General features: G+C 69.2%; 106 protein-coding genes and 1 riboswitch (1 of these 107 only partly in view). Of the genes, 48 read left to right on the top strand and 58 right to left on the bottom strand.

Annotated elements, in window-relative coordinates; all coding sequences use genetic code 11:
• A protein-coding gene (lat, locus tag ACFYTS_RS24685) for an L-lysine 6-transaminase (RefSeq protein WP_357282157.1) crosses the window boundary here: on the bottom strand, window positions 1-930 show its 5' portion. The gene continues 411 nt to the left of window position 1, outside the view; the window shows 930 of its 1,341 coding nt (coding positions 1-930); it begins with the start codon at window positions 928-930; its stop codon lies beyond the left edge, outside the window.
• Between the two features lie 100 nt (window positions 931-1,030).
• Window positions 1,031-1,483 carry an Lrp/AsnC family transcriptional regulator gene (locus ACFYTS_RS24680; RefSeq protein WP_033085113.1) on the bottom strand — a complete coding sequence of 151 codons (453 nt, stop codon included), beginning with the start codon at window positions 1,481-1,483 and terminating at the stop codon, window positions 1,031-1,033.
• A 59-nt stretch (window positions 1,484-1,542) separates the two neighbouring features.
• Between ACFYTS_RS24680 and ACFYTS_RS24675 the strand changes: the two genes are divergently transcribed.
• On the top strand, window positions 1,543-3,072 hold the full coding sequence (locus ACFYTS_RS24675) for an aldehyde dehydrogenase family protein (RefSeq protein ID WP_387307449.1): 1,530 nt from the start codon (window positions 1,543-1,545) through the stop codon (window positions 3,070-3,072).
• Here the strand turns inward: ACFYTS_RS24675 and ACFYTS_RS24670 are convergent, their stop codons facing one another.
• The gene (locus ACFYTS_RS24670) at window positions 3,073-3,918 is read right to left on the bottom strand and encodes an SDR family oxidoreductase (protein ID WP_357282161.1); all 846 of its coding nucleotides are present in this window, start codon (window positions 3,916-3,918) and stop codon (window positions 3,073-3,075) included.
• Window positions 3,915-4,874 (bottom strand): patatin-like phospholipase family protein, encoded by a 960-nt coding sequence (locus ACFYTS_RS24665; protein ID WP_387307447.1) that lies wholly within the window; start codon window positions 4,872-4,874, stop codon window positions 3,915-3,917. Before ACFYTS_RS24665 ends, ACFYTS_RS24670 begins: the two co-directional genes overlap by 4 nt.
• A 69-nt stretch (window positions 4,875-4,943) precedes the next feature.
• On the opposite strand from ACFYTS_RS24665, the gene ACFYTS_RS24660 reads away from it, so the two are divergent.
• Window positions 4,944-5,579: a TetR/AcrR family transcriptional regulator gene (locus ACFYTS_RS24660; RefSeq protein WP_357282163.1), complete on the top strand. Its 636-nt coding sequence runs from the start codon at window positions 4,944-4,946 to the stop codon at window positions 5,577-5,579.
• On the opposite strand, the gene ACFYTS_RS24655 is transcribed toward ACFYTS_RS24660, so the two are convergent.
• Window positions 5,527-6,069 carry a histidine phosphatase family protein gene (locus tag ACFYTS_RS24655; RefSeq protein ID WP_357282165.1) on the bottom strand — a complete coding sequence of 181 codons (543 nt, stop codon included), beginning with the start codon at window positions 6,067-6,069 and terminating at the stop codon, window positions 5,527-5,529. The genes ACFYTS_RS24660 and ACFYTS_RS24655 overlap by 53 nt on opposite strands.
• Before the next feature lie 112 nt (window positions 6,070-6,181).
• On the opposite strand from ACFYTS_RS24655, the gene ACFYTS_RS24650 reads away from it, so the two are divergent.
• The 3 genes from ACFYTS_RS24650 (at window position 6,182) to ACFYTS_RS24640 (ending at window position 12,975) form a co-directional block, all read left to right on the top strand.
• Window positions 6,182-11,287: an ATP-dependent helicase gene (locus ACFYTS_RS24650; protein ID WP_387307445.1), complete on the top strand. Its 5,106-nt coding sequence runs from the start codon at window positions 6,182-6,184 to the stop codon at window positions 11,285-11,287.
• A 174-nt stretch (window positions 11,288-11,461) separates the two neighbouring features.
• On the top strand, window positions 11,462-12,232 hold the full coding sequence (locus ACFYTS_RS24645; protein ID WP_387307443.1) for a DNA-formamidopyrimidine glycosylase family protein: 771 nt from the start codon (window positions 11,462-11,464) through the stop codon (window positions 12,230-12,232).
• A gap of 104 nt (window positions 12,233-12,336) precedes the next feature.
• Window positions 12,337-12,975 (top strand): NAD(P)-binding domain-containing protein, encoded by a 639-nt coding sequence (locus ACFYTS_RS24640; protein ID WP_357282170.1) that lies wholly within the window; start codon window positions 12,337-12,339, stop codon window positions 12,973-12,975.
• 51 nt (window positions 12,976-13,026) lie between these two features.
• Here the strand turns inward: ACFYTS_RS24640 and glpD are convergent, their stop codons facing one another.
• Entirely contained in the window at window positions 13,027-14,775 is a 1,749-nt protein-coding gene (glpD, locus tag ACFYTS_RS24635; protein ID WP_387307441.1) for a glycerol-3-phosphate dehydrogenase, read from the bottom strand.
• 93 nt (window positions 14,776-14,868) lie between these two features.
• Between glpD and glpK the strand changes: the two genes are divergently transcribed.
• Window positions 14,869-16,365 (top strand): glycerol kinase GlpK, encoded by a 1,497-nt coding sequence (gene glpK, locus ACFYTS_RS24630; RefSeq protein WP_387307439.1) that lies wholly within the window; start codon window positions 14,869-14,871, stop codon window positions 16,363-16,365.
• On the opposite strand, the gene ACFYTS_RS24625 is transcribed toward glpK, so the two are convergent.
• The 4 genes from ACFYTS_RS24625 to ACFYTS_RS24610 form a co-directional block, all read right to left on the bottom strand.
• Window positions 16,350-17,531, bottom strand: coding sequence for a PLP-dependent aminotransferase family protein (locus ACFYTS_RS24625; protein ID WP_387307437.1), 1,182 nt, complete (start codon window positions 17,529-17,531; stop codon window positions 16,350-16,352). The genes glpK and ACFYTS_RS24625 overlap by 16 nt on opposite strands.
• A 98-nt stretch (window positions 17,532-17,629) precedes the next feature.
• Window positions 17,630-18,781, bottom strand: coding sequence for a hypothetical protein (locus ACFYTS_RS24620; RefSeq protein WP_387307435.1), 1,152 nt, complete (start codon window positions 18,779-18,781; stop codon window positions 17,630-17,632).
• Between the two features lie 102 nt (window positions 18,782-18,883).
• The gene (locus ACFYTS_RS24615) at window positions 18,884-20,125 is read right to left on the bottom strand and encodes a hypothetical protein (RefSeq protein WP_387307433.1); all 1,242 of its coding nucleotides are present in this window, start codon (window positions 20,123-20,125) and stop codon (window positions 18,884-18,886) included.
• A gap of 195 nt (window positions 20,126-20,320) precedes the next feature.
• Window positions 20,321-21,724 carry an NAD(P)H-quinone dehydrogenase gene (locus ACFYTS_RS24610; protein WP_357282178.1) on the bottom strand — a complete coding sequence of 468 codons (1,404 nt, stop codon included), beginning with the start codon at window positions 21,722-21,724 and terminating at the stop codon, window positions 20,321-20,323.
• Window positions 21,725-22,027: 303 nt separating this feature from the next.
• On the opposite strand from ACFYTS_RS24610, the gene ACFYTS_RS24605 reads away from it, so the two are divergent.
• Together ACFYTS_RS24605 and ACFYTS_RS24600 are read left to right on the top strand one after the other, a co-directional pair.
• Window positions 22,028-22,507 carry a gamma-glutamylcyclotransferase gene (locus tag ACFYTS_RS24605; protein WP_357282179.1) on the top strand — a complete coding sequence of 160 codons (480 nt, stop codon included), beginning with the start codon at window positions 22,028-22,030 and terminating at the stop codon, window positions 22,505-22,507.
• A 98-nt stretch (window positions 22,508-22,605) separates the two neighbouring features.
• A complete protein-coding gene (locus ACFYTS_RS24600) occupies window positions 22,606-23,019 on the top strand; it encodes a PPOX class F420-dependent oxidoreductase (protein ID WP_357282180.1) in 414 nt (137 codons plus the stop codon).
• A 94-nt stretch (window positions 23,020-23,113) separates the two neighbouring features.
• Here ACFYTS_RS24600 and ACFYTS_RS24595 read toward each other — a convergent pair whose 3' ends face one another.
• From ACFYTS_RS24595 to ACFYTS_RS24585, 3 genes are all read right to left on the bottom strand, one after another.
• Window positions 23,114-24,232 carry a M20 family metallopeptidase gene (locus ACFYTS_RS24595; protein WP_357282383.1) on the bottom strand — a complete coding sequence of 373 codons (1,119 nt, stop codon included), beginning with the start codon at window positions 24,230-24,232 and terminating at the stop codon, window positions 23,114-23,116.
• A 206-nt stretch (window positions 24,233-24,438) separates the two neighbouring features.
• A complete protein-coding gene (locus ACFYTS_RS24590; RefSeq protein ID WP_387307500.1) occupies window positions 24,439-25,626 on the bottom strand; it encodes a M20 family metallopeptidase in 1,188 nt (395 codons plus the stop codon).
• 184 nt (window positions 25,627-25,810) lie between these two features.
• Window positions 25,811-26,515, bottom strand: coding sequence for an enoyl-CoA hydratase/isomerase family protein (locus ACFYTS_RS24585; protein ID WP_357282183.1), 705 nt, complete (start codon window positions 26,513-26,515; stop codon window positions 25,811-25,813).
• A 148-nt stretch (window positions 26,516-26,663) separates the two neighbouring features.
• Between ACFYTS_RS24585 and ACFYTS_RS24580 the strand changes: the two genes are divergently transcribed.
• Complete coding sequence (locus tag ACFYTS_RS24580) at window positions 26,664-27,467, top strand: purine-nucleoside phosphorylase (protein WP_387307429.1); 804 nt, start codon at window positions 26,664-26,666, stop codon at window positions 27,465-27,467.
• 10 nt (window positions 27,468-27,477) lie between these two features.
• A complete protein-coding gene (locus tag ACFYTS_RS24575) occupies window positions 27,478-29,091 on the top strand; it encodes a phospho-sugar mutase (protein WP_387307427.1) in 1,614 nt (537 codons plus the stop codon).
• A 58-nt stretch (window positions 29,092-29,149) separates the two neighbouring features.
• On the opposite strand, the gene upp is transcribed toward ACFYTS_RS24575, so the two are convergent.
• Complete coding sequence (gene upp, locus ACFYTS_RS24570; RefSeq protein ID WP_387307425.1) at window positions 29,150-29,773, bottom strand: uracil phosphoribosyltransferase; 624 nt, start codon at window positions 29,771-29,773, stop codon at window positions 29,150-29,152.
• Window positions 29,774-29,910: 137 nt separating this feature from the next.
• Between upp and ACFYTS_RS24565 the strand changes: the two genes are divergently transcribed.
• The 5 genes from ACFYTS_RS24565 to ACFYTS_RS24545 all read left to right on the top strand — a co-directional run bounded on the left by ACFYTS_RS24565 (window position 29,911) and on the right by ACFYTS_RS24545 (window position 33,847).
• A complete protein-coding gene (locus ACFYTS_RS24565; protein ID WP_387307424.1) occupies window positions 29,911-30,228 on the top strand; it encodes a type VII secretion target in 318 nt (105 codons plus the stop codon).
• Window positions 30,229-30,622: 394 nt separating this feature from the next.
• Window positions 30,623-31,906, top strand: coding sequence for an NlpC/P60 family protein (locus tag ACFYTS_RS24560; protein ID WP_387307422.1), 1,284 nt, complete (start codon window positions 30,623-30,625; stop codon window positions 31,904-31,906).
• Window positions 31,903-32,256: a hypothetical protein gene (locus tag ACFYTS_RS24555; RefSeq protein WP_357282190.1), complete on the top strand. Its 354-nt coding sequence runs from the start codon at window positions 31,903-31,905 to the stop codon at window positions 32,254-32,256. Before ACFYTS_RS24560 ends, ACFYTS_RS24555 begins: the two co-directional genes overlap by 4 nt.
• A complete protein-coding gene (locus tag ACFYTS_RS24550) occupies window positions 32,253-32,582 on the top strand; it encodes a YbaB/EbfC family DNA-binding protein (RefSeq protein WP_387307420.1) in 330 nt (109 codons plus the stop codon). The genes ACFYTS_RS24555 and ACFYTS_RS24550 overlap by 4 nt, the downstream gene beginning before the upstream one ends.
• A 26-nt stretch (window positions 32,583-32,608) precedes the next feature.
• A complete protein-coding gene (locus ACFYTS_RS24545; RefSeq protein ID WP_357282192.1) occupies window positions 32,609-33,847 on the top strand; it encodes a primosomal protein in 1,239 nt (412 codons plus the stop codon).
• Window positions 33,848-33,918: 71 nt separating this feature from the next.
• Here the strand turns inward: ACFYTS_RS24545 and ACFYTS_RS24540 are convergent, their stop codons facing one another.
• The 3 genes from ACFYTS_RS24540 to ACFYTS_RS24530 form a co-directional block, all read right to left on the bottom strand.
• Window positions 33,919-35,010: an adenosine deaminase gene (locus tag ACFYTS_RS24540; RefSeq protein ID WP_357282193.1), complete on the bottom strand. Its 1,092-nt coding sequence runs from the start codon at window positions 35,008-35,010 to the stop codon at window positions 33,919-33,921.
• A gap of 110 nt (window positions 35,011-35,120) precedes the next feature.
• Window positions 35,121-36,407, bottom strand: a complete 1,287-nt coding sequence (locus tag ACFYTS_RS24535) for a thymidine phosphorylase (RefSeq protein WP_387307498.1) — start codon at window positions 36,405-36,407, stop codon at window positions 35,121-35,123.
• 87 nt (window positions 36,408-36,494) lie between these two features.
• Window positions 36,495-36,896: a cytidine deaminase gene (locus ACFYTS_RS24530; protein WP_387307417.1), complete on the bottom strand. Its 402-nt coding sequence runs from the start codon at window positions 36,894-36,896 to the stop codon at window positions 36,495-36,497.
• 302 nt (window positions 36,897-37,198) lie between these two features.
• Between ACFYTS_RS24530 and sdhC the strand changes: the two genes are divergently transcribed.
• From sdhC to ACFYTS_RS24510, 4 genes are read left to right on the top strand one after another with little or no spacing between them, the layout of a single operon-like run.
• A complete protein-coding gene (gene sdhC / locus ACFYTS_RS24525) occupies window positions 37,199-37,591 on the top strand; it encodes a succinate dehydrogenase, cytochrome b556 subunit (protein ID WP_213557854.1) in 393 nt (130 codons plus the stop codon).
• An 8-nt stretch (window positions 37,592-37,599) separates the two neighbouring features.
• Window positions 37,600-38,031, top strand: coding sequence for a succinate dehydrogenase hydrophobic membrane anchor subunit (locus ACFYTS_RS24520; protein WP_357098390.1), 432 nt, complete (start codon window positions 37,600-37,602; stop codon window positions 38,029-38,031).
• Between the two features lie 15 nt (window positions 38,032-38,046).
• Complete coding sequence (sdhA, locus tag ACFYTS_RS24515) at window positions 38,047-39,816, top strand: succinate dehydrogenase flavoprotein subunit (RefSeq protein WP_357282195.1); 1,770 nt, start codon at window positions 38,047-38,049, stop codon at window positions 39,814-39,816.
• Entirely contained in the window at window positions 39,816-40,583 is a 768-nt protein-coding gene (locus tag ACFYTS_RS24510; protein ID WP_357282196.1) for a succinate dehydrogenase iron-sulfur subunit, read from the top strand. Before sdhA ends, ACFYTS_RS24510 begins: the two co-directional genes overlap by 1 nt.
• 61 nt (window positions 40,584-40,644) lie before the next feature.
• Here the strand turns inward: ACFYTS_RS24510 and ACFYTS_RS24505 are convergent, their stop codons facing one another.
• Window positions 40,645-41,268 (bottom strand): helix-turn-helix transcriptional regulator, encoded by a 624-nt coding sequence (locus ACFYTS_RS24505; RefSeq protein ID WP_387307415.1) that lies wholly within the window; start codon window positions 41,266-41,268, stop codon window positions 40,645-40,647.
• Between the two features lie 127 nt (window positions 41,269-41,395).
• Here ACFYTS_RS24505 and ACFYTS_RS24500 point away from each other — a divergent pair, with 127 nt between their 5' ends.
• The gene (locus tag ACFYTS_RS24500; RefSeq protein WP_387307413.1) at window positions 41,396-41,857 is read left to right on the top strand and encodes a hypothetical protein; all 462 of its coding nucleotides are present in this window, start codon (window positions 41,396-41,398) and stop codon (window positions 41,855-41,857) included.
• 162 nt (window positions 41,858-42,019) lie between these two features.
• The gene (locus ACFYTS_RS24495; protein ID WP_387307411.1) at window positions 42,020-42,910 is read left to right on the top strand and encodes a phenylalanine 4-monooxygenase; all 891 of its coding nucleotides are present in this window, start codon (window positions 42,020-42,022) and stop codon (window positions 42,908-42,910) included.
• Here the strand turns inward: ACFYTS_RS24495 and ACFYTS_RS24490 are convergent.
• Window positions 42,907-43,527 (bottom strand): TetR family transcriptional regulator, encoded by a 621-nt coding sequence (locus ACFYTS_RS24490; RefSeq protein WP_387307409.1) that lies wholly within the window; start codon window positions 43,525-43,527, stop codon window positions 42,907-42,909. The genes ACFYTS_RS24495 and ACFYTS_RS24490 overlap by 4 nt on opposite strands.
• Window positions 43,517-45,031: an MFS transporter gene (locus ACFYTS_RS24485; RefSeq protein ID WP_387307407.1), complete on the bottom strand. Its 1,515-nt coding sequence runs from the start codon at window positions 45,029-45,031 to the stop codon at window positions 43,517-43,519. The genes ACFYTS_RS24490 and ACFYTS_RS24485 overlap by 11 nt, the downstream gene beginning before the upstream one ends.
• Window positions 45,032-45,271: 240 nt before the next feature.
• On the opposite strand from ACFYTS_RS24485, the gene ACFYTS_RS24480 reads away from it, so the two are divergent.
• The 3 genes from ACFYTS_RS24480 (at window position 45,272) to ACFYTS_RS24470 (ending at window position 47,823) form a co-directional block, all read left to right on the top strand.
• Window positions 45,272-45,943, top strand: a complete 672-nt coding sequence (locus ACFYTS_RS24480) for a SnoaL-like polyketide cyclase (RefSeq protein WP_387307405.1) — start codon at window positions 45,272-45,274, stop codon at window positions 45,941-45,943.
• Between the two features lie 18 nt (window positions 45,944-45,961).
• Window positions 45,962-47,269 carry a D-alanyl-D-alanine carboxypeptidase family protein gene (locus ACFYTS_RS24475; RefSeq protein WP_387307403.1) on the top strand — a complete coding sequence of 436 codons (1,308 nt, stop codon included), beginning with the start codon at window positions 45,962-45,964 and terminating at the stop codon, window positions 47,267-47,269.
• A gap of 98 nt (window positions 47,270-47,367) precedes the next feature.
• A complete protein-coding gene (locus tag ACFYTS_RS24470; protein WP_357282204.1) occupies window positions 47,368-47,823 on the top strand; it encodes a DUF6294 family protein in 456 nt (151 codons plus the stop codon).
• Here the strand turns inward: ACFYTS_RS24470 and yhjD are convergent, their stop codons facing one another.
• The 3 genes from yhjD to ACFYTS_RS24455 all read right to left on the bottom strand — a co-directional run bounded on the left by yhjD (window position 47,824) and on the right by ACFYTS_RS24455 (window position 51,026).
• The gene (gene yhjD / locus ACFYTS_RS24465) at window positions 47,824-48,855 is read right to left on the bottom strand and encodes an inner membrane protein YhjD (protein WP_357282205.1); all 1,032 of its coding nucleotides are present in this window, start codon (window positions 48,853-48,855) and stop codon (window positions 47,824-47,826) included.
• A gap of 30 nt (window positions 48,856-48,885) precedes the next feature.
• On the bottom strand, window positions 48,886-49,911 hold the full coding sequence (gene trpS / locus ACFYTS_RS24460) for a tryptophan--tRNA ligase (protein WP_357282206.1): 1,026 nt from the start codon (window positions 49,909-49,911) through the stop codon (window positions 48,886-48,888).
• A gap of 179 nt (window positions 49,912-50,090) precedes the next feature.
• Complete coding sequence (locus tag ACFYTS_RS24455; protein WP_387307400.1) at window positions 50,091-51,026, bottom strand: oxygenase MpaB family protein; 936 nt, start codon at window positions 51,024-51,026, stop codon at window positions 50,091-50,093.
• Window positions 51,027-51,140: 114 nt separating this feature from the next.
• Here ACFYTS_RS24455 and ACFYTS_RS24450 point away from each other — a divergent pair, with 114 nt between their 5' ends.
• Window positions 51,141-51,779 carry a TetR/AcrR family transcriptional regulator gene (locus tag ACFYTS_RS24450; RefSeq protein WP_357282208.1) on the top strand — a complete coding sequence of 213 codons (639 nt, stop codon included), beginning with the start codon at window positions 51,141-51,143 and terminating at the stop codon, window positions 51,777-51,779.
• On the opposite strand, the gene ACFYTS_RS24445 is transcribed toward ACFYTS_RS24450, so the two are convergent.
• From ACFYTS_RS24445 to ACFYTS_RS24430, 4 genes are all read right to left on the bottom strand, one after another.
• Window positions 51,780-52,904, bottom strand: a complete 1,125-nt coding sequence (locus ACFYTS_RS24445; protein WP_387307398.1) for a PQQ-binding-like beta-propeller repeat protein — start codon at window positions 52,902-52,904, stop codon at window positions 51,780-51,782.
• Between the two features lie 111 nt (window positions 52,905-53,015).
• Complete coding sequence (locus tag ACFYTS_RS24440) at window positions 53,016-53,537, bottom strand: barstar family protein (protein WP_357282210.1); 522 nt, start codon at window positions 53,535-53,537, stop codon at window positions 53,016-53,018.
• A complete protein-coding gene (locus ACFYTS_RS24435; protein ID WP_387307396.1) occupies window positions 53,537-54,037 on the bottom strand; it encodes a ribonuclease domain-containing protein in 501 nt (166 codons plus the stop codon). The genes ACFYTS_RS24440 and ACFYTS_RS24435 overlap by 1 nt, the downstream gene beginning before the upstream one ends.
• Complete coding sequence (locus tag ACFYTS_RS24430) at window positions 54,034-54,840, bottom strand: exodeoxyribonuclease III (RefSeq protein ID WP_387307394.1); 807 nt, start codon at window positions 54,838-54,840, stop codon at window positions 54,034-54,036. The genes ACFYTS_RS24435 and ACFYTS_RS24430 overlap by 4 nt, the downstream gene beginning before the upstream one ends.
• 69 nt (window positions 54,841-54,909) lie before the next feature.
• Between ACFYTS_RS24430 and ACFYTS_RS24425 the strand changes: the two genes are divergently transcribed.
• The 3 genes from ACFYTS_RS24425 (at window position 54,910) to ACFYTS_RS24415 (ending at window position 58,234) form a co-directional block, all read left to right on the top strand.
• Complete coding sequence (locus ACFYTS_RS24425) at window positions 54,910-55,764, top strand: alpha/beta fold hydrolase (RefSeq protein ID WP_387307392.1); 855 nt, start codon at window positions 54,910-54,912, stop codon at window positions 55,762-55,764.
• Window positions 55,765-55,846: 82 nt separating this feature from the next.
• On the top strand, window positions 55,847-56,671 hold the full coding sequence (locus tag ACFYTS_RS24420; protein ID WP_387307390.1) for an SAM-dependent methyltransferase: 825 nt from the start codon (window positions 55,847-55,849) through the stop codon (window positions 56,669-56,671).
• 183 nt (window positions 56,672-56,854) lie between these two features.
• The gene (locus ACFYTS_RS24415; RefSeq protein WP_357282215.1) at window positions 56,855-58,234 is read left to right on the top strand and encodes a family 1 glycosylhydrolase; all 1,380 of its coding nucleotides are present in this window, start codon (window positions 56,855-56,857) and stop codon (window positions 58,232-58,234) included.
• 65 nt (window positions 58,235-58,299) lie between these two features.
• Here ACFYTS_RS24415 and ACFYTS_RS24410 read toward each other — a convergent pair whose 3' ends face one another.
• The 6 genes from ACFYTS_RS24410 to ACFYTS_RS24385 all read right to left on the bottom strand — a co-directional run bounded on the left by ACFYTS_RS24410 (window position 58,300) and on the right by ACFYTS_RS24385 (window position 63,828).
• Window positions 58,300-59,562, bottom strand: coding sequence for an acyl-CoA dehydrogenase family protein (locus tag ACFYTS_RS24410; protein ID WP_387307388.1), 1,263 nt, complete (start codon window positions 59,560-59,562; stop codon window positions 58,300-58,302).
• A gap of 18 nt (window positions 59,563-59,580) precedes the next feature.
• Window positions 59,581-60,459, bottom strand: a complete 879-nt coding sequence (locus tag ACFYTS_RS24405) for an SDR family oxidoreductase (protein WP_357282217.1) — start codon at window positions 60,457-60,459, stop codon at window positions 59,581-59,583.
• 21 nt (window positions 60,460-60,480) lie between these two features.
• Window positions 60,481-61,344, bottom strand: coding sequence for a MaoC/PaaZ C-terminal domain-containing protein (locus tag ACFYTS_RS24400; protein ID WP_357282218.1), 864 nt, complete (start codon window positions 61,342-61,344; stop codon window positions 60,481-60,483).
• Complete coding sequence (locus tag ACFYTS_RS24395; protein ID WP_387307386.1) at window positions 61,341-61,802, bottom strand: SRPBCC family protein; 462 nt, start codon at window positions 61,800-61,802, stop codon at window positions 61,341-61,343. The genes ACFYTS_RS24400 and ACFYTS_RS24395 overlap by 4 nt, the downstream gene beginning before the upstream one ends.
• A 28-nt stretch (window positions 61,803-61,830) precedes the next feature.
• Window positions 61,831-63,036: a lipid-transfer protein gene (locus tag ACFYTS_RS24390; RefSeq protein WP_357282220.1), complete on the bottom strand. Its 1,206-nt coding sequence runs from the start codon at window positions 63,034-63,036 to the stop codon at window positions 61,831-61,833.
• A 147-nt stretch (window positions 63,037-63,183) separates the two neighbouring features.
• The gene (locus ACFYTS_RS24385) at window positions 63,184-63,828 is read right to left on the bottom strand and encodes a TetR/AcrR family transcriptional regulator (RefSeq protein ID WP_357282221.1); all 645 of its coding nucleotides are present in this window, start codon (window positions 63,826-63,828) and stop codon (window positions 63,184-63,186) included.
• A 247-nt stretch (window positions 63,829-64,075) separates the two neighbouring features.
• Between ACFYTS_RS24385 and ACFYTS_RS24380 the strand changes: the two genes are divergently transcribed.
• A complete protein-coding gene (locus ACFYTS_RS24380; RefSeq protein ID WP_387307383.1) occupies window positions 64,076-64,573 on the top strand; it encodes a fluoride efflux transporter FluC in 498 nt (165 codons plus the stop codon).
• Entirely contained in the window at window positions 64,570-64,929 is a 360-nt protein-coding gene (crcB, locus tag ACFYTS_RS24375; protein ID WP_387307381.1) for a fluoride efflux transporter CrcB, read from the top strand. Before ACFYTS_RS24380 ends, crcB begins: the two co-directional genes overlap by 4 nt.
• A 46-nt stretch (window positions 64,930-64,975) precedes the next feature.
• Here crcB and ACFYTS_RS24370 read toward each other — a convergent pair whose 3' ends face one another.
• The 4 genes from ACFYTS_RS24370 to ACFYTS_RS24355 form a co-directional block, all read right to left on the bottom strand.
• Window positions 64,976-65,212, bottom strand: coding sequence for a hypothetical protein (locus ACFYTS_RS24370; RefSeq protein ID WP_387307379.1), 237 nt, complete (start codon window positions 65,210-65,212; stop codon window positions 64,976-64,978).
• A gap of 200 nt (window positions 65,213-65,412) precedes the next feature.
• Window positions 65,413-65,904, bottom strand: a complete 492-nt coding sequence (locus tag ACFYTS_RS24365; protein WP_357282225.1) for an ester cyclase — start codon at window positions 65,902-65,904, stop codon at window positions 65,413-65,415.
• A gap of 56 nt (window positions 65,905-65,960) precedes the next feature.
• A complete protein-coding gene (locus ACFYTS_RS24360) occupies window positions 65,961-67,103 on the bottom strand; it encodes an MFS transporter (RefSeq protein ID WP_387307496.1) in 1,143 nt (380 codons plus the stop codon).
• Window positions 67,104-67,489: 386 nt separating this feature from the next.
• Window positions 67,490-68,707: an NADP-dependent isocitrate dehydrogenase gene (locus ACFYTS_RS24355; RefSeq protein WP_357282226.1), complete on the bottom strand. Its 1,218-nt coding sequence runs from the start codon at window positions 68,705-68,707 to the stop codon at window positions 67,490-67,492.
• A gap of 269 nt (window positions 68,708-68,976) precedes the next feature.
• On the opposite strand from ACFYTS_RS24355, the gene ACFYTS_RS24350 reads away from it, so the two are divergent.
• Entirely contained in the window at window positions 68,977-69,612 is a 636-nt protein-coding gene (locus ACFYTS_RS24350; RefSeq protein ID WP_387307376.1) for a hemerythrin domain-containing protein, read from the top strand.
• A 128-nt stretch (window positions 69,613-69,740) separates the two neighbouring features.
• On the opposite strand, the gene ACFYTS_RS24345 is transcribed toward ACFYTS_RS24350, so the two are convergent.
• From ACFYTS_RS24345 to ACFYTS_RS24335, 3 genes are all read right to left on the bottom strand, one after another.
• Window positions 69,741-73,373 carry a BTAD domain-containing putative transcriptional regulator gene (locus ACFYTS_RS24345; protein WP_387307374.1) on the bottom strand — a complete coding sequence of 1,211 codons (3,633 nt, stop codon included), beginning with the start codon at window positions 73,371-73,373 and terminating at the stop codon, window positions 69,741-69,743.
• Window positions 73,374-73,516: 143 nt separating this feature from the next.
• Window positions 73,517-74,149, bottom strand: a complete 633-nt coding sequence (locus ACFYTS_RS24340; RefSeq protein ID WP_357282229.1) for a hypothetical protein — start codon at window positions 74,147-74,149, stop codon at window positions 73,517-73,519.
• 116 nt (window positions 74,150-74,265) lie between these two features.
• The gene (locus ACFYTS_RS24335; protein WP_357282230.1) at window positions 74,266-75,762 is read right to left on the bottom strand and encodes an MFS transporter; all 1,497 of its coding nucleotides are present in this window, start codon (window positions 75,760-75,762) and stop codon (window positions 74,266-74,268) included.
• 136 nt (window positions 75,763-75,898) lie between these two features.
• On the opposite strand from ACFYTS_RS24335, the gene ACFYTS_RS24330 reads away from it, so the two are divergent.
• From ACFYTS_RS24330 to ACFYTS_RS24315, 4 genes are all read left to right on the top strand, one after another.
• On the top strand, window positions 75,899-76,633 hold the full coding sequence (locus tag ACFYTS_RS24330) for a TetR family transcriptional regulator (RefSeq protein ID WP_357282231.1): 735 nt from the start codon (window positions 75,899-75,901) through the stop codon (window positions 76,631-76,633).
• Window positions 76,634-76,666: 33 nt separating this feature from the next.
• Window positions 76,667-76,778, top strand: a riboswitch (SAM riboswitch).
• A gap of 96 nt (window positions 76,779-76,874) precedes the next feature.
• Entirely contained in the window at window positions 76,875-78,224 is a 1,350-nt protein-coding gene (locus tag ACFYTS_RS24325) for a bifunctional o-acetylhomoserine/o-acetylserine sulfhydrylase (protein WP_357282232.1), read from the top strand.
• Complete coding sequence (locus tag ACFYTS_RS24320; protein WP_387307371.1) at window positions 78,221-79,384, top strand: homoserine O-acetyltransferase; 1,164 nt, start codon at window positions 78,221-78,223, stop codon at window positions 79,382-79,384. The genes ACFYTS_RS24325 and ACFYTS_RS24320 overlap by 4 nt, the downstream gene beginning before the upstream one ends.
• A gap of 236 nt (window positions 79,385-79,620) precedes the next feature.
• Window positions 79,621-79,782 carry a hypothetical protein gene (locus tag ACFYTS_RS24315; RefSeq protein ID WP_167659831.1) on the top strand — a complete coding sequence of 54 codons (162 nt, stop codon included), beginning with the start codon at window positions 79,621-79,623 and terminating at the stop codon, window positions 79,780-79,782.
• Between the two features lie 115 nt (window positions 79,783-79,897).
• On the opposite strand, the gene ACFYTS_RS24310 is transcribed toward ACFYTS_RS24315, so the two are convergent.
• A complete protein-coding gene (locus ACFYTS_RS24310; protein WP_357282389.1) occupies window positions 79,898-80,143 on the bottom strand; it encodes a DUF3017 domain-containing protein in 246 nt (81 codons plus the stop codon).
• 110 nt (window positions 80,144-80,253) lie between these two features.
• On the opposite strand from ACFYTS_RS24310, the gene ACFYTS_RS24305 reads away from it, so the two are divergent.
• A complete protein-coding gene (locus ACFYTS_RS24305; protein WP_357282233.1) occupies window positions 80,254-80,718 on the top strand; it encodes a tRNA (cytidine(34)-2'-O)-methyltransferase in 465 nt (154 codons plus the stop codon).
• On the opposite strand, the gene ACFYTS_RS24300 is transcribed toward ACFYTS_RS24305, so the two are convergent.
• Both ACFYTS_RS24300 and ACFYTS_RS24295 read right to left on the bottom strand, forming a co-directional pair.
• Entirely contained in the window at window positions 80,719-80,946 is a 228-nt protein-coding gene (locus tag ACFYTS_RS24300) for a DUF167 domain-containing protein (RefSeq protein WP_357098257.1), read from the bottom strand. It abuts the gene before it with no gap.
• A gap of 72 nt (window positions 80,947-81,018) precedes the next feature.
• Window positions 81,019-84,390: an error-prone DNA polymerase gene (locus tag ACFYTS_RS24295; RefSeq protein WP_387307368.1), complete on the bottom strand. Its 3,372-nt coding sequence runs from the start codon at window positions 84,388-84,390 to the stop codon at window positions 81,019-81,021.
• Between the two features lie 149 nt (window positions 84,391-84,539).
• Between ACFYTS_RS24295 and ACFYTS_RS24290 the strand changes: the two genes are divergently transcribed.
• Window positions 84,540-85,514 carry an SDR family NAD(P)-dependent oxidoreductase gene (locus ACFYTS_RS24290; RefSeq protein WP_357282235.1) on the top strand — a complete coding sequence of 325 codons (975 nt, stop codon included), beginning with the start codon at window positions 84,540-84,542 and terminating at the stop codon, window positions 85,512-85,514.
• A gap of 113 nt (window positions 85,515-85,627) precedes the next feature.
• Here ACFYTS_RS24290 and ACFYTS_RS24285 read toward each other — a convergent pair whose 3' ends face one another.
• Genes ACFYTS_RS24285 through ACFYTS_RS24275 form a run of 3 tightly spaced genes read right to left on the bottom strand, consistent with a single transcriptional unit; the run spans window position 85,628 to window position 87,986 of the window.
• Complete coding sequence (locus tag ACFYTS_RS24285) at window positions 85,628-86,623, bottom strand: sucrase ferredoxin (RefSeq protein WP_387307366.1); 996 nt, start codon at window positions 86,621-86,623, stop codon at window positions 85,628-85,630.
• Window positions 86,624-86,636: 13 nt separating this feature from the next.
• Window positions 86,637-87,197: a YdeI family protein gene (locus ACFYTS_RS24280; RefSeq protein WP_387307364.1), complete on the bottom strand. Its 561-nt coding sequence runs from the start codon at window positions 87,195-87,197 to the stop codon at window positions 86,637-86,639.
• Between the two features lie 24 nt (window positions 87,198-87,221).
• On the bottom strand, window positions 87,222-87,986 hold the full coding sequence (locus tag ACFYTS_RS24275) for an alpha/beta fold hydrolase (RefSeq protein ID WP_387307362.1): 765 nt from the start codon (window positions 87,984-87,986) through the stop codon (window positions 87,222-87,224).
• A 240-nt stretch (window positions 87,987-88,226) separates the two neighbouring features.
• Here ACFYTS_RS24275 and ACFYTS_RS24270 point away from each other — a divergent pair, with 240 nt between their 5' ends.
• The gene (locus ACFYTS_RS24270; RefSeq protein ID WP_387307360.1) at window positions 88,227-89,795 is read left to right on the top strand and encodes an ArnT family glycosyltransferase; all 1,569 of its coding nucleotides are present in this window, start codon (window positions 88,227-88,229) and stop codon (window positions 89,793-89,795) included.
• Window positions 89,796-89,800: 5 nt separating this feature from the next.
• Here ACFYTS_RS24270 and ACFYTS_RS24265 read toward each other — a convergent pair whose 3' ends face one another.
• Complete coding sequence (locus tag ACFYTS_RS24265) at window positions 89,801-91,618, bottom strand: DNA polymerase Y family protein (RefSeq protein ID WP_387307358.1); 1,818 nt, start codon at window positions 91,616-91,618, stop codon at window positions 89,801-89,803.
• Window positions 91,619-91,660: 42 nt separating this feature from the next.
• Window positions 91,661-92,407: a hypothetical protein gene (locus ACFYTS_RS24260; RefSeq protein ID WP_387307356.1), complete on the bottom strand. Its 747-nt coding sequence runs from the start codon at window positions 92,405-92,407 to the stop codon at window positions 91,661-91,663.
• A gap of 404 nt (window positions 92,408-92,811) precedes the next feature.
• On the opposite strand from ACFYTS_RS24260, the gene ACFYTS_RS24255 reads away from it, so the two are divergent.
• Entirely contained in the window at window positions 92,812-93,948 is a 1,137-nt protein-coding gene (locus ACFYTS_RS24255) for a serine/threonine-protein kinase (RefSeq protein WP_379105340.1), read from the top strand.
• A gap of 86 nt (window positions 93,949-94,034) precedes the next feature.
• On the opposite strand, the gene ACFYTS_RS24250 is transcribed toward ACFYTS_RS24255, so the two are convergent.
• From ACFYTS_RS24250 to ACFYTS_RS24240, 3 genes are all read right to left on the bottom strand, one after another.
• Entirely contained in the window at window positions 94,035-94,676 is a 642-nt protein-coding gene (locus ACFYTS_RS24250; RefSeq protein ID WP_213557894.1) for a response regulator transcription factor, read from the bottom strand.
• A gap of 97 nt (window positions 94,677-94,773) precedes the next feature.
• On the bottom strand, window positions 94,774-96,072 hold the full coding sequence (locus tag ACFYTS_RS24245) for a PspC domain-containing protein (RefSeq protein WP_387307353.1): 1,299 nt from the start codon (window positions 96,070-96,072) through the stop codon (window positions 94,774-94,776).
• 81 nt (window positions 96,073-96,153) lie between these two features.
• A complete protein-coding gene (locus ACFYTS_RS24240) occupies window positions 96,154-96,723 on the bottom strand; it encodes a hypothetical protein (protein WP_387307351.1) in 570 nt (189 codons plus the stop codon).
• 68 nt (window positions 96,724-96,791) lie between these two features.
• On the opposite strand from ACFYTS_RS24240, the gene ACFYTS_RS24235 reads away from it, so the two are divergent.
• Complete coding sequence (locus ACFYTS_RS24235) at window positions 96,792-97,052, top strand: hypothetical protein (protein ID WP_387307349.1); 261 nt, start codon at window positions 96,792-96,794, stop codon at window positions 97,050-97,052.
• A gap of 70 nt (window positions 97,053-97,122) precedes the next feature.
• On the top strand, window positions 97,123-97,536 hold the full coding sequence (locus ACFYTS_RS24230; RefSeq protein WP_357282245.1) for a nitroreductase family deazaflavin-dependent oxidoreductase: 414 nt from the start codon (window positions 97,123-97,125) through the stop codon (window positions 97,534-97,536).
• Window positions 97,537-97,551: 15 nt separating this feature from the next.
• Here the strand turns inward: ACFYTS_RS24230 and ACFYTS_RS24225 are convergent, their stop codons facing one another.
• On the bottom strand, window positions 97,552-98,139 hold the full coding sequence (locus ACFYTS_RS24225; RefSeq protein WP_387307347.1) for a TetR/AcrR family transcriptional regulator: 588 nt from the start codon (window positions 98,137-98,139) through the stop codon (window positions 97,552-97,554).
• Between the two features lie 77 nt (window positions 98,140-98,216).
• On the opposite strand from ACFYTS_RS24225, the gene ACFYTS_RS24220 reads away from it, so the two are divergent.
• From ACFYTS_RS24220 to ACFYTS_RS24205, 4 genes are all read left to right on the top strand, one after another.
• Complete coding sequence (locus ACFYTS_RS24220; RefSeq protein WP_387307345.1) at window positions 98,217-98,687, top strand: cupin domain-containing protein; 471 nt, start codon at window positions 98,217-98,219, stop codon at window positions 98,685-98,687.
• Between the two features lie 224 nt (window positions 98,688-98,911).
• Window positions 98,912-100,129, top strand: a complete 1,218-nt coding sequence (locus ACFYTS_RS24215) for an FAD-dependent monooxygenase (RefSeq protein WP_387307343.1) — start codon at window positions 98,912-98,914, stop codon at window positions 100,127-100,129.
• Window positions 100,130-100,246: 117 nt separating this feature from the next.
• Complete coding sequence (locus ACFYTS_RS24210) at window positions 100,247-101,908, top strand: PspC domain-containing protein (RefSeq protein WP_387307341.1); 1,662 nt, start codon at window positions 100,247-100,249, stop codon at window positions 101,906-101,908.
• Window positions 101,901-102,101, top strand: coding sequence for a hypothetical protein (locus ACFYTS_RS24205; RefSeq protein WP_357098351.1), 201 nt, complete (start codon window positions 101,901-101,903; stop codon window positions 102,099-102,101). Before ACFYTS_RS24210 ends, ACFYTS_RS24205 begins: the two co-directional genes overlap by 8 nt.
• Before the next feature lie 127 nt (window positions 102,102-102,228).
• Here ACFYTS_RS24205 and guaA read toward each other — a convergent pair whose 3' ends face one another.
• Window positions 102,229-103,794 carry a glutamine-hydrolyzing GMP synthase gene (guaA, locus tag ACFYTS_RS24200; RefSeq protein ID WP_379279933.1) on the bottom strand — a complete coding sequence of 522 codons (1,566 nt, stop codon included), beginning with the start codon at window positions 103,792-103,794 and terminating at the stop codon, window positions 102,229-102,231.
• Window positions 103,795-104,220: 426 nt separating this feature from the next.
• On the opposite strand from guaA, the gene ACFYTS_RS24195 reads away from it, so the two are divergent.
• Window positions 104,221-105,045, top strand: coding sequence for an alpha/beta hydrolase (locus tag ACFYTS_RS24195; RefSeq protein WP_357282251.1), 825 nt, complete (start codon window positions 104,221-104,223; stop codon window positions 105,043-105,045).
• 72 nt (window positions 105,046-105,117) lie between these two features.
• Here the strand turns inward: ACFYTS_RS24195 and ACFYTS_RS24190 are convergent, their stop codons facing one another.
• A complete protein-coding gene (locus ACFYTS_RS24190; RefSeq protein ID WP_387307338.1) occupies window positions 105,118-106,251 on the bottom strand; it encodes a GuaB3 family IMP dehydrogenase-related protein in 1,134 nt (377 codons plus the stop codon).
• Between the two features lie 81 nt (window positions 106,252-106,332).
• On the bottom strand, window positions 106,333-107,877 hold the full coding sequence (guaB, locus tag ACFYTS_RS24185; protein ID WP_357282252.1) for an IMP dehydrogenase: 1,545 nt from the start codon (window positions 107,875-107,877) through the stop codon (window positions 106,333-106,335).
• Window positions 107,878-108,188: 311 nt separating this feature from the next.
• Between guaB and ACFYTS_RS24180 the strand changes: the two genes are divergently transcribed.
• Window positions 108,189-108,602: a DUF5319 domain-containing protein gene (locus ACFYTS_RS24180; RefSeq protein WP_029923780.1), complete on the top strand. Its 414-nt coding sequence runs from the start codon at window positions 108,189-108,191 to the stop codon at window positions 108,600-108,602.
• A gap of 93 nt (window positions 108,603-108,695) precedes the next feature.
• On the opposite strand, the gene ACFYTS_RS24175 is transcribed toward ACFYTS_RS24180, so the two are convergent.
• The 3 genes from ACFYTS_RS24175 to ACFYTS_RS24165 all read right to left on the bottom strand — a co-directional run bounded on the left by ACFYTS_RS24175 (window position 108,696) and on the right by ACFYTS_RS24165 (window position 111,521).
• Complete coding sequence (locus ACFYTS_RS24175) at window positions 108,696-109,829, bottom strand: anti-sigma-D factor RsdA (RefSeq protein ID WP_387307335.1); 1,134 nt, start codon at window positions 109,827-109,829, stop codon at window positions 108,696-108,698.
• On the bottom strand, window positions 109,822-110,403 hold the full coding sequence (locus tag ACFYTS_RS24170; protein WP_154786124.1) for a sigma-70 family RNA polymerase sigma factor: 582 nt from the start codon (window positions 110,401-110,403) through the stop codon (window positions 109,822-109,824). The genes ACFYTS_RS24175 and ACFYTS_RS24170 overlap by 8 nt, the downstream gene beginning before the upstream one ends.
• A gap of 185 nt (window positions 110,404-110,588) precedes the next feature.
• Window positions 110,589-111,521, bottom strand: a complete 933-nt coding sequence (locus ACFYTS_RS24165) for a hypothetical protein (protein ID WP_387307333.1) — start codon at window positions 111,519-111,521, stop codon at window positions 110,589-110,591.
• 610 nt (window positions 111,522-112,131) lie between these two features.
• On the opposite strand from ACFYTS_RS24165, the gene ACFYTS_RS24160 reads away from it, so the two are divergent.
• Window positions 112,132-112,425 carry a WhiB family transcriptional regulator gene (locus tag ACFYTS_RS24160; RefSeq protein ID WP_357088823.1) on the top strand — a complete coding sequence of 98 codons (294 nt, stop codon included), beginning with the start codon at window positions 112,132-112,134 and terminating at the stop codon, window positions 112,423-112,425.
• Window positions 112,426-112,599 lie beyond the last annotated feature (174 nt).

Genomic DNA, 112,599 nt, shown 5'->3' with positions numbered 1-112,599 from the left:
GCCGGCCATGATGCCGCACACCTGGGTCTTCTTGCCGAAGGCGACGATGTCGGGCTCGAGCCCGAATTGCTGGTAGGCCCACACGGTGCCGGTCATGCCGACGCCGGTCTGCACCTCGTCGAGGATGAACAGCGCGTCGTGCTCGTGGCACAGCTGCTGGATCGCGGACAGGAACTGCGGCCGCAGGTGCCGGTCGCCGCCCTCGCCCTGGATCGGTTCGGCGATGAAACACGCTATGTCATGCGGGTTTTCATGGAAGGCGCGGCGGGCCTGGCCGAGGGCGTGGCGTTCGGCGGCCTCGATGTCGAGGTGGTCGGGCCCGAGGTAGGGGGTGTCGATGCGGGGCCAGTCGAACTTCGGGAAGCGCGCGGTCTTCACCGGATCGGTGTTGGTGAGCGAGAGCGTGTACCCGCTGCGCCCGTGGAAGGCCCCGGTCAGGTGCAGCACCTTGGTGCCGAGTTCGGCTGGGCGGCCGTGGGTTTCGTTGTGCCGGGACTTCCAGTCGAAGGCGGCCTTGAGGGCGTTCTCGACGGCGAGCGCGCCGCCGTCGATGAAGAACAGGTGTGGCAGTCGCGGATCGCCGAGCACGCGCACGAAAGTGTCTATGAAGCGCGCCATTTCGACGGTGTAGATGTCGGAGTTGCTGGGCTTGTTGAGCGCGGCGGTGGTGAGACCGGACAGGAAGCGCCTGTCGCCGAGCAGGGCCGGATGATTCATGCCCAGCGTGTTGGACGCGAAGAAGCCGAACATGTCCAGGTACGAGGTGCCGTCGCGGGCGTCGACCAGTCGGAGTCCACGTGACTTGCGCAGGTCCAGTACGAGGTCGAAGCCGTCGGCGAGGATGCTCGCCGACAGGATCTCATGCACCCGGGCGGGGGTGACAACGGTGGTTTCGGCGGCCGCCCCGAGCCGATCGAGTTCGAGGGTCACGCCCTCAGGGTAAATGAATATTTACGGCAATGCCCGTAAGTTCCGGAATAATTACGTCCGTAACCGTGTCGTCATCCGAAGGTCTGCGGCTTGACCGGGGCTACTTGTCATAGAATGTTTGCAGAATGATGGTGCTTCGCGTCCTGACGTTGGCCGTAGCGCGGATCTCCTGCAGCAGCTGCTCCAGGTGTCTGGGCGAGGCCACCCGCACCATGAGCATGTAGCTCTCGTCTCCGGCGACCGAATGACACGCCTCGATGCCCGGAATGTGCTGCAGCAGTGCGGGTGCGTCATCGGGTTGTGACGGGTCGAGAGGAGTGATCGCGACGAAAGCCGACAGCATCTGGCCCAGCGCCTCGGGATCGACGTTCGCCGTGTAGCCGCGAATCACGCCCCGCGCCTCGAGCCGCCGCACCCGCGACTGCACCGCGGACACCGAAAGGTTGGCCTTCTCCGCCAGATTGGACAGGGTGGCGCGACCATCGGCAATCAGCTCACGGATCAGCAGTCGATCGATGTCGTCGAGTACAGGTTTCGCCGGTGTATCCGCCATCAGCGAAGGCTAACGCAGCGAAACGAACTCGGTTGCCGGAACCCAACCTGGAGCATGTAATGACTCACGCACCGACCCAGACCGCGACCCGTGAGCTCCGTGAGCAAACGGAGACGCTGCTGCGACGGCTGGGCGTCGACACGCCCGAGCCGGGTGAACTCTCGGCCCGCACCCCGATCACCGGCGGTGAGCTGATCACCCTGCGCGCGAGCGACTCCGCCGCCGTGGACGCCGCCATCGGCCGGGCGCACGCGGCCTTCCGGGACTGGCGCGCGGTCCCGGCGCCGCAGCGCGCGGCGGTGGTGCGGCGGCTGGCGGCGCTGCTCGCCGACCATCGGGACGACCTGGGCGAACTGGTCACCCTGGAGGCGGGCAAGATCGGCGCGGAGGCCCGCGGCGAGGTCCAGGAGATGATCGATGTCTGCGAGTTCGCCATCGGCCTGTCGCGGCAGCTGTACGGGCGGACCATGCCGTCGGAGCGGCCCGGCCACCGGCTGATGGAGACCTGGCATCCGCTCGGGGTGGTCGGGGTGATCTCGGCGTTCAACTTCCCGGTCGCGGTGTGGGCGTGGAACACCGCCATCGCGCTCGTGTGCGGGGACACGGTGGTGTGGAAGCCGTCGGAGACGACGCCGCTGACCGCGCTGGCCTGTCACGCGCTGCTGCGCCGGGCGGCGGTCGACGTGGGCGCGGATCCCGAAGTGCACCAGTTGATCCAGGGCCCGGCGGCGGTCGGCGAGCAGCTGGTGGACGATCCGCGGGTGGCGCTGGTGAGCGCGACCGGGTCGGTGCGGATGGGTCGGCTGGTCGCGCCGCGGGTGGCGGCCCGGTTCGGGCGCTGCCTGCTGGAGCTGGGCGGCAACAACGCCGCCATCGTCGCGCCCTCGGCGGATCTGGAGCTGGCCACCCGGGGCATCGTGTTCGCGGCCGCGGGCACGGCCGGTCAACGCTGCACCACGCTGCGCCGATTGATCGTGCACGCCGAAGTGGCCGAGCCGCTGCTGAATCGGATTTCGGCGGCGTATCGGCAACTGCGCGTGGGTAATCCGCTCGAGGAGGGCGTTCTCGTCGGGCCGCTCATCAACGAGCGGGCCTACGACGGCATGTGCGCGGCGATCGATCGGGCACTGGCCGACGGCGGCGAACTGCTGTGCGGTGGTGAGCGTTTCGAGGGGCCGGACGAGAACGCCTTCTACGTCCGCCCGGCCCTGATGCGCATGCCCGCGCAGACCACGGTGGTGCGGGAGGAGACCTTCGCGCCGATCCTGTACGCGATGACCTACCACGATCTGGACGCGGCGATCGAGCTGCACAACGCGGTGCCGCAGGGTCTCTCGTCGTCGATCTTCACCCGCGATCAGCGGGAGGCGGAGCGGTTCCTGGCCGCCGACGGGTCGGACTGCGGCATCGCCAATGTCAATATCGGCACCTCGGGGGCCGAGATCGGCGGCGCGTTCGGCGGCGAGAAGCAGACGGGCGGTGGCCGCGAGTCCGGGTCGGACTCGTGGAAGGCGTACATGCGCCGGACCACCAACACTGTCAACTACTCCACCGAACTGCCGCTGGCGCAGGGCATCCGGTTCGAGTGATTAGTCCTCGGCGTTGATCGCGCGCACCTGCTCCTCGTACCGTGCGCGCACCTGCTCGTCGGCGGGGTGCAGGGCCCGGTCGCCGTTGAAGAGCCGGCGGACCAGCCGGACCGCGGGCTCGGGCGCGGCGGCCAGGGCGACGTCGATGGGGCCCAGGTAGTTCGGTACGGCCACCTCCGCGCGACGGCTGCGGACCGTGCCGACGATGGCCTCGGCCACGTCCTCGGGGTCGACGGTGGGCATGCCGCCGCCCAGCGCGAGGCCCGAGGACAAGCGGGTGCGCACGGCCGAGGGCATGACGCAGCTGACGCTGACGCCCCGCGGCGCGAACTCCAGACGCGTCGCGGCGGAGAGGCCCACGGCGGCGAACTTGCTGGCGTTGTACACGGCCAGACCGGCGACCGGGATCTTGCCGGCCAGTGAGGCCACGTTCACCACATGGCCGTGGCCGCGCTCGATCATGCCGGGGACCACGGCGCGCATGCCGTGGATGAGTCCCCAGACATTGACGTCGATGGTGGTGTGCCCCACCGCGTCCGCCTCGTCGAGGAAGGCGCCGGCGGGCATGACGCCGGCGTTGTTGACCAGGATGTCGACGCGGCCGAAGTCGGCGACGACCTTGTCCCACCGGGCCCGATCGCGCACGTCGAGCTCGAACGCCTGCCCGTCCAGCGCGGCCGCGGCGGCCTGCGCGGCGGCGGTGTCCACATCGGCGATGGCGACCTGCGCGCCCTTGCTCGCGAACAGTTCGGCCGTGCACTGGCCGATACCGCGGCCCGCGCCGGTGATCAGGACTCGCGCTCCGGCGAGATCGATGGCCGGGTAACCGTTTCCGAAGAGACTCATGCGAAGACTCCCTGCTCGACCCGGCCGCGGAGGCTGCCGAGGCTGTGTTCGAAGGTGGGCAGACGGCGGCGGCCGTCCATGAAGTTCGGGCCCATGACCGCGAGGTCATCGGCGGTGGCGTCGATGCGCAGCACCTTGACCCCGCTCGCGCGCAGCCGGGCGATCTCACCATCGAGCTTCTCGCTCATGCGGTTTCGCAGCTGCCGTTCGACGAAGTGGCCGGCGCTGGTGACGGGCAGGCGGCCGGTGGAGGCCATGGGCGTGATCACCACGACCTCGTCGAGCCCGGCCGGGATGAGCAGGTCGGCCGAGGCGGTGGACGCCGCGCCGCCGTCGATGAACCGCCGGCCCGCGATCGGTACGGCCGGGAACCAGCCGGGCACCGCCCACGAAGCCCGCAGGGCCGCACCGAGATTCGTGTCCGGCGCGGACGGCGATCCGAACGCGACGCGTTCACCACTGGCATTGTCCATGGCCACCAGCCAGGTCGCCGGGTGCTGGACCCAGTCGCGGCCCGGGTTGAGGCGTTCGGCCAGGGACTGCAGCCAGGCCGGGTTGCCGCCCCCCAGTGGCAGCAACCCGCTGCCCGCGGTGAGCAGGGCGTGCCCGTTTCCGGGGCGGGCCAGCAGTTCTCGGACCGCGCGGCCGGGCGCGCCCAGGCGCGGGCGTGGCAGCGGCGGGAATCGTCCGGGCTCCGAACGCATGTGGGCGGTGAGGATCGGGTTGGTCGAGGTGCCGCGCTGCATGGCGACCAGTTCGTCGACGCCGACCCCGCTGCCCAGCATGGTGAGCGCCTCCGCGCCCGCGGAGGTGCCGATCATGACGTCGGCGGTGCGGGGATCCCAGTCCAGGACGTCCTGGACGGCAGCGAGCGCGGCGACGATCCAGGCCATCCCGACGGTGCCGCCGCAGCCGATGGCCAGGCCACGTCGCTGTGACCCGTTCCTAGTACTCATGGTTTCACACACTAGCAGTTTTCAAATACCGTCGGTATCCCAAATCTGGGAGAACCTAGAATCTCAGTCATGGCACGACTGACCAGGACCGAGAGCCAGGCCCGCACCCGCGCGGACCTCCTGGCCACCGCGCGCGACATGTTCCTGACAGACGGCTACGCCAAGACCAGCCTGGAACGGGTGGCCGAGGAGGCCGGGTACTCCAAGGGCGCGGTCTACTCCAACTTCCGGACCAAGTCGGCGCTCTGCCTCGAGGTGCTCGCCCTCATTCACGAGACCAAATTCGGGGAGGTCAGCGAACTGCTCGCGGGCGAGGACACCCTGGAGACCCGACTCGACCGCTTCCAGGACTGGGCCGAACACACCCTCGGCGACGTCGGCTGGACCATGCTGGAATTCGAGTTCGCCATCGTGGCCCGCGACGACCCGGCATTGCAGGCCGCCCTGGTGTCGAACCTGAGCCTGGTGCGCGGCACGGTCGCGGCGCAATTGCAGGCGCTGGCCGACTCCACGGGCCTGGCGCTGCCGATGCCGGCCGACGACGCCGCCACCGCGGTGCTGAGTCTCGGTCTGGGACTGGGCATTCAGCGCGCCATCGATCCGAGCCTGCCCGCCCGGCTGATCACCGACGCCGTGCGGGCCATGGTGCTGGCTAACGGAAGTGCAGCGTCCATTCGCCGCGATAGTGCAGCCGGGTCACGCTGACCGGCGGAACGTCGATGCGCCAGAACGAATTCGCGGGCGCGTCCAGGGTGACGAGCAGTGCGGCGCGGATCACCGCCGGGTGCGTGATGGCGATGGTCGGCTCACCGTCGAGGGCGATATCGGCGAGCCACTCCCCCGTGCGCTCGATGACGTCGACGACCGCCTCGCCGCCGTGGCCGCGAAAGTTCGGATCGGTGAGCCAGAGGTAGAGGTCCTCCTTGGGGACGGACATGAGCTCACCACCGCGCCACGCCCCCGCGTCGAGGTCGCGTAATCGGTCGTCCTCGTCACCCATCAGGCCCATGAGAGTGGCGGTCTCGACGGTGCGGCGCTCCGGGGCGGTGATGACGCGCGCGGCATGCAGCCGCCCGCACGAGGAGACCGCGCGGCGCCCGGCTTCGGTGAGGGGTTCGTCGACGGGGAATCGTGCCTTGCGCATGGCCTCGGTCATGCCGTGACTGACCAGGTCCAGCCGGAGCACCTTCTGCACGGTCCGAAGCCTACGCGCGGGGCCGGGCACCGCGACGGGATTGCCTGCCCTTCACTCCGCGCCCGCGCCCTGGTTCGCGAGCTCTGTCGGTGGGCGGGTGCAGACTGGGACGATGGATCGGTTCTCGCCCGCGACTCGAGAGTGGTTCGACGGCGCCTTCCCCGCGCCGACGGCCGCTCAGCTGGGGGCCTGGGAATCCATCGCGGCGGGGCAGCACACGCTGGTGATCGCGCCCACCGGGTCCGGCAAGACGCTGTCGGCGTTCCTGTGGGCCATCGACCGGCTGGCCGCCCGGGAACCAGAGCCGGGGCCGCGCAAGACCTCCGTCCTCTATATCTCGCCGTTGAAAGCGCTGGCGGTGGACGTGGAACGGAATCTGCGCGCGCCGCTGGTGGGGATCACGCAGACGGCGAAACGGCTCGGGGTGGCCGCGCCCGAGATCCGGGTGGGGGTGCGGTCGGGTGACACCAGCGCGGCGGATCGCCGGGGCATGCAGCGCACGCCGCCGGACATTCTGATCACCACGCCGGAATCGCTGTTCCTCATGCTGACCTCGGCGGCGCGGGAGACGCTGAGCGGGGTGCACACGGTCATCGTCGACGAGGTGCACGCCATCGCGGGCTCCAAACGCGGTGCCCACCTGGCGCTTTCGCTGGCACGGCTGGATCTGCTGCGTTCGGAGCAGTCGGCACCGGCCGCCCAGCGGATCGGCCTGTCGGCGACGGTGCGGCCACCGGAGGAGGTGGGGCGGTTCCTGGTGGGGAGCGCGCCCATCACCATCGTCGCGCCGCCCGCGCCCAAGACCTTCGACCTGTCGGTACGGGTGCCGGTGGCGGATATGACCGAACCCGATGCGGGAGCGGAGGATTCGGATCAGCCCGGCTCGATCTGGCCGCACGTGGACGAAGCGATCGTGGATCTGGTGCTGGAGCACCGGTCCTCGATCGTGTTCGCGAATTCGCGGCGGCTCTCCGAGCGGCTCACCGCTCGCTTGAACGAGGCGTATTCGGCGCGGATCGGGGAATCGGTGGACACCGAGCACGCGCCGCCCGCGCAGCTGGGGGCGTCCACCGAGGTGATCCACGGCGCGACAACGCTGCTGGCGCGCGCCCACCACGGCTCGGTGAGCAAGGAGCAGCGAGCGCTCATCGAGGACGACCTCAAGACCGGGCGGCTGCGGTGCGTGGTCGCCACCAGCAGCCTCGAACTCGGCATCGACATGGGCGCGGTGGATCTGGTGGTGCAGGTCGAGGCGCCGCCTTCGGTGGCGTCCGGACTGCAGCGGGTCGGCCGGGCCGGGCACCAGGTGGGCGAGATCTCGCGGGGTGTCATCTTCCCCAAGCACCGCACCGACGTCATCCACTGCGCGGTGGCGTCGCAGCGCATGGTGGCCGGGCAGATCGAACAGCTCCAGGTCCCCGCGCATCCCCTCGACATCCTGGCGCAGCAGACGGTCGCGGCCTGCGCGCTGGAGCCCATCGACGCCGACGCCTGGTTCGACACCGTCCGCGGCACCGGAAGCTATGCGGCGCTGCCCCGTTCGGCCTACGAATCGGTGCTGGACCTGCTGGCGGGCCGCTACCCCTCCGACGAGTTCGCCGAGCTGCGGCCCCGCATCGTGTGGGATCGCGACGCCGGGACGCTCACCGGCCGTCCGGGGGCGCAGCGGCTGGCGGTGACCTCCGGCGGCGCGATCCCCGATCGCGGCCTGTTCCCGGTGTTCATGGTCGGCGAAAAGGCTTCCCGGGTCGGCGAACTCGACGAGGAGATGGTCTACGAGTCGCGGGTGGGCGACGTCTTCGCCCTCGGCGCTACGAGCTGGCGCATCGAGGAGATCAGCTTCGACCGGGTACTGGTGACGCCGGCCTTCGGCCAACCCGGGCGTCTCCCCTTCTGGCACGGCGACTCCCTGGGCCGTCCCGCCGAGCTGGGCGCGGCCCTGGGCGAATTCGTGCGACAGGCGGGGCAGGCCGTCGAGCAACACCGCGCGCCCGCTCGAACCGCGGCCGACGGGAAGACGGCGGCCGCAGGAAAGGCCACCGCTCGAAAGGCCACCGCCGCGACGGCCGAAGGGCGTGCGCCCGTCGAATTGGCCCGAGCGCTGACCGAATTCGCCGCGGCCCACGACACCGAGGCGACGGCGGCGGACTCGTCGAGAACCGGTGTCTCGCGAGCACGCGCCTCGAAAGCCGGTGCGACCGGCCGCAAGGCCGCACCGGAGACAGAGCTGGAGCGGGTCTCGCGGGTGGCGGGCCTGGATGCGAACGCGACCGGGAATCTGGTGTCGCTGCTGGCCGAACAGCGGGAGGCGACCGGGCAGTTGCCGACGGACAAGACGCTGGTCGTGGAACGCTTCCGGGATGAGCTGGGCGACTGGCGGGTGGTGTTGCACTCGCCGTACGGGCTGCCGGTGCACGCACCGTGGGCCTTGGCGGTGGGAGCGCGGCTGCGGGAGCGGTTCGGGGTGGATGCCGCGCCCACGCCGTCCGATGACGGGATCGTGGTCCGGCTCCCGGACACCACCGATGATCCGCCCGGCGCGGAACTGTTCGTCTTCGAGACCGACGAGATCGACGACCTGGTCACCGAACAGGTCGGCGGCTCCGCGCTTTTCGCGTCCCGCTTCCGGGAGTGCGCGGCCCGGGCGCTGCTGCTGCCGCGCCGCGACCCCGGCAAACGCGCGCCGCTGTGGCAGCAGCGGCAGCGGGCCGCCCAGCTGCTGGACGTGGCGCGCAAGTTCCCCGAATTCCCGATCCTGTTGGAGACGGTCCGCGAATGCCTGCAGGACGTGTACGACCTGCCGTCGCTGCGGGATCTGCTGGGCCGGGTGGCGCGGCGGCAGATCCGGCTGGTCGAGGTGGAGACCGCCGCCCCGTCGCCGTTCGCGAACTCGCTGCTGTTCGACTACATCGGGCAGTTCATGTACGAGGGCGACAGCCCGCTCGCCGAACGACGCGCGGCCGCCCTGTCCCTGGACTCCAGCCTGCTCGCGGAGCTGCTCGGCCGGGTCGAGCTGCGCGAGCTGCTCGATGCCGCCGTCCTCGAGCAGACCGAGCGGGAGTTGCAGCGGCTCACGCCCGAACGCCATGCCCGGGATATGGAAGGACTCGCGGACCTGCTGCGGCTGCTCGGGCCGTTGACCGCCGCGGAGGCCACCGAGCGGTGCGTGGACGATCCCCGGAAGTGGTTCGCCGACCTCGTGACATCACGCCGCGCACTGGAGGTTTCCTTCGCCGGGTCGCGGTGGTGGGTGGCCATCGAGGACGCGTCCCGCCTTCGTGACGCCCTCGGCGTCCCGCTGCCGATCGGCGTCCCCGCCGCTTTCATCGAGCCTGTCGCCGACCCGCTGGGCGACCTGATCGGCCGCTACGCCCGCACCCACGGACCGTTCACGCTAGCCCAGGCCGCCCACCGTTTCGGTCTCGGTCCGGCCGTGGCGGCGACCGCCCTGCACCGCTTGGCCCTCGAAAAGCGCGTGGTGGAAGGCGAATTCACGCCCGGCGCGGCGGGCACCGAGTGGTGTGACAGCGAAGTCCTGCGCCGCCTCCGCCGCCGCTCCCTGGCCGCCGCCCGCAAGGAGGTGGAACCGGTCGCCACCGCGGCCCTGGGCCGCTTCCTCCCGTCCTGGCAGCACGTCGGCACCGGCGAACTCCGCGGCGTGGACGGCGTCGCGGCCGTGGTGGAACAGCTTGCGGGCGTGCCGATCCCGGCCTCGGCCTGGGAATCCTTGATCCTCCCGCTCCGGGTCCGCGATTACTCCCCCGCCATGCTCGACGAACTCATGGCCACCGGCGAGGTGATCTGGTCCGGCCACGGCTCCATCACCGCCAAGGACGGCTGGATCGCGCTGCACCCCGCCGAGCAAGCGGGCCTGACCCTGCCCCCGCCCGACGACATCGACCTGTCCGACCGGCACATCAGCCTGCTGACGGCCTTGGGCGCCACGGTGATCGGCGGCACCCTGCCCCCGGGCGTCGGCTCGGCCGGCCGTGCCGGTGTGCGCGGTGCGGCGAGCCCGGACAACACCGGACGCGACGACAGGACCACCGCCGCCGGCGCGGGCGGCGACGCGTCCGGCCACCGCGACAGCGCGGGTTTCGGCGGTGAGGATTCGGAGCCGGTCGGCGTCGCGCTGCCGCAGGGCGAGTACCAGGTCGTCGCGGGCAGCACCGGGGGCGCGTACTTCTTCCGGCAATTGCTGGACAGCGTCAGCTCCGCGGGCTCGGCCGGTGGCATCGGTCCCCGGGGCGCGAGCGACCGTGCCCCGATCCGTTCCGGCGGCGATGTCGGTCCCGGTGGTGGGTTCGATGCGGCGAGCGGCGTCGAGGAGGCCGCGGTGACGGCGGCGCTGTGGGATCTGGTGTGGGCCGGTCACATCGGCGGCGACACCTTCGCCCCCGTGCGCGCCCTGCTGGCGGGGACCGCTCGCACCACCACCGCGCATCGGACTCCCCGGCGCGCGCCACGCGGCCGGATGTACCTGCCGCGCGGTGGAATGCCGGCGCGCACGTCCTCCCCGCAGGTGGCCGGGCGCTGGTCGTTGCTGCCGGAGCGGGTGGCCGACCCGACCGTTCGCGCGCATACCACCGCGGATGTGCTGCTGGAGCGGTACGGCGTGCTGACTCGGGGTTCGGTGCAGAGCGAAGGGGTGCCGGGCGGGTTCGCGCTCATGTACCGGGTGCTGATCGAGTTCGAGGACCGGGGGCGTTGCCGTCGCGGCTATTTCGTGGATTCGCTGGGCGGTGCGCAGTTCTCGACCACCGATGTGGTCGATCGGTTGCGGTCGTTCGACACCGATCGGAACCGGTCGGTCGGAGATGGCTTCTCGCACGAGCCGGCGGGTAGGGCCGTGGTGCTGGCCTCCTGCGATCCGGCCAATCCCTACGGCGCGGCGCTACCTTGGCCCAAGGCTGCGGCCGAGGGCGCGGGACATCGGCCGGGCCGCAAGGCGGGCGCGCTCGTGGTGCTGGTGGAAGGCGAGCTGGCGCTGTATCTGGAACGCGGCGGCAAGACGTTGCTGACCTTCACCGAGGATCCGGCCGTGCGGACGGCCGCGGCCGCCGCACTGGCGGGGCTGGTCCACGATCGCCGGGTCGATTCGCTGGTCATCGACCGGGTGAACGGCGAATCGGTACACGGCAACACTTTCGCCGGTTTCCTGGCCGAGGCCGGTTTCGCCGCCACGCCGAAAGGCTTCCGGCTGCGGAGCCGACCATGAGTCGCCTCTCGCACCCGGTCCCGGGGGCCGGGGCGTGGGACCGGCCGGACGCCCGCCGACCGCGATCGGATGCACGGTGTGGGGCCCCGGTCGCCGTCGCAGCCCGAGCGTCGCGCCCGGCGGTCCCCACCTCGGGGCGCGACGCGCCGTCCTCGGACCGCGTCGGAGTCGGCTGTGCCTGAGGGCGATGCCGTCTTCCACACCGCCGCGCGCCTCCGGAAGGCGCTCGACGGCAAGGTGTTGACGCGCAGCGACTTCCGGGTGCCGCGGTACGCGACCCTGGATCTGCGCGGGCAGCGGGTCGAGAGTGTCGGCACCTACGGCAAGCATTTGTTCGTGCGGACGCCCGAGCTGAGCGTTCACACGCATCTGAAGATGGAGGGTGAGTGGCGGGTGTTCGCGCCCGGGCAGCGGTGGAATCGGCCCGGGTTCACGGCACGGCTGGTGCTGGGCACGGAGGACGCGGAGGCGGTCGGGTTCTCGCTGGGGCTGGTGGAGGTGCTGCGGCGGGGTGAGGAGCACACCGTCACCGACCATCTCGGGCCGGATCTGCTCGGGCCGGAGTGGGATGCCGCCGAGGCGGTGCGCCGGTTGCTGCGGAAGCCCTCGACGCCGATCGGGGTGGCGTTGCTGGATCAGACCAATCTGGCCGGGATCGGCAATATCTACCGGAGTGAGATCTGCTTTCTGCGGCGCGTCCACCCGGTGACGCCGGTGGGTGAGGTCGACGATCTGCCCGGTCTGGTCGAGGAGGCGCATCGGGTGCTGATGCAGGCGGCGCACGAACCGCCTTGGCGGGCATTGGCTTACGGTCGTCAGCGGCGCCCGTGCCGACGCTGCGGCGCCAACCTGGTCGTGCATCTGCTCGGTGACGACGCGCATGCCGATCGGGCCGAACGGGGCGTCTATTTCTGCCCCCGCTGCCAGCTCCAACCGGACAGTTGACCAGCTCGTACCGGGCGGGTGGCCCGGTGCGCACGGTGACGAGCGGGTTTCAATGGCCCCGAAAGGTGTTCCAGGGCTGGGTTTCCGGGCCTAGGGTGGGCGGCATGAAAATCGGAATCCTGGGTACCGGGGCGGTCGGGCGCACCCTGTCGGCGCGGTTGGCAGAGCTGGGACACGATGTGGTGATCGGCACCCGCGATGTGGCCGCCACCGAGGCGCGGTCGGAGGATCCGTTCCCGGCTCCGCTGGCCACCGCGGCGGAGGCGGCCGCGGGCGCGGAATTGATCATCAATGCGACCGCCGGACAGGCCAGCGTGGTCGCATTGGACGGCGCGGGGGCCTCGAATCTGGCGGGCAAGGTGGTGATCGACGTGTCGAACCCCCTGGACTTCTCGGAGGGGTTCCCGCCATTCCTCGCGGTCTGCAATACCGATTCGGTCGGTGAGCGGGTGCAGCGGGCGTTCCCCGAGGCACGGGTGGTGAAGACGCTCAATACCGTGACCGCCGAGGTGATGGTGCATCCGGAGCGGGTGGCGAGCGGCGACCACACCATCTTCCTGTCCGGCGACGATGCCGCCGCCAAGGGCGTCGTCACCGATCTGCTGCGCGAGTTCGGCTGGGACGACATCGTCGATCTGGGCGACATCACCACCGCCCGCGGCACCGAGATGATGCTGCCGCTGTGGGTGCGGCTCATGGGCGCGCTGGGCACCACGGAGTTCAACTACAAGCTGGTGCGCTGAACGGCGAACCCGGCGCCGCGGAATCCGTGGCGCCGGTTCGTCCGGCCGGGCTCAGACCGACTCGGGCTGGTTGATCGGCACCGGGTCGAGCACTTCCCGCCGCGCCTCGGGCGCCTCCGAGCGCAGCGCGTCGGCGGAGGCGTCGTCGGGCTGGGTCTGGGATTCGATCTCGGCCCGCACCCGGGCCTGGTACACGCTCACCTCGCGTTCGATATCGGCCTCGGACCAGCCGAGCACCGGGGCCACCAGCCGCGCCACCTCGTCGGCGGAATCCACGCCGCGGTGGGCGTATTCGATGCTGATTCGGGTGCGCCGGGCCAGGATGTCGTCCAGGTGCAGGGCGGCTTCGGCGGCGGCCGCGTAGACGGCTTCGACCCGCAGGTAGCCGGGTGAGTCGGTGATCGGTTGCAGCAGATCGGGTTTCCCGGCGGCGAGCCCGAGCACCTCGTCGATGAGGGAGCCGTACCGGTTGAGCAGGTGCTGGATCCGGTACGGGTGGACGCCGTACTTCTCGGCCAGGTGCGGGGTCTGGTTCATCAGCGCGTGGTAGCCGTCGGCGCCGAGCAGCGGCACCTTCTCGGTGATGGTGGGCGATACCCGGCGCGGAATGTCCTGTGCCGCTTCGTCGACGGCGTCGTAGGCCATATTGCGGTAGGTGGTGTACTTGCCGCCCGCGATGGCGACCAGGCCGGGCGCGATGCGGGCGACGGCGTGTTCACGGGAGAGTTTGGAGGTCTGGTCGCTCTCCCCGGCCAGCAGCGGCCGCAGGCCCGCGTACACGCCGGTGATGTCGGCGTGGGTGAGCGGCGTGACCAGCACCGAGTTGATGCGTTCGAGCAGGTAGTCGATATCGGATTTGGTGGCGGCGGGGTGCGCGAGGTCGAGGTTCCAGTCGGTGTCGGTGGTGCCGATGATCCAGTGGTCGGTGCTCCAGGCGATGACGAAGAGCACGGATTTCTCGGTGCGAAGGATGATGGAGGTGTCGCTGGCGATGCGGTCGCGCGGCACCACGATGTGCACACCCTTGGACGCTCGCACATGGAATCGCCCTCGTTGCTTCGCGAGGGCCTGGATTTCGTCGGTCCAGACTCCGGTGGCATTGATGACGACGCTGCCGTGCACCTCGGCGGTGCGCCCGTCCTCGCTGTCGCGCACCTTGACTCCGACGACCCGGTCGGCCTCCTTGAGGAAGCCGACCACCTGGGTGGAGGTGCGGATGACCGCGCCGTAGTGGGCGGCGGTGCGGGCCACGGTCATGGTGTGGCGGGCGTCGTCGACGACGGTGTCGTAGTAGTTGACGCCGCCGGTGAGGGCGTCCCGTTTCAGGCCGGGCGCCTGGCGCAGGGCCGCGGACCGGGTCAGATGATGCTGTCCGGGAACCGATTTCGCGCCGCCCATGGTGTCGTAGAGGACGAGACCGGCGGTGACATAGGGGCGTTCCCAGCCGAGGTGGGTGAGCGGGTAGAGGAATTTGAGCGGCTTGACCAGGTGCGGCGCGAGGGTGGACAGCGCCAGTTCGCGCTCCTTCAGCGCCTCGCGGACCAGCCCGAATTCCATCATCTCCAGGTAGCGCAGGCCGCCGTGGAACATCTTCGAGGACCGGCTGGAGGTGCCGGACGCCAGGTCGCGGGCCTCGACCAGGGCGACTTCCAGCCCCCGGGTGGCCGCGTCCAGGGCGATGCCCGCGCCGACCACGCCGCCGCCGATCACGATGACGTCGAAGGTGTCCTTGCCGAGCTGTCCCCACGCAGCTTCGCGCTGCTCGGGGCCGAGGAACTGCGATCGCGGTTGATTCGTCATACGGAGACTCCTCCGGGCTAATTTTCGGCTACCCAGCGCTACCGTAGCCCACACTAGCCCGGCGGCCGGACCGTCGTCGGTTAGCCTCGATCAATGCGTCGCTATGTGGCCGCCATCGATCAGGGCACGACGTCGAGTCGTTGCATCGTCTTCGATCAGCAGGGCCGAATCGCCGGAGTCGCCCAGCGGGAACACGAGCAGATCTTCCCGAAACCCGGATGGGTCGAGCACGATGCCGAATCCATCTGGCGCAATACCGAATCCGTGATCGCCGAGGCCCTGCAGTCCTGTGGAATCGGGGCGTCGGACGTGGCGGCCGCCGGGGTCACCAATCAGCGCGAGACCACCGTGGTGTGGGAACGCGCCACCGGCAAGCCGATCCACCACGCCATCGTCTGGCAGGACACCCGCACCGCCGACCTGACCACCCTGCTGGCCGGCGACCAGGGCCCGAACCGGTACGCCGACCGCACCGGACTGCCGCTGTCCACCTACTTCGCCGGACCCAAGCTGCGCTGGATCCTGGACACCGTGCCGGGCGCCCGGCCGCGCGCGGAGTCCGGGGAACTGTGCTTCGGCACCATGGACAGCTGGATCCTGTGGAACCTGACCGGCGAGCACGTCACCGACGTCACCAATGCCTCGCGCACCATGCTGATGGATCTGCGCACGCTGCGCTGGGACCCGCAGATCTGCGCCGAGTTCGACATCCCGTTGGCCATCCTGCCCGAGATCCGCAGCAGCTCCGAGGTTTACGCGCCCATCACCTCCGGCGCGCTGGCCGGGGTCCCGGTGGCGGGCATTCTCGGCGACCAGCAGGCCGCCACCTTCGGCCAGGCCTGCCTGTCCCCCGGCGACACCAAGAACACCTACGGCACCGGCAATTTCATGCTGATGAACACCGGCACCACCCCGGTGTTCAGTGAGCACGGCCTGCTCACCACGGTCTGCTATCAGCTGGGCGACCAGCCCGCCGTGTACGCGCTGGAGGGCTCCATCGCCGTCACCGGTTCGCTGGTGCAGTGGCTGCGCGACAATCTCGGCATCATCTCCTCGGCCGAGGAGATCGAACCGCTGGCCCGCACCGTGGCCGACAATGGCGGCGCGTACGTGGTGCCCGCCTTCTCCGGCCTGTTCGCCCCGCGCTGGCGGCCGGACGCGCGCGGCGTGGTGGCGGGCCTGACCCGCTTCGTGAACAAGGGCCATCTGGCGCGAGCGGTGCTGGAGGCCACGGCTTTCCAGACCCGCGAGGTCATCGACGCCATGCGCGCCGACGCCGACGCGCAGCGCCTGGACGTCGAGAAGGTGACCCTGAAGGTGGACGGCGGCATGGTCGCCAACGAACTGCTCATGCAGTTCCAGTCCGACATCCTGGACGCCACGGTGGTGCGCCCGGTGGTCACCGAGACCACGGCGCTGGGCGCGGCCTACGCGGCGGGCCTGGCCGTCGGCTACTGGTCCTCCACCGACGACATCCGGGCCAACTGGGCCGAGGACAAGCGCTGGACCCCGAACATGCCGGCCGCCGACCGCGAGCACCTGCTGCACGAGTGGAACAAGGCGGTGGAGCGCACCTACGACTGGGCGTGAGCCGCCGCCAGCCGATCGATCGCCTGCTCGAGGGTGGCTTCCCCGGAGGTGGTGAAGCACAGGCGCATCGAGCGGGTGTAGTCGGTGGAGACGGCGAAGGCGTTGCCGGGCACGTAGGCGACGCCCGCGTCCAGGGCGCGCGGCAGCAGGGCGGCGGTGTCGGTGCCGTCGGTGAAGTCGACCCAGACGAACATGCCGCCGGAGGCGTCGGTGCTGACCACGCGGTCCCCGAAGCGGGACCGCACCGCGCCGACCAGCGCCTTGGCCCGGGCGCCGTACACCTGGCGCACCGAATCCACGTGGGCGGCAAGCCAATCGGTGTCGCCGAGCAGGTCGGCGGCGATCTGCTGGGTGAGGGCCGAACCGCACAGGTCCGCACCCTGCTTGAGCAGCTCCACCGCGCGGCAGACCTGGGTCGGCGCGATCATCCAGCCCGCGCGCAGCGTGGGGGCCAGGATCTTGGACGCGCTGGACAGGCGAATCACGTTGGGTGAGTAGGTCGCGACCGGCGCGGGTGAGGGCCGATCGAACCAGAGTTCGCCGTACGGGTCGTCCTCGATGATCCAGAAGCCGTACCGCTCGGCCAGCTCCGCCAGCTCGCGGCGGCGCTCCGGGACCAGGGTGACTCCGCCCGGATTGTGGAAGTTGCTGACCGTGTGCACCACGGCGGGCCGCTCACCGGCGTCCAGGAGCTCGCGCAGAGCGTCGACGCGCATGCCCTCGGCATCCAGGGGAACAGCCTCGATTCGAGCTCCGGCGGCCCGGAAGACCTGCAGCGCACCGACATACGCGGGATCCTCGACCACGACGAGCGCGCCCGGATCCAGCAGCACCTCCGACAGCAGCGACAGCGCCTGCTGCGAGCCGTGGGTCACGAAGATCTCCTCGACCGGCACCGGGCGGCCCAGCCGGGCGGACTCGCGGACGGCCAGCACCTCGCGCAGCGGACCCCAGCCGGGCGACTCGGTGTACTGCAGCCGGGCGCGGTCGGACAGGGCGGCGTCGGCGGCCGCGGCGATGCGGTCGCGGGGCATGAGTTCGGCGTCGGGCAGACCTCCGGCCAAGCTGATGATGTCCGCGCGCGAGGTGAGTTTGAGCAGGTCACGGATCGCCGAGCTCTGCAGGCCGTCGAGCCGCCGCGCGAGGGGCGGGAAGGTCGCGGACATGAACCACCTCCGAGGGAACGCCGGGGTATGCGAAACTCCACCATGTCACGCGGAGACCAGGATATGAAATCCATTTCCCGCATAGTGAGATGCGGGAATCAGCCGCCGCGTTTGTCGATGAAGAAGATCAGGTGCTTGCCCTCCCGGACGACGGTGACGACCCGCTGCGGATACACCTGTGTGATGCCGTCAACACCGTGCTCGGTGACGTCGACGTCGTAGGTCTCGGGACCGATCTCCACGATCCGCAGGCAGTACGAGGTGCCCGCGGCCACCTGATCGATGCCCTGCTGCTGAATGACCTCGGCGGGCGAGACGGTCGCCGAGTCGGGCGCGACGAACGTGCGCGCCTTCACACCGCTGCGGTCGGTGTAGAAGGCGTGCTGGAAGCCGAGGATCGCGTCCACGCCGCTGCCGGTGCCGCCCGCGCCGTTGCCGATGGTGAGCTTGCCGTCCCGTTTGGCCGGGCAGCTCAGCGCCGCCACGGTCGGCGAGGGCTTGCCGGTGGTGACCCCGGCCGTCGGAGCGGTGTCGGCGCCGCCCCGGGTCAGCGCGAAGGTGATGCCGCCGGCCACCACGAGCACCGTCACCGCCGCGCCCGCGATCAGCCCGATCGTGCGCCACGACCGCGGCTCGGGTTCCGGCTTACGCTGCGGAACAGTAGTTTTCGGCGCGAGCGCCTTGGCGATCGGATCGTCTGCCCAGGACAGCGACTCCTCCTGCCCCACGGCCGATTCCGCCGGCGGCGCGGGCGGGAAACCGCTGGGCGCGGACCGCCACCAGGAGTCGGCGGACCCGTCGGTCTCGGCCGTGGCCGAATTCCGTTCCGCGGCCACCGAATCGGCCTCGGGAATCCTGGTCGTCCGCTCCACGTCCACGGCAGCCGATTGCGGCCCGCCAGGCGGGATCTTGACGGTCTCTTCGACATCGAGAGTAGCGGGAACCTGCGCCGCGGGGTTCACGGCCGGATACTGGCCCGTGGACGGCCCGGTCACCGCCGGATACTGCCCGGTGGCGGGCTGCCACGCGTCGGGGGCCCGATACTGCGGCGGCGCGCCCGCGGGACGCCAGGCCAGATCGGGACTCTGCGGACCCGGGGCCGGACTCCAGCCCGGGCCGTCGGCGACCGGGGCCGGACCGAAATCGTTGAGGGACGGCCCGAAATCATTGAGCGAGGGCCCGAACTCGGACTCCGGCGCTCCCCACTCGGATGCCTGACGGTCCGCGGATTCGTCCTTGCCCGAGACCATCACCCGTCCTTTCGTCACAGACACGTGGGGCGGTCGCTACCGACCGCCCCACGCGACGACACTGCTCCTACCGGAACCGTTCCCGGTGTCTTGAACGGCCGGTCAGTACTGGACCGAACCACCCGTCTGCGCGGTCACGCCACCGATGTCGATCGACTGCGACGGCCGCTCGCCTTCGGGGAGCCTACCAATCTGGGCTGCCGCCTCGAGCACTGTGGCGCCGCCCGGGAGCAGGCGGATGAAGTTCTCGGCATTGGCCTTCGCGGCATTGGCCGCGGCCGTGTCCAGCACGAACTCGACCTTCTGGTCGTTGTCCGGGCCGCTGCCCGCGAACGCCGCCACCTTGATCTGGTTGACCGTGGTGAAGTCCAACGACATGCCGGCCTCGCCCAGCCCGCCCGGCGTGGTGTAGCCGATGGTGCCGACGTAGCCGTCCAGGTTGCTGAAGTGGTGGGTATTGGCGGCCCAGCCCGGCAGCACCGCGCCGCCGTCGAGGTTGACGCCGAGCTCGGAGTGCGGGCCGGCCATGGCGACCACCGGGGCGGCCGGAGCCGCGTCCACCGCGGGCGACTGCCACTGCGGCTTCGCCTGCGGGGTGACCGTCTGCGGGCCGGTCATGGTGTCGGCGTCCGGGTTCTGCGCCGGGGTGGTGACCGCCGGGTCCGCGCTGCGGTCGTTCGGCTTGACCGGCTGGGTGCCCGGCTGCGCCGGCACGGTGGTGCCCGGCTGGGTCGACGGCGGGGTGGCCGCGTCCTGCTGCGGGGTGACGACCGCGGGCTGGGCCGGGGTCGACTGGCCCGGCACCGGCAGCGGCGCCACGCGCGGCACGGTCACGCCCGGCTGCGACGGGCGCACCGACTTCGGCTGACCCGGGTTGGTGCCCGCGGGCTGCGCGCTCGGATCGTTCTTGGGAGCGTTGGCATCCGGCTTCGGGGCGTTCGCATCCGGCTTGGGCGCGTTGGCGTCCGGCTTCGGGGTGTTGGTGCCGTCGGGCTGGGTCGCGCCCTGCGGCTGACCCGAATCCGGCTTGTCCGCACCGTTGTCCGGCGCGGAGTTGTTCGGCGTGGTGGGTGTGGTGACGCCCGGCTGGCTCTGCTGCGGCTTGGTGGTGCCCGGCTGCGTCTTCTCCGGCTTGGGCGCGGGAACCGACTGTGCCTTCGGGTCCGGGGTGGGAGTGTCGGTGGGCGGCTGGGCGCCGTCGGGCTGCTGCTGGTCGGCAGGTACGGCGCCCGGGTCGGCAGGGGCGGCACTGGCGGGCGCGGACAGCAGCGACACCACCGCGGCCGCACCGGCCAGTGTCAGGGAGGTGCTCGCCTTGATCCGACTCGGCTTGCGGTGCTTCACGTTTCGCTCAATTCCTTCGTCCCTCGGCGGCACGATCAGCCTGGGCATCGAAGAGCACCGAACGGAGGGAAACGATCACCCCCGATACGTAACACTCGCGACCGCCCTGCCGATCGCTTCCGCCGCGAACTTAATCACAAGGGAGACAAGGCAGCAAGACGGGCCGCTGACAAAGGGGTGCGAAACACGGTGCGGCTAGTCCAGATCGTCGTGCCGCATGAGCTGCCGCGCGGCCTCGGTGACCGATCCGGTGAGGGAGGGATACACCGAGAAGGTCTGCGCCAGATCGTTCACCGTGAGGTTGTTCTGCACCGCCAGCGCGATCGGCAGGATCAACTCCGACGCGATCGGCGCGACCACCACGCCGCCGATCACCACACCGGTGGCGGGACGGCAGAAGATCTTCACGAAACCCCGTCGCAGGCCCGACATCTTGGCTCGCGGATTGGTGTTCAGCGGCAGCATGACCGTGCGCGCGGGGACCTCGCCCTCGTCGATGGCGGTCTGCGCGACGCCGACCGTCGCGATCTCCGGGCGCGTGAACACCGCGGAGGCAACGGTCTTCAGGCGAATGGGCTGCACGCCCTCGCCCAGCGCGTGATACATGGCGATGCGGCCCTGCATGGCGGCCACCGAGGCCAGCGGCAGCAGGCCCGTGCAGTCGCCGGCGGCGTACACGCCCGGCGCGGTGGTCCGCGACACCCGGTCCACGCGCAGGAAACCACCCTTGTCGAGTTCGATGCCGAGCCGGTCCAGGCCCAGCCCGTTGGTGTTCGGGACCGAACCGACCGTCATGAGCGCGTGGGTGCCGGTGACCGTACGACCGTCGGACAGCTTCACCACGATGCCCTCGGCGGTGCGCTCCACCGCGTCCGCGCGGGCATGCTTGACCAGCTCCACACCGCGCTCGGCGAGCGCCTCCTCCAGCACCAGCGCGGCGTCGGCGTCCTCACCGGGCAGCACGCGGTCGCGGCTGGAGACCACCTTCACCTGTACGCCCATCTCGGTATAGGCGGAGACGAATTCGGCGCCGGTGACACCGGAACCCACGACCACCAGGGTCTCGGGCAGATCCTTGAGGTCGTAGAGCTGACGCCAGTTCAGGATTCGCTCACCGTCGGGCTCCGCGCCGGGCAGCACGCGCGGGCTGGCGCCGGTCGCGATCAGCACCACCTCGGCCTCGATGACCCGCTGCTGACCATCCTCGAGGGTGGCCTTCACCAGGTGGGTGGCCAGCCCGGGGGCCTGATCGATGAGTTCGCCGTAGCCGGACAGCACGGTCACGCCCGCGGTCATCAGCTTGGCGCGGATATCGGAGGACTGCGCCTGCGCGAGCGCCTTCACCCGGGAGTTCACCTCGGCGAGACGCACCTGCGCCTGCGAGGGATGCACGGTGATGCCCAGGTCCCGGGCGCGGCGCAGATCGGTGCGCACGCCGGTGGAGGCGATGAAGGTCTTGGACGGCACGCAATCCCACAGCACGCACGCGCCGCCGATGCCGTCACTGTCGATCAGCGTGACCGGCGCGCCGTGTTGTGCCGCTACCAGTGCCGCCTCATAACCAGCGGGACCGCCACCGATGATCGCAATGCGGGTCATTGTTCCTCCGCTCGAGCTCCGGCCCCGGGATCTCCGATGCCGGTCCTTAACGTTATCCGCCCAGCTCCGTGCCGCTATCACCGCATCTCCGGATGATTTTGTCACTGTGGCGCATCCCATTCATGAACGGCGGCCGTCATGGCCGGAGAGTCGCGCGAACCCGATGCGGCAGCCCGGTGAATCACGTCCGAACGGCAGTTTTACGCAATCCGGCGATCGCGCGGCAATCGGTCATTCGGGGACGAACCGCCTTGTGATCGGGATCAGGGGAGCCTTAGGGCGAATGTTCGATAGGCTCTTATGGTGCCGATTTACGCCGCCTACGGGTCCAACATGGATCCCGAGCAGATGCTCAAGCGCTGTCCGCACTCCCCTGTGTACGGAACCGGCTGGCTGGAAGGGTGGCGACTCACCTTCGCCGGGGACGACATCGGCTGGGAGGGACCGCTGGCGACGGTGGTCGAAGAGCCCGGGCAACGCGTCTTCGTAGTCCTCTACGACGTGCCCGACGACGACGAGCTCAGCCTCGACCGCTGGGAGGGTTCGGACTTCGGTATCCACAAGAAGATCCGCCTGCGCGTCACCACGAATCAGGGCCCCACGCCCACACCGGTCCTGGCCTGGCTCTACGTCCTGGACGCCTACGAGGGCGGCCTGCCGTCCGCGCGCTACATCGGCGTCATCTCCGACGCCGCGGAGAAGGCGGGCGCGCCAGGCGATTACGTGCACGCGCTACGCACCCGCAACAGCAAGAACGTGGGCCCCGGCACCTTCGGGATGTGAGTGTCCGATCGGGCGCCGCGCGCCGTGCCGGAAGATTCGGCGCGGCAGCGGTGTTGCGGGAACCGGAACGATCTTCGAACCGTCGAAAGAGGAAGCCGATGCCCGCCACGCCCGTCCCCGCCCCGATCGCCGAATTCCTGGCCCGCCCCAACCCGGCCGTCTTCGCCTCCAACCGCCCGGACGGGCAGCCGGTGTCGGTCGCGACCTGGTACCTGTACGAGAACGGCCGAATCCTGGTGAACCTGGCCGACTTCCGCAAGCGCCTGGACTACCTGCGCGAGGACCCGCGGATCACGCTGACCGTGCTGGAAGGCGACAACTGGTACAGCCACGTCAGCATCCAGGGCCGCATCGTCTCCATCGAGAACGACCCGGACTCCTCGGTCATCGACCGCATCGCCGAGCACTATACCGGCGGCCAGTACCCGGTCCGCGATCAGAAGCGCGTCTCGGTCTGGGTCGAGATCGACCGCTGGCACGCCTGGGGCGACATCGCCGCCAAGGCCGCGTAAACCCGGCCGTGCCCGGTCACGGCAGTCTCCGAACATGAAGCCGGGCCGCACTTTTCAGTGCGGCCCGGCTTCAGCGTTTCGGTAACGCCCGAGATCAGCGGGCGTTCAGCACGATGTTGGTGAACACCCGGACACCCGCCGCGAGCGCGCGCTCGTCGATGTCGAAGGTCGGCTGGTGCAGGTCGAGCTGCTCCCCCGAACCGGACCAGACGCCGAGCCGGGCCATCGCGCCGGGCACCTCCTCCAGGTACCAGGAGAAGTCCTCGCCGCCGCCGGACTGCTGGGTGTCGGCCAGCCCGTCCGGGCCCAGGCCGCGGATCGCGTCCTCGAACATGCGCACGGCCTGCTCGTCGTTCACCACCGGCGGCACGCCGCGCTTGTAGTTGAGCTGGTAGCGCACGCCGGTCGGGGCGAGCAGCCCCTCCACGATCTCGCGGACCATGGGCTCGAGCAGGGACCAGGTGGCGTGATCGCCGGTGCGGACGGTGCCGGTCAGCATGCCGGTCTGCGGAATCGCGTTGGGCGCCTTGCCCGCCGACACCGCGCCCCACACCATGACGGTGCTGGTGCGCGGGTCGATGCGGCGCGAGAGCAGGCCGGGCAGGCCGGTGATGACGGTGCCCATGGCGTAGACCAGGTCGCTGGTCAGGTGCGGGCGGGAGGTGTGGCCGCCGGGGGAATCGAGCACCAGCTCGACGGTGTCGGCGGCCGAGGTGATGGCGCCGGTCCGGATGCCGACCCGGCCCACCTCCAGTCGCGGGTCGCAGTGCAGCGCGAACATGCGCGAGACGTCTTCCATGGCGCCCGCGGCGACCATGTCGACGGCGCCGCCGGGCATGACCTCCTCGGCGTGCTGGAACACCAGCCGCACGCCGACCGGGAGGTCCTCGATCTCGGCCAGCGCGAGCGCGGTGCCGAGCAGGATCGTGGTGTGCGCGTCGTGCCCGCAGGCGTGCGAGACGCCCGGCACGGTGGAGGCGAACGGCAGGCCCGTGTACTCCTGCAGCGGCAGCGCGTCCATGTCGGCGCGCAGGCCGATGCGCGGGCCGTCCGGGCCGATGTCACAGATCAGGCCGGTGCCGCTCGGTAGTTTGCGGGGTTCGAGACCGGCCTTGACCAGCCAGGATTCCACGAATTCGGTGGTGGCGAACTCGGTTCGGGACAGTTCCGGGTTGGCGTGGATGTGGCGACGCCACGCAATCAGGTCGTCCATGTGTTCGGCGAGCCAGGACTCCACCGCCTCGTGCCCGGAAACCGGTTCGCCCGCGCCGCCCGCCGGCGGCTGCGTGGTCACGCACGACGCCGCGAGCGGCCCGTTGACTCGCGCGGCGTACATCGGGGCGCTCGCGGGGCCCTGAGTGGTCGCGCGAGCTGCCGCCTCCGGGCCTGACGCTCCCGCCCGGGACCGGCCGGTTGTGCTCACCGAATGTCCTCCTGTCGCTGAAACTGCCGTTGACCGACTCTCTCCGACAACCTGTCCCTGTGCATTTTGTCGCCTGCGATATGTATCGCCGTGCGGGCCAACGCCGTTGCCCCGTCCAGCACCGCACGGTCGGCCGAGGCGTTGACCGCGGCCGCCGCGAAGGCGGGCTGATGGGTCACCGCGCCTCCGGCATCGATGCCGATGACCGGGTGAATACCGGCGATGACGTTGGTGACGTTGCCCATATCGGTACTGCCCAGCGGCCGTGCCGCCTCGAATTCCGGGGCGATGGGCTCGCGGCCGAGCGCGGTTATCTGCTCGCGATAGGCACACAGTAGTGCGCTATCGGGAGTGAGCTCGGTATATGTCGGCGCGAGCTTCCGGATTTCGTGGGTGCATCCGGTCGCCAGGGCACCTGCCTCGAAACAAGCCGACGCTCGTTGCATCAGATCGTCGAGGGTCGCGGAGTCGACCGCACGTAGGTAATACAGCAGTTCCGCGTGACCGGGCACGATATTGGGGGCGACGCCGCCCGACCCGACTATACCGTGCAGCTGTTGCCCGGGGAGGAGATGCTGGCGCAGCAAACCCAAAGCAACTTGCGCGACGGTGACGGCGTCGAGCGCGTTCCGCCCGTATTGGGGCGCCGCGCTGGCATGCGATTCGCGGCCGCTGTAGACCACCGAGAGGTCGGCGAGGGCCAGCGAATGCGCGCCGGCGATGTCCTCCGGGCCGGGGTGCACCATCATGGCCATGGCCAGGTCGTCGAACACGCCGCGGTCCAGCATGAGCACCTTGCCGCCGCCCGACTCCTCGGCCGGGGTGCCCAGCACCTTCACGGTGATGTCGCAGGCGTCGGCGACGGTGGCCAGCCCGAGCGCCGCGCCCACCGCGGACGCGGCGATGATGTTGTGCCCGCAGGCGTGACCGATTTCGGGCAAAGCGTCATATTCGGCGCAAATACCCACAATGAGTTCGCCGCTGCCGAATTCCGCGGTGAACGCGGTCGGCAGATCCGCCACCCCCGATTCGATGCGGAATCCGCGTTCGCGCAGCGGCTCGATCGTCTTGGCGACACTCCGGAATTCCTCGAACGCCAATTCGGGCTCGGAGTGGATGTCGTGCGAGAGCGCGATCAGCTGATCGCGGTAGCCGGCGATCGCGGCATCGGCCGCGGCCAGCAACGCCGGATCGGCCGATGCCACGGCCGGACGATGCGACGGCGATACGGACGTCTCGGGACGTCCGATCGGTGCGCAGGATCTCCGGTCATCGCCGTTGCGCGATGGTGACATCCCAACAGTCTCGCACTGCCGCGCAACTCTGTCGCAGCAGGTAAGCCGGAAAATCTCCGGTGTAGGCGGTCGGCTACGGGTTGAACGCCAGGTTCTCGGGGGTGGTCTCCACCGCCAGCCCGGCCAGCGCCACCTGATGCAGGGCCTTCTTGATGACCGGCAGGTTCGGCTTGCGGTTGCCCTTGAGCTGGTCCGCGCGGGCGATGGCGGTGGCCAGCAACGACTCAGCGTCCGCCTTGGCGTCCACGATTCCGGCCGCGAGGGCGTCATCCGCGCCATAGCGGCGGCCCGTGGTCATGGCCTCCACCGCGACCTGGTTGATCAGGCGGTTGGTGAGCAGCGCGTTCATCGCGACCGTGAACGGCATGCCCAGATTCACCTCGGGCAGGCACCAGAAACCGCGGTCGGCGCGCATGACGCGGAAGTCGCAGGAGGTGGCGAGCATGGCGCCCGCGCCGAAGGCGTGCCCGTTCACCGCGGCCACAGTCGGCATGCCGAAGGTCAGCAGCCGGGAGTACAGCGAGTGCACGCGGTCCAGATACCAGCAGTTCTTGTCGAAGTTGCCGAACAGCCAGTCGGTGTCGAGGCCGTTGGAGAAGAACTTGCCGTTGGCGGTGACCACCAGCGCGGCCGGGCCCTCGGACGCCTCGACCTCGTCGAGCAGCGCGTGGACCTCGGTGATCCAGTCCGGGTGGAAACGGTTCTCGCTGTCGATGGTCTGACCCTCGGTACCGAGGAACAGCACGAACACATCCCCGTCACGCTTCAAATACGCCATGCGTGCAGCGTAGCGGGGGCTCACGGCGATACCTACCCGTGGGTAGCAATAACCGGCGGGACACGAAAAAGCCGGATAAATGGAATGAAAACGGCAGGTCGGCAGCGCGTACGCGCGCGAGAGATCGCCTGGGACTAGGGTGGGCGACATGCTAGCCGAGAAGGCCATGGGCGGGGTTTCCGAACTAGCCGCCGCAGCCATTGCCGAACGAACGGGAGTGCAGCAGCATCGCGTCGCCGTGGTGCTGGGATCGGGCTGGCAGGAGGCTGCCGCCGAGATCGGCGAACCATCCACATCCATCCCCATGGCCGAGGTTCCGGGGTTCGGATCGCCCACAGCGCAGGGACATCAGGGCACCATCCATTCGGTCACCGTCGGTAACTCGCCCGTGCTGCTGCTCATGGGCCGCCAGCACCTCTACGAGGGACACGAGCCGAGCAAGGTCGTTCACAATGTGCGCACCGCGCTGGCCGCCGGTGCGCAGACCGTGCTGCTCACCAATGCGGCGGGCGGCATTCGCGACGGGCTGTCGGTCGGCGAACCGGTGCTGATCAGCGACCACATCAATCTCACCGGCCGCACCCCCATCGAGGGCGCGAACTTCGTCGACCTGGTCGACGCCTGGGATCCCGAATTGCGCGCGCTGGCAAAGGAAATCGACCCCAGCCTCACCGAGGGCGTGTACGCGGGGCTGACCGGGCCGCAGTACGAGACCCCCGCCGAGATCCGCATGCTGCGCACCATCGGCGCGGACCTGGTCGGCATGTCCACCGTGCTCGAGGCCATCGCCTGCCGCGAGGGCGGGGCCAAGGTGCTCGGCATCTCGCTGGTCACCAACCTGGCGGCGGGCGTCACCGGACAGCACCTCTCGCACGCCGAAGTCCTGGCCGAAGGCCACGCCGCCGCACCGAGATTGGGCAAGCTGCTGCGCGGCGTGCTGGAACGCCTCTAGGCGCGCGGGCATGCTGCGTTTCGGAACCGCCGGGCTGCGCGGTCCCCTCCAGGACGGCCCGGACGGCATGAACATCGACACCGTCGCCCGGGCGTCGGCGGGCATCGCCGCGTGGCTGCGCGACCGCTGTCTCGGCGGCGGGATCGTCATCGTCGGCCGCGACGCCCGGCACGGCTCGGACGAATTCGCCACCGCGGCGGCGGAGGTCTTCGCCGCGGCCGGATTCTCCGTGCTCGCGCTCCCCCACCCGGTGCCGACCCCGGTGGTCGCGTTCGCGGTGCGGGAGCTGAAAGCCGTTGCGGGCGTGCAGATCACCGCCTCGCACAATCCGGCCACCGATAACGGCTACAAGGTCTACCTCGACGGCGGCTCACAAATCGTCCCGCCCGCCGACACCGAGATCGAACGATGCATCGACGCGATCCACGGCCACATCCCCCGCACCGACCCCGACCCGACCGCCCCGGCCCCCGACCGGCTCGCACTGCCCGAGGGCACCCCGCCGGACGCGATGGGCGCGGAGATTGTCCGCCGGTACCTGGCCCGGGTCACCCGATTGCCCCGCCTCATCGGCGGCGACGCACCACTCAGCATCGACGACATCGAGGCGACCGCCGACGATCCCGCCGCGGCCGCGCGAGATATCCGGCGGCGCGGCGATATCCGGATCGTGTTGACCCCCATGCACGGCGTGGGCGGGGAGCTGGGCGTCGCCGCGCTGCGGGGCGCCGGGTTCGACGAAGTATTGGTGGTCGCGGAACAGTTCGCGCCGGACCCGGACTTCCCGACCGTGACGTTCCCGAATCCCGAGGAGCCGGGGGCGGCGGATCTGCTGCTCGATCTGGGCGAACGGCTCGACGCGGACCTCGCCATCGCACTGGACCCGGACGCGGATCGGTGTGCGCTCGGCGTGCGCGGGCCGGATGGCTGGCGGATGCTGCGCGGCGACGAAACCGGGGTGCTGCTGGGCGATTTCGTGCTGCGGACCGCCGCCCCGGGCGCCCTGGTCGCCACCACCATCGTGTCCTCTCGGCTACTGAGCAAGATCGCCGCCGCTCGCGGAGCGCGGTACGCCGAGACGTTGACCGGGTTCAAATGGCTGGCCCGCGCGGGCGAGGGGCTCGTCTACGCCTACGAGGAGGCGATCGGGCACTGCGTCGATCCGTCCGCCGTGCGCGACAAGGACGGCATCTCGGCCGCGGTGCTCGCCGCCGATCTGGTCGCCCAGCTGAAGGCGCAGGGCCGCACCGTGCTCGACGTCCTCGACGAGTACGCGGTCGAGTTCGGTGTCCACGCCGGCGACCAGGTGTCGCTGCGCCTGGCCGATGCGGCGGCCGCCGCGGACGTCGTGGCGCGATTGCGGGAGACACCCCCGAGCGAGATCGCCGGGGAACCCGTGACCTGCACCGACATGGCACAGCTCCGGGGCCGGATGCGTACCGACGCACTGGTTTTCGAGGCGGACTCGTTCCGGGTGGTGGTGCGCCCGTCCGGCACCGAGCCCAAGCTCAAGTGCTACCTGGAAGCGTTCGAACCCGTGGCGGGGCCGGATGCGCTCGACGACGCGAAAGCCGTGGCCGCGCAGCGGCTCGCCGAACTTCGCAAGTACTTCCAGCAGCTCTGAGCCGCGACCACTTCCGGAGCCGCACCCCGGGAGTGGTTAAGCGCGAACCGGGAGTGATTCAGCGCGGCCCGAATTGGCGGTCCCCCGCATCGCCGAGACCGGGCACGATGTAGGCGTCGGAGTTGAGGCCACGGTCCACCGAGGCGGTGACCAGCAGCACAGCGTGACCCGACTTCTCCAGCGCCTCAATACCTTCGGGCGCGGCCACCACACACACCACGGTGATGTCGCGAGCCTTGCGGGTGGCCAGCAGATCCAGTGTGTACACCATGGATCCGCCGGTCGCCAGCATCGGATCCAGCACCATCACGGGCGTGGCCGACAGGTCCTCCGGCAGCGACTCCATGTACGGCGTCGGCTGATGCGTCTCCTCGTCCCGGGCCAGCCCCACGAACCCGATCCGCGCGTCCGGAATCAGATTCTCCGCCGTCTCCACCATCCCCAGCCCGGCCCGCAGCACCGGCACCAGCAGCGGCGGCGCGTTCAATCGTGTCCCCTCCGCCGCGGCCACCGGCGTGGCGATGGGAAACCGCTCGACCGGCGCGTCCCGCATCGCCTCGTAGACCAGAATCCCCGTCAAATCCCGTAGCGCCGCCCGGAAAGCCGGATTGGTCGTCCGAGCTTCTCGCATGGTGGTCAACAACGCGGCCGCCAGCGGATGGTCCACAACGAGTGTGCGCATAGGAAAACCATAGGTCAGCATTCGCCCTGAAGATCCCTCCACCGCGATTCTCCCGACCCGGAACCGTTCGGCCCCCACCCGCGTCCAACCCGATACACCACGTTTCCGCCCGCCGACCGGGCGAGAAGGGGGCTCCCATGCACATCTCGATCCACCCCGAGGGCCTGACCGCCTACGCGACCACCTCCACCGCCCTCGCCACCCGCCTCACCACCGCCGCCACCCACGCCGCCACCGCCGCCCCCACCGCCCTCGCCGACGCCCTGGGCCTCATCGGCGCCGACCTGCTGACCGCCTACGCCGCCGCCCACGCCACCCACACGACCACCCTGACCCACCTCACCACCCTCTTCACCGCCACCAGCGCCGCCACCGACACCGCCGCGACGATCTACACCGACCACGACCACACCCGGGCCGCCGCCCTGCGCGCCACCGCCGAGCTGGACGCATGATCGCGTCACCCCAAAGACGCTGCGCGGCGATCATGCTGATTCACCGTGACCCCGCCGTGCGTGCCGACCACGCGCCTCGCGAAGAGCCGCGATTCGTTCACGGCCGGATGCCGCGCCACCGAGCCGCCCGCCGCTGCGGAGCCGGGCGCAGGTCCACGCCACCGGCGCAGCAGACCCGGCCACGGACCATCACCGTTCTTGGGCGCCCCTGCCGATGCTGCTCGACCCCCGTGGATTTCACCGTCCCCCAAGCACTTTCCGACGGTCGGTGGCCGGATCCTGCGGGCGGCTCGGGGTCCGGCTCGGAAGTCGGCGGACCTCCCCGGCGGAGGCGAGGTCGCGGCACCGACCGAAAGGGGCGACCGGTCGGGGCAATTCGGCCGGGGGTTCGTCGATGAGCGATGACGTGACGGCGTCGGAGCTGGAGAGACCGATCGTCGAGCTGCTGCGGAGTTTCGGGTCCGGGCGCGGCACCGCCGCGGATGTGCTGCGGGAGACCGCGCGGATCGTCGATGTGGCGCACGCCGAGACCCGGGGCAGCGTCGATCGGATGTACGACGCGTGGCGGGGGCGAGCCGGGGATGCGGCGCTGGACAACGCATTGCGGACGCGGACCACGGCGGCGACGGCGTCCGAACGCGGGCAGGCGATGGCGGAGATCCTGGAGCGTGCGGATACGGAGGTCGCGAACGGGCGGCGGGAGTTGGAGGAGATTCTGCGGGCGTTCCGGGCCGAGTTGGCTGCGCTCGGAGCGAGTGCGGATACGCCGGGCGGGACGACGGCCGCTGTCGAGTCCGCGATCGACCACATCGGCCGAGCCGTGCGGGTGGTCGAACGGGTGCGGGCGGAGTTGGCGAGTGAGACGGCTGCCATGGCGGAATTGAGCGGTCCGATTCCGGCACCGGCGATCGTGACTCCCGGGGGCGATGCGCCGGGCGATGTCGCGGGTGTTCCGGTCGATGAGGACACCGGTCCCGCCGGCGCGAGTCCGCTGCCGGACGGGGCGGGCACTGCTCCGGCGGTGAGCCCGTCACCGGATGCGGTGGAGACCGTCCCGGCGTCGGCGGGCACGCACCCCGGCGACCGGTGGCCTCACGTCAGCCCAGTCACCTCGACCGGCGATCCGGTCACGAGTGGCGGTGACACGATCAAGGCTGTCGGGCGCACGTTACTCGGGACCGGGCACTCGCCGGGCGGTATGCGGACCACCACGGCGTCCGCGTTCACGCCGAAGTCGTCCGGGGTCGGCCATGATTCGCCGGGCGGCGGGACGCACGCGGGCGGGGTGTGGGTGACGTTGCCGGACGGGAGTCGGGTGGAGGCGCCGAACGAGCAGGCGGCGGAGGCGGTTCGGCAGGCGTTGAGTGCGGTGGGGACGCCGTATGTGTGGGGTGGGGTGACGCCCGGGGTGGGGGTGGATTGCAGTGGTCTGACGCAGTGGGCCTATGGGCAGGCGGGGGTTTCGCTGCCGCGGTTGGCGCAAGAGCAGGGCCTCGGGCATCCGAGCGTCGGTCCAGGGGGCTTGATGCCCGGTGATCTTGCGGTGTGGGACGGGCACGTGGCGATGGTGATCGGGAACGGGCAGTTGGTGGAAGCGGGCGATCCCGTCCAGATCGGACCGATACGAATGGAGAATTCGGGCATGCGGTTCCTCGGTTTCTACCGGCCGACGGCATGAGCGGGCCGGGGGAATCGGCGCAGGTGCCGCCGGTGACGGTCGCGGCGTCGGGAAATCGGGCGGGCACGGTGACGGTGTCGGCCACCGATCAGGGGATGCCCGTCGAGATCCGGTTCGAGCGCGGTGAATACCGGTACGGCGCACAGGCTCTCGCCGACGAGATCCTCCGATTGACGCGACGGTCCGCGCTGGTGGCGCGGTCGCGGCGGCGCGAACAGCTGGCCGCGGCGGGCGTGCCGGAGACGGTCCTGGACCGGCTCGGCCTGCCCACCCGCCAGGCCGCGGTGGACGAGCTGGATCGGCTCGACGACGCCGACACCGGCCGCACCGGTTGGTTGCGGAACCGATGAGCGCCGAGATGGACGCCCTGGTCCGAGGAGTCAACGACAAGCTGGAAGCCCTCGAAGCGACCCTGCACGACCTGGGCGGAGCGCGCGGCCGCTGCGCCGCCGAGGACGGTTCGGTCACCGCCGAGGTGGACGCCGACGGCGCGCTGACCGGCCTGTGGCTGGCCGAGTCGGTGACCACCCGGCCCCCGGCCGAGGTCTCCCGGCTGATCCTGTGGGCCGCGCGGCGGGCCGCCGCCGAGGCGACCGCGCAGCGGGCCCGCATCATCGCCGGCCTGAACGACGCGCTGATTTCAAAAAATGTTGGGGGCGACCCGGATAGTGCCTGACGCGACGACTGGATAGGCTTCCGGTCATGGCTTCTGGAGACATCGTCCCGATCGCGCTGGGCCTGACCAAAGGCGATCTTGTCACCCTCTGGGCACCCCGCTGGCGAGACGGTGACGATGAGTGGCAGGCATTCCTCGGTCACGAGGAAGACCTGTACGGTTTCGACTCCGTCGCGGAGCTGGCCGCGTTCATCCGCACCAACTCCGACAACGATCTGGTGGATCATCCGGCCTGGAAGATCATCGCCGGTCTGTCGGCGGCCGAACTGGAGCCGGAGGAGCAGTTCGTCTTCGATCTGGTCGGCGTGCCCGAGCTGGCCGCCGACGACCCGGACCCGGAGGTGGTCTCCGAGCTCGAGGAGACCCTCGAGATGGTCCGCAATATCGGCGACGTGTGCGAACTCGATCCCGTCACCAAGTTCTTCGGCTCGCACCCGGTGCTGGGCGCGCTGGCCGGCGGGGTGAGCGCCTTCCTCGGGCGTGAGGGCGAGGAGCTGTGGGACCAGATCGGCGCGGCCATCGCCAAGGACTGGGAAGCCGTCATCGACGCCATCGACTCGGTGGTGACGGTGCCCGACGTGGACGCCGACGCGGTCTCGGTGGCCGAGGCGGAACTGCTTGCGGCGCAGGAGAACATCGTCGACGCCGAAGACGCGGCCGAGGGTGACGACGAGATCGAGGACGTCGACCTCGACGAGGACGACGAGGAGGGCGAGCCGTCCTTCTGGCACGAGGTCGGCATCGACCCGGTGAAGATCATCTCCTCGGACGGCACCTTCTTCACGCTGCGCTGCTACGTCGACGACGAGCCCATCTTCCTGGGCAAGGACGGCTCGATCACGGTCTTCGGTTCCGAGCGCGCCCTGGCCCGCTACCTGGCCGACGACCACGATCACGACCTGGCCCGGGTGAGCACCTACGGCGAGGTGCAGACCGCCGCCGTGGACGGCTCACTCGAGGTGGAGGTCGACGAGGAGAACGTCTACGTGCTGCCCGGTCTGTCCGAGGACCTGGCCTCCGGCCCGAAGTCCGTGGACACCGATCAGCTCGACCTGGCGGTCGAATTGTTCACCGACGCCGCCGACTACGCCGATGACGACGCGGTCGAGTCGGCGCTGGCGGTCTCCACTCCGCTGGGCTGGTACGTCTCCTACCTGCTGAACCCGGACCCGACCCGGATGGCGCCGAACCCGCCGTTCCAGGCCGAGTCGGAGGCATGGAAGGCGCTGGAGACGGTCTTCGAGGCCCGCCTCCAGAAGGGCTGACCCGGTCGGTCCCCCGACACGATTCGAGCCGCACCCCCACGGGTGCGGCTCGAATTGCTTTCCGGCGGGCGCTATCCCAGCAGCACCGCGTAGCCGGGCTTGATCACCTCGTCGATCAGCCGCAGTCGTTCCGGGAACGGAATGAACGCGGACTTCATGGCATTGATGGTGAACCGTTCCAGATCGCTCCAGCCGTACCCGAAGGTCTCCGACAGCTTGAGCATCTCCTTGCTCATGGTGGTGTCGCTCATGAGCCGGTTGTCGGTGTTCACGGTGACCCGGAACCGCAGCCGCGCGAGCAGGTCGAACGGGTGCTTGTCGAGCGAGGGCACCGCCCCGGTCTGCACGTTCGAGGAGGGGCACAGCTCCAGCGGAATCCGCATGTCCCGCACATAGTTCGCGACCACGCCGAGGACTGGCCCGTCGGGGCCGTCGGTGATGTCGTCGGTGATGCGCACGCCGTGCCCGAGTCGTTCGCAGCCGCAGAACGCGACGGCCTCGTGGATCGACGGCAGTCCGAATGCCTCGCCCGCGTGAATCGTGAAGTGTGCGAGGTTGGCCCGCATGTAGTCGAAGGCGTCGAGGTGGCGGCTGGGCGGGTAGCCGGCCTCCGCGCCCGCGATGTCGAAGCCGCCGACGCCGCGGTCGCGCCAGCGCACGGTGAGTTCGGCGATCTCGCGGGAGCGGGCGGCGTGCCGCATGGCGGTGAGCAGGCAGACCACGGTGATGGGGGTGCCCGCCGCGGCGGCGGCCGCCTCGCCTTCCCGGAATCCGGCGATGGTGTGCTCGACGACCTCGTCGAGGGTGAGTCCGGCCTCGATGTGCTGTTCGGGCGCGAACCGCACCTCGGCGTAGACGACGCCGTCGGCGGCGAGGTCCTCGGCGCATTCACGGGCGACCCGGCGCAGACCTTCGGGGGTCTGCATGACGGCGACGGTGTGGGCGAAGGTCTCCAGGTAGCGCTCGAGCGAGCCGCTGTCGGCCGCGTCACGGAACCAGGCGCCGAGGGATTCGGCGTCGCTTGCCGGTAGCTGGTCGTATCCGGCGGCGCGGGCGAGTTCCAGCACCGTCGCGGGTCGCAGCCCGCCGTCGAGGTGATCGTGCAGGACCGCCTTGGGAGCCTGGCGGATCGAGGCGAGAGTGAGGGGCGTCGGTCCAGTCATGTAGCAACGTTAGCCGCATTCCCGTTCCGCGGCAGGACTGTTGGCCCGACTCACCGACAGTTCGACATGTCGTTGCCCTCACGTTGCTGACCGGCGCGAATCCTTCATCTTCAAGCGGTGATGCGGTCCAGGATCAAGGGTTGCAGCGGCAACTGGACGGTGCCATCGATGGTGAACGCGCCGCGCAGCAGCTCCAGCGCCGCCGGGAAGGCCTCGGGGGTGTCGGTGTGCAGGGTGAGCAGCGGCTGCCCCTCGGTGATGGAATCGCCTGGCTTGGCGTGCATTTCGACGCCCGCCCCGGCCTGCACCGGGTCGCCCTGCCGGGCCCGGCCCGCGCCGAGCCGCCAGGCGGCGAGTCCGACGTCGAGGGCGTCGAGGCGGATCAGGGTGCCCGCGGCGGGTGCGCGCAGGGTTTCGGTGTGGCGGGCCTGCGGCAGCGGGGCGTCCGGATCGCCGCCCTGGGCGCGCACCATGGCCCGCCAATGGTCCATGGCGCGGCCGTCGGCGAGCGCGTCGGCCGGGTCGACATCGGTGATCCCGGCCTGCGCCAGCATCTCCCGGGCCAGGGCGAGGGTGAGGTCGACGACGTCGGCGGGGCCGCCGCCGGCCAGCACGTCGAGGGATTCGCAGACTTCCAGTGCGTTTCCGGCGGTGTGGCCGAGCGGGGTGTCCATGGCGGTGAGCAGGGCCACGGTCCGCACCCCGGCGTCGGTGCCGAGTTCGACCATGGCGGTGGCCAGTTCGCGCGCCTGCGCCTCCTCGCGCAGGAACGCCCCGCGGCCGACCTTCACGTCCAGGACCAGCGCCCCGGTGCCCTCGGCGATCTTCTTGCTCATGATGGAGCTGGCGATCAGGGGGATGGATTCCACGGTCCCGGTGACGTCACGCAGCGCGTAGAGCCGTTTGTCGGCGGGGGCCAGATCGGCTCCGGCGGCGCAGACGACGGCGCCGACGGCGGGATCGGACAGGAGCTCCCGCATGCGCGCGACCGGAAGGTCGGCCTGCCAGCCGGGTATTGCCTCGAGCTTGTCGAGTGTGCCTCCGGTGTGCCCCAATCCGCGTCCGGAGAGCTGGGGCACGGCGGCCCCGCAGGCCGCGACCAGGGGCGACAGCGGCAGGGTGATCTTGTCGCCGACCCCGCCGGTGGAGTGTTTGTCGACGGTGGGGCGGCCCAGATCGGTGAAGTCCAAACGCTTCCCGGAGTCGATCATGGCGTGGGTCCAGCGGGCGGTCTCGCGGCGGGTCATGCCGCGCCAGACGATGGCCATGGCCAGCGCCGACATCTGTTCGTCGGCGACCTCGCCACGGGTGAACGCGTCCACCACCCAATCGATCTGCGCGTCGCTGAGCTGTCCGCCGTCGCGCTTGGCCCGAATCACGTCCACCGCCGAGTGCACCGTCACGCCCTCCACCCTGGCACGGGCTCGGCCGCCTTTCCACGGATTCCCCCGCGCGCCACGATGATCAGCTGTTATAGCGGAGTTCTACCGCTGGCCGGCGGCGAGGTCGTCGGGCCCGAAGGAGTCCGGCAGCAGCGTGTTCAGGGTGACGGGCCCGTCGCGGTGATCGACGAGCAAATCGCCGCCGCCGTGCTCGAGCAGAATCTGGCGACAGCGTCCACAGGGCATGAGCACCGCGCCCCGCGAATCGCAGATCGAGACCGCCCGGAGTCGCCCGCCGCCGCCCGAAATCAAGTTACCGACCAGTACACATTCGGCGCAGAGGCCCAAACCGTATGAGACATTTTCCACATTGCAGCCGCTCACCACGCGGTCGTCGGCAGTGAGAGCCGCGGCCCCGACGGGGAATCCGGAATAGGGGGCATACGCCTCTTGCATAACTTCAAAAGCCTTGTAACGCAGGGATTTCCAGTCAATTTCGGACATTTCGGACCATCCTCCTATGGACGTGACAGCACGCCCGTGTTACGCGTTCTGCCTGGTCGCGAAAATCAGGAAAGGCAAACCTAACTCACAACAATTTGAGCCAACGAGCGGCACGCCGAATTAGTTCCCCTCCAAAGCTGGGTTTAGAGTTCAGGACAGATCGGTTCAGGTTCCCGACAACGGGCCTGCAGCACTGCCACCGGATGTTGATTCCGCTCGTGAGCAGGTGGTTTCGACAGTCCGAAGGCTCCGCGGCCGGATTCTGACCGGGTCCATCAACGACGTTGGAGGCACCGCACTCTATGACCACGCTAGAAGCTCCGGCCAAGCCGAAGCGAACCTTGTACCGAGGCGACCCCGGCATGTGGTCCTGGGCACTGCACCGCATCACCGGCGTGACGATCTTCTTCTTCCTGTTCGTCCACGTCCTCGATACCGCGTTGGTGCGAGTCAGCCCGGACACCTACGACCGCGCGATCGAGACCTACAAGAACCCCGTCGTCGCCCTCATGGAGATGGGTCTCGTCGTCTGCGTGCTGTTCCACGCGTTCAACGGCATCCGCATCATCCTCGTCGACTTCTGGTCGCAGGGCCCGCGCTACCAGCGCCAGATGCTCTGGATCGTGCTCGCGATCTGGATCGTCGTCGCCGGTGCCGGTGTCGGCCGCCAGTTCTTCTACCTGCTGACGAATTGAGAGCCGACATGACCGCACCTGTTCTCGGTAAGTCCTACGACCGCCCCGCCTCGCTCGACGCCCCGCGCGCCCCCCGCCGCGCCGGCGGCAACAACTTCGAGAAGTACGCCTGGCTCTTCATGCGTGCCTCGGGCCTGCTGCTGGTCATCCTGGTCATCGGCCACATGACGATCATGCTGATGCTCGACGGCGGCGTGCACCGCCTGAACTTCGCGTTCGTCGCCGGCCGCTGGGCCTCCCCGTTCTGGCAGCTCTGGGACCTCACCATGCTGTGGCTGGCCCAGCTGCACGGCGGCAACGGCCTGCGCACCGTGATCGACGATTACGCGCGCAAGGACTCCACCCGCTTCTGGCTGAAGGCCGCGCTGGTCGTGTCCATGATCCTGGTCATGGTCACCGGCACCTACGTGATCTTCACCTTCGACCCCAACATCAGTTAGGAACAGGCCACCTCGATGAGTGAATCCCGACCGATTCAGGAGCACCGCTACGACGTCGTCATCGTCGGTGCCGGTGGCGCTGGAATGCGTGCGGCGATCGAGGCCGGTCCTCGGGTGCGCACCGCCGTCCTGACCAAGCTCTACCCGACTCGTTCTCACACCGGTGCGGCGCAGGGCGGCATGTGCGCCGCGCTGGCGAACGTGGAAGAGGACAACTGGGAGTGGCACACCTTCGACACCGTCAAGGGTGGTGACTACCTGGTCGACCAGGACGCCGCGGAGATCATGGCCAAGGAAGCCATCGACGCCGTGCTCGACCTGGAGAAGATGGGCCTGCCGTTCAACCGCACGCCCGAAGGCAAGATCGACCAGCGTCGCTTCGGTGGCCACACCCGTGACCACGGCAAGGCGCCCGTGCGTCGCGCGTGCTACGCCGCCGACCGCACCGGCCACATGATCCTGCAGACGCTGTACCAGAACTGCGTCAAGCACGACGTGGAGTTCTACAACGAGTTCTACGTGCTCGACCTGATCCTGTCCGACGGCCCCAACGGCCCGATCGCGACCGGCGTCGTCGCCTACGAGCTGGCCACCGGCGAGCTGCACGTGTTCCACGCGAAGTCGATCATCTTCGCCACCGGTGGTTCGGGTCGTATGTACAAGACCACCTCCAACGCCCACACCCTCACCGGTGACGGCATGGCGATCGTGTTCCGCAAGGGACTTCCGCTGGAGGACATGGAGTTCCACCAGTTCCACCCGACAGGCCTCGCGGGCCTGGGCATCCTCATCTCCGAGGCGGTGCGTGGTGAGGGCGGCATCCTGCGCAACGCCTCCGGTGAGCGCTTCATGGAGCGCTACGCGCCGACCATCAAGGACCTGGCGCCGCGTGACATCGTCGCGCGCTCCATGGTGCTCGAGGTCCGTGAGGGCCGCGGCGCGGGCCCGAACAAGGACTACGTGCTCATCGACGTGACCCACCTCGGTGAGGACGTGCTCGAGGAGAAGCTCCCCGACATCACCGAGTTCGCCCGCACCTACCTGGGCGTCGACCCGGTCAAGGAGCCGGTGCCGGTCATGCCGACCTGTCACTACGTGATGGGTGGCATCCCGACCCGCATCCGCGGCGAGGTGCTGCGCAACAACACCGACATCGTGCCCGGCCTGTACGCCGCCGGTGAGTGCGCCTGTGTCTCCGTGCACGGCGCCAACCGTCTGGGCACCAACTCGCTGCTGGACATCAACGTGTTCGGCCGGCGCGCGGGCATCGCGGCCGCCGAGTACGCGCAGCGCGCCGAGTTCGTCGACATGCCGGAGAACCCGGCGCAGATGGTGCAGGACTGGCTGGCCAACCTGCTGGGCGAGCACGGCAACGAGCGCGTCGCCGACATCCGCACCGAGCTGCAGAACTCCATGGACGACAAGGCCGGTGTGTACCGCACCGAGGAGTCGCTGAAGTCCATGCTCGAGGAGATCCAGGTCTTCAAGGAGCGCTACTCGCGGATCACCGTGCAGGACAAGGGCCGTCGCTACAACAGCGACCTGCTCGAGGCCGTCGAGCTGGGCTTCCTGCTGGAGCTGGCCGAGGTGACCGTGGCGGGTGCGGTGAACCGCAAGGAATCCCGTGGCGGCCACGCGCGCGAGGACTACCCGGACCGCGACGACGTCAACTTCATGCGGCACACCATGGCCTACAAGCAGAGCCCGGAGCTCATCTCCGACATCCGCCTGGACTACAAGCCGGTTGTGCAGACCCGCTACGAGCCGATGGAGCGTAAGTACTGATGACTGCTGTCGCTGAAACGCCGCAGAAGCCGGCTCCGGTGCCGGACGGGTCGACCCTGATCACCGTCAAGGTTGCCCGCTTCAACCCGGAGGACGGGCAGGGCCAGCACTGGGACGAGTTCAAGGTCCCCGTACTGCCGACCGACCGGTTCCTGAACGTGCTGATCTACATCAAGTCCTACCTGGACGGCACGCTCACCTTCCGTCGCTCCTGCGCGCACGGCGTGTGTGGCTCGGATGCCATGCGCATCAACGGCGTCAACCGCCTGGCGTGCAAGATCCTCATGAAGGACATGCTGCCCAAGGGCGGCAAGGATCTGACGATCACCGTCGAGCCGATCCGCGGCCTGCCCGTGGAGAAGGACCTCGTGGTGAACATGGAGCCGTTCTTCGACGCGTTCAAGGCGGTCAAGCCCTACCTGATCACCAAGGGCAACGAGCCGACCTACGAGCGCATCCAGTCCCAGCACGACCGCGCCCGCTTCGATGACACCACCAAGTGCATCCTGTGCGCCTGCTGCACCACCTCCTGCCCCGTGTACTGGAGCGACGGCAGCTACTTCGGCCCGGCCGCGATCGTGAACGCGCACCGCTTCATCTTCGACAGCCGTGACGAGGGCGCCCGCGAGCGTCTGGACATCCTCAACGATGTCGAGGGTGTGTGGCGCTGCCGCACCACCTTCAACTGCACCGACGCGTGCCCCCGTGGCATCGAGGTGACGAAGGCGATCCAGGAAGTCAAGCGCGCGCTGCTGTTCGCCCGCTAGTTCCGGCGTAGCCGAAATACCAAGGCCGCCCGCATCTTCGGATGCGGGCGGCTTTCGTTGGTCAGGCCGGGGACCGATCCTGGAACGGGGCCAGCATTTCCCAGGACCAGGTGAGGCTGCCGTCGGCGAGATCCGCGAGAACCCCGTGCAGCCAGTTCAATTCGGCTGCCGTGACGGCGCGCTGATACTCGTCCTCGAGCAACACGACACGCGGGAGGCCGAATTCGGCGGCCCCCGCCAGGCCCGCGTCGATCTCCTCGAGCGCGGCACGCACGGCGTCGGCCCGCCGCCCGAGTTCGATCCGGGCCGCTTCGGGCGGCAGCAGCATCAGAAACGACAGTGCCGCAGGGAATTCCGGGAATTCGTCGCGCGGCGTCGCGACCATGTCGTTGATCCACGCGAGGCAGGCGGTGCGGCCGTCGTCGGTGATCTCGTAGACCGTGCGCTCCGGGTACTGCTGGTCGCGGCCGGTCTCGCGGACCGCCACCAGTCCCGCCTCCTGCAATCGCGCGATCGTCTTGTACAGCTGGGCCCGCTGCCCGACATTGATGACCTTGTCCTTGCCCCACTCCTTGATCCGGCGCTGGATGGCGTAGGGGTGCATCGGTTCCAGGTGCAGGATGCCGAGCACCGCCATGGCCAAGGGCGAGCGCTTGAACCGCGTGGCCGGAGTCGAAGCTGTCATGTCAACCACCTTACTGGGTGCCCGAAAACTAGTTTCTCAGAACTAGTTGCTTTGCAACTAGTCTCCATGTCACTATTGAGGAGCAGGCGAACCCGACCAGCACCGACTCCCCGAAGGGACCAAGGCCATGAAGACCACCGACACCGTGAAGATCCACACCGATCACGACACCATCAAGCACCTCGGCGACTGGACCGACGCCGCTGCCTTCCAGGTGAAGGTCCGCTACGGCAGCGCCGTCCTCGACCTGCGCTCGCCGCGGATCACCGGTGACGGGGAGATCGTGATCCACGCCGAACTCGATCACGCCATGGTGAAACTGCTGGTCCCCGAGGACGCGGTCATCGACGCCTCCGAACTGGCGTGGACCGGGCGGGGCCGGGTCAAGGACATGACCCGCCCGCTGCGCGCCGAGGGCCGCGTCATCCGGCTGACCGGTTCCGCCGCCAAGAGCGAGTTCCGGATTCACCGCGGCGGCATCGCGATCCTGTCGGCGCTGTTCAGCCGGGACTTCCTGGCGGAGGTCACGGGCCCGGACCGGGAGACCCGGGTGCCGGCGCTGCTCGACCCCGAGCACGCGGCCCGCTGACCTGAGCGCGGTGTTCGGCCCGGCTGCAAACGGGACCGAATGCCTAGCTGACGGCGGATCACCATTGGGAATTCACGGACAAAACGGCGGCCCGGCTGGTCAAACTGACCAGCTGGGCCGTCGTTCGTTGTATAGATCACCGGGCGGTGCTTGCATCGAAGTATGTTCACCGAGGCGCAGCTGTACTCGCCGGTCACCAAGGGGGCCGACGGCGATGTGACTGTGCACTTGAGCGACGAGCATCCGGGCGTGCACGATCCGGCGTACCGGACCCGCCGCAATGCCATCGCGGCCATGGCCCTGGAGTACCGGCCGGGCGATCCGGTGCCGCACGTCGAGTACACCGCCGAGGAGCAGGAAGTGTGGCGGATCGTGTCCGCCGAGCTGGCCCGCAAGCGGGCGAAGTACGCGTGCGCGGAGGTCATCGACGCGGCCGAGCGGCTGGGGCTGCCGGCGGATCACATTCCACAACTGGACGAGGTGTCCGCGAAACTGGTGCCGCTCACCGGATTCCGGTACGCGCCCGCCGCCGGGCTGGTGCCGCTGCGGCAGTTCTTCGGCTCCTTCGCGGACCGCACCTTCCACTCCACCCAGTACATTCGCCACCACTCGGCGCCGCTGTACACGCCCGAGCCGGACGCCATCCACGAAATCATCGGCCACGCCAACCAATTGGCCAGCCCGCGCTTCGCGGCCCTCTACGAGACGGTCGGCGCGGCGGCGGCCCGGCTGGAGACCGAGCGGGCGCTGAAGTTCCTGGCCGACGTGTTCTGGTTCTCGCTCGAGTTCGGGGTGCTGCGCGAACACGGCGAAGTGCGTTGCTACGGTGCGGGACTGCTGTCCTCGTACGGCGAGATCGAGGAGTTCCGCGACGCCGACCTGCGGCCGCTGGACATCCACGCCATGGGCACCATCGTCTACGACATCACGCACTATCAGCCGGTGCTGTACTGCGCCGAGTCGGTCACCGAGATCGAGGACGTGGTGGGCGGGTTCTTCGAGACCATGACCGACGACACGGTGGCGCGACTGGTGGGCGTCGAACCGGTCTAGAGCGAGGTGAGTCCCCCGTCTAGGAAGTCGATGACCCGCACGATCTGATCCGGCGAGAACGGATACTGGTCGATGAACGCCATCATGGCCCCGGTGAGCGCGCCGGCGAAGGCCATCACCTCGAAGTCGTCGGCGGCGCGGCCGGTCCAGCGGGCCGCGATCTCGGTGACCATCACCATATTGCGCTGGATCTCCTGGGTGACCGCGCCGCGCAGCTCCGGCACCGAGTAGAGCAGTTCGATGCGCTCCTTCTCGAACGCGTACTCCTCGGGGGTGAGCGCGGCGAAGGCGTCCAGGGTGGCCCGTTTGAAGGCGGCCAGCAGGGTGATGTCGCGGGGCTGGGACTCGATGGCCGCGATCATCAGCGGGTCCAGGTCGTCGGCGAGCGCGACCTGCTCCTTGGACGGGAAGTAGCGGAAGAAGGTGCTCGGCGAGATGTCGGCGGCGGCCGCGATCTGCTCGACCGTGGTCTCGGTGTAGCCCTGCTCCCGGAAGAGCCGGAACGCCTCGGTGCGAATGGTCCGGCGGGTGCGTTCCTTCTTCCGTTCACGCAGGCCGCCCCCGGTCGCGGCTTTCGCCGGGGCCGGGGGCGTCGCGGAGGCAGTCTCAGCCGACATGGACCGATTGTCCCGCATCGAGATCGGCGAGCACGACCGGATCCTTGCGGCGGATCACCACGGCGGCCAGCACCGCGGCGGCCGCGCAGATGGCGGTGCACACCCACAGCATCGCGCTCATGCCGTCGACGAACGCGCTCTGCACCTGGGCCAGCAGCGCCGGGTCGCCGAGCTTGCGGGCCACGCCGACCCCGGCGTTCACCCCGTCCGAGATCGGCTCCCGATCGAATTCGCCCAGCCCCGAACGGTATTGGGTGGACAGCACCGTGCCGAGGATGGCGACGCCGATGGTGCCGCCCGCCTGCCGGAGGGCTTGCAGCAGCGCCGAGCCGGACCCGGCGCGCTCGGGGGTCAGGTCGTCGGTCGCCGCGCCCATGGCGGCGGGCATCACGAAGCCCATGCCCACGCCCAGCAGCACCAGCCCGATGGCCGCGAACCCGTACCCGCTGTCCACGGTGATCAGCGCCGCCAGCCCGAGACCGGCTGCGAGCAGCCCGAATCCGGCGACCAGCACCGCCCGCACGCCCACCTTGGGCAGCAGCCGGTCCACCAGCCGGGACCCGACTGCCAGGCCGCCGATGAGCGGTAGCAGGCGCAGGCCGCTGCCGAAGGTGTCCGCGCCCAGCACCGCCTGGAAGTACTGCGGCATGGTGAAGAAGAGCCCGAACATGGCGAAGTTGACCAGGATCATGAACACGGTGCCCCACCGGAATCCGGGCTCGGCGAACAGGCCCAGGTCGACCAGCGGGTGCGCGGTACGGCGTTGCCACAGCACGAACGCCCCGCCCAGCGCGGCGCCCGCGGCGATGGCGGTCCAGGCCACGGCATCGCCCCAGCCCTCCTGACCGCAGCGGATGAAACCGTATGTGACACCGAGCATTCCGGCCGCCGACAGCAGTGCGCCGGGCAGGTCGATGCGGAATCGGCTGCCGCTGCTGGATTCCGGCACCAGCAGGGCGACGGCGAGCGCGCCGACGATCACCAGCGGCACATTGAGCAGGAACGCCGAACCCCACCAGTAGTGCTGCAGCAGCCAGCCGCCGACGATCGGGCCCAGCGGCAGGCCGACGGCGGTGGAGGTGATCCAGATGGTGAGAGCCCGCTGTCGCTCCCCCGGTTCCGGGAACAGCGTGGGCAACACAGCCATGGACAGCGGCATCGTGACCGCTGCCGCCAGCCCGAGCACCACACGCCCGGCGATGAGCTGGCCGGAGGTGGCGGCGAAGGCGCAGGCGACGGAGGCCACTCCGAACAACACCAGCGCGCCGAGCAGGAACTTCTTGCGGCCGAACCGGTCGCCGAGGGCGCCCGCCGGGAGCATGAAGGCGGCCAGGGCCAGGGTGTACGCGCTGCTGAACCACTGCAGCGCGGAGGTGTCGGCGTGCAGGTCGGTCGCCAGGGTGGGCAGGGCGACGGTGAGGACGGTGACATCGAGCCCGATGGTCAGCATGGAGATGGCCAGGGCTCCCAGCGCCAGCCAGCGGCGCATTCCCTCAGCGTTCATGACAGTTCCAATCATTTGATTGCTTCTCGTTAATGAGAGAGTCTCTCATTTTGGAGAGACTGTCAATTCTTGTCATGTCATGGGTTCAGAGGGGCCGCAATGGGGTGTGTCACCATTCCGCCCTTTGGTACAGGTGTCTCAAATGCTCGTCGCGACACGGCATCTTCCTGCTGTTACCGTCATGCGGTCCGTTTTCGAGATCGACGACCCCACAAAGGGTCTGGACACGTGAGGCACGAAATGACCGACCAAGCAACAGAATCCGTCGAGACCCCCCTGCACCTGCAGGGCCGCGACGCCGTGATCGCCGCGGCCGCACCGGAGGACTGGCGTGAGGGCGCGCCCGACTACCACCTCAGCAAGGAAGTCATTCCGGTCGAGCGGAGCACCCAGCACGCGCCGGATTCGTTGGAGCACATCGTCGAAGAGCTCGTGAAGGTCTTCGAGATGGAGGTCTCGCACAAGAAGGACCCCGCCAAGTGGGTCTCCCTGGTGGCCGAGCACTACCGTGGCCGCGTCAACGGCGGCCAGTGGCAGGACGCCGAGGAATTCGCGCGCATCGGGTCCTACAACATCCTGATCGGCGAGAACCCCTTCTACGACGTCGCCGGTGAGGACTTCGAGTCCTCGCACAAGATCTTCCACACCGCGTTCCCCGGCGGCTTCTTCTGGGAGGTCCTCGAGGTGCTGTCCGGCCCGCCGACCGTCACCTTCAAGTGGCGCCACTGGGGTCGCTACGAGGGCGGGTACAAGGGTCACCAGCCCACCGGCGAGCTCATCGAGATGACCGGCGTGACCATCGCCAAGGTCTCCGAGGACCTGCGCATCGTCGAGCTCGAGCATTTCTACGACAACAACAAGCTGCTCGGCCCGCTCGCCCACGGCTGCCCTGTCAACCACTCCGCCAACTAGGCGATAAAGTCGGGCGCGATGAGTAACCGCAGGTATTCGCGCCTTCTCGCCGCCGCGACGCTCGCGACGGGCCTCACCGCGTTCTCGGGCACCGCCTTCGGGCCGGTGCTACCGGGAACCGCGGGGGCCGAGCCGTCGACCACCGCGCCGTCCACCACGACGCCGTTCACCACCCCCAATACCGACACCTGCCCGAACAAGACCACACCGCCGTCCCCCATCGACTCCTCCGAGGTGCCCGAACCCGGGCAGCAGGCTCCGGCGGCCCTGCCGATCCCGGACCCGCCCATCGGGGGCAAGCGGCTGGGCGGGTGCGGGGTGATCCTGCCGGCGGGGGCCGCGCCGCTGCCGGAAGGGATTTCGGCGACGGCGTGGGAGGTGGCGGACCTGGACTCCGGCGCGGTCCTCGCGGCCAAGGATCCACACGGCCGGTATCGCCCCGCCTCCACCATCAAGGTGCTGCTGGCGGCGGTGGCGATCCCGGCCCTGGACCTGGACACCGTGGTGACCGGCACCCAGGACGACGCGAACGCCGACGGCACCCGGGTCGGCATCGGCCCGGGCGGCAAGTACACCAACAAGCAGCTGTTCCAGGCGCTCATCATGGCGTCGGGAAACGATGCGGCGCATGCCATCTCGACCCAGCTGGGTGGCGACGACGCCACCGTCGCGAAGATGAACGCGATGGCGAAACGGTTGCAGGCGTTCGACACTCGCGCCGCCAGCCCGTCCGGGCTGGACGGGCCGGGGATGAGCACCTCGGCCTACGACCTGGCCATGCTGTTCCGGCATTCCATGACGCTGCCGCTGTTCGCGGAGCTGATCCACACCGAGCAGGTGGACTTCCCCGGCTTCCCCGCCGACCCGAAGATCCCCGGCGACAAGGATCATCCCGGCTTCCCCATCGCCAACGACAACCATCTGCTCTTCGAGTACGACGGCGCGATCGGCGGCAAGACCGGCTACACCGACGACGCCCGGCAGACCTTCGTGGCGGCCGCCGAACGCAATGGCCGCCGCTATGTGGTGAGCCTGCTCAAAGCGGACGTGCGGCCGTTCCGGCCGTGGGAGCAGGCGGCCAAACTGCTCGACTGGGCCTACGCGCTCCCGGCCGGGTCGAGTATCGGCACCATGCCCGACGGGTCCGCCGCGGCGAATCCCTCGGTGGCACTGGCCAGTCCGCCCGCGCCGCAGTCGGAGGCCGCCCCGGAGCCGGACACCGGCTCGGGTGACCACCAGGATCTGCGCACCGTGCTCATCGTCGGCGGCGTCTTCCTGGTCGTGGCGCTGCTGCTGGCGGCGCGGAGGCTGAGCCGCCGCCGCTGATCGGCGGTCGTTGGTCCGTCATTGGTTCCCCATTGGTGCGTCCTCGCACGGTGGTCACACGCCGGAATCCCGGTCACGACTCTGGAGGGGACCCCACCATGACAACCACCCGCAGCTCCCGCCTGCGCCGCCTGGCCCCGCTGGCCGCCGCGGTGCTCGCCCTCGGCGTCTTCGGCGCCACCACCTCCGCCGGACCCGCGTCCGCGGCCGCCCAGAAGTGGTACTCCTGGGACCACGACCTGCACAGCGGCGACTGCACCCTGTTCGGCGGCGCCAAGTGGACCATCGACTCCGACGGGCACGCCTGGTTCGACGGCACCGTCACCTCGTCGAGCAACGACGACGCCTGGCTGATGTGGGCGGAGCTGCGCGACAGCAATGGCGCGGTGCTCACCACGCTGCACAATGTGCACTACTACGACTACAACGACCAGGCGAAGTTCTCCCAGAACCTGCCCGACAAGCACAAGAAGTACCGCTGGTTCGCCGACGGCTCGTTCAACAAGAACCTCTACCCGCTGGTCGCGAAGATGAACCTGCGCAGCCACTGCTAGTCAGCGGCGGCGCAGCATCGAAAGCAGCACTCCCGCAAACGCTCCCGCTCCGAACACCGCCGCACCCGCTCCCGCCGGGAAGCCCGCCGCCGTCATCCGCGGCCGGATGACCGCCGGAGCGGGCGCTGGAATATCCTCGGCCACTTCGTTGTCCGAGGCGGTGGCCGCCCAGGCGGTGGCGAACAGGATGATCCGCGCGGTGAAGTAACTGAACACCATGAGCCCGATGATCGGACCGAACACCACGCCCGCCGGGCCGTTCACCACCGATCGCAGGATGATCGTGGCCAGCTGTTTGAACGCCTCGAACACCACCGCGGCCATCAGGGCCGCGCGGGCCGCGCTGCGGAAGGTGACCGGGTGCAGCGGCAGCCGCGCGATCATCCACGCGAAGACCGCCCAGTTGGCGAACACCGCGAGCAGTAGCGACACCAGCGTGAGCAGCGCGGTCATCCAAGCCGTCTGATGGATGTGCAGGCGATCCAGCAGGCTCCTGATCAGCCCGCTCGACGCCAGCACGGACAGGCCCAGCGAGACGAGGATGGCCAGGAACAGCCCGATCAGCGCCAGCAGGTCGGACGCCTTGGATACGAACCAGTTCCGCTTCTTACTGGGCTGATCCCACTGCTCGGTGAGCGCGGCCCGCAGGTTGGCGATCCAGCCGAGCCCGGCGTACGCGCCGGCCAGCAGACCGATGGTGCCCACGCCGGCCCGCGAATTCACGGCCTGGTGGATCAGATCGTTGATGGAGCTGCCCGCGGCGCCCGGAATGTTCTCGACGATCTTGTCCTGGATGTCGGTGAGCCACTGCGGATTCCGCGACAGCACGAAGCCCGCCACCGCGAATCCCACCATGAGTAGCGGGAACAGCGACAGCACCGTGAAATAGGTGATGCCGGCGGCGTAGTAGTCGCCGCGCTGCCGCTGATACCGGCCGCCGGCCCGGACCATATGGTCGAGCCAGGGCCGTCGCCGGATCTGCGTCCTTATCCACGTCTCGACGTTCTCGACGAGATTCCCGAACACCGCCACCTCCGCACACCTGGACGCGCGGCGGCCGGGTCAGCGGGCGAGGAACCCCACCCGGTCGTACACCTGCGCGAGAGTCCGCCCGGCGACCTCCCGTGCCCGCTCGGCTCCGGCGGCGAGGACACGATCGAGTTCACCCTGGTCAGACATGTATTCTTGCACCTTCGCGCGCAGCGGTGTCACGAACTCGATGAGCGCGTCGGCGGTATCCGATTTCAGGTCACCGTAACCCTTGCCGGCGTAGTCCTGTTCGAGCGTGACGATCGGAGTGTCGGTCAGCGAGCTCAGGATGACCAGCAGATTGCTCACGCCCGCTTTGGTCTCCGGGTCGTAGCGGATCTCGCGTTCGGTGTCGGTGACCGCGGAGCGGATCTTCTTGGCCGAGACCTTCGGGTCGTCGAGCAGGCTCAGCAGACCCGAGTCCGAGGCCGCCGACTTGCTCATCTTCGAGGTCGGGTCCTGCAGGTCGTAGATCTTGGCGGTGCCGGTCACGATGTGCGCCTCGGGCACCACGAAGGTCTTCTTGTAGCGAGTGTTGAAGCGCTGCGCCAGGTTTCGGGTCAGTTCCAGGTGCTGGCGCTGATCCTCACCGACAGGAACCAACTGGGGCCGGTAGAGCAGGATGTCGGCGGCCATCAGCACCGGGTAGGTGAACAGGCCGACCGTGGCGTTGTCCGCGCCCTGCTTGACCGACTTGTCCTTGAACTGGGTCATCCGGCTCGCCTCGCCGAAGCCGGTGATGCAGTTCAGCACCCAGGTCAGCTCGGCGTGCTCGGGCACCTGCGACTGCACGAACAGCGTCGACTTCTTGGGGTCGACGCCCAGAGCCAGCAGCTGCGCCGCCGACACCTTGGTCCGCTTGCGCAGCTCCTTGGGATCCTGCGGCACGGTGATGGCGTGCAGGTCGGGGATGAAATAGAAGGCGTCGAAATCGTCCTGCAGCCGCACCCAATACTGCAGCGCGCCAAGGTAGTTGCCGAGGTGGAAGGAATCGCTGGTGGGCTGGATTCCGGACAGTACCCGCTGCTTACGCTCAGCGGTCGGCTCAGGACTCGACATACGCCGAGCTTAATTTGCCCCTCCGCTGCGCTCCGGGGCGGGTTCGCGGCCACTGGTCCCGATTCTTCCCTCCTCCGCTCCTCCGCTTCGCTCCCGCTTCCGCTCCAAGCGCGGGGAGGCCGGAGCGCCGTCAAGAATCGGGACGCCGCGAACCACTGCTGTTCGGCAGAATCAGCTGGTCAAGCGCCGATTCGGTCCGAATACGAGCGCGGATCCACCCCCGGCATACTGGCCCGGCCGGAGCCGATCAGGCGCTGTTCACGGCGGGTGACCAGCTTGTACAGCGGGTAGCTGGGGCCGGTCATGGGGGCGGTGAGCGGGTTGCCGACCAGGGGCGGGGAGATGTGGGCGGTGCGGACCGCGCGGGCCAGGCCACGGAAGGCGACCTCCTCGCGCAGACCCCAGGACAGGTCGTACATGTCGCGGATGCGCTTGGGGAGGCTGCCCTGGACCAGGAGGGAGAAGCCGGAGAGGGCCTGCTGGGCGGGCATCGGGAGGGGGTGGGGGACGCGCTGGCCCATCAGGTAGGAGCCGACCAGTTTGGCCTCGTCGGTGAGGTGGGGTTCGTCGGAGGCCAGGTAGCCGTCGAAGTAGTCGCGGAATTCGCGGTAGGTGTAGGGCGCGGCGGTGCGCGGCATGCCGAACAGTTCGCCCCAGCGCACGTAGTCCTGGTAGAGGCCCTCGCGCTCGGTCGGGGTGAGGCGGCGGACCAGCAGATCGTGCATGACCTCGGCGGAGTCGAAGGTGAAGGCCATGGTCATGAACATCAGGTGCGGGTCGTGGGCGGAATAGCGGGTGCCCGCCGGGTTGGCCGTGCCCGCGGACTCGGGCAGCGCGCCCTCGACGGGGGCGTGGCGCTTGCGGGTGAATTCCCGTGCGCGGTCGGCTTCTTCGCGGGTGCCCAGGGAGACGGCCTCGAACAGGCGGCCGGTGAGGGCCAGGCGGGTGTACGGGGTGGTCCGGTGCTGGGTGTTCTCGGCGGTCCCGACGTAGAGCAGTGGATGTACCGCGCCGATGACCAGCGCCCGCTGGCCGTAGGTGACTCCGACCGCGCGTTTGCGCATGACCCGCCGGATCATCGAGTCGTCGGAGAAGTAGCCACTCTGTGCAGGCATCGTTGCCTCCCGGTCCGGTGTGATGGCCGCCACCACATCTGGAAACAGAGTCCCCCAGATCACGGATTCTGGCAAGACCTTCTACCAGAATCGCTCCCGTGCCAGAATCGGTTCGTGACCGGGCAACGGACCTACGGCGGCGTCTCCGCCGACGAACGGCGCACCCAGCGCCGCGCCGCCCTGATCGGCGCGGCTCTCGACATCCTCGGCACCCAGGGCCTCGACAAACTCACCGTCTCCGCGCTGTGCACCGGCGCGGGCCTCAACGAGCGCTACTACTACGAGAACTTCGACGGCCGCGACGCCGTGCTGTCGGCCCTGTTCGACACCATCGCCGAGGAACTGGCCGCCGCCCTGATCGCGGGCCTGCACGCCGCCCCCGACGACACCCGCGCCAAGGCGCACGCCGCCATCAGCGCCGGCATCGGCGTCCTCACCGACGACCCCCGCAAGGCCCGGGTGGCCTTGGTCGTCAGCACCGCCACCCCCGAATTGCGCACCCGCACAACCCACACCATCAAGGCGTTCGCGAATCTGGTGGCCGCCGAGGGCATCGACTTCTACGGCATCGCCGAGGCCGAACCCGACGCCCTGATCGGCTTCCGCGCGAACTACCTGGTCGGCGGCCTGGTCCACACCCTCTCCGCCTGGCTCCAGGGCGATCTCCCCATGACCCGCGAAGACCTCGTCGACGCCACCACCGACATCTTCGTCCTGCTCGGCGAGGACCTGGCCCGCGGACTGCGCCGCTGATCAGCGCGCGATGGCGGTGACCGTCGCGGGATCGGCGGTGGATTCCACGTAGCAGTGGGTGTCGCCGACGGCGAAGTGGACCTCCTGGCCCGGCTTGTCCGGAATCGTCTGCATCCAGCGGATTTTGCTGGTGCGGGCGTCGATCGCGCGCAGGGTGCGGGCGGCCAGCAGGTAGAACGACCCCGCGGAGCCGTAACCGGCCGCGTCCACGGCGTCGCCCTTGTCGGAGACGGTGAGGCTCCAGAGCGGGGAGATGTCGCCGCCGGGGCTCATGGCGTGCAGTTTCGAACCGTCGCACAGGAAGTAGGCGTCGCCGGAGCCGAAGACCGTGCCGGCCGCGTAGGGCAGGGTGGGTGTGGTCCACAACGCCGCACCGGTTTTCGGGTCGAGGCCGGACACGGTGTGCGCGCCGTCGCTGGCCAGCACCGCGCCCTTGACCAGGCCGGAAGCGATGGTGCTCGCCGAGACAGCGCTGTCACCCGCCCGCGACCAGGCCGTCTCACCGGTCTCCCGGTCGAGCGCGACGATATCGCCGCCGCTGCCCGGTTTCTGGTTGTACAGCAGCGAACCGCTCTCGGGCACGGTCAGTCCGTCACTCTCGCAGGGCACCCGCCAGCGGACCGTCTTGCTCGCCATGTCCACGGCCCACGCTTCCCGCCCCTGACCACCGTGGTCGGCCGCGATGAGGTATAGCACCTGGTCCCGAACCCCGTACACGCCGGCGACCGTCACGCCGTCGGGCGCGTCGAAGACCCATTTCCGTTGCCCGGACGCCAGATCCACGGCCACCACCCGGTCACCGGCTGCGTCGGGTTCGGCGCCGGGCGCGACCAGCGCGCCGTTCCACAGGCAGGATCGCTGCCCGATGCCGGGCGTCGTGATCGGCAGCCGCCACAACTCCCGCCCGGCCTTGGCATCGATCCCCGTCAGCGTCGAGTCGGATTCGGCCACGACCGTCCCGGCCCCGTACCGCACCCCCTTGACCGCGCTGTCAGCCTTGTATTCCCAGGCCACGCTGCCCGACGCCGCGGTCGCGCGCTCCCGCCGCGGCGTCCCGCACGCGGCCAGCACCCCCGCGGTCGCCAGAATCACCCCGCCCCGCAACACATTCCGACGCTCGATCACACCGATTCCCTACTCGCTCGACACACTGTCAGCGACTATAGGTCCAACCGGCCCCGCCCGAATACGAAACCGCCCGGCCTCTTCGAAGTGACGGGGCTGGGCGGGCGGGAGTCAGGAAGCGGAGGTTTCCGGATCCAGGGACAGGGGGATCACCGGGAGCCCGGGCGGGGTGGCGTCCTGGAGGACGACGCGGAACGGGATGCCGCGGGCGGCCCAGATGGCGGCGCAGTCGGTCATGGCCTCGGCGAACCAGTCGCGTTCGCCGGGCTGCCGGTCGAGCATGAGGGCCGCGTTGCGGATGACCACCACGTATCCCGGTGCGGCGCCGACGAAGTCGTCGATGTCGCGCAGGCATTCGTCGAAGGCGTCCTTGTTCTCCCCGAAGTAGTACGGGAACTGGAAGGCCGCGGCGAACTCGTCGAAGACCTCGGTGACCGTGCGCATCTTGCGGCCGCGCAGTTCCCGGCACAGGTAGCCGTCCGGCATCCGGTAGCGGACGCCGGAGAACTCGGCCGCGCCGACGGGCAGCACGCCCAGGACGGGAACGGGGGCGGCCGTGCGCGCGGCGGTATCGGAGATCTCGGCGGCGGCGGGGGCGGAGAGGAACTGCGATAACGGCGTGGGCTCGGTCATCAGCGCATCCTCGTGAATGTCTTGTAGTGGTCCCCCGTGTAATAGGCCGAACCGTCGCTGCCGGTGATGATGCGTTCGGCATCGCGGGTCTGGCCGCGCTGCTTGGGATTCACATCCCATTCCTGATAGGTGATGGCCTTCCCGGCGGCGTCCCTGCGGGCCAGGCTGCCGTCCCGGTTCTGCCAGGTGTCACCGCCTTTGGTGCCGGGCGAATCGGCCGAATCCGGCCATCGTCCGGCGTCGATCTCCACCAGGGTCGCGTAGGCGCGGTCGGGCACGCCCGCGACCTTGGACGGCGGCGCGGCCTGGTCGGCCGGAGCCGGGGTCGCGCCGCCCGGCTTGGCGGTGGTCCGAACCGTCGAGGTGGCGACGGGCTTGGCGCCGCCCGTGTCCCGCGGATGATCGTTGTTGGCGCGATTGGCGATGAAGGCCACGAGCAACAGCAGGATCGCGACGCCCAGTGTCAGCCAGGCGCTCGACTTCTTCGACAGCTTCTTCATCGGTACTGCACCGTCACCGGCGCGTGGTCGGACCAGCGCTCGGCATAGGTGGCGGCGCGTTCCACGACGGCCTGCTTGGCGCGCGCGGCGATCTCACCGCGGGCCAGCTGGTAGTCGATCCGCCACCCGGCGTCGTTGTCGAACGCGCGGCCGCGGTAGGAGTGCCAGCTGTACGGTCCCGGCACGCCCGGGTGCAGGTCTCGCACCACGTCGGCGTATCCGGCGGACAGCATGGACGACACCCACGCGCGTTCCTGCGGCAGGAAGCCCGCGTTCTTGACGTTGCCCTTCCAATTCTTGATATCGAGTTCGGTGTGCGCCACGTTCCAGTCGCCCATGATCACGAATTCGCCGGGGTGGGCCAGCATGCGCGCGCCGATGGCGTCGAGGAAGCGGTACTTCTCGTCCTGCATCGGGGTGCCGGCCTCGCCGGTGTGGACGTAGACGCTGGCGATGGTGAGGTCCTCGAAATCGGCCTCGATATAGCGGCCCAGGGTGGCGAATTCCTCGACGGGTGACCAGGTTCCGTCGGCGAGCAGGCCGACCCCGATCCGCACCGCGTCCGGCTGGTGCCGGGACAGGATGGCCACGCCCGCGCGGCCCTTCAGACCGGGTTCGGCATGGCTGAGGAACCATCCGGCGTCCAGCGCGGGCGCTAGTGCGCCACGCGTTTGCTCATCGGTTGCCCGCGTCTCCTGCAGGCAGACGATATCGGCCTCGGTAGCGGCCAGCCACTCGAGCAGTCCCTTGCCCGAGGCGGCACGCACTCCGTTCACGTTGCACGTACTGATGATTTTCGCCACTTCACGACCGTACAATGCGCATTACCGACTCTCTTCACGGACATCGAGGTCCAGGAAGGGGTGACGACGATGACGTCAGGCACCGCCAAGCCCTCCACCCCGCGCGCGCCCGTTCGGGCCATTCACACCGGCTCCGGTGAACCACTGCTCCTCCTGCACGGATTCATGATGTCCCCACATTGCTGGGAGCAGGTAGCGCAACGCATGGCCGGCCATTGCGAAGTGTTCGCTCCCGCATTCACCGGACACTGGGGCGGGCCCGAGCTCGATGGCTGGTTCATCGATATCAGTGCCCTTGCCGACAAGGTCGAGGACCAGCTCGACGAGATGGGCTGGCGCACCTGCCATATCGCGGGCAATTCGCTCGGCGGCTGGGTCGGCTTCGAACTCGCCCGCCGCGGCCGGGCCCGCACCCTCACGGCGATCGCGCCCGCAGGCGGCTGGCAATCCCCCTCGCTGCTGCAACTGCGGGCGGGATTGAAGTTCGCGGCGCTGGTGCCGCTGGTCGAGATCGGCAAGCATCTGCCCGACGCGATCACCTACAGCGGGCTCACCCGGCAGGCGGTGGCCATGCTGCTCACCAAGAACACCGAGGCGGCCTCACGATCCGGGCTGGAGGCGGCCATCACCTCGGCCCTGCACTGCCAGGCCATGCTGCCGATGCTGGTGAGCGGCTTGCGTTTCCCCGCCCTCGAGCACCTGTCCACGCTGAGCACGCCGGTGCGGCTGCTGCTGTGCGAGAACGACCGGATCATCCCGAATCGGGTGTACGCGAAGCGTTTTCTCGAGGAACTCCCCGAATCCACGGACCGCATCCTGGTCCACGATGTCGGACACGTCCCGATGTTGGAGGCCCCGGACCGCATCGCAACCCTCATCGCTGAACACGTCTACGCCAGCCGCACCCGCCTGCGGGCCGTCTGAATCGGACGTTGCCGCGAACCCACGCTGGAAAGCGTTCTCTTCCATAGGATTACTCTGACCGAGGCGTCCCTCCGATTGGGGTATGAGGAAGATGGAACAACCGCAGATCGATCAGTCCAAGCCCAGCATCGCCCGGGTGTACGACTACCTATTGGGCGGCAAGGACAATTACGCCGCCGATCGGGAGATCGGGGACTTCTTCATCAAGGATCTGCCGGGGTCGGTGGATATCGCCTACGCCAATCGCAATTGCCTGGTGCGCGCGATCGGCGAGATCTCCCGCGCGGGCATCACCCAGTTCATCGATATCGGCAGTGGGCTGCCCACCGCCGACAATGTGCACCAGGTGGCGCAGCGGCACCAGACCGATCCACACGTGGTCTACGTCGACAACGACCCGATCGTGCTGGCGCACGGCCGCGCCCTGCTGGAGACCGACGAGTACACCACCGTGCTGCACGCGGACCTGCGCGACTCCGAGGAGATCCGCCACCACTCGGAAGTGGAGCGGCTCATCGACTTCGACCGTCCGGTGGCGGTGATCTTCAGCGCGATCCTGCACCACCTCAACAATGACGAGAAGCCCGACCAGATCGTCCGCTACTGGGCCGACCAGATCCCGTCCGGCAGCATGCTCTACATCTCCCACTTCCGTTCCGGCTTCAACGAGGAGACCCGCCTCGCCGAGCAGAAGTTGCAGGCCAGTTTCGGCCGCGGCCGCTGGCGCTCCGACGAGGAGATCCTCGCCCTCTTCGGCAATCTCGAGATCCTCGAACCCGGTCTGGTCCCCTGCCCCCTGTGGCGCCCCGAACCCACCGCCCAAGGTGTGTCCCGCATCGGCGGCGACCACCACGACCTGAGCGTCTGGGAGCAGCTGATCTCCGCCGCCCTGGCTCGCAAGCCCTGACCCCGCCCGATTCCTTCGGGAAACCCGATCTGAAATGAGTTCCAGTCGAAAGGGTCCCATTCTGGACGATTGACCAGTAGAGTCTGGGCGGCCACCCCAGCGGCGTCACGCCGCGCCCGCACCAGTTCTGGAGATTCCGCCGCGATGAGACCTACGCGCGTCCTGTGTTCGATTCTGTCGGCCGTGGCCATTGTGGCGGGCGGGTCCGCCGTGGCGGCCTCCGCACCCGCGGACGTCGCCGGAACCGGTAGCGCCGGCTCGGGCAGCGCGGGCTCGGGTAGCTCCAGCGGTTCGGGATCGGGTAGCGCCAGCGGGTCGGGCACCGGCAGTTCGGGCGCGCCGACCACGGTGAACCCCTTCGGCTCCGACTTCATGTGGGGTGTCGCCATGTCCGGGTTCCAGTCCGAAGGCCGTGCGCCCGACAGCAATTGGAGCCGGTACGCCACCTCCGGGAAGGCGCACGACCCCTACCTGAACTCGGTCGACTTCTACGACCGGTACGCCGAGGACATCGACCTCGCCGCCGGTATGGGTCTGAAGGTCTTCCGGCTCAGCATCGAATGGGCGCGCGTGCAGCCGAAGGCGGGCGTGTGGGACGAGCGCGACTTCCAGTTCTACGACACGGTTCTGCAGAAGATCCGCGCGGCGGGCATGCGCCCCATGCTGACCCTCGACCACTGGGTCATCCCCGGCTGGGAAGCCGATCGCGGCGGCTGGAAGAAGCAGGACATCGTGTCGGACTGGCTCGCCAATATGCGCCGGGTCGTCGACCGGTACGCGAGCTACGACCCGATGTGGGTCACCATCAACGAACCGATGGGCTACGTCGCGCAGTCGATCAAGATCGGTGACATCGGGGTGCTCGACGCGCTGCCCATGTTCGACCGGATGGTCCAGGCGCACAACTCGATCTACGACTACATCCACGCGCGCCAGCCCGGCGCGAAGGTCACCAGCAATATCGCGCAGTACCCGATCGTGCAGGACTTGACCGACATGATGTTCGCCGATCGCATCAAGGGCAAGATGGACTACATCGGCGTCGACTTCTATTACGGCGCGTCCCTGACGAACCTGCCCAGCCCCGCACTGCTCGGCGACGAACTGTGGAAGAACGCCATCGAACCCGAGGGCATCTACTACAACCTGCGCAACTACACCGAGAAGTTCCCGGGCCTGCCGATCTACGTGGTGGAGAACGGCCTGCCCACCGAGAACGCCGCCCCGCGCTTCGACGGCTACGACCGCGCCGACCACCTGCGCGACACCGTCTACTGGCTGCAGCGCGCCAAGGCCGACGGCATGAACGTCATCGGCTACAACTACTGGAGCCTCACCGACAACTACGAATGGGGCAGCTTCTCACCGCGATTCGGCCTCTACACCGTCGACGCCAAGACCGACCCGTCCCTGACCCGACGCCCCACCGACGCCGTGGCGGCATTCAAGGACATCACGGCACGAGGCGGCGTCGTCTCCGATTACCGCCCCACCCGTAAACCCGCCTTCTGCTCGGTCGCCATCCCGTTCGGCGACTGCCTGCGGCCCGTCTCCGTACCGTAAACCCTTGCCACACAGAGCGGTCCGACCGGCACGCGCCGGGCGGACCGCTCTCGTCCGCACCCGGATCAGCGGCCGAGCAGGCCCTTGGCGACGTGGGTCACCTGGATCTCGTTGGAGCCGGCGTAGATCATCAGGGACTTGGCGTCCCGGGCCAGTTGTTCGACGTGGTATTCGGCCATGTAGCCGTTGCCGCCGAACAGTTGGACCGCGTCCATGGCCACGTCGGTGGCGACCTCCGCGCAGTACAGCTTCATGGCCGAGGCCTCGGCCAGGCTCGGGGGTTTGCCGGCGCGGTTGCGTTCCAGGGCCATGAAGACCATGTTCTGCACATTGATCCGCGCCACCTCCATCTTGGCCAGCTTGAGCTGGACCAGCTGGAAGCGGCCGATCTCCTGACCCCACAGCTTGCGGGTCTTCGCGTAATCCACACAGAGCCGGTGACATTCGTTGACGATGCCCAGCGCCATGAACGCCACGCCGATCCGCTCGGCGGTGAAACTGGAGCGCGCGCTCTCGCGGCCGTCGCCGCCCTCGTGCTCCTCGGTCTCGCCGAGCAGCCGGTCCCGGCCCAACCGGACATTGTCGAAGAACAATTCGCCGGTGGGTGAGGCGTGCAGGCCCATCTTCTTGAACGGCTTGCCCTGAGTGAAGCCCTCCATGCCCTTGTCCAGCACGAAGGTCAGCACCTTCCGATCCCGTTTGTCGGCGCCGTCGCCCTCGTCGAGCTTGGCGTAGACGACCACGGTGTCGGCGTAGGGGCCGTTGGTGATGAAGGTCTTCTGGCCGTTGAGGATGTAGTCCTCACCGTCGCGTTTCACGTAGGTCTTCATGCCGCCGAACGCGTCCGAGCCCGAGTCGGGTTCGGTGATCGCCCACGCCGCGATCTTCTTCATGGTCACCAGATCGGGCAGCCAGCGTTCCTTCTGCGCGAGGGTGCCGCGCGTGAGGATGGTGGTCGCGCCCAGGCCGATGCTCACGCCCATGGCGCTCACCAGACCCATGCACACCCCGGACAGCTCGCTGACCAGCACCGCCATCATCGACTCCTGCCCGGCGAAGGGGCTGCCGTCGCCGGAACGCTCCTTCTTCTCCGGCAGCGGCTCCCCCGCCGCGCGGGCTTCCTCCCGCTTGCGCTGCCGCGCCAGCAGTCTGGTGATCGCCTCCTCGCCGAGGGCGTCGATCCCGAACTCGCCGAACAGCTTCCGGATGATCGGGTACGGCAGCATCTCGCCGCTGTCGAGGGCGTCGAGGTGCGGCCGCACCTCCTTGGTGATGAAGCCGCGCACCGCGTCGCGGATCAGCTCATCGGTCTCGGACCATTCGAACATCGTTGTCCGCCTTCCTGATTACGGCAGTCGCCCGGCGATATCGTCGATGGCCCACGGGCCCTCGGTCTCGATGGTCTTCACGTCGTGCCAGCCCGCCAGCTCCGAGATGGCGCCGCCCTGCACCGCGAACACCTTGCCGGTGATCGGGCACTTCTCGGTGGCCAGATACGCCACCAGCGGGGAGATATTGGCCGGGCTGAAGGCGTCGAACTCGCCCTCCTCCAGGCCCGCCTGCTGCGCCGCCATCATCTCGCCCATGCCGGGGGTGGCCAGGGTGAGCCGGGTCCGGGCGATCGGCGCGATGGCGTTCACGCGCACGCCGTAGCGGGCCAGCTCGTCGGCCGCCACCAGGGTGAGCGCGGCGATCCCCGCCTTGGCCGCCCCGTAGTTCGCCTGTCCCGCATTGGGAATCGTGGTCCCCGACGCCGACGCGGTATTGATGACCGCGGCCGCGGGCTGATTACCCGCCTTGGACTGTTCCTTCCAGTACCCGGCCGCGTGCCGCAGCACCGCCGCGTGCCCCTTGAGGTGCACGGCCAGCACCGAATCCCACTGCGACTCCTCCATCCCCGCGACGAAGGCGTCACGCAGGATGCCCGCGTTGTTCACCACGACATCGAGCCGCCCGAACTCCGACACCGCCTGATCCACCAGGTTCTTCGCGCCCTGCCAGTCGGCCACGCTGTCGGTGTTGGCGATCGCGCGCCCCCCTGCGGCGATGATCTCCTCGGCCACCTGCTGCGCCGGACCGGCGTCGGACCCCTCACCGGCATTGCTGCCGCCGAGGTCGTTCACCACGACCGCCGCGCCCTCCCGGGCGAACAACAGCGCGTGCTCACGGCCGATACCGCGCCCGGCGCCGGTGATGATGGCAACCCGTCCCTCGAGTGCACCCATGAATGTCTCCTCAGTTCTCGATCAGTCGGCGATCTCGGCGAGTCCGTCGCTCAGAACGGTGTCGTCGCCGCGCACGGTGCGAAAGGCGTAAGTGGTGATGCCGTCGGCGGAACCGACCTTCCAGATCTGCGTCTCCAGGTCGTCGTTCGGGAAGACCATCTTGGAGAACCGCACCGCGTACCGGCGCAGCCTCGCCACATCCGAACCCGCCACCCGCGACAGCACGCCCCACGACGACATCGCCATGGTGCACAGGCCGTGCGCGATGATGCCGGGCAGACCGGCGTCCTTGGCCACCTGGTCATCCAGGTGCAACGGCACCGGATCACCCGAAGCCGGTGCGTAGCGGTAGGTCTGGTCCGCGTCCACGTGCGCCGCGACCGTCGCCAGCGGCGGCCGCTCCGCCAGCGCGGCATCGAAACGGTGCGCCGGAGCGGCCGCGCCGACCTGCCGGCCCGCGTCGACATTCCGGAAGAACGCGGTCAGATACTGCTCGTTGACCAGTTCTCCATCGCCGGAACGGGTTTCGATGTGAATGGTGATGGTGGACCCGTTGTCCTTGCCCTCGAAACCGATGGCGCGAGCCCGGGCGACCAGGTGATCACCGGGCCGGATCGGGCGGTGGAAGTGGAAGTCCTGCTCCCCGTGCACCACCCGCCCGAAGATATTCATCGGCGCCACGTCGATGACCGGCGCCATCATGGCGTCGAACACCGGGACGATGGCGAAGACCGGCGGGGCCACATCGCCTTTCAGGTGCGCGGCGATGGGATCGTTGGTGGCGGCCGCGTAATCGGCGATCCGCTCCCGGGTGACCTCGAAGGACTCCTCGTCCGACCAGGTGTTCAGGCCGGACTCGTCGAATTCGACTGTCGTCGAAGTCATTTCGCCTCGCCCTCCCACCGGCTTGCCGCTGTGGCCAACGCGTCGAGTGCGGTGAGGGTCTTGTCCAACTGGGTCAGGCCGTCCTTCTCGACCGCCTTGCCCAGCGCGCCCTTGATCAGCGCGCCCTCGAAATCGCCGGCGACCGAGAACTTGCTGCCGCTGCCCTCGGGGGCGATGTCGAAGGAGAACTGCACCTTCACGCCCGCCATGCCGGTGCCGCTGAGCACCAGCTTGTTCGGGGTCTCGACGCTCTCCACCACCCACTCGATCTTGTTGGCCATGCCGAGCATGAGGATCTTGGCGGTCAGCTTCGCACCCGGGGCCAGTACGGCCGGGGGCTCCTCCATCCAGCGCTCGTGGATGGAGAACCACTTGTCCCAGGTCTGCGGGTCCGAGACCACCGCCCACAGGGCATCGGGGGTCGCGTTGAGGTTCTTGCCGGCTTCGATGTGTCCCATGGCTTTTCGCTCCTCGTCGAGTCGAAGGTCAGCGCTCGGCGCGCTGGTAGGCGGTGACGACGGCCGCGCCGCCGAGTCCGATGTTGTGCTGCAGGGCGGCGGTCACGTTGTCGACCTGCCGCTTGTCGGCGGTGCCGCGCAGCTGCCAGGTGAGCTCGCTGCACTGCGCCAGACCGGTCGCGCCCAGCGGGTGCCCCTTGGAGATCAGGCCGCCGGACGGGTTCACCACCCACTTGCCGCCGTAGGTGGTCGCGCCGGAGTCGATGAGATGACCGGCCTCGCCCTCCTTGGCCAGCCCCAGCGCCTCGTAGAGCAGCAGCTCGTTGGCGGAGAAGCAGTCGTGCAGTTCGATGACCTGGAAGTCCTCGGGGCCGAGGCCGGCTTGCGCGTAGACCTTCTCGGCCGCCCGAACATTCATGTCGTAGCCGATGAGGTTCTTGGCGCTGCCGTCGAAGGTGGAGCCGAAGTCGGTGGTCATGGCCTGGCCGACGATCTCCACCGCCTGCCGCGACAGGTCGTGGCGGTCCACGAAGTCCTCGCTCGCGAGGATGACCGCACCCGAGCCGTCGGAGGTCGGTGAGCACTGGAGTTTGGTGAGCGGGTCGTAGATCATCCGCGAGCCCAGAATGTCGTCGAGCGAATACTCGTCCTGGAACTGCGAATACGGGTTGTTCACCGAGTGCTTGTGGTTCTTGTAGCCGATCTTGGCGAAGTGCTCGGCGGTGGTGCCGTACTTGGCCATGTGCTCGCGTCCGGCCGCGCCGAACATCCACGGGGCCACCGGGAACAGCACCTCGGAGATCTCCGCCAGCGCCATGATGTGGCGCGCCATGGGCTGTTCGCGGTCGTCCCACACCGAACCCAGCGAGCCGGGCTGCATCTTCTCGAAGCCCAGGGCCAGGGTGCAGTCGGCCAGGCCGCCCCGAATCGCCTGCGCCGCGAGGTAGAGCGCGGTCGAGCCGGTGGAGCAGTTGTTGTTGACATTGACGACCGGGATTCCGGTCATGCCAAGCTCGTAGACGGCGCGCTGGCCGGAAGTGGACTCCCCGAAGACGTAACCGACGTAGGCCTGCTCGACCTCCCGGTAATCGATCCCCGCGTCCGCGAGCGCCTTGGTGCCGGACTCCCGGGCCATGTCCGGGTAGTCCCAGGCGCTGTCGTCCTCGTTCTTGCGCCGCCCCGGCTTTTCGAACTTCGTCATGCCGACGCCGACGACGTAGACCTTTTTCGTCATCGAACTCCTCACATAGGGGAACGAAAACAAACATACAAAGCTGTATGTAAAGCCGCAAGAGGGTGCGGCGAATCCACAGCGGGACGGCAAGATCAGAAGGTCAGATCGATACGGCCGCACATACAGCGGCGTCGGTAAGGGTGGCGGTTATCGGTCGCCGAGATGGAAGTCCGGCATGAGCGCCGCGGCCGCCAGCCGCAGCTGCGCCGAGGCCCGCAGCCAGCGCCGGTGCGCCCGCTCCGGATCGGGAGAGATGAAGTTGGTGACCAGGATTCCACGCAGCGTGTCCATGGCGGTGTAGGCGAAGTCGCGAACGTTCTTGCGGTCCAGCTCGTTCGGCACCAGCTGGGCCACCGCCATCAGCACCGCGTTGTTGACGAACGGCTCGACCTTCTCCATCTCCACCGCGAGCACCCGATCGGTGCGGCTGGCCACCCACAATTCGATGGCCGCGATGAACAGCGGGCCCTGATGCAGCTCCCACATGGCCTCGAGGGTCGCGGCGATCGGATCGTCGGTGCTGCGGACCCGCCCGATCTCCTTCATGGCCGCCTCGGTGCGCCGCTGGGCGAGATGACTGATCGCCGCCACCACCAGCTCGCTCTTGGAGCCGAAGTGATGCACCTGCGCGCCACGGGTCACGCCCGCGCGCTCTGCCACCCGCGGGGTGGTGGTTCCGGCGTATCCGTACTCGACCAGGCACTCGATGGTGGCGTCCAGCAATCGGGTCCGGGTCTCGGTGCTGCGTTGTTCCTGGGTGCGGCGCGGCTTCGAGACGGCGGAGCTGGTCATGCCGGAAATCTTACACTTACATACACTCGTGTATGTTCGCGCTCGGTTCGCCGGCCGCCGGACGGTGTGGACGGACGCCGTGATGTCATTCACTTCGGTTCCGTGCGACGGCCCGATCTGGTTACCCTGAGCGATGCGGCGGTGGGGCTCGCCGCTCCGGACACCGGAACAACCGCGGCGACACCGCCGCCAACAGTCCCTACCCACGAAGACACGCTGAACGTGTGCGCTGGAGTAGGAGACCCGTGTGACCCGAGAGCTGGACGCGACCGCCCAGGCGGCCGAACCCATCGACCCCGACATCGATCTGCGTCAACCCGAACAGCGACAGGAACTGCTGCGTTCACAGGGCGCGATCCTGACTGTCATCTCGGCCGGCGGCGCCATCGGCGCGCTCGCCCGCTACGGCCTCGCCCAGATCTGGCCGAGTCCCGCGCACGGATTCCCGTGGGCCACCTTCGCCACGAATGTGCTGGGCTGCTTCCTGATCGGCGTGCTCATGGTGATCGTCACCGAGCTGCGCACACCCCACCCGCTGGCGCGGCCGTTCCTCGGCGTCGGCATCCTCGGCGGGTTCACCACGTTCTCCACCTACGCCAACGAGACCCGCGCACTGCTCGAACCCGGCACTGTCGCAACGGCATTCATCTATCTGGCCGCCACGCTGAGCTGTGCGCTCCTGGCCACCCTGCTCGCGGTGCGGCTGACCCGCGCGGCGGGCGGCTATCGGAAGGCGGCGGCATGACCGGACTGCTGGTGGTCCTCGGCGCGATGGTCGGCGCACCCGTGCGCTACCTCACCGACCGCGCCATCCAGACCCGCCACGACAGCGTGTTCCCGTGGGGCACTCTCACCGTCAATCTGGCGGGCTGCCTGATCCTGGGCGCGCTTACCGGCGCGGCCGCCTCCTCCCCCACCTTCGCACTGCTCGGCACCGGCTTCTGTGGCGCGCTCACCACTTACAGCACCTTCGGCTACGAGACCATCCGTCTCACCGAGGAACGCTCGTACCTCTACGCCGCCCTCAATGTGACGGTCAGCCTCCTCGCCGGTCTGGGCGCGGCGCTGCTGGGCTTCACCACGGCACACGCCCTGGTCTGACCCGGCCGCTGGGCCAGAGCCGCCGCCGATCAGGTCTGTGAGCCGATCAGGTCTGTGAGTTGTACATGCAGGCGGCACAGGTCCAGCCCGCTTCGGTCATGATGCAGTCGGTGAGGCGGACATAGGAATTGCCGACCCGCTCCCGGCACGCGGTGGCGCAGCCGTTGAGGTCCTGGCCGCAACTGATGGCGTCGGCGGAGGCGATGGTGGGCACGGCGAAAGCGGGCACGATCAGCCCGGCTAGCAAACTCGCGGCGAGGACGGTGGTTCTGACTGCGCGCATGACGAGAAGTCCCTTCGTAGAAGAACGATGTCAGCTCGGCGAAACGCGTGCTACCGCTCCCTACTGGACACTCGAGCGGATTGCCAGCACTGTTTCAGCAAACATCACTCGCGCCGGTCACCGCAAGACCGGCGCGCACCTGATCGGGGCGGTGTGGTCCGGCCCGCAGGCCTCACCACACCGCCCGGACGGCGGACGAATCAGGCCGACGTCGACTGCGCCGCCGGAATGACACCGAGCTGCTGCAGCATCCCGAGCGTGTCCCAGTTCGCCCAGCTCTCGCCGATCTTGCCGTCGGTCTGGTGGCGGGTGACGGTCATGCCCGCGATGACGACCGGCTTTCCGGTGGCGGGCATCCCCATCAGCGGGCCCTGGTTGGTGCCCGACGCCGTCCACCGGGTGAGGACGAAATCGCCTTCCGCGAACTGCTCGTTGACCAGCATCCTCGTATCGGGGAACGCGGCGAGGTACATCTCCGCCTGCCGCCTGAGCGCCGCGGGACCGTGCACCTCCGCGTGCGGATTCTGTGGATCATGATCGATGGCGTCCGCCGCGATCACTTCATCGAAGACATCGAAATCCCTGGCGTTCCAGGCATCGAATATGCGCTTGGCCGTGGCCTTGTTCTGCTCTGACATATCGTTCCCGTCCTTTCGTGCAGGAAACGTCTTCCACTGGTAATTCGGCGCCATATTCATGATCCACCCGCGACCCCAGAAGGCGAAGGGGCCGAATCGGAAATACCCGGCTACCGGCGCTCCGGCCGGCGCGCGAGAGACACGGTCGCCACGAAGAGCAGTACACCCAGCACCGCCAGCCCGGCGCCGACCACCGCCGGGGCGGTGTAGCCCATGCCCGCGGCGATCACCAGGCCACCCAGCCACGCACCCGCGGCATTGGCGATATTGAGAGCCGCGTGATTCAGTGCGGCAGCGAGGGTTTGCGCGTCATGGGCGACATCCATCAGACGGGTCTGCAGGGCCGGGGCCAGTGCCGCGCCCGACGCGCCGACCAGGAACGCCCCCGCCGCCGCCGTGTACGGATTGTGCGCCGCCGCAACATATCCCGCCAGAATCACCACCATCGCCAGCAGCGAGACGAACACCGCGCGATCCACGCCGCGATCTGCCAGCACACCACCCGCGATATTGCCCGCCACCATGCCCAGCCCGAACAATGCCAGCACCAGCGGGACCAGGCCGATCCGCACGCCGGCCACATCGGTGAGGGTGGTGGTGATGTAGGTGTAGACCGCGAACATGCCGCCGAAGCCGATCGCGCCGACCAGCAGGGTCAGCAATACCTGTGGACGCCGCAATGCGGTCAGTTCGGTACGGGGATCGGTCATTCGAATGCCGTGCAGCTCGGGCACGAGACGGGAGAGCGCGGCCACCGTCGCCAGACCGATCACGGCGACCACCGCGAAAGCTGCCCGCCAGCCGAGGTTCTGGCCCAGCCAGGTCGCTGCGGGAACGCCGACGACATTGGCGGCGCTCAATCCCAGCATAACCGCGGCCACCGCCTTCGCCCGCTGCCCGACCGGGGCCAATGACGCCGCCGCCAGCGACGCCACCCCGAAATACGCGCCGTGCGGCAGACCCGACACGAACCGCGCGAACGTCAGCGTCGCGAACGTCGGCGCGATCACACTGGCCGCGTTGCCCGCCGTGAACGCCAGCATCAACACCATCAACAGCCGCTTGCGCGGAACCCGCGCGCACAACGCCGCGATCACCGGAGCCCCGACCACCACGCCGAGCGCGTAGGCGGAAACGATGTGTCCCGCAGTCGGTTCGGACACCGCCATCGACTTCGCGATATCGGGCAGCAACCCCATGGTCACGAACTCGGTTGTGCCGATCCCGAATCCGCCCGCGGCGAGGGCCAGCATGGCAGGGATGGGCCACTGCCCGCGCGGGGCGACGGAGTCACTCGTGCCGTCGCGGGTCACGTCTTCGGCGGTCGATACGGCGGGGGCGGCGGATACAGATTCGGGCACAACCAAGCGCAACACAGTGGCGAACGATCCCGATACCGTCCGGTCCAGTGATTTCACTCACTGACCGACCGACCCGTCAGCCTGCCTCCGGAAATGAGGTTCCCGGAAACAGTTCGGGCACCCGCCCACCCACCGGTTCCGGTGGGGGCAGGTGCCCGTTGGGCGCGGTGGATGTTCTGGCCGGGACTGTGGTCCCGGCCGCCATCGTCACCGCTTCGCGCTGTTCACGTTCGCGCGGCTCTCCTCGGACGTCGGAACGTCCACCCGGAGTGGGGGTTTCAGCGAATCTCGCGAGCCAGGTTGGCGTCCAGCACGCCGAGGAACTCCTCGGTGGTCAGGTAGCCCTGGTCGCCGCCGACCAGCAGCGCGAGGTCCTTGGTCATCTGACCGGACTCGACCGTCTTGATGACGACGTCCTCGAGGGTCTGCGCGAAGCCGATCACCTCGGGGGTGTTGTCCAGCTTGCCGCGGTGGGCCAGGCCACGCGTCCACGCGAAGATCGAGGCGATCGGGTTGGTGGAGGTGGGCTTGCCCTGCTGGTGCTGACGGTAGTGACGGGTCACGGTGCCGTGCGCCGCCTCCGCCTCACAGGTGCGGCCGTCCGGGGTCAGCAGCACGGAGGTCATCAGACCCAGCGAGCCGAAGCCCTGCGCCACGGTGTCGGACTGCACATCGCCGTCGTAGTTCTTGCAGGCCCAGACGTAGCCGCCCTCCCACTTGAGCGCGGAGGCGACCATGTCGTCGATCAGGCGGTGCTCGTAGGTCAGACCGGCCGCGTCGAACTCGTCCTTGAACTCGGTCTGGTACACCTCCTCGAAGGTGTCCTTGAACATGCCGTCGTAGGCCTTGAGGATGGTGTTCTTGGTCGACATGTACACCGGGTAGTTCTGCTGCAGGCCGTAGTTCAGCGAGGCCCGCGCGAAGTCCCGGATGGACTCCTGGAAGTTGTACATGCCCATGACCACGCCGCCGTCTTCCGGCATGCGCACGACCTCGTGCTGGATCGGCTCGGAGCCGTCCTCGGGCGTGAAGGTCAGGGTGACGGTGCCCGCCTGGTGCACCTTGAAATCGGTGGCGCGGTACTGGTCACCGAAGGCGTGACGGCCGATGATGATCGGCTTGGTCCAGCCCGGAACCAGACGCGGAACGTTCGAGATGATGATCGGGGCGCGGAAGATCGTGCCGCCCAGGATGTTGCGGATGGTGCCGTTCGGCGACCGCCACATCTTCTTGAGGCCGAATTCCTCGACTCGCGCCTCATCGGGGGTGATCGTCGCGCACTTGACGCCGACGCCATGCTTCTTGATGGCGTTCGCGGCGTCGATCGTGATCTGATCATCGGTCTTGTCGCGGGCTTCGATGCCGAGGTCGTAGTACTCGAGGTTCACGTCGAGATACGGATTGACCAGCTTGTCCTTGATGAACTGCCAGATGATCCGGGTCATCTCGTCGCCATCGAGTTCGACGACGGTCCCTTCAACCTTGATCTTGGACATGGATCTTCGTGTCCTCCTAGGAAGGTGGTGCTCCCATTGCACGGCCGGTGAGCACCGCTTGTAGCGGACCCCAGCTGTTCAACAGACAACGTATACGCATGACTCCCGGCACCGGACCTGTGGTACCAGGTCCATGTCCGATGTGGCGTCAAGCAAGACAAGCGTACTGCTGCTATGGACCTCACCGCGCGGGCAGCCCCCGCTGTGCGGGAACCTGCCCTCAGTTACTCGCAAGTAGGGTGCAAGTGATCGGGCCCACAGTCTCCAGTATGCCGACCACCACCGAGCCCGACCTGCTGGGCATGTGCCTCGCCCACCGCGCCATGATCGCCGACACCGCGCGCTTCACCGACCTCACCCGCGACATCGCCGCCGGACGCGCGGACTGCCCGCCACGACGAGCCGCGGCCATCGCCGAATACCTGCTGCTGCTCTGCGACAGCATCCACCATCACCACACCATCGAGGACGCGGTGCTGTGGCCGCTGCTGCGCGACACCGGCGCGGTGGACGTACGCGAACTCGAGGACGACCACGCCCAGCTCGACCCGATCCTGGACAGCGTGCGCGCCGGTGCGCGCGAACTCGCCCGCGACGGATCCGCGGCGGCGCTCACCGACCACCTCGCCCGCCTGAACGCCTTGCTCACCGAACACATCGCCGACGAGGAGGACACCGTCTTCCCGGTGATCACCGCCCACCTTGACGCCAAGCAGTGGAGCGCCGTCGAAGCCGCCGCCCGCAAGGGCGCGACCATGAGCTTCGAACTGCCGCGCATGTTCGGCATGTGCACGCCCGAGGAATGGGAGCGCGCCAACGCCGAGGGCGGGCTCGTGCTCAGCCTCATGCTGCGCTGGTTCGGGCGGGGGCATCGGCGACGGGAAGCCCTCATCGCCGGGAGCTGACCGGGCGGGCACGGCCGAGCGCCCTCCCGATCAGTTCGCGCCGCCATCTGGAGGGGGGCGAGTCGGTTCGCACCCGCCGTCAGGAGAGTCGCGAGTCGGTTCGCGCCCGCCCTCGGGAGAGCCGCGATTTACTTCGCGCCCGTCGGCGGGAGCGTGGCGAGCTGGGCGGTGAGATGGGCGGCGACCTCGGTCGCGCGGGTTCGGTGCGCGGCGGCGGCCTCCGGATCGCCCAGCGCGTCGGCCAGCTCCGCCAGCACCGTGTCGATCGGACCGTAGACGACCGAACCGGTGTCGAGGCCCGCGACCGTGCCCGAACGCGGGAGCATGTCGCGGTAGCAGTCCGCGGCGGCGGCGAGATCGCCGAGCCGCAGGGCGACCCGGGCGCGGAAGACCGCCATGACCGACCAGTAGTGATCCCGCCGGATCGGCGCGGCGGCAGCGAAAACCGCACGCGCCGTATCGATGTCGCCGCTGTCGAGCAAGGCCAGGGCGTACGCGAGCGCCAGCGCGTCGGGCGAGACCGCGTGGACCTGCGCCATCGGCTCCACCAGGGCCGACAGGTCGCCGCGCGCCCAGCCCAGCATCATGGCCCCGGCGATCAGCAGCTCCGCGCCATTGGCCGCGCCGGCGGCGACCAGGCGCGCGCTGGCATCGGCGTACGCGCGCTCGGCGGCGTCAAGATCACCGCGCGACACCATGAGCACGGCATCGAACAGCGTGAGCACGATCAGCATCTGGTGCAGCTGACCGCCCGTCGCGCACTCCAGACCGCGCTCGGCCGCGCGCCGCGCCCGCACCAGATCATTGTCCGCGCCGGCGATGAGGCACCCGAGGAAATGCGCCACCGCCTGGTACTCGACCAAACCGGCCGCCGTGGACACCGCCAGCAGCTCGTCGGCCAGCCCCGCCCGCTCGTCCCACAGATCCGGGCCGAGCGCCACATAGGCCCGGACATTCAAGGCCGCACACAGCAATTCGGGATCACCCAGATCCCGCGCCGTCGCCACCGCCTCCGCCGACGCGGCGAACGCCAGCGGATCATCATCGCCTTCGACCTCCACGACCAGCGCCACCAGCAACCGCACCCGCACCCCGTCGGGCAGCGGCCGCGCCAGCGCCGCCCGCAGCGCACCGATCACCCGCTCGTCCGGCAGCCGCTTGTCCCGCGTGCCCCAGATCAACGGCGCCCGCCACGAACCCAGCGCCATCGCGACGGGATCGACTGCCGGACCAGCAGACTCGTCGGCCAACCCCCACCCAGCCGATGATTCGCCCCGCGCCCGCCCCGAACCCGGCACGACAGGATCCATCGCGGCGCCGGAGCTCCGGTCGGCCATTTCACCGGACGCCGCCGCAGCCGATCCGCGTGCGGCCGATAGGTGCGGCCCCGACGCGAGCAGTGCGGACGATTCATGTCCGGCCGATGCTGCCGACCCGTGATCGGTCGACGCCGGACCGGTCCGGGTGATCGCGGCGAGGTGCTCGGCCAGGTCGAGGGCGGCGGCGCGCTCGGCACGGGCGGCGGCGTCGTTGCCGCGGTAGGCGAGGGCGTTGACCAGGGCGCAGCGGACTTCCAGAATGGCCGCGCCCACAACGGGATCGGGGCCGTCCTCGCGATGGCCCGCCAGCGTGTGCAGATCCAGCGCGGCCCGCCACAGCGGTTCCGCCTCGGCGAACGCGCGGCGCGCACCGTCCTGCCGGGCGGCGGCCAGGACGTACCCCAGCGCCTCCCCGGCGGTTCCCGCGTGCGCGCCGGTCAGGGCGTGGTGGGCGAGCAGCGCCGGATCCACCGGATTCACCTGTTCGGCCACCCGCAGCGCCGACCAGTGCATGCGGCCCCGGCGCAGCGCGGGGATACCCGCGTAGACCGCGTCCCGGGTCAGCGCGTGCCCGAAGCGGATCCGGCCCCCGGACTCCAGGCGCAGCAGTCCGGCCACCACCACGGTGTCCACCAGATCGACCAGGGCCCCTTCGGTTTCGCCCGTCAGCTCCAGCAGCGCGTCGAAATCCGACTCGCCGCCCCACACCGCGAGCAGCCGCAGCATGCGCGCCGCCTCGGCGGGCAGCCGCGCGATCCGGCGATGCAGCACATCGCTGACTCCCGCCGGCACCGCCAGCAGATCTCCTTCGGCGGCAGCGAGTTTCGCCAACTCGGCCACGAACAGCGGATTGCCGCCGGTGCGATCACGCACCAATTCGGCTGTGGCATTGTCGATTCCGCGCAGACCAGCCGCCCCCGCAACCGTCCGCACGGCCTCGAGGTCGAGCCCGGTCAGCTCCAGCCGTCCCGAGGTCACCGCCGCCAGTGCCGCCGACGTGGCCCGAACCTCGTCCCCCACTTCCGATCCGCGCATGGTCACCACGAACAGCACCGGAGCCTGCGCCGACCACGCCACCACCTGCCGCAGGATCTGCAGGGTCGCGCCGTCCGCCCGGTGCGCGTCCTCCAGCACCACCAGCACCGGCCCGGCAACACTCGCCGTATCGACCGAGCTCGGTGTATCCGGGACGACCGAGCCGGGGCTCATCCGCCCACCCGGGGTATCGATGGGATGTCCGGTCCATTCGGCGAAGCGGTCGACCACGGCCAGCGACAGGTGGAACGGTGTCGCGTCCGCGCCGAGATCCGCTGCCTTGCTGCCGGATTCACCGGTCAGCTCCATCCAGGCCCAGGCCGCCGGAGCGCCGTCGACCTCGGGGCAGCGGCCGACCGCGGTCCGCCAGCCGGCAGCGGCCAGCTCGTCGGCGACCGACCGCACCAGTGTCGTCTTGCCGGCTCCGGCCTCACCTTCCAGCCACACCAATCGGCCGCGGCCGCCGGCGGCTTCACGGGCGGCGGACAGCAAGGCCCCACGTTGACCCGCATAGCCGACCGGGGCGGATACCGGTGACACGGGTTCCGGCCGATCGGGCACCACCGATGCGATCGTCGCCGCGACGTCATCGGTGGAATGTGAACGTGCCGAACCTGATTCCGCGGCGAACGGCTCGGCGGGCGCGGGCGGAGCGAGGGCCGGATCGTGGGCGAGGATGGCGGCTTCCAGCTCGCGCACCGGCGGGCTGGGGTCGATGCCGAATTCGGTGTTGAGGGTGGCGCGGAGGTCGCGCAGCGTGGCCAAGGCCTCGAGCTGACGTCCCTGGCGGTAGTGCGCGAGGGCCAGCAGCCGGACGGCGGCTTCGCGTTCGGGGTGTTCGTCGACCAGGCGGCGCAGGGCCGCGACGGCCTCCTCCGGGCGGCCCAGGGCGAGGGCGGCGTCGGCCCGCTGTTCCACGGCGGTCCAGCGCATATCGGTGAGGCGGGCGATATCGGCGGCGCTCCAGGCCGCGTCGGCGTAGGCGGCGTAGGCGGGGCCCCGCCACAGCGCCAGCGCGGAATCGAGGAGGCGGTGCCGGGCGGCCGGATCGGATTCGGTGGCGGCGGTGGACACCAGGTGGTCGAAATGCCAGACGTCGACGGCCGAAACCGGCAGGCGCAGCGCGTATCCGGGGGTCTGCGACACGAGCACTCCGGCGGGCGCGCGCGGCGGCCGATCCGGCTCCAATGCCCGCCGCAGATACGAGATGTGCGCCTGCAACGCCCCCGACGCCTTCGGCGGAGGCTCCCCCTGCCACAGATCCTCGATGAGCCGATCCGCCGAAACCACCTCGCCCCCGGCCGAAACCAGGCGCGCCAGCACCGCCCCCTGCCTCGGCCCGCGCAAAGGGGCGGGCCGACCGTCCACCGTCACCCGTAGTGCGCCCAGCACTTCCACGAACACCACGGGCGATACATCGGCTGCGACAGCCCATTCGCTAACACGGCGAACGACTGAAGCCGACCTGGACCGCCGATGCCGCGCAACGCACCGGTCGCCCACGCGTGCCCGAGACAGGCACGCGGGCGACCGCTATCGCCAGGCGGCAGTCATGGCCCGGTGGGCAGTCGGAGCACTCGGATGCCGCCGAGGGCGAGAACGAGTCCGACGGCGATCGTGCCGGGGATGATCCACCAGCCCTCCGCGCCCGGCAGCCCTTCGGCCCCGGCCATCGCGACCACCGCGAGGATCAGCGCGACCGCGGCCCCACGGCCGAGGAACGGACGCGGGGCCGCCAGCGCGCACACCGCCAGCAGGATGAATCCCAGCAGGAAGGCGGCAGCGAGCGGTCCGTTCACCGGGAGGGCGGCCTCCTCGATGGCCGATTGCTCATGGTGCGACAGGCGCGGAGCGACATAGATCTCGTGGTACGCACCGACCGGGATCGCCACGGTGAGCCCGACGAACAGCAGAACGCGGGCAACCGCGGAAACCTTGGCGGGCCAGCCATCTCCGTCTCGCCAGGCGGCGAACACCACCGGCAGGCCCACCGCCATCAGGATCGCGCCGGCGCTGAAAGTCAGGTGGGCGGCGGCCCAGGTGGCGGACTGTTCGGCCGCCTCGGAATGTTCCAGCGGGTGCAGGGCATTGCCCACGGCGAACAGCACGCCCCCGGCGATCAGCGCGCTGGCGCGCAGCCGGAGGTCTGGATCGGCCGCGGTGGGCGCTTTCGTCATCGTCATGGTCGTACTGTCGGCCAGGGCGATGCGCCGCGACTTGCCGCCGACTTGCGGCCGACAACGACGCGTGCCCGCCGCGAGAGTCGCGGCGGGCACGGCGCGGAATCACCGGCGGTGGTTCACACACCCACGTGCACGGCGTGCTCGTCACCCTCGAGCAGGTTCTGCGGCTTGTCGCGAACCATGAACGCCGCGATCGGAACACACAGCGCGAAGAAGACCGCGCCGATCAGGAAGGCCACGTTGTAGGAGTGGATCGAGGCCCGCTCCATCACGTGGTCGACGGTCATGTTGTTGCGCACGTACCGCTCGGCCACCTGCACCGAGATGGTGGTCAGCAGCGCGGTGCCGATGGAACCACCCACCTGCTGGGCGGCGTTCAGCAGCGCGCTGGCCACGCCCGAATCCTCGGCATCGACCTGGTGCAGCGCGGTGGTCTGCATGGACACGAACAGCGCACCCATGCCCAGCGCGATCAGGATCATGGCAGGCAGCAGGGCGGTCGCGTAGCTGTCGCCGTACTCCAGCCGCGACAGCCACACCAGGCCCGCCGCGCCCAGCACCGAACCCGCCAGCATGAGCGGCCGCGGCCCGATCTTGGGCAGCACCGCCGAGGCGATACCCGCCGACACCACGATTCCGGCCGGGAACGGCAGGAACGCCACACCCGTCTTCAGCGCCGAGTAGTGCTCCACGATCTGCAGGTAGAAGCTCAGGTTCAGGAACATGGCGAACATGGCGATCGGCACCAGCAGCGCGATCAGATACGACCCGCCGCGGTTGATCTCACCCGGAATGCGCAGCGGCAGCAGCGGATTCGCGGTCCGGGCCTCGATGGCCACGAATGCCGCCAGCAGCGCCACACCCACCACGAACAGGGCCAGCGTGGTGGAGGCGGTCCAGCCGTCGGAGGCCGCGCGGCTGAAGCCGTACACGATCGAGATCAGGCCGAGGGTGACGGTGACCGCGCCGGGCAGGTCGTAGCCGCCGGTGCGGGGCGCCGGCACGTCCTTGACCACGAAGGCGAACGCGCCGACCAGGGCCAGCAGCGCGACCGGGGTGTTCACCAGCAGTGACCACCGCCAGTTCGCGTACTCGACGAGCGCGCCACCGGCGATCAGGCCCAGCGCGGCGCCCGCCGCCGACACACCGGCGAACACGCCGAAGGCCCGGGCCCGTTCCTTGGCTTCGGTGAAGGTCACCGAGACCAGCGACAGCGCGGCCGGGGCCAGCAGCGCGCCGAACGCGCCCTGCAGCGCGCGGCCCGCGAAGAGTTCGGCCTGGTTCTGCGCGAGACCGGCCAGCGCGGAGGCCGCGGCGAAGCCGATCAGGCCGACCATGAGGATCCGGCGGCGGCCCAGATAGTCGGCGAGGCGGCCGCCGAGCAGCAGCAGACCGCCGAAGATGAGGGTGTACGCGGTGAAGATCCACTGCTTGTCACCGTCGCTGATGTGCAGATCCTGCTGCGCGAACGGCATGGCGATGGTAACGATCGTGGCGTCCAGGACCACCATCAGCTGCGCCATGGCGATTACGCCGAGCGCCCACCAACGCCTGGAATCTTTTGCGGGACTTGCTTTTACGTCTGTACCGAGAGCGTCCGTCGCTACGGTCATGAGCCTCTCCTCTGGAGTTCGAAGGCAGCATCACCATAGTGACCCCAACCGACAATTGACGTCAAGGGAAAAATGTCGCACCGCGACAGTTGTCATACTGGGACAGGAAAACGCATCAAGGATCTACGATGGAGGGATGTCGGAGTTGTCAAGTCACATCGGTGTGATCTCGCGTCACCGCCCCGGCCTGCGTGAGCGCAAGAAGCAGCAGACCCGGACCCGGATCATCGACGTCGCCCTGCGGTTGTGCGACGAACAGGGCTTCGACGCCACCACCGTCGAGCAGATCGCCGACGCCGCCGACGTCTCCCCGCGCACCGTGAACCGGTACTTCGAGAGCAAGGAGGCGATCGTCATCGCCCCCATCGAAGGCTGGGGACAAGCCCTCGCCGATCAGCTGCGCGCCCAGCCGATCACCGGCGACGAGATGCAGGCGCTGTTCGGCGCGTTCCTGGCGGTCGTGGACCAGATCATCGACTCCGACACGCCCGTGCCGTTCCGCTGGTTCCAGCAGATGCAGCGCATCACCCGCGACAGCGTCGCCGTGCGCGCGGTCAGCATGGAATCGGCCGACACCAAGACCCGGGCCGTGTCCGCGGTGCTGGCCGAACGCCTGCGCCTGCCCGAGGACCACCTCACCGTGCGACTCATCGCCACCACCTGGCACGGCATCGTGCGGGTCGGCATGGAGTGCGAGACCGACGAGGACGAGTTCCCGGGGTGCACGACCGCCACCAGCGCCCGCATGCTCGCCGACAGCGTCCAGGCGGCATTCGACGAATTCCGGCGGGTCTGTTGCGGTGCGGCAACGGTATTTCCCCCCGTAAACGGGGGAAATCCCACGAAGAATGCGACAAACCCCACTGCGTAGATCGGGCCGGACGGCCGCTAGAATCCCGCATTAGGTCAAGAGCATCAGCGTTAAGGCCCCGGCTTGCTGATCGGCAACCCTCCAGCTGCGGTGGGGTGCTCCGGGTGCAGACCGGGCGTTCGAGGGCCGAACGCAAGCGCAACTAGGAGGTCTACCGAAATGTGTTGTTGTCGAAGCCCATTCGCTTCTCGATAACGTCAAACTTCCGCCATTCGGCGACCTTGTTTTTGGAGCAGAACACATGAGTGACTCGACCGCGCCCGCGGCCGTCTCGGCTGACGACACCCTGGATCCGGCCAACTGGTCCTTCGAGACCAAACAGATTCACGCCGGCCAGGCTCCCGATTCCGCCACCGGAGCCCGCGCCCTGCCCATCTACCAGACCACGTCCTACGCGTTCCGCGACACCGACCACGCCGCCGCGCTGTTCGGACTCGCCGAGCCGGGCAATATCTACACCCGCATCATGAACCCCACCCAGGACGCGGTGGAACAGCGCATCGCCGCCCTCGAAGGCGGTGTGGCCGCGCTGCTGCTGGCCTCCGGGCAGGCCGCGGAGACCTACGCGATCCTGAATCTCGCCGAGGCCGGGGACCACATCGTGGCCAGCCCGCACCTGTACGGCGGCACCTACAACCTGCTGCACTACTCGCTGCCCAAGCTGGGCATCCAGGTCAGCTTCGTCGAGGACCCGGACGACCTCGAGCAGTGGCGCGCGGCGGTGCGACCCAACACCAAGGCGTTCTACGGCGAGACCGTCGCCAACCCGAGCAGCTCGGTCCTCGACATTCCGGGCATCGCCGAGGTCGCGCACGCCGCCGGGGTGCCGCTCATCGTGGACAACACCGTCGCCACCCCGTACCTGATCCAGCCGCTGGCGCTGGGCGCGGACATCGTGGTGCACTCGGCCACCAAGTACCTGGGCGGGCACGGTTCCGCGGTCGCGGGCGTGATCGTCGACGGCGGCTCCTTCGACTGGACGGTGCAGAACGAAGCGGGCGAATCCCGCTTCCCCGGCTTCACCACCCCCGACCCGAGCTACCACGGCGCGGTCTTCGCCGACCTCGGCGCTCCGGCCTACGCGCTCAAGGCCCGCGTGCAGCTGCTGCGCGATCTGGGCGCGGCGGTGTCGCCGTTCAACGCGTTCCTCATCGCGCAGGGCCTCGAGACGCTGAGCCTGCGCATCGAGCGGCACGTGGCCAACGCGCAGGCGGTGGCCGAGTTCCTCGCCGGGCAGCCCGGCGTCGAGAAGGTCTACTACGCCGGACTCCCCACCTCGCCCTGGTTCGAGCGGGGCAAACAGCTGGCACCGAAGGGCGTGGGCGCCATCGTGTCCTTCGAGCTGGCCGGCGGGGTCGACGCGGGCAAGAAGTTCGTGGAGGCGCTGGTGCTCCATAGCCATGTCGCTAACATCGGGGATGTGCGCTCGCTCGTCATCCACCCGGCATCCACCACGCATTCCCAGCTGACCCCCGCCGAGCAGCTGGCCTCCGGTGTCACGCCTGGCTTGGTGCGGTTGGCCGTGGGCATCGAGGGCATCGACGACATCCTGGCGGACTTGCGTGCCGGACTGACGGCGGCGGCAAGTTGACCGTGAACATCGAATCGCGAACGTCCCGGCACGCGGCGGAGCTGTTGCTGCCGCCGCCCGACGGGACGCTCGGGAGCATCGCCATCGGCGATGTGGAACTCGAGAGCGGGGCCGTGATCCCCGACGCCACGCTGGCCGTCCAGCGGTGGGGCGAACTATCGGCGAACGCGGACAACGTGGTGCTCGTGGAGCACGCGCTGACCGGCGACTCGCACGTGGTGGGCCCCGCCGACGTGCACCACAACCAGGCCGGCTGGTGGGACGGCATCGTCGGCCCCGGCGCGCCCGTGGACACCCGCGAATGGTGCGTCATCGCCACCAACGTGCTCGGCGGCTGCAAGGGCAGCACCGGCCCGTCCTCACTGGCCCCGGACGGGAAGCCGTGGGGCACACGGTTCCCCGCGCTGTCCATCCGCGACCAGGTGACCGCCGAGGCCAAGCTGTTCGACCTGCTCGGCATCGACCGCCTGGCCGCCGTGATCGGCGGCTCCATGGGCGGCATGCGGGTGCTGGAGTGGATGATCGGCCGGCCCGAACGGGTCGGCGCGGCCCTGGTGCTGGCGGTCGGCGCGCGCGCCACCGCCGACCAGATCGGCACCCAGACCACCCAGATCGCCGCCATCCAGGCCGATCCGGACTGGCAGGGCGGCGACTACCACGGCACCGGGCGCGCGCCCATGACCGGCATGGGCATCGCCCGCCGCATCGCGCATCTGACCTATCGCACCGAGGGCGAGCTCGATCACCGCTTCGAGAACCACGGCCAGGGCGACGAGGATCCGCGCGCGGGCGGCCGCTACGCGGTACAGAGCTACCTGGAGTATCAGGCGGACAAGCTGATCGCGCGTTTCGATCCGGCCACCTACGTGCTGCTCACCGAGGCCATGAACCGCTACGACGTCGGTCGCGGCCGCGGCGGCGTGGCGGCGGCGCTGGCCTCGACGCCGGTGCCGTGCGTGATCGGCGGGGTGGACTCGGACCGGCTCTACCCGCTGCGCACCCAGCAGGAGCTGGCCGATCTGCTGCCCGGTTCCAAGGGGCTCGAGGTCATCCACTCCAAGGACGGGCACGACGGGTTCCTGACCGAGACCGAGGCGGTCGGCAAACTCATGCTGGAGACCATGGAACTGGCCCGCGCCCAGCGCGTGTCGGGTCACTGAACCAGCGCTGCCCGAACGGCGGCGCCACCGCTGCCACTGCGCCGGTGTCGCCGCTGCCCGAATGCCGTATGTCCGCTGCCCAGCCGCTGCCACAGCCGACGGCGCGTTACGCCACGTATCGCGCCTGTTTCCAGTGAATTGTCCTGACGCGCTTTCGGTTTCGCGCGCATGACGCCTCCGTAACCGGTGTTCCGGAATACGTGTGCAGCGGGCATATCAGCCGTAATGTATTCGGCATGACCGCCGCATTCGATGACATGGATCTCCGCGATCTCGTCGATCTGCTCTCCGAGGACGAGCAGCGTGAACTCCGCCCGGCCATACTCCGTGTCCTGCACAGACTCCCGGACCAGGAAGTGCTGCGGCGCGAACTCGGCCGCCGCATAACCTCGGTCTAGCTATCCCCCAGCGCCGCCGGTTCACCCCGGCGGCAGAACAACTCGCTCATCTTTCCAGCGCCGCGACTCCGGTCGCGGCCCCGGCCCCGCGACCCGCGAGGCCCCACGGCTCCGGCTACGTGACGCCGAGACTGCTGATGGTCGCCGCCAGCACGATGATGGCGACACCCAGCACCGTCAGCCAGACGACATCGAAACCCTTGCTGCGCACCGCGAGCAGACCCACCCGATCAGTGGGCAGTGCCAGCCGCAGCGCCGCCGCGAGCAGCGTCGCGCCGCCGAAGAAGAACGTTCCGCGCCGCCAGCGGTCCCAGGCCAGGAAGACCACGGCCACCACCAGCACCGCGCCCACCAGCAGCATGGGCAGATTCTCGCGGGCGAACTCCCCCGCACGACTGCTGCGACTCTGGGGTGCGGCATGGGCTGGACTCACCGCACGAGCTTAACCGCCGCTCTGCAATGCTGGATCCCGTGTTCCATCTCGTGTTCTTCGAACCCCGCATCCCGCCCAATACCGGCAACGCCATTCGACTGGCAGCCGGTACCGGCTGCGCACTGCACCTGATCGAACCGCTCGGCTTCGACCTATCCGAGCCGAAGCTACGCCGGGCCGGGTTGGACTATCACGACCTGGCCGTCGTCACCGTGCACGAGAGTCTCGACGCCGCCTGGAAAGCCATCGTCCCCGAACGGGTCTTCGCCTTCACCGCCGCCGCGACCACCCGCAACACCGATATCACCTACCGCGACGGCGATGTCCTGCTCTTCGGCCCCGAACCGACCGGCCTGCCCGACGAGGTGCTCGCCGATCCGCGCGTCACCGACCAGCTCCGCATCCCCATGCTGCCCGGCCGCCGCTCCATGAACCTCTCCAACGCCGCCGCGGTCGCGGTGTACGAGGCCTGGCGGCAGATGGGCTTCCCGGGCGCGGTCTGACTAGTCGTCGACCTCGAAGCGTTTGAAGCGGGAGGTCGCGCCACCGGTGAGGCGGACCGCGGACTTGGGGACGCCGAAGTGGGCGGCCAGCAGTTCGATGGCGGCCTTGTTCGCCTTGCCCTCCACCGCCGGGGCCCGGACGTACAGCTGCAGCGCGCCGTCGTCGAGGATCTCGACGAGCGGGCCCTTCTTGCTGCCGGGTTTGATGGTCGCCCGGACCACTGTCACGCCACTCTCCCTTCCCCCGCTCCCGCCGGTGATTCTCCCGTAGCGCCGCGGCTACCGCGGTGCCGGGGCGCCTCAGCGGAAGTCGCGGGAGCGGCCCTCGATGCGCAGGTCCATGCGTTGCAGATGGTCGGCGACGATGGTGACCGCGCCCTCCGCGTTCTGCACCCGTCCGCGGATGAGCAGGGCGGGGGCGGTGGTGGCCAGGCGGCGGTAGCGGGCCCACAGGCCGACCGAGCAGACCACGTTCACCATGCCGGTCTCGTCCTCCAGGTTGAGGAAGGTGACCCCGCCCGCGGTGGCCGGGCGCTGCCGGTGGGTGACCGCGCCGCCGACCAGCACCCGGGTCCCGTCGCGAATGTCGAGGAGCCGGTCGGCGGGGACGACGCCGAGCGCGTCGAGCCGCTCGCGCAGGAATTCGGTCGGGTAGCTGCCGGGTGAGACGCCGGTGGCCCACACGTCAGCGGCGGCCAGTTCCAGCGCGCTCATGCCGGGCAGGGCGGGGGCCGCGGTGGCCGCGCCGGTGCCGGGCAGCCGGTCGGACCGTTCCCCCGCGGCCGCGCCCGCCGCCCACAGCGCCTCACGGCGAGTGCCGCCGAGACTGTCCAGCGCGCCCGCCGTGGCCAGCGACTCGGCTTGCGGCACGGTCAGTTCCACGCGTCCGGTGAGATCCAGGAACGAGGTGTAGGACCCGAGCTCGCGGGCGGCCACGATCTGCTCGGCCAATTCGGTCCCGATGTGCCGGACCGCGGCCAGCCCCAGCCGGATCGCCATCCCCTTCGCCTCCAGGGTCGCCTCGGCCAGGCTGTGGTTGATGTCGGGACCGTGCACCGTCACCCCGTGCCGCCGCGCGTCGGCGACCAGCGACTGCGGCGAATAGAACCCCATCGGCTGGGCGCGCAGCAGCCCGGCGCAGAAGGCCGCCGGGTGATGCAGTTTGAACCACGCCGAGTAGAACACCAGCGAGGCGAAACTCTGCGAATGGCTTTCCGGGAAACCGAAATTCGCGAAGGCGTACACCTTCTCGTAAATGCGGTCGGCGACTTCCCCGGTGATGCCGTGCAGGTCGCGCATGCCCTGATAGAAGCGGGCCCGCAGCCGCTCCATCTTCTGCGTGGACCGTTTGGATCCCATGGCGCGGCGCAGCTCGTCGGCTTCGGCGGGGGTGAATCCGGCGACGTCCACGGCCATCTGCATGAGCTGTTCCTGGAACAGCGGCACGCCGAGGGTGCGTTCCAGCGCGTTCTTCAGCGACGGATGGTCGTAGTCGGGTTTCTCCCGCCCGTTGCGACGGCGAATGTAGGGGTGCACCGATCCGCCCTGGATCGGTCCGGGCCGGATCAGCGCCACCTCCACCACCAGGTCGTAGAAGGTGCGCGGCCGCAATCGCGGCAGGGTCGCCATCTGGGCGCGCGACTCCACCTGGAAGACGCCGACCGAGTCGGCGCGGCACAGCATGTCGTAGACGGCGTCCTCGCCCAGGTCCAGCCGGTGCAGTTCGACGGTCTGGCCCTTGTGCTCGGCCACCAGGTCGATCATGTAGTGCAGCGCCGACAGCATGCCGAGTCCGAGCAGATCGAACTTGACCAGCCCTGCGGACGCGCAGTCGTCCTTGTCCCATTGCAGGACACTGCGATTCGCCATGCGCGCCCATTCGGTCGGGCACACGTCGGCGATGGGCCGGTCGCAGATCACCATGCCGCCGGAGTGGATGCCCAGATGCCGGGGCAGCCCCTCCAATTCCCCGGCCAGCGCGAGCACGTCGTCCGGGATGTCGGTGTGCTGTTCCCCCGCGACCCCGCTCCAGCGGCTCACCTGTTTGCTCCAGGCGTCCTGCTGCCCGGTCGAGAAGCCCAGCGCGCGTGCGGCATCGCGCACCGCGGAGCGCCCGCGATAGGTGATCACATTGGCCACCTGCGCCGCGTACTCGCGCCCGTATTTGGCGTAGACGTGCTGAATGGCCTCCTCGCGCCGATCCGATTCGATGTCGACGTCGATATCGGGCGGCCCGTCCCGCTCCGGCGACAGGAACCGTTCGAACAGCAGTTGGTTGGCGACCGGATCCACATTGGTGATGCCGATGGCGTAGCAGACCGCCGAATTCGCCGCCGAACCCCGGCCCTGACACAGGATGTCGTTGTCACGGCAGAAGCTGACGATGTCGTGCACGACCAGGAAGTAGCCCGGGAAGTTCAGCGTGGCGATGACGTTCAGCTCGTGTTCGAGTTGCCGGTAGGCGGCCGCGTTCCCGGCGCGTGGGCCGTAGCGGCGGGCCGCGCCCGTGAAGGTGAGCTCCCGCAGCCACGAGTTCTCGTCGTGCCCGTCGGGCACGTCGAAGGGCGGCAGTTGCGGCGCGATCAGCCGCAGGTCGAACGCGCAGTCCCGGCCCAGCGCAACGGCATTGGGCACGGCCTGCGGGCAGGCCGCGAACAGTCGCGCCATCTCGTCGCCGGAGCGCAGGTGCGCGCCGCCGGTGGGGGCCAGCCAGCCCGCCATGTCGTCGAGGCTGGAGCGGGCTCGCACGGCGGCCAGCGCCATGGCCCGGCGGCGGTGCGGCGGGGCCGCGAAATGCGCTCCGGTGGTGGCGATCACGGGCAGCCCGGCCCGGTCGGCGAGGGCGAGCAGCCGGGCATTGCGCTCGTCGTCCTCGGGGATGCCGTGGTGGGTGAGTTCCACACTCACGTGGTCGCGGCCGAAGCGGTCGATCAGTTCGCGCAGTGCCGCCTCGGCTGCCGCGTCGGCCTGTCGCAGGGCCTGTCGCACAGTGCCTTTCCGGCAGCCGGTGAGGATGTGCCAGTGCCCGCCCGCGGCCTCGGTGAGCCGGTCCAGGTCGTAGCGCAGGATGCCCTTCTCCCCCGCCGCCATGTGCGCGGCGGCCATCTCCCGCGACAGCCGCCGGTAGCCTTCCTGCCCGCGCGCCAGCACCAGCAGGTGCGGTCCCGCAGGATCGGGGGTGCCGGTGCGGGGTTCGGAATTCAGTGCGTCCGCGTCGCTTTCGCGACCGCGCCGCCGAGAACCCGGGCCGCGTCCGCGCGGCGCGAGATGCGCTCCGGCGCGGGCGGCGGTGCCGATGGACAGCTCGGCGCCGAAGATGGTCGGCATCCGCCATTCCCGGGCCGCTTCGGCGAACCGGACCACCCCGTAGAACCCGTCGTGGTCGGTGAGCGCGAGGGCTTCCAGCCCGAGCCGCACCGCCTCCTCCACCAGTTCCTCGGGCTGGCTGGCCCCGTCGAGGAAGCTGTAGGCGGAGTGGGTGTGCAGTTCGGCGTAGGGCACGGTGGACCGGGCGGTCCGCTCGATGTCCCCGGCCTCGTACTTCTCGCGTTTCCGCGACCAGGCCGGGCTGTCGCCGCCGTCGCCCTCGACCTGTTTGCGCGCGGGGTCGGGTCGCCCGGACAGCACCCGTTCCATCTCCGCCCACGTCGGCGGGCCGTTGCCCCAACCCATCGGCCCACCTCCTCCACAATCCGACCGGTCTCGAGTATCGAACATACATTCGAAACCGATCGGTCTCTACGGCGGCTCGCCAATCCATCGTGGCGCAGTAACTTACTTTGGAGTAAGTTCGAGGCAATTCCACCTGCAAGGGAGCAGAAATGGCCGACCAAGACACCGGTTACCTGGCCCGTCGGCGCGCCCGCCGCGATCTGACCGGCAAGCACGTCGTGATCACCGGCGCCTCCTCGGGCATCGGACGCGCGGCCGCGCTGACGGCCGCGCAGAAGGGCGCGCTCGTCATCCTGCTGGCCCGCCGTGCCGAAGAACTGTCCACCGTGGTGGACGAGATCACCGCCGCGGGCGGCGCCGCCTTCGCCTACCCGTGCGACGTCACCGACCAGGACTCCGTCGACCGGACCATCGAGACCGTGCTCGCCGCCCACGGCCACGTCGACATGCTGGTCAACAACGCGGGCCGCTCCATCCGCCGCGCCGTGCACCGCTCCACCGACCGCATGCACGACTTCGAACGCACCATGGCCGTCAACTACTTCGGCGCGGTCCGCATGACCCTGGGCCTGCTGCCCGGCATGCGCGAACGCAAGGACGGCCACATCGTCAATATCTCCAGCGCCGGCGTGCAGGTCGCCACCCCGCGTTTCGCCGCCTACCTGGCCAGCAAGGCCGCCCTCGACAAGTTCGCCGAGGTGACCGCCGCCGAGATGCGCTCCAGCAATATCACTTTCACCACCATCCACATGCCGCTGGTCCGCACCCCCATGATCACCCCCAGCGGCGACCAGGGCACCGGCACCCAGTCCCCGGAATGGGCCGCCGCCCTCATCGTCCGGGCCCTCACCGAACGGCCCCGCCGCATCGACGTCCCGCTCGGCACCCTCGCCGAATACGGCAACCTGGTGGCCCCCGGCATCAAGGAGCGGGTCCTGCACCGGTACTACCGCGCCATCCCGGACTCCCCCGCCGCCAAGGGCGAGACCGCGCCCGAGCCGGCGACCACCGACGTGGAAATCGTCGTCCCGCAACGCCATCGCCGCACCGTGCCCCCGGCCGTCCGCGCCACCGGCACCGCCCTGCGCCGCGCCGCCCGCCTGGTCCCTGGAACGCACTGGTAGTTCTCGCCCGCAGCGGCCCCTATTCCGGCCGGATCGATCGCCGCGCGGAGTAATTCGAGCCCGCCGAAACAATTGCACTCACAGCGCAATACCTGGGCGGGAACCATTGCCGCTCAGGCGAGTTGCCGGAGACGGTCCAGTACCACCGCGGTGGCGGGTTTGGGGGCCGCACCGCAACTGGCCTGCCGCGGCGAGTAGGCGGCGGTACGGGCGGTGACCAGCCAGCGGCGACCGTCCCGATGCGTCACCATGGCCGCACCCGCGAACGTGGCCGGATCGGTCGGGCTTCCGGCGTCGGCCGGGGCGGCCTCGACGACGAGGTCGTCGATACCGGCCGTCGGGTCGACATCGCCGGACACGACGGTCCGGCCTGTGCTGTCGCCGGCCGAGGTGACCCGGGTGAACGTAGCGTCGGCGATGCGCTGTCGGACCGCTATTTCCGCCACCTGCTCGACCGGGCCGTAGCAGCTGCGGCCGCGCAGGCCGGTGAGCGAGACCTCACCCTGGTCGGCGGCGGCGAGCATGGCGTGCGCCGAATCCTCGTCCAGGCGGCCGTAAGTGAGACCCGTGGGCAGCACGATGACCGCCGGGGCGAAACGGTGGCCGCCGGTGTGGGAGCACTCCCACACCCGCTCGGGGTGGGCGGCGGACAGGCTCGCGGCGATGGGACGGCCCAGCAGGGCACAACACTGGTCGCGCTTACCGTGCGCGCAGACCAGCACCAGCGGATCCGTCACGGCCGCACCGATTCCCGGCGCGGGCCCGTCGACCAGATGCAGATCGATATCCAGCAGTTCCCGCAGGTCGGTGATCTCGAGCCGCTCGCACCACGACCCCTCGGGCCGCGAACTGGCGAGCAGAACCGTTCGGACACCGGTGAATTCCCGCCGCCCCGCCCGCCGGATCAGGGTGGGCCGCACTTGCGCCGCCTTGGTGCGCGCGGCCAGTTCGGGGGTGATGTGGGGCCCGAGCACCTGGTCGCCGATCACGTCGCGTCCCCACGCCCCGGGCTGTTCGACGCACAGCCAGCCGGTGATGCGGGTCGCGCTCCCGGGTAGGGGAACCTCCAGTGCCGCAGCCGAACACGACAATCCTTCGAACCCCGTCACAGCCGTCCCTCGGTCACAGTGGCTTCCCGTCGATCAGTTTCGCGATCACCTGCTCCAGCCGCCGCTGCCGGGCCTCCGGCCGCACCGCGCTGCCCAGGTGGTAGCCGACCGCGATGCGCGACTGCATGGGCAGGGTCTCGAAGAACACGGCCGCCTCCGGATGCCGGGCCAGCGCGTCCAGGAAGTCCTGCGGCAGGTCGTGTCCGACGGCGTTGTCCCAGCGCCCGTCCGCCTTGGCCCGGTCGATCTCGGCCTGCCCGGCCGGATGCACGATCCCGGCCTCGACCAGTTCGCCCGCCAGCCCCACATCGCGCTGCGACCACTGGCTGCGCGGGCGGCGCGGGGTGAATCCCATGACGAGGAAATCGTCGTCGAGTTTCCTGGCCTGCCCGTCGATCCAGCCGAAGCACAGGGCCTGTCGCAGCGCGCCGTCATGGTCGAGTGAGGCGTAGGCCGAGCCCTTCCTCGCGAACTTCAGCCAAATGCCGTCCACCGCCGCGTGATTGGCCGACAGCCAGTCCCGGAACGCGGACTCGTCGGGAAACCACAGCGTGGGTCGCTCGGATGCGGACACCGTTCAACTTTAGATACCGGCAGCTCAGTGCCCCAGGAAGGGGAGCACTTGGGCCTCGAAGGCGGGGTAGCGGTCGCGGTGGATGCTGTGCCCGCAGTCGAAGGCGCGGACGGTGCAGTCGGCGAGGCCGGCGCGCAACTGTTCGAGCTTGTCGGGGTCGACCATGCCGCCGGGGCCGCCGCGCAGGAACAGGGTGGGCGCGGTGATGTCGGACAGCCCGTCCCACCATTCGGGGTAGGGCTTGCGGAACTGTTCGAGCGCTTCGCCGGTCATGGATCGGTCGAAGGCCAGCACCGCGCGCGGGTGCCGCAACAGGCTGGTGGTGGCGTGCCAGAGTTCGGGGATCGATGGCAGCCTGCGGGTGAAGCTCACCTGTTCGTCGCCGGAGCGCAGAGGCAGCGGCTGTTCCTCGATCACCAGGCGCCGGACCCGTTCCGGGCGTTGCATGGCCACCCAGGAGATGGCGTAGCCGCCGAGGGAATGCCCGACCAGGTCGACGGTGTCGAGGCCGATCCGGTCGCACAGCGCGAGGATGTCGGCGCCGAATTCCTCGAACCGGTAGGACGCGGTGTGCGCGCTGCGCCCGTGCCCGCGCAGGTCCGGAATGATCACCCGGCGGCCGCGGCGCACCAACTGGGTCGCGAACCGATCCCAGGTGTGCCCGTCGCCGCCCATGCCGTGCACGAGGACCACCGGCGTGTCGCTGTAGAGATGTCCACCCGTGGCGCCGGAATCGCGATAGGCGATCGACACGTCATCGAACTCGACCCGGGTGACCGTTGACTCCACGATTGTCCAGAGTACGGATCGCTGGGTGGTCGCCGCCGCAATTTGTGCGCTCCGCCATATCGAATACAGATACGGTTGCCTATTCATTCACTTGACGAATGAATGCGGAACTGCGCAGGTCCAGGCGTGATACCAAGCGGTTTGACCTGTGAAATAGATCACTTTCACATTTTTCGGTAATCGGTCAGCCCTGACGGTAGCGTGATCCCCGATTTAGCAATACTTGTTTGTCGGGGAAATATGGTTCTCAATGCTGCCGCCCCCGCGGTCGAACTCGATGAACCGAGCCCGCCGCGGCCGACCTTCGCTACCGCCTGGGTCCTCCTACTAGCCGCGCTCTGCGGGACCTTTCTCGCCGTCCCGACACTGCGCTACGACTTCTTCGGTGACGAACTGTATTTCATCGCCGCCGGAGCCCACCGTAGTCTCACCTACGCCGACCAAGGCGTCCTGATCCCGCTGGTCGCCCACCTGGCCGACGCCGTCGCCCCCGGCTCCGCGCCGATGCTGCGATTACCCGCGGTCCTGATGACCGCCGCCGCCGTCGTGATCAGCGCCGCGGTCGCCTACGAGCTCGGCGGCTCCCGCACCGCCCAACTGATCGCGGCCGCCGCCTACGGCATCTCCCCGCTCGCCGCCACCCAGGCAGTGCAGCTGAGCACCTTCTCCTTCGACGCCACCCTGCAGGCCGCCATCATCTGGCTGCTCATCCGCTGGATCCGCACCCGCGACGACCGGCTGCTCATCGCGGTCGGCGTGGTCGCGGCCATCGACCTCCAGGTCAAGTGGTTCATCCCCACCATCCTGCTCACCCTGGCCGCGGGCATCATCGTCGCCGGACCGCGGGAACTACTGTGGCGGCGCGGACTCTGGATCGGCGCGGGCATCTTCGCCGCCTCCGCCCTGCCCGGCCTGTGGTGGCAGAACCAGCACGGCTGGCCCGCGCTGGCCATGAGCAAGGTGATCGGCGCCGAACAGGACGCCGCCGGCGGCGGACCGCTGGCCTGCCTGCCGCAGATGATCGGACTGGCCGGACTGCTCGGCGGCCTGCTCGCGGGCTGGGCGTTCTGGAGCCTGGCCCGGGAACGCTGGCTGCGGCCCTACATGTTCATGCTCGTCTCCTCCGGCCTGCTGGTGGCCGTGGTGCTGTTCGGGCACGGGCGGCCGTACTACACCGCCGGATTCCTGCCGGTGCTGTTCGGCATCGGCGCGGTCGCGCTGCCCTATTACCGCGGCGAACGCGGCAACCGGGTGCTGCGGGTGGTCGCGCTGCCGGTCATCGGGTTGTCGCTGGTGATCATCGCGGCGCTGGTGGCGGCCCTGCCGCAGCCGCCGTCGCGGGTGCACACAGCCATTCGCACCCAGGCCGACTTCGCCATGCGGACCAGCATCTACGGCTACTCGGGCTGGTCCGAGCTGACCGCCGAGGTCGCCGACGCCTACCGGCAGCTGCCCGAATCCGAGCGGCCCAAAGCGATCGTCGCCCAGAACTATTGGCAGGCCGCCGCCCTCCAGAACTTCGGCCGCGACTACGGCCTGCCGCCCGTCTACAGCCCCAACCGCGGCTTCGGCTACTTCGGCCCGCCGCCCAGCGACATCGGCGCGGTGCTCTACGTCGGCCTCGACAGCACCGAACCGACCCTGCGCCGCCAGTTCGGCAATGTCCAGATCCTCGACCACCTCGACAACCCCAACGGGTTCCCCGGCGTGAACACCGGCATCGCCATCGCGATCTGCCGCGGCCCGCTGCACCCCTGGCCGGAACTCTGGCCGGACATGATGGATCTGCACCTGCCGCTCGGCATCTGAGACCACTACTCGTACAGCCCCTCCACATGCCAGACGTTGTCGTAGCCGATCAGCAGTAGCGCGCGCAGCCGTGCGGCGTCCTCCGCGTCCAGCTGCACCTGGGCGCGCGCGGCGAAACCGTCCTCGAACCGGTGCGTCCACCACCGGTCGTCCACCGGCCACGGTCCCGCCCAGCCCGACAGCCGCCACGAACTACTGCCCCAGTGCAACTGGACCGGATCGGCCGTGAACATGCCACGATCACTGACCCAGACCGGCGACCCGTCGGCACCTTCCAGCCGCACCTCCGGATGATGCGTGAGCACCAGCGCCGGAGCGGGCTCGGGCAACCGCCCCGGCCACGGCTGCGCCGGATCGTTCGCCGGCACCGGCTCGTCCCCGAGCGTCACCATGGTGATCCGCTCCTCCGGCCCCCGCCCGCCACTGAGCACCCCCATCCGCACGGCGTCCCCGCCCAGCAGCCCCTGCACCCGGATCAACGCCCGCCGCGCCCGCTCCTCGTCCTCCCCGACCCCACCCCACAGCCCCAGCTGCAAGGCCCCGGCCGACACGACTTCGACGGGTTCCAGCCGCAGCAGCACGATGGCCGCGTCCGCCCCGGAATCCCACGCCTCGATCGGATCCGGCTCATACGCATCGGCCTTCGCACCGCCCGGCCGCCACGCACCACGATCGCCCCGATAGACGGTGCGCCCGTCTCGCTGTGTGCCGCGCCCGTCTCCGCGCACGGCACGACCGCCCCGATGCTCGGCCCGGCCGTCGCCACGCGCGCCACAGTCCCGATCGGCCGCGCGGTAAGCCCGGGCGCGGTCCAGGGCGCGGCGGGTGAGCCAGCCGTCGAGCTGCCAGCGGATACGGTCGGCGGTGCTGTCGGGGGTGAGGGGTTCGGCGCAGCGCCAGATGCGTGAGAACTCCTCGCCCGACTCGGTTTCGGCGTGGATCACCAGGCGGGTGCAGGCCACCGCGGTCGCGGCGAGCTTGGTGTGCAGTTCGGCGGCGAGCATGCGGCCCGCGAAGGCCGCCATGTCGACGCGTTCGATGGGCGGGTCGCAACGCTGTTCCACGGTGAGGTCGGCGGCGGGCAGGCGAGCCGCGGGCGGCCGCTCCGGCAGCGCGCGGGCACACCGGTGCGCGACGATCGCGTCCGCCCCGAACCGCGACGCCACCTCGGCGGGCGTGAGCGCCGCGAAGTCGCCGATCCGGCGCAGTCCCAGCCGGTGCAGCAGATCCACCAGTTCGACCCGCTGCGGCGCGGCCAGCACCGGCTCCCCCGCCAACTCCGAGATCGGCATGGGCGCAAGGAATTCCGCCCCCTTGCCGGACGGCACCAGGGTGGCGCGGCGGGCGGCGAAGACCGCGGTGGACAACTCGTCGGCGATGCCGATCTGGCATTCCACCCCGACCGCCGCCACCGCGTCCACCAGTCGTTCGGCCGCGGCCTCCTCCGATCCGAAGAACCGCGCCGCGCCGCGCGCCGACAGCGCCAGCATGCCCGGCCGCAGCACCTCGACGCCGGGCACCGTCGCGTCCACGGCCGTCACCACGGGCTCGAACAGCCGCGCGTCCCGATCCGGATCGTCCTGCGCCACCAGCAGTTCCGGGCACCTCCCCTGCGCCTCCCGCTTGCGCAGCCCGCGCCGGATCCCCTCGGCCCGCGCGGTGGCGGTACACGCGATCACCCGATTGGCCGCGAGCACCGCCACCGGCCGGGTGGCCTCCGCCCCCGCCTCGGCGGCGGCCGCCACCGCGGGCCAGTCCGGGCACCACACCACCAGCACCCGCCACGGCTTCACGACCTGTCCCCTCTCCCGGCACGGCCACATGATCCAAAACTCTTGTCACGTGGGCGGTTCCTCGCGGTCCGGTCAGGACGCGGCATGGCGGGCGAGGCGCAGCGGCGGTTCGGCCGGGGCGGCGGGGTCGGCGGTGGAGACCCATTCGACGCGGCCGTCGGCGGGGCTGAGGGACAGGTGACCGAGGCGGGGTTGGGCGGAGCGGCCGCGCACGGAGACGTCGAGGCGGACGGTCCGCAACCGGCCGCAGCCCCGGCCCAGTCCGCTGTACCCGGCGACCCGGGTGTCGATGTGCAGCGCGGACCCCGACCAGGAGCCGTTGGTCACCATCAGCGTGGAGTTCTTGCCGCGGGCGCGGGCGGCCAGGACGCGGGCGCGGGACATCGGCACCGCCAGCCCGTTCAGCCCGAGAACCACCAGGTCCAGGCCATCGAGCAATACCGAGGCAACTTCGAGGGGATCGGGCCCGGGATCGGAGACCACGGCCAGCCGGTCCAGTCGCGCTCCCATCTCGGCGGCGGCCAGCAGGCCCAGCCGCGGCAGCCCGACCACGGCGGCATGCCCGCCGGCGCTCGTCACCGCGGCGAGCAGCCCGGAGATCAGCGAGCCGGCGCCGTTGTAGACGACCACCGACCCCTTGGCCAATCCGCCGTCGGGCAAAAGGTTTTCGAGTGCCGCGGGCACCGGCAACGGCTCCCGCCGCGGCTCCGGCGCCACCGGTACGCGCGCCGTGGCCTCGGCGCCGCGCGCCGGGACCGCGGCCATTCGCCGCCGCAACTCCGCCAGCTGTTCCCGCCTGGCTTCCGCCGCCGCACCCATCCAGTGACCACCTCTCCCAGTCGACGGGCTAGCACCGATCCAGCTACCTGACATAATCGAACTCATGTTCGATCAATGCACAGTAGAACTCGAGTCTCGGGACACGTCAAGAGTCAGTGGCCCCCACCACGGCCGCACAACCCGCACGACCCCTCCCCGCCCGCCGCCCGGCCCGGCGGCAACCGGCTGTCCAGAAGGGAGCGCGGGCGGGTCACGTGTCGTTTCGTCCGGAAGATCCCCGGACCTCCGAGAATCTCCCACCGCTCCCCAGGACCGGAGGGCGTGCGAAACACGGTGTGTCCGTATAGGTCTGGAAAGGAATCCGCGAGACCGCGCCGCAAGACCCAGCAAACCCCGGGTTTCGAACCAGGCCAGTCAGGATGGTTTTCCGATACCCTGCACCCGTGACCGAACGCGCTCGTCCCATTGTCGGCCCCGATTATCTGGTGGCCGGCCGCTACCGTCTGCAATCCAAGCTCGGCGGCGGCGGCATGGGCGCCGTCTGGCTGGCGACCGATCGCCTGTTGCACCGCGATGTCGCCATCAAGCAGGTCCTCACCACGCAGGGCCTGAGCGAGGACGAGGCGCGCGAGGTCCGCAGCCGGATCATGCACGAGGGCCGGGTCGCGGCCAAGCTGTCGCACGAGCACGCCATCGCCGTCTACGACGTGGTGCTCGAGGCCGGTGAACCCTGGCTGGTCATGGAGTACCTGCCCTCACGCAGTGTCGCCAAAGCCCTTGCGCTGGTGGATCAGTTGTCCCCGATCGAGGTGGCGCAGATCGGCGCGCAGGTGGCCGACGCGCTCGCGGCCGCGCACGTCGCGGGCATCGTGCACCGCGACATCAAGCCCGGCAATATCCTGGTCGCCGACCGCGGCGACGAGGTCGGCATGGTCAAGCTCTCCGACTTCGGCATCTCCAGCGGCGCCAACGACACCAGCGAGGAGATCGGCGACGTCATCACCGGCACCCCCGCCTACCTGCCGCCGGAGGTCGCCCGCGGGGCCCGCCCCACCACCGCCAGCGACGTATTCTCGCTCGGCGCAACGCTGTACACCGCCATCGAGGGTCAGCCGCCCTACGGTTTCGACGAGGACAGCAATGTCATCGTGGAGCGCGCCGCCATGGCTCAGATCACCCCGCCCGCCCGCAGCGGCCCGCTCACCGAGGTCCTGCTGCACATGATGGAGCCCGCCCCGCAGCGCCGCCCCACCATGACCGAGGCCCGCAACGAGATCCTCACCGCCGCTTTCGGTCCCGGCACCGCGCCCTACATCCTGAACGCGCCCGTCCGCACCGAGGACGGGACGATCCCGGCGTGGGCGGCCCGCAATTCCGCGGCCGGACTGCGCAGCCCCAATTCCAGCCCGCTGCCGCGCCCGCAGCGCACCACCCCCGCGGCCCCGGTCGCGGCGCAGCCCAAGCCGAAGGGCTTCGAGTTCGATTTCAGCAAGCTGGGCCCGAACGCGGGTCCGCTGGCGGTGGCGATCGGCCTGCTCATCGGTCTGCTGATCATCATCGTCGTCGTGATCGCGCTCTAGCCGCCTCCGCGCGACTGCCGAACAGATTTCGGACGTCCCCGAGGAGTTACCCTCGGCGCACGAAATCAGTTGTCACCGTGGATATCTCAATCGATCCGGCGGCGGTGCGCCCACCTGGTCAGGGCGTTCCGGTTCGACTGCTGGGTCTTGCGCAGCACGTTCGAGGCGTGCGTCTCCACCGTCTTCACCGAGATGAACAGCGTCTCGGCGATCTCGCGATAGGTGTAGCCGCGCGCCAACAGCCGCAGCACCTCGAGTTCGCGCGGGGTCAGCGAATCCAGTTCCGGATCCAGCGGCGGTTCGGGCACCTGCGACTTGCCGGTGAACGAGTCCAGCACGAACCCGGCCAGCCGCGGCGAGAACACCGCGTCCCCGCCCGACACCCGCCGAATGCCGTCGGCCAGCTCCGGCCCGGAGATGGTCTTGGTGACGTATCCGCGCGCGCCCGCCCGGATCACCGCGATCACGTCCTCGGCCGCGTCGGACACGCTGAGCGCCAGGCACACCGGCCCGGCGTCGATGCCCTGCAGCACCGCGACCCCGCCGCCATCGGGCATGTGCACGTCGAGCAGCACCACGTCCGGCGCGGTCGCCTTGATCCCGGCGATGGCCTCGCCGACGCCGCCCGCCTCGCCGACCACCTCCATATCGGATTCGCGGCTCAGCTCCGCCCGCACCCCGGACCGGAACACCGCATGGTCGTCGACCAGAAAGACCCGGACGCTCACCTAGTTCTCCTCACCCTGACGAACCCTGCCCCCATCGGTACCACAATCCCCAGCCCGCGGCCCGCCCACGACTCATGGTTCACGGGCGCCCCGGAACTCACAGCTGCGCGGCGTCTTCCGGACTGTCGGTCTGCACCACCAACCGCTCGTCGCCGCCGTCCTTGCGCGGCATGAAGATTCGCACCTCGGTGCCATTGCCGGGCGACGACTTGATCTCCACGTACCCGCCGCGCCGGTCGATGCGGGCGTGAATGGACTTGGCCACGCCTTGACGGTCCTTGGACACCGCGTCCGGGTCGAAGCCCTTGCCGCGGTCGCGCACGAAGACACTCACCTGATGCGGCTCCACTTCGGCGTACAGGTCGATGGTCGGCACCCCCGCATGCTTGGCGGCATTGACCAGCGCCTCCCGGCTGGCCCCCAGCACCGCGGTGAAATGCTCCTTGGGCAAACCGATTCCGCTGTCGTCGAGATCCATCGACACGTCGCCCACGGTGACCGGGGTGACCTTCACCCCGTGCTGATCCTCCACCTCGCCCGCGATGGTGCGCAGCGCCGCGGCCAGGCTCGACTGCGCGGGCCCGGCGTCCTCGAACAGCCACTTGCGTAGCTCGCGTTCCTGACTGCGGGCCAGCCGCACCACTTCCTGCGGATCGTCGGCCTGGCGCTGGATCAGGGCCAGCGTCTGCAGCACCGAATCGTGCAGATGCGAGGCGATCTCCTCGCGTTCGTCATTGCGAATCCGCGCCGCGCGTTCGGAATTCAGCGCCCTGACCATGCGCAGCCATAGCGGCACGGTCAGCAATCCGGCGCCCACCAGGGTCACCGCCACCGCCAGCAGCGCCGACCCGAGCGAACTCAGATTGATCCGCCCCAGCACCACCACCCCGAGCCCCACCACGATGAGCGTGGCCCCGCCGACGATGCGCGCCCACGTCACCACCGACGGTTTGGCGGGCAGCCCGATGACCGATCTCGGCCCGTCCGCATCGAATTCGCGCCACACCAGCGCCGCGCCGACCGCCACCACGATGATCGGCCCCACCACGTGCGCGGCCGTCCCGTTGAACAACCACGCGGTCGATACCGACAGCGCCATGCCGAGCAGCGCCATACCGATGGCCTGCCGTCGTTCGGAACCGGTCGGCGGGGCCGCGTCGGCGCCCGCGGGCGTGAAGATCCACAACATGCCGTAGGCGACGATCCCGGCCCCGGCGAGCGCGGACAGCAGCACGAACGCCATCCGCACCTTGAAGACGTCGATCCCCAGATGATCCGAGAGCCCGCCCGCGACCCCGCCGACCACGCGCCCACCCGTGCGCCGCACCAGCTTGGGCTGGGTCGCCACGGTGGCGGCCCCCCGGGCAGGGTCGTACAAGGGCGCGGACGGATACATGCCTTCGATCCTGGCACGGGTATCCGGCACCCCGCATCGGGAAACACCCCGATTCGACCCCTGAGCGTGACGACAGGTTTCTCAAACGGCGGGTTCCGCAAGCATCGGCACGATCGGGGTACCGGCGGCGTCGAACAGGTTCCGACCGCACGAGTCGCACTCGCCCGCATCCGGCTTCGGGTCCGACGCGGGTAGCTGCCACACGTTCATGCCACCGCACGGGCAGTCGAGGATGTAGAGCAATTCGGAAGATAGCCGATCCAGACCCCATAGGTGACTCGATGCCTCCGTGCGACGCATGACGCCGACGCGGTATGTGTCATCGCCGGACCGCAATTCCCCAAGCGCCAACCCCGCAGGAGCCAAGGCATCGTCCACAGCACGCAGAATCGCCGGCACATGTTCACCACGCGCCAGGTCAGCCCCGGCCGCGTCCCTGACCGCGGACTCGACGGCAACGACAACCGCTCCGTCCTCCCCGAAAGCTTCCACCCGACGGCCCACGAACTGTGAGATCTGCCCGGACCACTCCTCACCAGACCAGTCGACCGCCAGGAGAACCCCCTTCCCGATCAAGAAATCCACCACATCGTCCATCTCGAGCGGAAACCCCCGCTCAGCCGCCGCAAGAAAATGCGCAATATCGCTCACGCTGCCAGCATATGAAGCTGCCTTCGAGCTCACACTGAGCCGCCGAATTGTCCGGACCGGACAAAAGGATGGGCACTGACCTGGGCTGCGTCACCGACCCGGCCCACCCCCACCGATGCCCTGGCCGAATCCGGTCCCGCCTCCATCACCGCCACCTTCTCCCCCACAACCGCCACCTGGCCATCACCACCGCCTACGGTCCGATCAAGTTCTGGGACACCAACCTCCCCCACGCCGTCGCCCGCGCCTGCGACACCACCTCGGCCGGCTGGACCGAAGACCTCTGGCGTCACCATCTCCCCCAGCTGCCCTATCGTCCGCCCTGCTGACGCCGCCGGCGGAATACCGGCCGGCCCCTGACCGGTTGTCGTCCACGACATTCCGAACAGGACAGGTGAGATGAACGCGTTCAACGAATCCGTGATCGCGGAGTTCCGCGCCAACAACGGCAAGGTCGGCGGCCCCTTCGAAGGCCGCACCAACATGGTGCTGATCACCACCACCGGTGCGAAGTCCGGCCGCCCCACCACCAATCCCCTGGTCTACGTCCCCGACACCGACCGCATCGTCCTCATCGCCTCCAACGGCGGCGCCGACAAACACCCCGCCTGGTACCACAACCTCCGCGCCAACCCGGAACTCACCGTGGAACTCGGCACCGAAACCTACACCGGCAAAGCCGAATTCCTCCCCGCTCCCGAATCCGACGCCCTCTACGCCCGCATGATCGACCTCATGCCGGTCTTCGCCGACTACCGAGCCAAGACCACCCGCCACATCCCGGTCATCGCGGTGTACCGCCAACCCGCGTAAGGGTTTGCGCCCGAATCAGCCGTTCGACGGTTGAACCCGCAGCCCATCGGACAACAAGGTGAGCAATCGGCGCCAGTCGCCGCTGCCGGAGCGAATGGTGGCGGACAGTGCGCCGACAACCATGTAGACATCGGCGACGGTCAAGTCCGGTCGCACTGTTCCAGCGGCCCGATCGGATTCGATGAGCGTGCCGATGATCTCGGCGAGCTGTTCCAGCGCGGCGCCGCGCGGTTCACTACCGCGCGATTGACGGGCGGATTCGATGGCGGCGGACAATCCACTGTCGGCCGCCAGGATTTCGCCGACATGGGTCAGGTAGTCCAGCACCGCCCGGCCGGGCGCGGCGTGGTCCAGACATTCGGTGCGCGCGTATTCCTCGATCTCGGCGAAGCGTTGCGCGGCCGCGGCTTCGATCAGGTCGGCCTGGGTCGGGAAGTGCCGGTACACGGTGCCGATCCCGACACCGGCGGCCCGCGCCACCTGCGGAAGTTGGACCTGACTTCCCCTCTCCGCGAACAGATTACGCGCGGCTTCCAGGATGCGGTCGCGATTGCGGGAGGCGTCCGCGCGCGGCTTGCGCGACTGCGACGATGGGCTTGACACTCGGGTTCCCTTCCGGCCTACACTCGAAACGGATCCGGATTCCGGTTCCGCTTCTTCTGATTCGAAAGGATACCACCATGTCCCACAATCGATTTCTGCTGCTCGAAGCCGGCGCGGCCCGCCCCGGCCGCCTCTCTCTGCCGCCCGCGTTCGCAGTGAAGGCCACCACCGCCGATACCGAAGACCGCTTCTCGCTCCTGGAAGTCACCCTCGCCCGCGATATCCCCCGCCACACCCATGACGTGGCCGACGAATCCATCTACGTGCTCGACGGCACCCTCGAGGTGGAATTCGACGACCGCGTCGAGCACGCCACCGCCGGGATGTTCGTCTTACTCCCCCACGGCATTCCGCACGCCCTGCGCTGCGCCTCGACACCCCCGCCACGCCTCATCCAGATCTCCTCACCGGGCGGCTGGGAGTGCTACCTGGAGGATCTGTTCGAGGCGGGTCCGGCCGTACTCACCGCAGGCGCCCTCGACCCGGCCAAGATCAACCCGATCGCCGCCAAGCACCACATCCGCTACGAGGAACCCACGGTGGCCTAGCACGGCCCGGGTCCAGCCACCGACGTGACAGGCTGAACCAGCCGGCGCAGCAGGCGAAGACCACCGACTACCCGAGCCGATCCGACGTCGCGGAACGTCGCGCAGGGATGCCGATGAATTTCGGGTGGGCCCACCGTCGATAACTCTGGATGCACCGCCGGCGGTGGGTCCGGGCAGGAGCACACGATCCGGGCAGTGATCCGGGCGGGCGAGAGGGAGGCGCAATGAGTGGGATCAAGGTGTTGGTGGCGGGGGCGAGTGTCGCTGGGCCCGCGTTGGCGCATTGGTTGCGGCGGCGGGGAGCCGAGGTAACCGTCGTGGAGCGGGCTCCTGGGTTGCGGCCCGGTGGGCAGGCGGTGGATGCGCGCGGGGTGGCCAAGGAGATCATTCGGCGGATGGGGCTGGATGCGGAGGTGCGGGCGGCGCGCACCCGGACCGCGGGGGCGTACACGGTGGACGTGGACGGGAAAGTGCTGGAGACGTTTCGCGCGGACGATCATGACGGGGACGGGTATATCTCGGAGATCGAGATTCTGCGCGGGGACCTGTCGCGGGTGCTGCACGATGACACTCGCGACGGTGTCGAGTACATCTTCGGCGACCGGATCGCGGAACTCACGCAGGACACGGACGGGATCGACGTGGTCTTCGAGGGCGGTGACCGGCGGCGGTTCGATCTGGTGATCGGGGCCGACGGGCTGCATTCGGGGCTGCGCGCCATGGTTTTCGGCCCGCACGAGCGGTTCGTCCACCATCTCGGGCACGCGCTGGCTTTCTACACCGTGCCCAACGAATTCGGGCTGGACGGCTGGCTGATCGACTACCAGACGGCCGGCCGTTCGGCGGGCCTGCGCCCCATCCAGGACGCCACGCAGGCGATGGCCCTGTTCTCCTTCGTCGCCCCCGATCTCGACGTCGATAACCGCGACATCGCCGCCCAGAAGCGCCTGCTGCGCGCGAAGATGACCGGCATGGGCTGGCTGACCCCGCGCATCCTCGCCCACCTGGACGACACACCGGACTTCTACCTCGACCAGGTCGCCCAAGTGGTGATGGACCGCTGGTCGAGCGGACGCGTCGGCCTGCTCGGCGACGCGGCCTTCAGCTCGTCCCCCTATTCCGGACAGGGCACCGGCCTGGCTCTGGTCGGCGCGTACATCCTGGCCGGAGAGCTGGCCGCCGCCGACTGGAACCCCGAAGCCGGATTCGCCGCCTACGAGCGGCGCATGCGCCCGTTCGTCGAGGCCAACCAGGAAATCGGCCGCCTGCACGCCCACAGTCGCGACATCCCCGACCCGAACGCCGAGCCGAGCCCCGAACCCGACTGGGACCTCGACCTGATCGACCGCGCACTCAATGGCATCGAACTGCCCGACTACGCGGAACTGCCCGACTCCCGCCCTGCCGCCGAACCGCCGATCACCTCATCGGCAAGCAATTAGGCGTCCCAGCACATTTCACGCTTCACGGAACGATGGCTGGTAGGGGGCCAAGTTCAGGTGGGGGTTCAGGGTGATCCCCGATGTGCCTGAACAGCCGTCGACAGCACGATGGATGGCATGACGAGAACGAGCGACTGGTCCAAGGGTGCTGGGCGTACCGGCTTCTCCGATCAGATTCAGGATCTGTGGCAGACGCGGCCGGTGCGGTTTCCCAAGGACGGGCCGATCGCCGGCGTCGCTGTCGGGTTCGGCCGGCGCTACAACGTGGACCCGGTGCTGGTGCGGGTGGCGTTCGTGGTGTCGGCGCTGTTCGGCGGGGCGGGGGTGGTGCTCTATCTGCTGGGGTGGCTGCTGCTGAACCAGGCCGGAGACCAGTCATCGGCGGCGGAGTCGCTGTTCGGGCGCGGCCAGGCGTCGCAGCCCTCGTCCAAGACCATCGTGCTCATGGTGGCGTTGGGGATCGCTGTGAGCACGATGGGTCCCGTCGGGGTGGGACTCGGCGGGTCCGGGGTGATCAGTTTCGCGCTCATGCTGGGCGGGTGGTGGCTGCTGTATCAGCGCCAGACGCAGCCGCCCGCAGGTCATTTCGAGCAGTCGGCGGTCACCGATCCGTTCAACACCGGGTATCCGGGCACCGCGAGCCCGTACTGGACCGGGTACCCGGGCACCAATGCGGTGACCTTCCAGACGTACGGGCCGTACACGACACTGCCCGATCACTACGAGCCCGACCCCAACCAGCCACCCGCCGCCGCACCGGAGCCGGAACCGGTTGATACGCAGAAGATTCCGAACACCGAGCAGGTCACCGAGGTGCTGGAGACCCGGTACGCGCCCGCATCGTCGGTGTCCGACACCGTGGTCCTGCGGAAGTCCGAATCCGCATCGGGCCCCGGCACGCCGGAACAGCCGGACGAACCGGCGGACACACCGGCGACAGCTGTCGATCTCACCAAGCCGAAGACCCGCGGCGATGACGGCGGCGCCCCCGAGACCCCGTCGACCCCACCGAGCGACGTCGAACCCCCTACCCTGCACCGGATTCCGCCGGCCACCGACCGCCCACGCGCCGGATTCGGCCCCGCCCCCATCTCCCCCGACTTCGGCCCCACCCCGCCCGGCTGGGATCCCCTGGGTGTGGCCCCGCTGGCCTGGCAGCTGCCCGAGCCGGCCGCGCCGGTCCAGCAGCAAGTCGTCCAGGCTCCCCCGGCCCGCCCGCGGTCCCGCCTGACCCTCGTCACCATCGGTCTCGCCATCCTGGCCGCCGCCGCGGCGGGCTCCATGGCCGCGTCGGGCGTGGAGTGGATGACGCCCGGCCGGATCGGCGCCGCCGCACTGGCCGTGGTGGCCGTGGGCCTCATCGTGGGCGCGTTCCTACGCCGCGGCTACGGCCTGATGGTGGTGCTGGCCCCGCTGGCCGGTTTCGTGATCCTGGCCTCGCTGATCGGCCCGATCCAGTTCGACGAGGGCGCGATGGGCGACCACAAGTGGTCCGCCGCAACCGATTCCGAGCTGCTGCCCGTCTATCACATCTCGATGGGTTCGGGCACCCTCGACCTGAGTCAGCTGAAGCTGACCGAGGATCGCGCGGTCGAGGTGAAGGTACGCATGGGCGACGCCCGCGTGATGCTGCCGCCGAACCTGCGCGTCAACACGACCTGCAATGTCCGCATGGGTGATTCGAACTGCCCGAGCGGAATCTCGGGCCCGGCGACGGGCCCCGTCCTGAACCTGACCGTCGACGTGCAGATGGGAAACGCGGAGGTGAACCGTGGCTGAGAACAAGAACCGCCGACCCTCGTTCGCGCTACTGCTGGCCGGCCTGCTGGGCTTGGGCGTGAGTGTGTGGGCCTTCATCGGCCCCCACTTCTGGCCCGTCTCCGGCGGTCTGTCGCTGGGCTGGATCGTGGTGATCGCCGCCATCGTGGTGGGCGTGATCCTGGTGCTCAGCCCGAAGAAACATCGAGAGTAGACCGCACGCGCCGCCCCCACACCCTCGCCGGGGGCGGCGTCCCTCCTTCCCGGAACTGCCCTTCCGAGAAGGCCGAAGGCCCCGCACCTTTCGCAGGTGCGGGGCCTTCGCGTTCAGCGGGGAGTGCTCACTCCCATTCGATGGTGCCCGGCGGCTTGGAAGTCACGTCCAGCACCACGCGGTTGACGTCGGCCACCTCGTTGGTGATGCGGGTGGAGATCCGCTCCAGCACCTCGTAGGGCAGGCGGGTCCAGTCGGCGGTCATGGCGTCCTCGGAGGAGACCGGGCGCAGCACGATCGGGTGGCCGTAGGTGCGGCCGTCACCCTGCACGCCGACGCTGCGGACATCAGCGAGCAACACGACGGGGCACTGCCAGATCGACTTGTCCAGCCCGGCGGCGGTGAGCTCCTCGCGCGCGATGGCGTCGGCCTGGCGCAGCAGCTCCAGCCGGTCGTGGGTGACCTCGCCGATGATGCGGATGGCCAGTCCCGGACCCGGGAACGGCTGGCGCGCAACGATTTCCTCGGGCAGACCCAGCTCGCGGCCGACCGCGCGCACCTCGTCCTTGAACAGCAGCCGCAGCGGCTCGACGAGCGCGAACTCCAGATCGTCGGGCAGACCGCCGACATTGTGGTGCGACTTGATGTTCGCGGTGCCCGCGCCGCCGCCGGACTCGACCACGTCCGGGTACAGGGTGCCCTGCACCAGGAACTCGACCTTGGTCTCGCCCTGCTCGCCGACGACCTCGGAGACCGCGTCCTCGAACGACCGGATGAACTCCCGGCCGATGATCTTGCGCTTCTCCTCCGGATCGGTGACGCCCTTCAGCTCACCCAGGAACTTGTCGACCGCGTCGACGGTGACCAGCTTGGCCCCGGTCGCGGCGACGAAATCACGCTGCACCTGCTCGCGCTCGCCCGCGCGCAGCAGACCGTGGTCGACGAACACGCAGGTGAGGCGGTCACCGATGGCCCGCTGCACCAGCGCGGCCGCGACCGCGGAGTCCACACCGCCGGACAGGCCGCAGATGGCGTGGCCGTCGCCGACCTGCTCGCGCACCTGGGCGATGAGCGCCTCGGCGATATTGGCGGGCGTCCACGCGCCCGGGATGCCGGCGATCTCGTGCAGGAACCGGCTCAGCACCTGCTGGCCGTGCGGCGAGTGCAGCACCTCCGGGTGGTACTGCACGCCGGCGAGCTTGCGCGCCCGATCCTCGAACGCGGCGACCGGCGCACCCGCGGAGGTCGCGGTCACCTCGAACCCGGCGGGCGCATCGGTGACCGCGTCGCCGTGGCTCATCCATACCGGCTGCCGGGTGGGCAGGCCGCCGTGCAGAATGCCGCCGTCGACGCTGAGCTCGGTACGCCCGTACTCGCGAGTCCCGGTGTGCGCCACCGTGCCGCCGAGCGCCTGCGCCATGGCCTGGAAGCCGTAGCAGATACCGAAGACCGGCAGGTCCAGATCGAACAGCCGCGCGTCCAGCTGCGGCGCGCCCTCGGCGTACACGCTGCTGGGTCCGCCGGAGAGGATCACGGCGAGAGGCTGCTTCTCCGCGATCTCCTCGACGGTGATCGTGTGCGGCACCACCTCGGAATACACACTCGCTTCGCGCACCCGGCGCGCGATCAGCTGCGCGTATTGCGCGCCGAAATCGACAACAAGGACTGGTCGCTGGGTTTCTGCCACCCGCACAGTCTAGTGAGCGAGATAGGACACACTCTCCCCGGGCGACCGCTCCCCCGCCTCCCCGGAACTCGGCGGACAGCTACGTGCCGTTGGCCGTCGAACACCCGTGCCGGCGGTCGGTACCGAACCGATTTCGGCCGTCCCCGACGAGTTACCCCGACCGGCACGAAATCAGGCGGCACCCAGAGGATCGGGTTCACCGTGGACCGCCACCCCGGGCCAGGGTGCGCCGCGGCCTCGGAAGCGGTTGCCCGCCCGGCCCGGAAGTGGTGGCATCGGGACGGTATTCGCGTCGGAGTTGTCCCGGATAGGGACTTCCGCCCTCGCGTGGACGGTAATTCCTACCCGGCCGCATGGGCCGAGCGACACCCGGTGTGCCGGTGGGCAGGAAAGCTCGCCGGTTTGTCACCGGTGCTGGCTATCCTCTACCTCGTGCCATTCGCCCGTGCGATCGATGCCGAGATCCACTACGAGGACAGCGGGGGCGAAGGTCCGGTTGTGCTGTTGGGGCACGAATTCCTCATGGACCGAACGATGTTCGCGTCGCAACAGGCGGCGTTGACTCCGGAGTTCCGGATCGTGACCTGGGATGCGCGCGGACACGGCCGCACCCGCGACGAGGGGCTGCCGTTCACCTACTGGACCTCCGCCCGCGACGCGCTGACCGTACTGGATCAGCTGGGCGCGAAACGGGCCGTGGTGGGCGGAACCTCCCAGGGCGGTTTCATCGCGCTGCGCACCGCGCTGCTGGCCCCCGACCGGGTCGCCGCCCTGGTGCTGCTCAGCAGTGAGGCGCACGAGCCCACCACCGCCGAACTCACCAATGCCCGAAAGTTTCTGGACAAGTGGCACGAGGACGGCCCCCGCCCCGCACTCGCCGAATACCTGGCCCGCTGGCTCATCGGCGACGACGACTGGTACCGCGCGGTCTGGGTGAAACGCTGGCTGGCCCGCGACCCGTCGGCCACCGAGATCGCCGCGGGCGCGCTGCTGGGCCGCGACTCGGTGCTGGAGCGACTACCCGAAATCACCTGCCCCACTTTGGTCATCCACCCGACCCGCTCGGGCGTGCCCCGCTCGCACGCCCGGGAACTGGCCGAACGCCTCCCCCGCGCGCACTATCTGGAGATCGACGGCGCCCGGCAGACGGTGAACATGACCCACCCGGTGGCGGTGAACTCCGCGATCCGAGAGTTCCTCCGCGATATCGCGGTACCGCCGCTGCGCGATTTCAGTGCCCGGCCGGGCAGCCGCTGACCGACCCGGATACGACTCGCGCCCTTGCGCATTCGAGTGAATGCCCAAGGGCGCGAGTGCAGGGTCTGATCGCTAGCCGCGCACGTTCAAACCGACCTTCTGGAATTCCTTGAGGTCGCTGTATCCGGTCTTGGCCATCGAACGACGCAGGCCGCCAACCAGATTCAGCGAACCGAACGGGTCGTTGGACGGGCCGTTGAGGACCTGGTCCAGCGGGACCCGCTCCTCGTCGACCGCGTACGGCAGCACCGCGCCGCGCGGAACCGACGGATGCGCGGCGGCCGAGGGCCAGTACCAGCCGTTGCCCGGGGTCTCGCGGGCTATGGCCAGCGGCACGCCCAGCATGACCGCGTCCGCGCCGCAGGCGATGGCCTTGGCGACGTGCCCGGAGGTCAGGGTCTCGCCGTCGGCGATGACGTGCACGTAACGGCCGCCGGTCTCGTCCAGGTAGTCGCGCCGCGCGGCGGCGGCGTCGGCGATGGCGGTGGCCATCGGCACGCCTATGCCGAGCACCTCACCGGTGGTGGTGGAGCCCTGCATCGAACCGTAGCCCACGATGACGCCCGCCGCGCCGGTGCGCATCAGGTGCAGCGCGGTGCGGTGATCGGACACGCCGCCCGCGACCACCGGCACATCCAGCTCGGCGATGAAGGTCTTGAGGTTCAACGGCTCCCCGTCGCCCACATGCTCGGCGGAGATGATGGTGCCGTGCACGACCAGCAGGTCGATCCCGGCCTGCACCAGGCTCGGAGTGAGCGCGCGCGCGTTCTGCGGGCTGACCCGCACCGCGGTGGTGACCCCGGCGGCGCGCACCTCGGCGACCGCGGCGGCCAGCAGGTCGGCCTTCATCGGCGCGGCGTGCAGCTCCTGCAGCAGCGCGACCGCCGCCTCGGTGCCTTCCTTCTCCGCGACCTCGGTCAGCTGCTGCACCTTGGCGTCGACGTCGGCGTGCCGGGCCCACAGGCCCTCACCGTTGATGACGCCCAGGCCGCCGGCCTTGCCCAGTTCGATGGCGAACTTCGGCGAGACGAGCGCGTCGGTGGGATGCGCGAGGAACGGGATCTCGAAGCGGTACGCGTCGAGCTGCCAGGCCAGCGACACCTGCTTGGAGGAGCGGGTCCGGCGCGAGGGCACGATGTCGATATCGTCCAGCTCGTAGGTGCGCCGAGCCGTCCGGCCCATGCCGATCTCGACCATATCGCGCATCGTGTTTCAGTCCTCTCTGGAGTTCGGTTGCCAGACATGACAAAACCGGTCCGCGGCCAAGCGCGAACCGGTTCGGTCCGGCTACGAACGGGTGGTGTAGTTGGGAGCCTCGACGGTCATGGTGATGTCGTGCGGGTGCGATTCCTTCAGGCCCGCCGCCGTGATCTGCACGAACTGGGCCGCCTGCAGATCCGGAATGGTCTGCGCGCCGGTGTAACCCATGGCCGCGCGGAGACCGCCGACCAGCTGGTGGATCACCTGGTCCAGCGGGCCGCGGAACGGCACCCGGCCCTCGATGCCCTCGGGCACCAGCTTCTTCTCCGACAGCACGTCGTCCTGGAAGTAGCGGTCCTTGGAGTAGGACTTGGCCTCGCCGCGACCCTGCATGGCGCCCAGCGAACCCATGCCGCGGTAGCTCTTGAACTGCTTGCCGCCCACCAGGATCAGATCGCCCGGCGACTCGGCGGTACCGGCCAGCAGCGAACCCAGCATGACGGTGGAGGCGCCGGCCGCGATGGCCTTGGCGATGTCACCGGAGTACTGCACGCCGCCGTCGGCGATCACCGGCACACCGTGCGGCTTGCACGCCGCGGTGGCCTCCAGAATCGCGGTGATCTGCGGCGCGCCGACACCGGCGACCACGCGGGTGGTGCAGATGGAGCCGGGGCCCACACCCACCTTCACCGCGTCCACACCGGCTTCGACGAGCGCCAGCGCGCCCGCGCGGGTGGCGACGTTGCCGCCGACGATCTGCACGCGGTCGCCGACCTCGGCCTTGATCTTGGAGACCATCTGCAGCACGCCCGACTGGTGGCCGTGCGCGGTGTCCACGATGAGCACGTCCACGCCGACCTCGGCCAGCGTCATGGCACGCGACCAGGCGTCCTCGCCGACACCGACGGCCGCGCCGACCAGCAGCCGACCGTCACGGTCCTTGGTGGCGTTCGGGTACTGCTCGGTCTTGACGAAGTCCTTGACCGTGATGAGCCCGCGCAGCTTGCCGGAGCCGTCGACGATCGGCAGCTTCTCGATCTTGTGGCGGCGCAGCAGGCCCAGCGCGGCCTCGGCGGTCACGCCCTCCTGCGCGGTGATCAGCGGCGCCGGGGTCATCACCTCGGCGACCTTGCGGTCCTGGTCCACCTCGAACCGCATATCGCGGTTGGTGATGATGCCGACCAGCATGCCGCGCTCGTCCACCACGGGCAGACCGGAGATGCGGAAACGAGCGCACATGGCGTCGACCTCGGCGAGGCTGTCGTCGGGGCGACAGGTGACCGGGTCGGTCACCATGCCCGCCTCGGACCGCTTCACGGTCTCGGCCTGCGCGGCCTGCGCCTCCACCGACAGATTGCGGTGCAGCACGCCCATACCGCCCGCTCGCGCCATGGCGATGGCCATGCGCGCCTCGGTGACGGTATCCATGGCCGAACTCACCAGCGGGGTCCGCAGCGAGATGTCGCGGGTCAGCTTGCTGGAGGTGTCGACCGAACTCGGGATCAGATCGGAGGCCGCGGGAAGCAGCAGCACATCGTCGAAGGTGAGGCCGAGCATGGCGATCTTGTTGGGATCGTCGCCGCCCGTATGGGGGCGGCCTGCGTTACGTTCGCCCGTCACGGGACTGCTCATTCGGATCGACCCCTCCTGGACCTCGGCAACACCCACCGGGCCGGGTCCCGGCGGATGCGTAGATGAATGGCAATGCCGGCGATTGCTACCCGGCCTTTGGTCAACCATGGTATCCGTCCATGATGCTGTGCCGGATTTGCCCTCCGCTTCGCTCCGGGCTGTTCGCGGATGTCATTGGCGCTGCGAATTGTCGGCACTGCCATTAACGTGTCGGCTGTCACTACATCACTGTCCGCCGTACCACCAGCGAAGTGGAGGCAAATCCCCTTCAGCGCTGGCGCACAGGGGGTGGTTCTGCGTACCGTGGGACTGTGCGTGACCATCTACCACCTGGCTTGCCGCCGGATCCATTCGCCGGAGACCCCTCCGACCCGTCGGCCGCGCTCGATGCCATCGAGCCGGGGGAACCGCTGGATCCTCACGAGCGCCTAGCGGTCGAAGAGGATCTCGCCGACCTCGCGGTATATGAGGCACTGCTGGCCCACCGCGGCATCCGCGGTCTCGTGGTCAGCTGCGAGGACTGCCGGCAGGATCACTACCACGACTGGGACATGTTGCGCGCCAACCTCCTCCAGCTACTGGTGGACGGCACGGTGCGACCGCACGAACCCGCCTACGACCCGACGCCCGAGGCCTACGTCACCTGGGACTACTGCCGCGGCTACGCGGACGCTTCCATGAACGAGGCGCTGCACGGCGACGGATTCGACGGATTCGACGTCTGATTCATCGGAAAGGGCCTGCATCCCCTGGGGATGCAGGCCCTTTCCGTTTTCGACTGATGAAACACCGATGGCCGCAGGGCTATCGGGAACTGCCTAGTGGGTTCCCGGCACCGAGGGGATTCCGGGCGGCACAGCGAGCGACGAAGGCAGCACCGGCGGAATCGTGATCGGCTGTTGCTGGGTGGGCGGCTGGTGCTGAGTGGGCGGCTGCCCCACGCCCGGGGTCCCGGGCTCAGGGTTGCTGACGGTCGGCACCACGACCGACGTCGGATTGCCCGCGGTCGGGGGCGCCGTCTGCGGCTGGGTCTCCACCGGCGGCACGGTCGGCACCTGGGTCACCGGCGGCACCACGGGCTGCGTGGAGATGCCGCCACCGGTGGCCGGATTCGGGTTCGGGTTGGTGCCGCCGAGGACCGACGAATCGATCGAGGTCGGCGGATTGCCATCCGTCTTGGTCGGCGGATTGACCGGCGGCACCGACACATTCGCGGTGCTCGGCACGACCGGGGCCTTGGTCGTGGCCGGGGCCACCGCCGCCAGCGACTCGGCCACCTTGGGCGCCGTCGCCTGCAGCTGGGTGTAGAGCTGCTGCCAGCGATCGGTCAGGCTGTCCTTCTTGCCCGAGTCGTTGACCTGCGAAGCATTGTCCGCGGCCCGCTCCATCAACGGCTTGGCCTCTTCGGCCTTGCCCTGCGCGATGAGCTCCTTGGCCTGCTCCAGGTCGCTGTCCGCCCGCGAGACCACGGTGGACTGGGCCTGCTCGCTGAACACGACGGTCTTCATCCGCCAGAGCGGATCACCGGGGCTCGCGTTGTAGGAGAACGCCGTCAGGCCACCGAAGATGAGCGCCAGGGCCGCCGCGGAACCCAGGATCGGCCGGACGAGCCGCAGTCGCCCGCGGTTGCCCGCGCCGATTCTGGCCTGTCGTGCACCGATCTCCTGATTGACCGCGGCGACGATGGCATCCAGGTCCGGTCCGGCCGGCAAAGGCTCGGCCATGATCTCCGCACGCCAGTCGGCCAAGAGGGCCGCCAGCTGGTATTCCTCCGAAGTACCCGTCTGCACGGGACCGTCACCGGAGATGGCGTCGATCAGCGCATCGTCGCGTCGCACCGCGGCGATATCGACCGGCCCGGTATCACCGGACGCCTCGGCGTAGGGACCGCTGTTCTGCGATCCAGGTCGCGCCTTGAAGTCGCCCCGACCGCGCTCGCCATCCCTAGCCATACATTTCACCTGCCCTCGCCACTTGAGACTTGAGTTTCGCGAGTGCCCGGTGCTGGGCGACTCGTATAGCACCCGCCGTACTGCCCACGGCGACTGCGGTTTCTTCAGCCGACAGACCCATGACCAGGCGAAGGATCAGGATTTCTCGATGCTTCTCCGGCAAAGTCGCCAACAGTGCGTTCATCTGTCGGCTCGTTTCGGATTCGAGAGCTCGCTGCTCCGGTCCCTGGTCGGTGGATATGACATCCGGTACTTCGGCCATGGCGTCCGCCTTGTTACGGGCGGAATTTCTGTGGGCGTCCGCGACCTTGTGCGAGGCGATGCCGTAGACGAACGCCATGAACGGTCGACCCTGATCCTGATACCGGGGAAGAGCGGTCATGACGGCCAGACAGACCTCCTGCGCGACGTCGTCAGCGGAGAGTTGGCCGCGTTCGGCCGTTCCGATGCGCGCACGGCAATACCGCACCACGAGGGGGCGGATGCTCACCAGTACCTGGGAAAGGGCCGCCCGGTCGCCCTGCGCTGCGGCAGCGACGACAGCGGGATCCAACTCCTCACCCGTGTTGTTCATCGTCAGAGCTGTTCCTGGCGTTTACGAGAGTGGCACGGCGGCGGGAAGGCGAGCCGGTGCTTCCGCGGAGGGGCGGAACGGTCCAACAATAGCGGCTGGCGTACCGGCGCCAATCGTTACGGGGTCGTTCTCGGGGCAGTCTCAGGGAAGTGCCGGAGATCACTCGAGGACGGCTCGTGGATGACTCAGGGACGTCCGAGAAGCTCGCTCGCCGAACGCAATCGCCCGCCGCGAGCGGCCAGCAACCGCGCGCACTCCGCCGCCACGGCCGCGCCGTCACCACCGGGTTCGACGCCGGAGCGGAGCATGGCGCAGGCCCAGCGCAACGGGAGCAGCTCATGTTCGGCGCAGGCCCGATCGACTTCGACTGCGAGAGCGCGGGATCGATCGAGGTCGCCGGCGGCGGCGCTGGCGGCGGCCAGCAGTAGCCGGGATTTCACTCGATGCCGCAGCGAGGGCGAGTTTTCCGCGAGCGCGACCGCGGCCTCGGCGTGGGCCAGGGCGGGATCGGCCGGGACCGGCCGATCACCCGCGGCGGGATCGGCGGCAGGGGCGGAGATCAATCCGGAGCCGGGGGCCGACAGCGCCGTCTCGGCACTCACCCAGTGCAGCCGCACACGCGGCCGCCACGCCGCGTCGGCGGTGGCCAGGTGAACGTCGAGATAATTTCGGCAACGATTCAGCAGCCGGGCGGCAAGCGCCGGGCGGAGGGTGCCCAGGGCATCGGCGGCGAGTCCGGTCAACGCATCGCAAACGGCTTCCGCGGATCGGATGTCCGCGAGCGTCGCGGCGGGCGCGGGAGCGGCGGCGAGCGCGGGCAGTGCCAGCGCGGCGGCGCGCCCGTCCACGACAGCGGCGTGGTTGTGCCAGCCGAGCTGGCGCAGCAACGACGCCTCGGTGCTGTGGGTGAGCGACAGCAGGGCGGGGTCGGTGGTGCCGCGCCGGGCGTGGCGGAGTTCGGCGCGCGCGGCGGCGTAGTAACCGATTCCACTCAGCGAGACCGCGCGCAGCCAGGATCCGGCGGCGTCGGGCGCGGCCGGCAACCCGGCGGCAGCGCCCTCGGGCGTGGAACCGAAAGCGGTGTCGGCGAGTACGGAGTTCACTTCGAGCACAGGCACAGCCGCACTGTATCCAGTGGCCGGACAAGTGACGGCAGCCGCCATAGCATAGCTCGCCAGCTATCGGCCAGCATTCACCAGAGCCTTTGTGTTTCCACTCCGTAAATCTGTCCTCGCTATCGACCAGCACGCCCGTAAGGAATTCGTATAGCGTTTCGCGCTATTAACCCGGCGGCCTCGAGGCGGCCATCTCTACCCTACTCAGCGCAGGATGTCCAATGGCTGAGATCACTCTGATCGAGAGCCTTGCATAGCTCACAGCATCGGGATTCGGGTCCAAAAAGCCTGTGCTACCAGCGGTTTTACCCAGTCGGATGGGCTATCACAACCAGGTCACGGCGCTGGGCAACCGATCAGTATCACCGCAGGCACCCCATCTTGTAAATAGCGCGGATGTTAATTCTCTAATGTGCAGGTATTCGGCTCGAGTCGAATGAAGCTATTGACTCGAATTCGTTTCGCGACCTAACGTACGTCATCGCCGTCGTTGGCGTCGTGCTGAATTGCGGCGCCGATGAAGTGCGATCGCCGGGCCACGGCGATGCGGCCACCTGTTTGCCACCAGCACCGCTCGACAATGCCGACGAGCTCGCACCAAGAGGAGTTCACCATGCCGATGCCAACCCACCTCCCCGGGCCGAACGCCGATGTATGGGATTGGCAGATGCGCGGATCCTGCCGCGGTCAGGACTCCGCCGTGTTCTTCCACCCGGACGGCGAGCGCGGCCGGGCACGGGCCCAGCGCGAGCTGCGGGCCAAGGAAATCTGCAAGGCCTGCCCGGTGCTGCTGCAGTGCCGCTCGCACGCGCTGAAGGTCAGTGAGCCCTACGGCATCTGGGGTGGCATGTCGGAGACCGAGCGCGAGTTGCACGCCCGCCGTAATCGCCGCCGTATCGTCGCGTAATCCGGGCGCCCGCAGGCACTCTCGGCAAACGCGCGGGACTCGTGTCCACCAGCGGTGTCCCTGATACGACAGCGGGCCGGGCTCGAGATTCTTCCCATCCTTTCGGGGTGGCGCGCCGAATAGCTAGCAAACACCCGGCACCGCCCGGCGGGGTCGGCAACCTCCGGCGCGTCA

Origin of the sequence: Nocardia sp. NPDC004151 (assembly GCF_042874235.1) — a bacterium.
Classification (GTDB): domain Bacteria; phylum Actinomycetota; class Actinomycetes; order Mycobacteriales; family Mycobacteriaceae; genus Nocardia.
The sequence above is the reverse complement of the archived record's forward strand: the minus strand, read 5'-3'. Positions and strand labels throughout refer to the sequence as shown.

Excerpts from the sequence above, each read along its gene's own strand:
- ACFYTS_RS24485 (WP_387307407.1), bottom strand. The coding sequence starts at position 45,031 with ATGAACGCTGAGGGAATGCGCCGCTGGCTGGCGCTGGGAGCCCTGGCC.
- ACFYTS_RS24365 (WP_357282225.1), bottom strand. The coding sequence starts at position 65,904 with ATGGCGCCGAATTACCAGTGGAAGACGTTTCCTGCACGAAAGGACGGG.
- ACFYTS_RS24625 (WP_387307437.1), bottom strand. The coding sequence starts at position 17,531 with ATGTCCGCGACCTTCCCGCCCCTCGCGCGGCGGCTCGACGGCCTGCAG.
- ACFYTS_RS24560 (WP_387307422.1), top strand. The coding sequence starts at position 30,623 with ATGAGCGATGACGTGACGGCGTCGGAGCTGGAGAGACCGATCGTCGAG.
- ACFYTS_RS24580 (WP_387307429.1), top strand. The coding sequence starts at position 26,664 with ATGCTAGCCGAGAAGGCCATGGGCGGGGTTTCCGAACTAGCCGCCGCA.
- ACFYTS_RS24410 (WP_387307388.1), bottom strand. The coding sequence starts at position 59,562 with ATGTTCGAATGGTCCGAGACCGATGAGCTGATCCGCGACGCGGTGCGC.
- ACFYTS_RS24420 (WP_387307390.1), top strand. The coding sequence starts at position 55,847 with ATGAGGAAGATGGAACAACCGCAGATCGATCAGTCCAAGCCCAGCATC.
- sdhA (WP_357282195.1), top strand. The coding sequence starts at position 38,047 with ATGAGTGAATCCCGACCGATTCAGGAGCACCGCTACGACGTCGTCATC.
- ACFYTS_RS24235 (WP_387307349.1), top strand. The coding sequence starts at position 96,792 with ATGGGCACTGACCTGGGCTGCGTCACCGACCCGGCCCACCCCCACCGA.
- ACFYTS_RS24245 (WP_387307353.1), bottom strand. The coding sequence starts at position 96,072 with ATGTATCCGTCCGCGCCCTTGTACGACCCTGCCCGGGGGGCCGCCACC.
- ACFYTS_RS24620 (WP_387307435.1), bottom strand. The coding sequence starts at position 18,781 with ATGGTCTCGGGCAAGGACGAATCCGCGGACCGTCAGGCATCCGAGTGG.
- ACFYTS_RS24175 (WP_387307335.1), bottom strand. The coding sequence starts at position 109,829 with ATGGCTAGGGATGGCGAGCGCGGTCGGGGCGACTTCAAGGCGCGACCT.
- ACFYTS_RS24670 (WP_357282161.1), bottom strand. The coding sequence starts at position 3,918 with ATGAGTCTCTTCGGAAACGGTTACCCGGCCATCGATCTCGCCGGAGCG.
- ACFYTS_RS24270 (WP_387307360.1), top strand. The coding sequence starts at position 88,227 with ATGGTTCTCAATGCTGCCGCCCCCGCGGTCGAACTCGATGAACCGAGC.
- ACFYTS_RS24640 (WP_357282170.1), top strand. The coding sequence starts at position 12,337 with ATGAAAATCGGAATCCTGGGTACCGGGGCGGTCGGGCGCACCCTGTCG.
- ACFYTS_RS24400 (WP_357282218.1), bottom strand. The coding sequence starts at position 61,344 with ATGACTTCGACGACAGTCGAATTCGACGAGTCCGGCCTGAACACCTGG.
- ACFYTS_RS24355 (WP_357282226.1), bottom strand. The coding sequence starts at position 68,707 with ATGTCCAAGATCAAGGTTGAAGGGACCGTCGTCGAACTCGATGGCGAC.
- ACFYTS_RS24395 (WP_387307386.1), bottom strand. The coding sequence starts at position 61,802 with ATGGGACACATCGAAGCCGGCAAGAACCTCAACGCGACCCCCGATGCC.
- ACFYTS_RS24360 (WP_387307496.1), bottom strand. The coding sequence starts at position 67,103 with ATGCTGGCCCTCGCCGCGGGCGGATTCGGGATCGGCACAACCGAGTTC.
- ACFYTS_RS24480 (WP_387307405.1), top strand. The coding sequence starts at position 45,272 with ATGACCGACCAAGCAACAGAATCCGTCGAGACCCCCCTGCACCTGCAG.
- sdhC (WP_213557854.1), top strand. The coding sequence starts at position 37,199 with ATGACCACGCTAGAAGCTCCGGCCAAGCCGAAGCGAACCTTGTACCGA.
- ACFYTS_RS24555 (WP_357282190.1), top strand. The coding sequence starts at position 31,903 with ATGAGCGGGCCGGGGGAATCGGCGCAGGTGCCGCCGGTGACGGTCGCG.
- ACFYTS_RS24550 (WP_387307420.1), top strand. The coding sequence starts at position 32,253 with ATGAGCGCCGAGATGGACGCCCTGGTCCGAGGAGTCAACGACAAGCTG.
- ACFYTS_RS24290 (WP_357282235.1), top strand. The coding sequence starts at position 84,540 with ATGGCCGACCAAGACACCGGTTACCTGGCCCGTCGGCGCGCCCGCCGC.
- ACFYTS_RS24325 (WP_357282232.1), top strand. The coding sequence starts at position 76,875 with ATGAGTGACTCGACCGCGCCCGCGGCCGTCTCGGCTGACGACACCCTG.
- ACFYTS_RS24545 (WP_357282192.1), top strand. The coding sequence starts at position 32,609 with ATGGCTTCTGGAGACATCGTCCCGATCGCGCTGGGCCTGACCAAAGGC.
- ACFYTS_RS24330 (WP_357282231.1), top strand. The coding sequence starts at position 75,899 with ATGTCGGAGTTGTCAAGTCACATCGGTGTGATCTCGCGTCACCGCCCC.
- ACFYTS_RS24455 (WP_387307400.1), bottom strand. The coding sequence starts at position 51,026 with ATGCCTGCACAGAGTGGCTACTTCTCCGACGACTCGATGATCCGGCGG.
- ACFYTS_RS24585 (WP_357282183.1), bottom strand. The coding sequence starts at position 26,515 with ATGGCGTATTTGAAGCGTGACGGGGATGTGTTCGTGCTGTTCCTCGGT.
- ACFYTS_RS24340 (WP_357282229.1), bottom strand. The coding sequence starts at position 74,149 with ATGACGATGACGAAAGCGCCCACCGCGGCCGATCCAGACCTCCGGCTG.
- upp (WP_387307425.1), bottom strand. The coding sequence starts at position 29,773 with ATGCGCACACTCGTTGTGGACCATCCGCTGGCGGCCGCGTTGTTGACC.
- guaB (WP_357282252.1), bottom strand. The coding sequence starts at position 107,877 with ATGAGCAGTCCCGTGACGGGCGAACGTAACGCAGGCCGCCCCCATACG.
- ACFYTS_RS24310 (WP_357282389.1), bottom strand. The coding sequence starts at position 80,143 with ATGCTGCTGGTGGGCGCGGTGCTGGTGGTGGCCGTGGTCTTCCTGGCC.
- ACFYTS_RS24220 (WP_387307345.1), top strand. The coding sequence starts at position 98,217 with ATGTCCCACAATCGATTTCTGCTGCTCGAAGCCGGCGCGGCCCGCCCC.
- ACFYTS_RS24575 (WP_387307427.1), top strand. The coding sequence starts at position 27,478 with ATGCTGCGTTTCGGAACCGCCGGGCTGCGCGGTCCCCTCCAGGACGGC.
- ACFYTS_RS24540 (WP_357282193.1), bottom strand. The coding sequence starts at position 35,010 with ATGACTGGACCGACGCCCCTCACTCTCGCCTCGATCCGCCAGGCTCCC.
- ACFYTS_RS24350 (WP_387307376.1), top strand. The coding sequence starts at position 68,977 with ATGCCGACCACCACCGAGCCCGACCTGCTGGGCATGTGCCTCGCCCAC.
- ACFYTS_RS24170 (WP_154786124.1), bottom strand. The coding sequence starts at position 110,403 with ATGAACAACACGGGTGAGGAGTTGGATCCCGCTGTCGTCGCTGCCGCA.
- ACFYTS_RS24495 (WP_387307411.1), top strand. The coding sequence starts at position 42,020 with ATGTTCACCGAGGCGCAGCTGTACTCGCCGGTCACCAAGGGGGCCGAC.
- ACFYTS_RS24520 (WP_357098390.1), top strand. The coding sequence starts at position 37,600 with ATGACCGCACCTGTTCTCGGTAAGTCCTACGACCGCCCCGCCTCGCTC.
- ACFYTS_RS24475 (WP_387307403.1), top strand. The coding sequence starts at position 45,962 with ATGAGTAACCGCAGGTATTCGCGCCTTCTCGCCGCCGCGACGCTCGCG.
- trpS (WP_357282206.1), bottom strand. The coding sequence starts at position 49,911 with ATGTCGAGTCCTGAGCCGACCGCTGAGCGTAAGCAGCGGGTACTGTCC.
- ACFYTS_RS24435 (WP_387307396.1), bottom strand. The coding sequence starts at position 54,037 with ATGAAGAAGCTGTCGAAGAAGTCGAGCGCCTGGCTGACACTGGGCGTC.
- ACFYTS_RS24405 (WP_357282217.1), bottom strand. The coding sequence starts at position 60,459 with ATGGGTGCACTCGAGGGACGGGTTGCCATCATCACCGGCGCCGGGCGC.
- ACFYTS_RS24660 (WP_357282163.1), top strand. The coding sequence starts at position 4,944 with ATGGCACGACTGACCAGGACCGAGAGCCAGGCCCGCACCCGCGCGGAC.
- ACFYTS_RS24370 (WP_387307379.1), bottom strand. The coding sequence starts at position 65,212 with ATGCGCGCAGTCAGAACCACCGTCCTCGCCGCGAGTTTGCTAGCCGGG.
- ACFYTS_RS24530 (WP_387307417.1), bottom strand. The coding sequence starts at position 36,896 with ATGTCCGAAATTGACTGGAAATCCCTGCGTTACAAGGCTTTTGAAGTT.
- ACFYTS_RS24440 (WP_357282210.1), bottom strand. The coding sequence starts at position 53,537 with ATGACCGAGCCCACGCCGTTATCGCAGTTCCTCTCCGCCCCCGCCGCC.
- ACFYTS_RS24675 (WP_387307449.1), top strand. The coding sequence starts at position 1,543 with ATGACTCACGCACCGACCCAGACCGCGACCCGTGAGCTCCGTGAGCAA.
- ACFYTS_RS24610 (WP_357282178.1), bottom strand. The coding sequence starts at position 21,724 with ATGACCCGCATTGCGATCATCGGTGGCGGTCCCGCTGGTTATGAGGCG.
- ACFYTS_RS24230 (WP_357282245.1), top strand. The coding sequence starts at position 97,123 with ATGAACGCGTTCAACGAATCCGTGATCGCGGAGTTCCGCGCCAACAAC.
- ACFYTS_RS24390 (WP_357282220.1), bottom strand. The coding sequence starts at position 63,036 with ATGACGAAAAAGGTCTACGTCGTCGGCGTCGGCATGACGAAGTTCGAA.
- ACFYTS_RS24295 (WP_387307368.1), bottom strand. The coding sequence starts at position 84,390 with ATGGGTTGGGGCAACGGCCCGCCGACGTGGGCGGAGATGGAACGGGTG.
- ACFYTS_RS24505 (WP_387307415.1), bottom strand. The coding sequence starts at position 41,268 with ATGACAGCTTCGACTCCGGCCACGCGGTTCAAGCGCTCGCCCTTGGCC.
- ACFYTS_RS24595 (WP_357282383.1), bottom strand. The coding sequence starts at position 24,232 with ATGGACGACCTGATTGCGTGGCGTCGCCACATCCACGCCAACCCGGAA.
- ACFYTS_RS24500 (WP_387307413.1), top strand. The coding sequence starts at position 41,396 with ATGAAGACCACCGACACCGTGAAGATCCACACCGATCACGACACCATC.
- glpD (WP_387307441.1), bottom strand. The coding sequence starts at position 14,775 with ATGACGAATCAACCGCGATCGCAGTTCCTCGGCCCCGAGCAGCGCGAA.
- ACFYTS_RS24490 (WP_387307409.1), bottom strand. The coding sequence starts at position 43,527 with ATGTCGGCTGAGACTGCCTCCGCGACGCCCCCGGCCCCGGCGAAAGCC.
- crcB (WP_387307381.1), top strand. The coding sequence starts at position 64,570 with ATGACCGGACTGCTGGTGGTCCTCGGCGCGATGGTCGGCGCACCCGTG.
- ACFYTS_RS24470 (WP_357282204.1), top strand. The coding sequence starts at position 47,368 with ATGACAACCACCCGCAGCTCCCGCCTGCGCCGCCTGGCCCCGCTGGCC.
- glpK (WP_387307439.1), top strand. The coding sequence starts at position 14,869 with ATGCGTCGCTATGTGGCCGCCATCGATCAGGGCACGACGTCGAGTCGT.
- ACFYTS_RS24215 (WP_387307343.1), top strand. The coding sequence starts at position 98,912 with ATGAGTGGGATCAAGGTGTTGGTGGCGGGGGCGAGTGTCGCTGGGCCC.
- ACFYTS_RS24510 (WP_357282196.1), top strand. The coding sequence starts at position 39,816 with ATGACTGCTGTCGCTGAAACGCCGCAGAAGCCGGCTCCGGTGCCGGAC.
- ACFYTS_RS24600 (WP_357282180.1), top strand. The coding sequence starts at position 22,606 with ATGCCCGCCACGCCCGTCCCCGCCCCGATCGCCGAATTCCTGGCCCGC.
- ACFYTS_RS24260 (WP_387307356.1), bottom strand. The coding sequence starts at position 92,407 with ATGGGTGCGGCGGCGGAAGCCAGGCGGGAACAGCTGGCGGAGTTGCGG.
- ACFYTS_RS24385 (WP_357282221.1), bottom strand. The coding sequence starts at position 63,828 with ATGACCAGCTCCGCCGTCTCGAAGCCGCGCCGCACCCAGGAACAACGC.
- ACFYTS_RS24335 (WP_357282230.1), bottom strand. The coding sequence starts at position 75,762 with ATGACCGTAGCGACGGACGCTCTCGGTACAGACGTAAAAGCAAGTCCC.
- ACFYTS_RS24665 (WP_387307447.1), bottom strand. The coding sequence starts at position 4,874 with ATGAGTACTAGGAACGGGTCACAGCGACGTGGCCTGGCCATCGGCTGC.
- ACFYTS_RS24565 (WP_387307424.1), top strand. The coding sequence starts at position 29,911 with ATGCACATCTCGATCCACCCCGAGGGCCTGACCGCCTACGCGACCACC.
- ACFYTS_RS24680 (WP_033085113.1), bottom strand. The coding sequence starts at position 1,483 with ATGGCGGATACACCGGCGAAACCTGTACTCGACGACATCGATCGACTG.
- ACFYTS_RS24650 (WP_387307445.1), top strand. The coding sequence starts at position 6,182 with ATGGATCGGTTCTCGCCCGCGACTCGAGAGTGGTTCGACGGCGCCTTC.
- ACFYTS_RS24425 (WP_387307392.1), top strand. The coding sequence starts at position 54,910 with ATGACGTCAGGCACCGCCAAGCCCTCCACCCCGCGCGCGCCCGTTCGG.
- ACFYTS_RS24315 (WP_167659831.1), top strand. The coding sequence starts at position 79,621 with ATGACCGCCGCATTCGATGACATGGATCTCCGCGATCTCGTCGATCTG.
- ACFYTS_RS24265 (WP_387307358.1), bottom strand. The coding sequence starts at position 91,618 with ATGTGGCCGTGCCGGGAGAGGGGACAGGTCGTGAAGCCGTGGCGGGTG.
- ACFYTS_RS24210 (WP_387307341.1), top strand. The coding sequence starts at position 100,247 with ATGACGAGAACGAGCGACTGGTCCAAGGGTGCTGGGCGTACCGGCTTC.
- ACFYTS_RS24160 (WP_357088823.1), top strand. The coding sequence starts at position 112,132 with ATGCCGATGCCAACCCACCTCCCCGGGCCGAACGCCGATGTATGGGAT.
- ACFYTS_RS24190 (WP_387307338.1), bottom strand. The coding sequence starts at position 106,251 with ATGCGCGATATGGTCGAGATCGGCATGGGCCGGACGGCTCGGCGCACC.